The organism is Isoptericola halotolerans, assembly GCF_003003075.1.
Lineage (GTDB): Bacteria > Actinomycetota > Actinomycetes > Actinomycetales > Cellulomonadaceae > Isoptericola > Isoptericola halotolerans_A.
On record NZ_PVTX01000001.1, the window covers coordinates 389,102 to 501,337 of the forward strand.

The window sequence follows — 112,236 nt, forward strand, 5'->3', positions numbered from 1 at the left end:
CGGAGCGCGGCGAGTCGTGGGCCGCGGGCTCGCTGCCGGACCGGATCACGATCTACCGGAACCCGACGCTCGCGTTCTGCGAGTCCGTGGACGACGTCGCCGAGGAGGTCGCCGTCACCGTGGTCCACGAGATCGCGCACCACTTCGGGATCGACGACGACCGGCTGCACGCCCTCGGCTGGGGCTGAGCGCGCAGACGGGGACAGACCGCCGCTCTCAGTCGAGCGGCGTGTACTCCCAGTGCCACGCCTCCGGCTTGCGGCCGTCGGCCCGGGCCCAGCCCGGGTTGTCCCAGCCGAAGGCGGGGGCGTTCTCGCGCAGCCAGTCGTACTGCGCGGTGCCGAACGACTCCACGCCGTCGCCGAGGTCCACCGCGACGCCCCACCCGTGGTTCGAGTGGCCGGGGACGGCGGCGAGGTAGCCCTTGGCGGCCTTGGTGGCGACCTGCGACGCGTACGACCGGTAGGAGTCGGTGATGGACAGGTGCGAGCCGAACTTCGCCTTGTACGCCCGGTCGAGGCGCTCGAGCTGCGCGCCCGCGTCGCAGCGCAGGGTCTCGCCGGGGGCGAAGGAGAGCTCGCACATCGCGGCCGTCGGGATCTGCCCGTTCTCGTAGGCGGCGACCGACCCGGCCTGCTTGGCGAGCTCGGCGGCCGCCTCGTCGGCCTTGGCCTTCTGGTTGGCCAGGATCTCTGCCGGCGTCGGGGGCGCGGCGTCGACCTCCACGGTGGACTCGGCGTCCTCGAGCAGCACGGTCAGCTCCTCGGTGGCCGCGGTGAGCGCCGCCTCCGCCTCGGCCGCCTCGGCGTCACCTGCCGCGGCCTCGGGCTCGGCCGACGGCTCCGCCTCGGGCTCGGGCTCGGCCTCGGTGCCGGACGGCTCCGTCTCGGCCGGCGCCGAGGACGCCGACGGCTCCGCGGTGGCGGGTGCGTCGTCGGCCGGGGGCTCTTCGGCGGTGTCCTCGCCGCGCAGGGCCGGCGCCGGCAGGGGTGTGCGCTCGGCGGACCGCGACGCGGCCTCGTCGCTGCGGCTCGTGAGGATCTCGGTGACCTCGTCGGCCTGCGCGGCGATCTTCTTCTGCTGCTTCCTCGACACGGACGTCGACTCGGTGATGACGTGCTCGGCGCGCTGGAGGGCGGTGGTGGCCGCGACCTCGGTGGCGTCCGTGGCGGTGCTCGCGGTGGTGCCGGCGCTCGGCTGCGACCCGGCGGTGGGGTCGGTCGACGGCGCGGACTCGGCCGCGGGGGTGGAGCTGTTCTCGCCGGCGCCGCCGGTCAGCGGGCCGACGGCGGTGGCGGTACCGGCCGTGAGCGCCAGGACGGCGGTCAGCGCGGCGATGCCGGTGCGGTAGGTACGAGCGCTGTCCGTCGTGCGGCGCGTGCGCTGCTGGAGGTGCCTGCCGGAGTTGCGGGTCTGACGCAGCCGGGGCAGGGTGAATCGACGTGTGCTCAAGGGTGTGTTTCCTCGGGTCTCGGGGCCGCCGTCCATCGTGACGGCCGGATGTGACCGCCCTCTGGGAGAGCCGCGAGGATTGGCGGGCCATCACGCGGGGACTTCGCGGACCGCCGGTGAAGTCCGGACACATGTCGCGTCTCGCCCTCGATTGCCGGTGTGAGCGCCAACACAGGTCCGGATGGTGGGACGTGCGGTCCCGGCCGTCGCACCCCGGGACGCGACCGCGGTGCTCGTGCCGAACACTGCAGGGATGAGCCCAGCACCCGTCACCGTGTCGATCCACCGTGTCGTGAGCCCGGAACGCGTCCCGGAGGTCACCGCGTGGGTCCAGGCGGGCGTGAACCTGGCGAACCGGTGGCCCGGGTTCCTCGGGTCCGGGTGGATCCGGGTGGCCGAGGGGTCGACCGACTGGGTGATGCTCTACCGCTTCGCCGACGCCGAGCGGCTCGAGGCGTGGGAGGGCTCCGCCGAGCGCCAGGCATGGCTCGCCCGCGGAGAGCACCTCGTCTCCGAGCAGGCCGTCACGAAGCGCACCGGCATCGAGGGCTGGTTCGACCCGCCCGTGCGTCAGGACGAGCCGTCGGGCCCGCCGCTGCTGCACGCACCGCCCCGGTGGAAGCAGTCCGTGGCGATCTGGCTGGGCTTCTTCCCCGTCAACCTGGCCTTCACCGCGCTCGTCGCCTGGCTGGTCCCCGGCTTCCGGGACCTGTTCCTGGTGCTCCAGGTGCTCGTCTCCACGCTCGTCCTCACGCCGATCATGTCCTTCTGGGTCCTGCCGTGGGTGACCGGCCGGCTGCAGGGGTGGCTGCACCGGCCGCCCCGCGAGCGCTGAGCGGGGACCGCACCGCCGACGCGCAGCGGGCGTCCAGGTGCCCGTCCTAGTGTGGAGCCATGTTCCTGGACTCCGACTCCGACTCCCCGATCGATCCCGGCACGGTCGAGTCCACCGTGTCCCTCACCGTCACCCTGGCGTGGGCGGCCGCCGCCCTGGTCGCGGCCTACGTCGTCGTGACCCTCCTCTCGGTGCTGGTCCGGAGGTTCGCGAGCCGTCGCCCCCTGTTGCGTGACCTCGCCACCCGGCTGCGCCAACCCATGCGTGTGCTGCTGATGATCGTCGCGGTGTGGGTCGCGTTCCGGCTCTCGGCGCACGAGGACGAGGCGTGGTTCGACTTCCTCCAGCACGGCCTGCTCATCGCCACCATCGTCGCGGGGGCGTGGCTGGTCGGCGCGATGGCGTTCGTCGTCGAGGACCGCACCCTGGCTCGGGTCAGCTACTCGGGCGACGACCGGCACGCGCGGCGGGTCCAGACCCAGATCTCGATCCTGCGCCGGGTCACCGTGGCGATCATCGTCATCCTCGCCATCGCGGCGGTGCTGCTCACGTTCCCGGCGATGCGCGCGGCCGGCGCCTCCATCCTCGCCTCGGCGGGTGTGCTCTCCGTGGTCGCCGGTATCGCCGCGCAGTCGAGCCTCGCCAACACGTTCGCCGGGATGCAGATCGCCTTCACCGACGCGATCCGCGTCGACGACGTCGTCGTCCTGGACGGGGAGTTCGGCCGGATCGAGGAGATCACCCTCACCTACGTGGTCGTGCACGCCTGGGACGACCGCCGGCTCATCCTGCCCAGCACCTACTTCACGACCACGCCGTTCGAGAACTGGACCCGGCGTGCCGCCGATCTCCTCGGCACCGTCGAGGTCGACGTGGACTACAACGTCCCGCTGCCCGCGATGCGTGCGGAGCTCGAACGGCTGCTCGAGGCGTCGCCGCTCTGGGACCGCCGCATGGGCATCCTGCAGGTCACCGCCGCGACCGGCGGCGTGGTCCAGGCCCGCGCGCTCGTCAGCGCCGCCGACGCCGGGACGCTGTGGGACCTGCGCTGCCACGTGCGGGAGGGGCTCGTGGAGTGGCTCCAGCGGGAGGCTCCGTACGCCCTGCCCCGCCGCCGCTACGAGGGCGCGACGGCACTGCCCGAGGGGGCACGGGCCGGGGACGCGGCGGACGCGGAGGCACCGGCCGGACCCGCCGGTGCCGACGAGGAGCGCAAGCCGCTGCCGGTCGCCGTCGAGCCGCCGTCGAGCGCCGCGTCCGCCGCCTCCGCGCCGGCCCCTCGGGTCGGCCGGCGTGACGGCGAACCGGTGGTGGTCCCCGGCCGGACCGGCACCAGCCGGCCTCGCCGCCCCTCCGTGCTCCACCGACAGCGGATGCGGTCCGGCGTGCCGCCGGTCGAGCCCGCCCAGGACGCGACGGTCGTGCTCGGCGAGGTCCCGGCTCCCCAGCGCGGGGTGGACGAGACCACGATCATGCCGCCCTCGCAGCCCGCGGGCCTCTACAGCGGCAGCGAGGAGGCCGAGGCGCGGCGGGAGAACTTCGAGGGACCGGGCGAGGACGCCATCGCCGAGCGCGAGGCGCTGGCCGAGCGCCGGATGACCGGCGAGATCGAGATCGACGACGACGGCGAGCCGCGGACGTCGCGCGGCACCGGCCGCGAACGGGTCGCCCTGGACTCGGGTGACGGCGGTCCGACGGACGGCCCCGGCGAGGGCGGCGGTCGCGGCGACGGGGGCGACGGGGGTGACGGCGGGCAGTAGCCCGGCAGCGCCGTCAGCGCAGCCCCGTCAGCGCAGCGCCGCTCCCGCGCGTCCGGCGAGCCAGCCCCGCAGCTCGCCGGGCCGGTCGGTGATGATCGCGTCGACACCGGCCGCGACCAGGCCCTCCCACTCGCTCGCCTCGTTCGCGGTCCACGGCATGACCCGGACGCCGGCCGCGTGCGCCGTGGCGACCAGGCCCGGGTCGGCGAGCACGGCGGCGACCGCCGGGTTCACGGTGACCACGCCGAGCTCTGCCGCCACCTCAAGGAGGTCCGCCGGGGCGGCCTCGCAGAGGTAGCCCCGGGGGAGGTGCGGCGCCGCCTGCCGCAGCGCCGCGACGGTGCGGCGGTCGAACCCCTGCACCACGGTGCGGCCGCTGAGCCCGGCGGCGTCGATGGCCGCCACGGTGGGCTCGAGCTCCGCCGGCGTCCACAGCCCCTTGTACTCGCACAGCAGGTCCATGCCGGGGCGCGCGGCGAGGAAGTCCACCGCCTCGGCGAACGTGGGGATCCGCTGCCCGGCGTGGACCGACGAGAACCGGGAGCCCGCGTCGAGGCCACGCACCGTGGCGGCGTCCAGCTCGTCCACCGCACCCACGCCGTCGGTGACCCGGTCGACGACGGGGTCGTGGATCACCACGGGGACGCCGTCGGCCGTGCGGCGCACGTCGAGCTCCAGGGCCGGCGCGCCGGCGCGCCAGGCCGCCTCGAAGGCGACGAGCGTGTTCTGCGGGGCGACGGCGCAGTAGCCGCGGTGCGCGACGACGACGGGTCCGGTCGGGTGCGGTGCGGCGGGCAGGAGCGTGGTCACCCGGTCCATCCTGGCGCGCGTGACGCCGTCGGGCCAGCGCCGACTGCCCGCCGGGTCGTCGCGCACGGTCAGTGAGTGACCGGCCCGTGGGGGAGTGGGCCCCCCGGGGATCGAACCCGGAACCCGCGGATTAAAAGTCCGCTGCTCTGCCAGTTGAGCTAGAGGCCCGCGGCCGCTCGGTCGGCGAGCGGCGGCTGCGGGCCAGCCTACGCGCGCGGCACGCCCCGCGGGACACGTGCCGACTCCGGTGTGACCGGCCTCTCGGCAGGCCCGGAGGGCAGCATACGGCGGGCGCGGAGCACCGGCAGGGGATGTCTCGGCCTCCGAGAGATCGCGTGACGATTTCGTCCCCGCGTTGCGCGACGGCCCCGGGTACTGCTTCGGTGGAGAGGTCGCGTACCCGACGAGAGGAGCAATCGTGCTCACCGTGACGGACAACGCCCGCACCGCCGTCGAGTCGCTGGCCCAGCAGGCCGGCGTCCCCCACGAGGGAGGGCTGCGGATCGCGCAGTCCTCGGGGCAGCCCGGGAACTTCGAGCTCGCGCTCGTGCCGGCGCCCCAGCCCGACGACACGGTCGTCGACGACTCCGGCGAGACCAAGGTCTTCGTCGACACCGAGGCTGCCGGCGCCCTGGAGTCGCTGCAGCTCGACGCCGAGCCCTCCACCGAGGGCCCGGGATTCGTGCTCACGCCCCAGCAGGCCTGAGCCTCCCCAGCCTGTCCGACGGCGGGTCGCCCCTCGGGTGCGGCCCGCCGTCGCGCTGTCTCAGCCCCGCACCCACGCCAGCCCGCGGGCCGCGACCTGGACCCCGTCGGGGCGTTCGACCACGACCATCAGCACCTGCCCGCACGCGCGGCAGCGGGCGACCCGGCCCATGGGGTGGGCGAACACCACGGCGCCCGCGAGGACGGCGACGTCGCCGCATCCCGCGCACCGTCCGGTCGCGACCGTGACGTCCAGCGCCCAGACGCCGGCCAACGGGCCGGCGAGCACGTTGCCGTCGAGAACATCGCCGTCGAGCACGTCGTCGTGCGTCATCAGGTACCTCCGAAGCGTTCGGTCCGGATCCGCGCCGGGTCGTGCCCCGCGTCGAGCAGCAGCGCCGCGGCGGACTCCACGAACCCCGTGGGCCCGCAGACGAAGACCCGGGCGCGCTCGCCCGGCGGGATGACGTGCGCGTCGACGTCCGCGGCCGAGAGCCGGCCCACGGGACGGGTGACGCCGGGCGGCGCTTCGCGGGTGTACACCCACGTCGTCGCGACGCCGTCGGGCGCCGACAGCTCGTCGGCCCAGAAGGCGTCGGCCGGGGAGCGGACCGAGCACAGCAGGCGGAACGGGGCCGGCGACCCCGACGTCGCGCGCGCCCGCACCATCGCCGCCAGCGGCACGACGCCGGAGCCTCCCGCGACCAGCTGCACCGGGCCGACGTCGTCCGGGTGCCACACGAAGAAGCCGCCGAGCGGGCCCCGCACCTCCATCCGGTCGCCCACCTCGGCGACGTCGACCAGGTAGGTCGAGACCTCGCCGTCGTCCACGCGGTCCACGGCGAGCTCCACCACCTCGTCCCGGCCGACCCGCGCCAGGGAGTACGACCGCACCGCCTGGTAGCCGTCCGGGGCGGTGAGCCGCAGGTCGACGTGCTGCCCGGCGACGGCGCCGGCGAAGCCCGGCACCGCCAGGGTCAGCGTGCGGGCGGTCGACGTGAGGCGGCCGACGGCGACGACCTGCGCGACGTGCCAGGTGTTCACGAGTACCGCTGCTCCGACCAGGGGTCGCCGTACAGGTGGTAGCCGTTCTGCTCCCAGAACCCCGGCTCGTCGTGCTCGTGCAGCGTCAGTCCGCGCAGCCACTTGGCGGACTTCCAGAAGTACAGGTGAGGGACCAGCAGCCGCACCGGTCCGCCGTGCACCGGCTCGAGCGGGTCGCCCTCGTACTCGTAGGCCACCCAGGCGCGCCCGTCCAGCAGGTCGTCCAACGGCACGTTGGTCGTGTAGCCGCCGTACGAGTGCGCCACGACGAAGTCGGCGGCCGTCTCCACGTCCTCGAAGAAGGCGTCGACCGGCACACCGCGCCAGCGCGTGTCGTGCTTGGACCACCGGGTGACGCAGTGGATGTCCACCGTCACGTCCTCGGCCGGCATCGCCTGCAGCCCGGCCCAGTCCCAGCGGTGCTCCGCGCCCGACTCCGTGCGGACGGTCAGCTCCCAGCGCGCGGCGTCGACGTTCGGCGTCGGCCCCGCCGAGAGGACCGGGAAGTCCGCGGTGAGGTGCTGCCCCGGCGGCAGCGGTCGGTCTGCCTCGGGGTGGTGGCCACCGAACCCTCGGGTGAACACGGCCATGTCGGTCTCCAGGTGTGCTGGTCCGGGTGGTGCCTCCGTCAGTCTCGCGCGGTGCGGCCGGCGGCGCGCGAGATGCTCATGATGGCGTACACGACGGATCTACGACAGGGTGGCGTCGACGCCGCGAGATCCGCGGCCCACGGAGGTGACTGGTGTCTGCACGAGGACAAGCCCAGGGAGCGGCTCGCCGCGCCCAGCACAGCACGGGGCTGCGCGCCCTGGCCCGCGGCGGCTACGCGGCGTCCGGGGTGGTGCACCTGCTCATCGGCTGGCTGGCCGTCCGGCTGGCGCTCGGCTCCTCCTCCGGCAGCGCGGACGAGTCGGGCGCGTTCCAGCAGCTCGCGAGCGCCCCCGGCGGGACGGTCGCTCTCTGGGCGGTGACCCTCGGGTTCGCCGCGCTCGCGCTGTGGCAGCTCGCCGAGGCCGCCGTGGGTGTCCCGGGCGTGGAGGACGCCAAGGAGGCGGCTGCCCGCGTCAAGGCTGCCGGCAAGGGCGTCCTCTACGGCGTCCTCGCCTTCTCGGCCGCGCGCTACGCCACGGGCGACGGCGGGGGAGGTGGCCAGCAGGAGAGCCTGACCGCGAAGCTCATGCAGGCGCCGGCCGGCCGCTGGCTCGTCGTCGCGGTCGGTCTGGTGATCGTCGGCGTCGGCGTGTTCCACGTGGTCAAGGGCTGGCGCAAGAAGTTCCTCGAGGACCTGCGCGGCACGGGCGGCGGCTCCGTCGGCGCGGCCGTGGTGCGGCTCGGGCAGATCGGCTACGTCGCCAAGGGCGTGGCGCTCGGTGTGCTGGGCGGGCTGTTCGTCGCGGCGGGCGCGACGCACGACGCGGAAAAGGCCGGCGGGCTCGACGACGCGCTGCAGGCGATCCGGGAGCAGCCGTTCGGCACGGTGCTGCTGGTCGTGACCGGCGTCGGCATCGCGGCGTACGGCGTCTACTCCTTCGCCCGGGCCCGGTACGCGAAGCTCTGACCTGCGTCCCTGCCGTCAGGCGGCGACGGGTCCCACGATCCACCCGGCGCCGAGGACCAGGCAGCCGAGCGTGACGAGCCCGAAGACGACCACCCAGAGGATGCCGGGCACGCCCGTGAGTCGCCCGAGCTGGTCGGCGTCGGAGGAGCGTGCCCGGCCCCGGGCACGCTGCGCCTGCAGCTCGAGGACCGGCCGGACCGCGCCCAGCAGGAGGAACCAGGTCACGGCGTAGGCGACGGCGGACTGCGTCGCGGGCTCCAGCCACCAGGAGACGCCCACCAGCGCGGCGCCGCTCACGAGCACCGACCACAGCCCGAACCAGTTGCGGATCTTGAGCAGCAGCAGCGCCAGCAGCGCCACGAGGAGCCACAGCAGGCCGACGGCGTACCCCGCGCGGAGCAGCCAGGCCGCCCCGAGTCCGACCAGGCCCGGCCCGACGTACCCGGCGAACGCCGTGAGGACCATCCCGAGCCCGCGCGGTCGCCCGGCCGTGACCGTCAGGCCGGAGGTGTCCGAGTGCAGCCGGATGCCGTCGAGGCGGCGTCCGGTGAGCATGGCCACGACGGCGTGCGCGCCCTCGTGCGCGATGGTGACGACGTGCCGCGCCACCCGCCACACCGGGCCGACGACGACGACGGCGAGCGCCACCAGGGCCACGGCGAGCACGACGGTCTGGTCGGGCGGGTCTACCGGCGTGGTGGCCGCCGTCCAGATCTGTCCGAGCACGTCACCGACGGTCGCGAAGAAGTCGTCCACGCGCCACATTGCACCACGCCCCGCTGGGTGCCGATGCGGCCGATCGGCGTCGACGTGCGACAATGGTCGTGAGAGGGCAGTGCGAACCCGCGCGCCCCACGTCGTGGAGATCCCCCCGGATTGCGTGCGGCGGACCCCGACCCGGACGTCGTACGACGTCCCCAGAGAGGCTCATCTGTGACTACCTTTGCCGATTTCGGCCTGCCGACCCCCGTCGTGAAGCACCTGACGGACGCCGGTATCACCACCCCCTTCCCCATCCAGGCCGCGTCGTTGCAGGACACGCTGGCCGGGACCGACGTGCTCGGCCGCGGCCGCACCGGTTCCGGCAAGACGCTGGCGTTCTCCCTGCCGGTCGTGACGCGCCTGGCCCGCGAGACGGCGCAGAACAAGGCCGCGGGCCGGCGCGGGCTGCGTTCCTCCGCGCCCCGCGCCCTGGTGCTGTGCCCCACCCGCGAGCTCGCCAACCAGATCGACGCCGTGATGAAGCCGATCGCCCAGGCGCTCGGCCTGCGCACGACGACGATCTTCGGTGGTGTGGCGCAGTCGCGCCAGGTCACGGCGCTCAACCAGGGTGTCGACATCGTCATCGCCTGCCCGGGCCGGCTCGAGGACCTGCTCAACCAGAAGGTCCTCACGCTCGACGACGTCTCGATCACGGTGCTCGACGAGGCCGACCACATGGCCGACCTCGGGTTCCTGCCGGGCGTCAAGCGGATCATGGACCGCACGCCCCGCACGGGTCAGCGCCTGCTGTTCTCCGCCACGCTCGACAACGGCGTGGACGTGCTGGTCAAGCGGTACCTCAAGGACCCCGTCACCCACTCGGTGGACGACGCCGCGGCCCCGCCGCCGCAGATGACCCACCACATCCTCGCCGTGGCCGACAAGGAGGCGAAGAAGCAGGTCGTGCACCAGCTCGCCCAGGGCACCGGCCGCCGCGTGCTGTTCATGCGCACCAAGCACCAGGCCAAGAAGCTCGCCAAGCAGCTCACGGCGGCGGGCGTGCCCGCGGTCGACCTGCACGGCAACCTCGGCCAGGGGGCCCGTGAGCGCAACCTCGCGGCGTTCTCCTCCGGCGACGTCAAGGTCATGGTCGCCACGGACATCGCGGCGCGCGGCATCCACGTCGACGAGGTCGAGCTCGTGGTGCACGTGGACCCGCCGGCCGAGCACAAGGCGTACCTGCACCGTTCCGGCCGCACCGCCCGCGCCGGCTCGGTCGGCGACGTCGTGACCGTGATGCTCCCCGAGGAGCGCGGCGACGTGCGCGACCTGACGCGCAAGGCCCGCATCACGGCCCGCCCGCAGCAGGTGGCCCCGGGCGACCCCGTGGTGGCCGCGCTCGTCGGCGAGGTCGCGGCGTACGTCAAGCCGGCTCCGCCGGTCGAGCAGCAGCAGCCCGCCCGCAAGAAGCCGCAGGGGCAGCGCTCGGGCGGTGGGCAGCCGCGCTCGGGTGCCGCGAACCCGCAGGGTGCCGGCGGCGGCCGCAACCGCCGTCGTCGGGGCCGTGGTGGCCAGGGCGCTGCGACGGGTGGCCGCACCGCGCAGGGGTCCGCGCAGGGCGGGGCCCGCGGGCGTCGCTGAGACTCCAGGACGAACGACGGCCGGGCGGGAACACCGCCCGGCCGTCGTCTGTTGACCAGGGCATGACGTACGAGGTCGCGAAGAGCGAGGACGAGTGGCGCGTCGAGCTGTCGCCGCAGGAGTTCACGGTGCTGCGCCAGGCGGGCACGGAGCGTGCCTGGACGGGTGAGCTCCTCGACGAGAAGCGCGAGGGCGTCTACCGGTGTCGGGCCTGTCGCAACGAGCTGTTCCGCAGCGAGTCGAAGTTCGACTCGCACTGCGGCTGGCCGTCGTTCTACACGCCCCTGGCCGGTGACCGGGTCGAGCTGATCGAGGACCGCTCGCTCGGCATGGTGCGCACCGAGGTGCGCTGCGCCCGCTGCGGCTCCCACCTGGGCCACGTGTTCGACGACGCGCCGCAGACCCCCACGGGCGACCGCTTCTGCATGAACTCGGTCAGCCTGACGTTCGAGCCCGCCGGCGACTGATCCGTCTGATCCGCGTGACCGGCTGATCCGGCTGACGGCACCGGGCACCCGCGACCGCTACGGTCGACCCCATGAGTGCCGAGACCTCCGTGGTGCCGGACCGCCTGGTCAACCTGCGCGACGTCGGCGCCGCGTCCGACCGGCTGCGGCGCGGCGTGCTGCTGCGCTCCGACGCGCCGCATCCCGGCGACGTCGGGCCGCAGGACGTCGTCTGGCCGCCGCGCACGGTGCTCGACCTGCGCGACGTCGGCGAGGGCGGCCGCGAGCACCCGCTCCGGGAGGTCGCCCGGGTCGTCAGCCTGCCCGTCCTCACCGGCGCCACCCGGGCCGACCGGGCGGGCGACGTCGCCCCGTTCGACCTGGGCCGGTTCTACGTCGAGCTGCTCCACGGGGCGGGCGCCGCGTACCTCGTCGACGGTGTGCGCGCCGTCGCGGCGGACGACGCCCCCGTGCTGGTGCACTGCACCGCCGGCAAGGACCGGACCGGCGTGCTGGTGGCGATCCTGCTCTCCCTGGTCGGCGTCGACCGTGCGGACATCGTCACGGACTACGTCCGCACCGAGCCGAACATGCCGGGGATCATCGCCCGCGCCCGGCTCGCGCACCGGACGCCGGAGCGTGACGCGCACGTGCTCGCCACGCTCCCGCCCGAGCTGCTCACGGCGCCGGCGCACGCGATGGAGGCGGTCCTGGACGCCCTGGCGGCCCACGACGACGGTGCGGCCGGCTGGTTCGCCGCGCACGGCGGCGAGCCGGGCACGGTCAGCGCGCTGCGCGCGCGTCTGCTGCGCTGAGCATGGTGGCCGCCTGCTGGCTGCCCAGCCAGGTGACGACGTCCGTGGAGTAGAGGTTCAGCAGGCGGGCGAGAGCCGCGACGTCGGACTTCTCCCACTGCGACAGGGCGCCCTCGAGCATGGCCACGCGGGCGTCGCGCGCGCGTCGGAAGCGGGACGCGCCGTCGTCGGTCAGGGTGATCCGCTGGCCGCGGGTGTCCTCGGGGTCGGTCTCGCGGTGCACGAGCCCGAGCTCGGAAAGCCGGCTGAGCTGACGTGACACCGTGGCGCGGCCGACGCCGAAGTGTGCCGCGAGGTCCGACCCCCGGGTGCCCGGGTGCATCGCGATGTGCGCGAGCAGCGGGTAGGCCGACGCGTCGAGCTCCGGATGGACGAGCCGTGCCATCTGCGCCGAGGTGGAGTGGGCGCGCCGGATGAGCACACGGACCTCGCGCTCGAGCGACCCGAAGGGATCGGCCTGCGGGTCCGGGACGGTGGCTGCGGAGTCGACGTCGTGCATGGCCCCATCATGGACTCGTCCGGAGGCCTGCGGGGCCTTCTCCAGGTCACGATTCGGGTGATTCCGCGCTCGCGCCGGGTGAAAAGGCGCCCCTACGCTCCTGGCATGAGCGCCACCACCCCGCACCGCGTCCCCGATCCGCACGCCGTCCCGGCCCCGGACGCCCCCGGCTGGCAGCGGCCGCTGCCCGGGACGGGCCTCACCGTGAGCGCCGTCTGCTCCGGCGGCGGCCCGCTCGGCTCGATGCCGGGCCTGTTCGGCTACGACGTCGTCACCGAGCAGGCCGTCGAGACCGTGCTGGCCGTGCTGGGGTCCCCGGTCCGGTTCCTCGACACGGCCAACGGCTACTCCGACGGCGAGAGCGAGCGACGCGTCGGCCTCGGGCTCGCCGCCTACCGCGAGCGGCACGGCGCGCTGCCGGACGACGTCGTCGTCGCGACCAAGGTCGACCCGCGCGACGGCGACTACTCGGGAGACCGGGTGCGGCGCTCGGTGGACGAGTCGCGCGAGCGGCTCGGCCTGGACCACCTGCCGCTGGTGCACCTGCACGACCCGGAGAACTTCGACATCGGCGAGCTCACCGCTCCGGGTGGTGCGGTCGACGCGTTGGTGGCGCTGCGCGACGCCGGGGAGGTCGGCGCGATCGGCCTCGCGGGAGGCCCGGTGCCCGAGATGCGCCGGTACCTGGACCTCGGGGTCTTCGACGTGCTGCTGGTGCACAACCGGTGGACGCTCGTGGACCGCTCGGCCGGCTCCTTGATCGCCGCGGCGGCCGAGCGGGGGATCGGCGTGCTCAACGCGGCCGTCTACGGCGGTGGCATCCTCGCGCAGCAGACGCCGTCGTCGGACCGGCCGAGCGCCCGGCGGTACGGCTACCGCGAGGCGCCGCCCGAGACGCTCGCCGCCGTCGACGCCCTGCGCGCGCTGTGCACCCGGTTCGGCACGACGCTGCCGACGGCGGCGCTGCAGTTCTCGGTGCGCGACCCCCGGGTGGCCTCCACGATCGTCGGGATCTCCCGGCCGCAGCGGGTGGCGCAGACGCTGGAGGCCTGCGCCGCACCGCTGCCCGAGGAGTTCTGGACCGAGGCGGAAGCGCTGCTCCCCGGGCCGGGAGCCTGGCTCGACGGAGCCTGACCGCCGGGCCAGGTCCGGTGCTCGGTGCTCGGTGCTCAGCGCTCGGTGGCCGGCTGCCCAGCGGTCAGGTCGCGGGCCTGCTGGATGCCGGAGCGCTCCCCGAGCGGGATCTCGCGGATGAAGCAGATCGCCACCAGGGCGACCAGCGCCATCGGCACGGCGATGAGGAAGATCCCCGTGATGCCGTCGGTGTAGGCGTTGGCGACGACGTCGGCGACCGGTGCGGGCAGCTGCGACATGTCCGGCACGGCGCCGGCGGAGTCGCCCATGGCGGACGCCGGGACGCCGAGCCGTGCCAGGCCCGCGGCGATGTCGTCCTTGACGTTCAGCGCGAGGATCGCGCCGAGCACGGAGACGCCGACCGAGCCCCCGAGCGACCGGAAGAACGCCACGGTGGCGGTGCCCGCGCCCATCTCGCGGACGTCGAGCGTGTTCTGCGTGGCGAGCACCAGGTTCTGCATGAGCGCGCCCACGGACAGCCCGAGCCCGAACAGGTAGACGGAGATGATGACGAAGCTCGTGTCCGTGCTGATGGTGGACATGCCGAACAGGGAGAGCGACAGCACCGCGGCGCCGCCGACCATGATCGCCTTGTAGCGGCCGGTGCGGGAGATGATCCGCCCCAGCACGATCCCTCCGAGCATGGTGCCGACGACCATCGGGATGGTCTGCAGGCCTGCCTCGGTGGGCGTCTTGCCGCGGGCCAGCTGCAGGTACTGCGACAGGAAGACGGCGGTGCCGAACATGGCCACGCCGACGGCCGCGGAGGCGACGATCGACAGCACGAAGGTGCGGTTGCGGAACAGGTGCAGCGGGATGATCGGCTCCGCCACCTTGCGCTCCACCAGCACCGCCACGGCGAGGGAGACGACGGCGGCCCCCACCATCGCGGCGGTCTGCCAGGACGCCCACGCGAACTGGTCGCCCGCGAAGGTGACCCAGACCAGCAGGAGCGCGACCCCGAGGGCGATGAGCGTGGCGCCGAGGTAGTCGATGGTGACCTTGCGCTGGTCCCGGGGCGGCAGGTGCAGGGTCTTCTGCAGCACGATGAGGGCCGCGATCGCGAAGGGGACGCCCACGAAGAACGTCCAGCGCCAGCCGAGGAACGAGTCCGTGATGACGCCGCCGAGCAGCGGGCCGCCGATCTGCGCGACGGCCATGACACCGCCCATGAGACCCATGTACTTGCCGCGCTCGCGCGGGCTGATGATGTCGGACATCAGGACGGTCGCCAGCGACATCAGCCCGCCGGCGCCGACGCCCTGCAGGGCACGGAAGGTGATCAGCGTCGTCATGTCCTGGGAGAACCCGGCGGCCGCGGCGGAGACCACGGTGATGACCAGGGCGACCTGGATGAGGACCTTGCGGTTCGTCAGGTCGGCCAGCTTGCCCCAGAGCGGGGTGGAGATGGTCATCGTCAGCAGCATGGCCGTGACGACCCAGGTGTAGGAGTGCTGCGACCCGCCGAGGTCCGCGACGATGCGCGGCAGGGCGGTCGAGGTGATCGTGGTGGCGAGCAGCGAGACGAAGACGCCGAGCAGGATCCCGGAGAGCGCCTCGAGGGTCTCGCGGCGCGTCATCGCCGGGTTGTCGTCGGCCAGGGCGTCGACGAGCGGTACGTCAGGATCGGTCGCAGGGGTGGAGCTGGTGGTGTCGGTCATCGGGACGGGGCCTCCTGGGTCACTGAGCTGATGGCGGCCGCGACGTTGCGGATCTGGGTGATGGCGTCGGTGAGGTCGGCCGCGGACCAGTCCGCGAAGGCCTCGTCGACGAAGTCGTCGAAGTAGCGGTCGGACTCCGCGGCGAACGCGTGCCCGGCGTCGGTGAGCTCGAGGGTGCGGGCGCGTCGGTCGGCGCGGTCGACGGTGCGGCGGACGTAGCCGGCGTCGACCAGGGCGCTGACCTGGCGGCTGGCGACGGAGGCGTCGACCCGCAGGGCCTCGGCCACCTCGCAGAGCTGGACCGCGCCGCGCGCCCGGACCATGCGCACGATGCCGAGCCCGGAGCGCGGCCAGTCGAGGTCGCGTGCGATTCGGGCCGCTGCCTCGCGCTGGGCGCGCGAGAGGGACTCGAGCGCTGCGACGAGTGCTGTGGAGGCACGTTCCGACACGTCGACCCCTTTCGTTGCCTCGGGCACCATATGATGGATGCTTGCGTCAAGCAAATGTCTCGCCGGAACATTCCCGCGAGGTAGTGCGGGGTTGCGCGAGGCAGTGGCGCTCGTGCCGAGGTAGCGCTGCGTTGCGCGAGGTAGTAGCTCGCGTCGCGAGGTAGTGGGCAGCCCAGGGCGGTTCGGGTGCCGCCGGGTGGCGGGTCCCGTGCACGGTCGCGTTCACGGGCGCAGGGCGCCCTCCACTTCGGGACTGACGACCGTGCACGGGACCCGACACCCGGCTTTGGCGTTCCCGCCCGGCGCTACCCCACGCCGTCGGGCACTACCTCGCGCCGCGCGCTGCTACCTCGGCGGGCGGGGCGCTACCTCGGGCCGGGCGTTGCTACCTCGGCGGGCGGGGCGCTACCTCGGGCCGGGCGTTGCTACCTCGGTGACCGGCGCACTACCTCGGCGGGGGGCGGGGGACGACGACGGCGGCCCGCCCCGGGAGGGACGGACCGCCGTGGCCGTGGCGAGGGTGGCTCAGACGCGGTGACGTACGTCCTCGGTCATGTCCTCCAGCTCCTTGCCCTTGGTCTCCGACACCTTGAACCAGATGAAGAAGAAGGAGATCACGGCGAAGAGTCCGTACATGCCGTACGGAACCGCCGGGCCGAACGCCGACAGCATCGGTGGGAAGGTCAGCGTGATGGTGAAGTTCGCCAGCCAGTTGGCCGCCGCGCCGACACCCAGCGCCGCGGCGCGGATCCGGTTCGGGAACATCTCGCCCAGCATCACCCACATGAGCGGGCCCCACGTGGCGCCGAAGAAGACGACGAAGGCGTTCGCGGCGATCAGCGCGATGGTGCCCCACGGGTCACCGAGGGACAGCGTCGACTCGCCCGCGGCGTCGACCGTGGTGGTGCCCTGCGTGAACACCGCGGCCATGGTCAGCAGCGAGACCGCCATGCCGGCCGACCCGATGAGCAGCATCGGACGGCGCCCGACCTTGTCGATGAGGGCGATCGCGATGAAGGTCACCGCGATGTTCGTGATCGCGGTGATGGTGGAGACGAGGAACGCCTGCGACTCGTCGAACCCGACCGCCTGCCACAGCGTCGTGGAGTAGTAGAAGATGATGTTGATACCCACGAACTGCTGGAAGATCGCCAGCAGGATGCCCACCCAGACGATGGACTTCAGGCCGAGGAACCCCTTGCCCTTGAGAGAGCCGAGGTCGGCGTTCTTCTCGTCGACGGCGATCGACCGCTTGATCTCCTCGATCCGGTCGTCGACGTCCTCCTGCGGCCCGAGCACCGAGGCGAGCACGCTGCGTGCCTCGCCGACGTCACCCTTGGCGACCAGGTAGCGCGGCGACTCCGGCATGCGCAGCGCCAGCAACCCGTAGACGACGGCCGGGACCGCCTCGACGAAGAACATCCACCGCCAGGCCTCCCAGCCCAACCACAGCTCCTCCGACGCGCCGCCGGCGCTGCTCGCCAGGATCTGGTCGCTCAGGAGCGCGCCGAAGATGCCCACCGTGATGGCGAGCTGCTGCAGCGAGGCCAGGCTGCCGCGGATCGACGCCGGGGAGATCTCGGCGATGTAGGCGGGCGCGATGACCGACGCGATACCGATACCGATGCCGCCCAGGAACCGCCAGAGCGACAGGTCCAGCGCGGTCCAGGCCAGGGCGGACATCACCGCGGAGAACAGGAACAGGCCCGCTCCCAGCAGCATCACCTTGACGCGACCGATGCGGTCCGCGAGCCGGCCGGCGCCCCAGGCGCCCAGGGCGCAACCCAGGAGCGCGACCGCCACGACGAGGCCGGTGACCGTGGCCTCGAGCTCGAACTCACCCTCGATCGCCGACACCGCGCCGTTGATCACCGACGAGTCGAATCCGAACAGGAAGCCACCGACGGCGGCGGCGAACGACAGGCCGATCGCCTTGCGGTGCGCCGATCGTGCTCCGGCGCCGCTGGGTGCGGATGCGGTCATCACCAAACTCCTCTCGGGTCCCGGTCCCGGGGCCGTCCCCTGCATGCTAGGAGCGTTGCGCCGAGCGAGCACGGCGAGCGCCCGTGGCGATCCCCACAGGGGATCGGGCGCCCACCTGCGCCGTCGCCCGTCGCACCGGACCTGCGAGACTGGGCGGGTGAACGACCGACGCTTCCGTCGCCCGGCCATGCTCGACCCGCGCGACGCCGACGCCCTGGCGGGCGCCCTCGACCCTGCGCGGCGCGACGAGGTGGCGCACACCACCGCCCGCGCCGTCGTGCACCGCGCCCGCGCGGCCGAGGATCCCGAGGTGGTCGCCCGCCTCGTCCGGCTCGTCGAGGACGAGGGCCTCGACGTCGTCGCCGAGCTCTGGTCGGACGCCGCGCCGGCGACCCTGCCGGGAGCGCTCTGGCGGCTGTACGCGCTGCGCGAGTGGGTCCGGCGCGACCCCCGCACGATCGGCCTGCGCTACCGGCTCGGCGTCGACGTGGCGCCCGTGGAGGAGGTCGTGGCCGGCGTCCCGCGCCCGCCCACGCCGTCGGACCTGCGCCAGCTGGCCGACACGGTGCTCTCCGGGGTGTACGCCGGTGACCTCGCGGTCGCCCTGGAACGGGCGGCGGCGTTCTGCCGCATCCTGGCGACCGGCGCCGCCTACGACGCCGACGCGCGGGAGGTCGCCGACCCGGAGGCGGCGGCGCGCATGACGCGCGGAGCGGCCGACCTGGTGGGCACCGCCGGGGAGCTCGAGCACGCCGCCGCGCTCTGGCGTGCGGGTTCGCTCGACTGAGGGGAGCGGTCGTACGATGGACGCGCGACGTCGGACCGCGGTAGCCCCGGGCTCCATCTTCAGCCGCTACGAGCGGCCACGCGCCGAGAGGCGCTCCCGGTCCGGCGTCGCACTTCTGCGTCCGGAGCCGGAACGCACCGGACGGTCGATTTAGCCCGGCCGCGGGGCGGGATCTACTCTGTGTCTGACCGAGCGTCCTTCCTCACCGGGAGCCTCACGTGCGCCTGCGCCTCACACCGCGCGACACCACCTTCTTCGACCTGCTGGCCGTCCTGGCCGGACACACCGTCACCGGAGCCACGCTGCTCGCCGAGCTCCTCGGTGCGTCGCGCCCCGAGCGTGAGGAGATCGTGGGGCGGCTGACCGAGGCCGAGCACGAGGCGGACGATGCCACGCACCAGATCATGCGGCGGCTCAACAAGACGTTCGTCACGCCCTTCGGACGGGACGAGATCTACAGCCTCGCCTCCGCGCTCGACGACTGCATGGACGCCATGGACGAGGCGGGGCACCTCATCGTCCTGTACAAGATCGACGAGCTGCCGATGGCGGTCTCGGAGCAGATCCAGGTGCTGCTGCGCTGCGCCGAGCTGACGGCCGACGCGATGCCGCGCCTGCGCAAGCTCGACCAGCTCCCCGAGTACTGGGTCGAGATCAACCGGCTCGAGAACCAGGGCGACAAGCTGCACCGCACGCTGCTCGCGCACCTCTTCGACCGCGTGGCCGACCCGATCCTGCTGATCAAGCTCAAGGAGGTCGTCGACATCCTCGAGGAGGCCACCGACGCCTTCGAGAAGGTGGCGAACCTCGTCGAGACGATCGTCCTCAAGGAGTCGTGAGCGTGGAGCTCGCCCTCGTCGTCGTGGTCGTGGTCGTGGCGCTCGGCTTCGCGTACACGAACGGGTTCCTCGACGCGGCGAACTCCGTCGCGACCTCGATCTCGACCCGGGCGCTCACGCCGCGCATCGCGGTGGCGATGGCCGCCGCGATGAACTTCGTCGGCGCCCTGCTCGGCACGTCCGTCGCCGAGACCATCGCGACCTCCATCGTGGACCTCGACGGTGCGCCTGCCGTCGACGCCCTGGGCGTCCTGCTGTGCGCGCTGCTGGGCGCCATCGCGTGGAACCTCGTGGCCTGGTGGTTCGGCATGCCGACGTCGTCGACCCACTCGCTCGTCGGAGGTCTCCTCGGCGCCGGGCTCGCTGGCGGCATGGTCGTGCACGGCGAGGAGGTCCTCGACCGCGTGGTGCTCCCGCTGCTCGTGTCGCCCGTCATCGGTTTCGTGGCGGCGTTCGCGCTCATGGTCGCCCTGCTCTGGGCGTTCCGGAACGCGGCGCCGTCGCGGGTGAACCGGCGCTTCCGGATCGCGCAGACGGCGTCGGCCGCGGCCGTGGCCCTCGGGCACGGTCTCCAGTCGGCTCAGAAGACCATGGGCGTCGTGTGGCTGGCGCTGCTCACCGTCGGCGCCGTCACCCCCGTCGAGGGCATCCCGCTGTGGGTCAAGCTCGCGGCGGCGACCGCGATGGCCGCGGGCACCTACGCCGGCGGCTGGCGCATCATGCGCACCCTGGGACGGCGGATCATCGAGATCGACCCGGCGCGCGGGTTCGTCGCCGAGTCGGTCTCCGCCATCGTGCTGTACGTCAGCTCGATCGTGCTCCACGCCCCGGTGTCCACCACGCACACCATCACCGCCGCGATCGTCGGCGTGGGCTCCACGCGGCGGCTCTCCGCGGTGCGCTGGGGGGTGGCCCGGACGATCGCCGTGTTCTGGCTCCTGACCGCGCCGGCGGCAGGCCTCCTCGCCGCCGGGACCACCTGGCTCCTGCTGGGCGTCCTCGGGAGCTGAGCCCGGCTCAGAAGACCGGCGGCGCGACGCGCTCGGCCGCGACCACCCGCGGGCCGCGGCCCGTCGTGGCGACGTGGGCGACGAGGGCCTCGCCGGGCTCCAGGTACGGGTCGCGCCGGGGCAGCGCGTTTGCCACCGCACGGCGCGAGTGCTGCCCGAGCACGTCGAGGACCGTCGGCAGCACGGGCCGGTGCGTGCACAGCACCGACGACCGGCCTGACTCCAGGAGGTCCCGCACGGCGCCGGCGACGCGCGCGGGCGACCGCTCGTGCTGCGCCTCGCCGAGGTTGTCGCTGTACTCGGGGCGGACGCCGGACGCCCGCACGTAGGGGTCGATCGATGTCGCGCACCGCTCCCACCGGCTGGAGACCACGGAGTCGACGCCGTAGGCCGCGAGCACGGGCACCAGCGCGGCCGCCTGAGCGTGCCCGACCGGTGTGAGCGGACGCTCCTGCTCGGCGCCGTACCACGCCGCGCGGGGCAGCGCCCGGCCGTGCCGCACGATGACGACGGCGTGGGTGGCGAGGTGGTCCTCGCGCGCGGCCTCGACCAGGGCGTCCAGCGGTCCCCGGTCGGTCGCCCGGGTGAGCCGCTCGCCGGCGACGTCGGCGTCGACCCACTCGCACCGGTCGATCTCGTGCTTGTCCACCGCGGCGACGGGGGACCGGGCGGCGAGCGGGCGCGCGTCGCGCTCGGAGGCCGCACGCCGCGCCGCCCAGTAGTGCACGCGCTTCACGCGCCCTTCGGGCGTGAGGTACTGCAGGCCGGGCAGCGGCAGGCCCAGCACCACGGCGCGACCCGTCTCCTCGGCGACCTCGCGCACCGCCGTCGTGGCGAGGGACTCGCCCTCCTCGTGTTTGCCCTTCGGCCACGACCAGTCGTCGTAGCGAGGGCGGTGCACGAGCTGCACCTGGAGCTTCTTGTGCCGGATGCGCCACACGAGCGCGCCGGCCGTCTCGATGACGGGAGCGTGCTGCACGGACGTGGCCCCGAGGGGGTCGACGAACGGCGTCGCGGTGCGGAGCGGGCGGGGCGACTGCGGTGCGGAGACCATCGGTGGGATCAGCGCGTCATGCTGGGTCGACGGCGGTGACGGCGGACGAGCTGTGACTGCAGGTCGGCGAGCGGCCGGCCGTCCGGTCCTGCCGCCCGCAGCCACGTGCCGTCCGGCTGCAGGTGCCAGGAGGCTGTCTTGTCGGACATCGACTCGTTGATGAGCTCGAGGAGCTCGAGGACCTGGCCCTCGTCGCTGATGCGCACCAGGGCCTCGACCCGGCGGTCCAGGTTGCGGTGCATGAGGTCGGCGGAGCCGATGAACACCTCCGGACCGGTCTCGGGCCCCTCGCCGATCGCCGGGCCCGCGGAGTTCGCGAACGCGAAGATGCGCGAGTGCTCCAGGAACCGGCCCAGGAGGGACCGCACCCGGATGTTCTCGCTCAGCCCGGGCACCCCCGGGCGCAGGGCGCAGATGCCGCGCACGACGAGGTCGACCTTGGCGCCGGCCTGCGACGCCCGGTAGAGCGCGTCGATGGTGGCCTCGTCGACGGCGGAGTTGACCTTGATCTTCACCCACGCCTCGTGGCCCGCCCGGGCGGCGGCGGCCTCGCGGTCGATGCGCTCGATGAGGCCGGACCGCACGGTGCGCGGTGCGACCAGCAGGCGGTGGAACCGCGAGCGGGGCGCGTAGCCGGACAGCTGGTTGAACAGGCGCGTGAGGTCCTGGCCGACGTCCGGGTCGCAGGTCAGCAGACCGTGGTCGGTGTAGAGCCGCGCCGTCTTCGGGTGATAGTTGCCCGTGCCGACGTGGCAGTACCGGCGCAGCCCGTCGGACTCCTGCCGGACCACGAGGGACAGCTTGCAGTGGGTCTTGAGGCCGACGATGCCGTACACGACGTGCACGCCGGCCTGCTCGAGCTTGCGGGCCCAGGAGATGTTCGCCTGCTCGTCGAACCGGGCCTTGATCTCCACCAGCGCGAGCACCTGCTTGCCGGCCTCGGCGGCGTCGATGAGGGCGTCGACGATGGGGGAGTCGCCCGAGGTGCGGTACAGCGTCTGCTTGATCGCCAGGACCTTGGGGTCGGCCGCGGCCTGCTCGAGGAAGGTCTGCACCGACGTCGAGAACGAGTCGTACGGGTGGTGCAGCAGGACGTCGCGCTCCCGGATCGCCGCGAAGACGTCGCCCGGCATCGCCGACTCCACCTCGGCGAGCTGGCGGTGCGTGGTGGGGATGAACGGCGGGAAGTGCAGCTCGGCCCGGTCGATGTCCGCGATGACGTTGAGGCCCGTGAGGTCCAGCGGGCCGTCCAGCTCGTAGACCTCCTCCTCGACGACGCCGAGCTCGCGCACGAGCAGCTCGCGGATGCGCGGCGAGATGCCACCGGCGAGCTCGAGGCGCACCGGCGGGCCGAACCGGCGCCGCAGCAGCTCCTTCTCCATGGCCTGCAGGAGGTTCTCGGCGTCGTCCTCCTCCACCTCCACGTCCTCGTTGCGCGTGACGCGGAAGGTGTGGTGCTCGCGCACCTCCATCCCGGGGAAGAGGTGGTCCAGGTGGTGGGCGATGACCTCCTCCAGCGGGACGAACGACTTCTGCGTGCCGCCCGCCTGCGTCGGGGTCGGCGCGCTGGGGCGCCCGCGGTCGTCGACGGCGATGAACCGGGGCAGCAGCGGCGGCACCTTGACCCGCGCGAAGTGCTCCTTGCCGGTCAGCGGGTTCTCGACGACGACGGCGAGGTTCAGCGAGAGGCCGGAGATGTAGGGGAAGGGGTGTGCGGGGTCGACGGCGAGCGGGGTCAGCACCGGGAAGATGTGCTTGCGGAAGAACTTGTGCAGCCGCTGCTGCTCCTTGTCGAGCAGCTCGTCCCAGTGCACGATCGTGATGCCCTCGGTGGCGAGCGCCGGCTGGACGTCGCCGCGGAAGACGGCGGCGTGCCGCTCCATCAGCCGGTGCGCGTTCTCGCCGATGCCCTGCAGCACCTCACGGGGGTTGAGGCCCGACGCCGCGGTGACGGCGATGCCGGTGGCGATGCGGCGCTTCAGGCCGGCCACCCGCACCATGAAGAACTCGTCGAGGTTCGAGGCGAAGATCGCCAGGAACCGCACGCGCTCCAGCAGAGGCATGGAAGCGTCCTCGGCCAGCTCCAGCACGCGCTCGTTGAAGGCCAGCCAGCTGAGCTCACGGTCCGCGAACCGGTCCTCCGGGAGCGGGGTGGGTTCCGGCGCGACGATCTCGACGTGGTCGGTCGTGTCGTCGGTGTCCTCGGCGATGTGCTCGGCGATGTGAGCGGCGAGCTGGGGGTCCATGCGGTGCGGTCCTGCCTTTGCGGTCGTGCGTGTCTCGGACGTGCTGGCGGTGGCCGCGGCGACGAACCGCCCGCGGGAGTCACGCCGGGCGGTGCGCGGGCTGGACGCAGTCATGACCCCATGTTGGCATCGTTTGATGAACGGTGGGTGACGTGCGGCGCGTACTGGACGTCGATCGCCGCGCGCTCGAAACCTGCCCGCTCGTACGTCGCCAGGGCGGCAGGGTTGTCGCCGTCGACGTAGAGCACCGCCCGGGTGCACCCCACGGACGCCAGGTGGTGCAGCCCCGCCGCGGTGAGCAGGGCACCGAGGCCACGGCCCTGCGCGGCCGGGTCGACGCCGACGGCGTAGATCTCGCCGTCGCGCGCGTCGTCCGGCTGGCCGGTGGGCACCTTGGTCCAGACCGAGCCGGCGAGGTGGCCGTCGGGGCCCTCCAGCAGCCAGAACCCGGCGGCGTCGAACCAGGGTTCGGCCGCGCGCGCGTGCAGGTCGTGGACGGTCAGGCGGCCCTGCTCCGGGTGGTCCGCGAACGCCCGGGCGTTGAGCGCGACCCATGCCTCGTCGTCGGACCCCGGCCGGAACGTGCGGAGCCGGTAGCCCTGCGGGGGCTCCGGCGCCGCCGGGACGTCGTCGAGGGCGAGGGCGAGGAACAGCAGCTCGCGCACGCTCGCGTAGTCCCGCGCCGCGGCGAACGCGCGGGCCGCGGGCAGGTCGCCGTGCGCCCAGACGCGCAGCGCCTTGCCGCGCTGGTCGGGGGCGCCGGAGCGGTCGGGCAGGCGGGCGTCGCGCTCGGCCGTGCGCAGCAGGATCGTGCCGATGCCGGTGCGGCGGTGGTCGGGGTGGACCACGAGCTCGGCGCTCGCCACGTCGCCGCCACGGTCCACCTGCAGGTAGCCGGTGGTGGCGCCGGTCCGGGTCTGCACGCGCACGTGCGTGAGGTCCGGGTGGTCGTCCCCGAGGCGCAGCAGCGGCTGCTCCGAGAGCGGGGCCACGCCGTCGTGGGCCTCGGCCGCGGCCGCGAGCTCCCGGACGGCGTCCTGCGACGCGACGGTCAAGGGATGGATCTCGATCGGGAAGGGGAAGCGCACGTCGTCATTCTCCATGCCGAGCCACGGGGCCACCCGCCGAGGTGGTGCTTCCTCGGCGGGCGGCCCCGCCGTCGTCGACGGCGGCACGGGCCGGGCGGGAGCGGTTCAGTCCTCCGCGGGCTTGGCGAGGCCCGCCTGGATGAGGTTCATGACCGACGAGTCCGCCAGCGTCGTGGCGTCGCCGACCTCCCGGTTCTCGGCCACGTCGCGCAGGAGGCGGCGCATGATCTTGCCGGAACGGGTCTTCGGCAGCTCGGCGACCACGAGGATCCGCTTCGGCTTGGCGATGGGACCGATCTCCTGGGCGACGTGGTCGCGCAGGGTCTTCTCGATGCGGGCCGAGCCCTCGTCGGTGCCCGCCTCGTCGGCGTGCTCGCCGCGCAGGATGACGAACGCGACGACGGCCTGGCCGGAGACGTCGTCCGCGGCGCCGACGACGGCGGCCTCCGCGACGAGCTCGTTCGACACCAGGGCCGACTCGATCTCGGTGGTGGACAGCCGGTGCCCCGAGACGTTCATGACGTCGTCCACGCGGCCGAGCAGCCAGATGTCGCCGTCCTCGTCCTTCTTGGCGCCGTCGCCCGCGAAGTAGATGCCCGGGAACCGTGACCAGTAGGTGTCCTTGAACCGCTGCAGGTCGCCCCAGATGCCGCGCAGCATGGAGGGCCAGGGCTCCGACAGCACGAGGTACCCGCCGCCGCCGTCGGGCACGGGGTTCGCCTCGTCGTCGACCACCGTGGCCGCGATCCCGGGCAGCGGGACCTGGGCGGAGCCGGGCTTGGTCGCGGTGACGCCGGGCAGCGGGGAGATCATGATGGCGCCGGTCTCCGTCTGCCACCACGTGTCGACGATCGGGGTGCGGTCCGAGCCGATGACGCGGCGGTACCACATCCAGGCCTCCGGGTTGATGGGCTCGCCCACGGACCCGAGCACGCGCAACGAGGACAGGTCGAACTCGGCCGGGATCTCCTCGCCCCACTTCATGCAGGCGCGGATGGCGGTGGGGGCCGTGTAGAAGATCGAGACGCCGTACTTCTGGACGATCTCCCACCAGCGGCCGCGGTGCGGGGTGTCGGGGGTGCCCTCGTAGATCACCTGGGTGGCCCCGTTGAGCAGCGGGCCGTAGACGATGTACGAGTGGCCCGTGACCCAGCCGATGTCCGCGGTGCACCAGTAGACGTCGGACTCGGCCTGGAGGTCGAACACGTTCTTGTGGGTGAACGCCGTCTGGGTGAGGTAGCCGCCGGTGGTGTGCAGGATGCCCTTGGGCTTCCCGGTGGTGCCCGAGGTGTACAGGATGAACAGCGGGTGCTCGGCGTCGACCCACGCGGGCTCGTGGAACGTGTCGGCGGCCTCGACGGCCTCGTGCCACCAGACGTCGCGGCCCTGGGTCCACTCGACGTCCTGCTCGGTGCGTCGCACGACGAGCACGTGCTCGACGGTGGTGGCCGGCTCGCCCTCCTTCGCGGCGAGCGCCGCGTCGACGGCGGGCTTGAGCGCGCTGGGCGCACCGCGGCGGTAGCCGCCGTCGGCCGTGATGACGAGCTTGGCGCCGGCGTCGGCGATGCGGCTGCGCAGCGCGTCGGCGCTGAACCCGCCGAAGACGACGGAGTGCGCGGCTCCCAGCCGGGCGCAGGCGAGCATCGCGACGACCGACTCGACGAGCATCGGCAGGTAGATGACGACGCGGTCGCCGGACTCGACGCCCAGGGTGGCGAGCGCGTTGGCGGCGCGGGAGACCTCGCGCTGCAGGTCGGCGTAGGTGACGGTGCGGGTGTCGCCGGGCTCGCCCTCGAAGTGGATGGCGACCCGGTCGCCGAGCCCGGCCTCGACGTGCCGGTCGACGGCGTTGTACGCGGCGTTGAGGGTGCCGTCGGCGAACCACTTCGCCACGGGGGCCCCGGACCAGTCGAGCGTCTGGGTGAAGGGCGTCTTCCAGGAGACGAGCTCGCGGGCCTGCCGGGCCCAGAACTCCACGCGGTCGGCGGCGGCCTCGTCGTACATCGACGGCTGGGCGTTGGCCTGGGCGGCGAACTCGGGACTCGGCGGGAACGCGCGGGTCTCGTGGAGCAGGTTCTCCAGGCTCGGGCTGGTGGAGTGGCTGTCGGTCACTGGGTTCCTCCGCGTCGTCGCGTTCCGTCCGTGGGGCGCCCGAGGGCCGCCCTCTGGGGAGTGTAGACCTGCGTCGTGGTGCAGATCACGCCTGGCGGGGACCATAGTAAGGGGAGATGACTTATCGGTCGCCGGGGGTAGGCGCCGGCGCTCTCCGGCGAGCGGTCGGCTGGGATACCCGAGCGGTCGCGGCGAGTTCCCGAGCGGTCACGGGCCGGCCGGTCGCACGAGCTCGGCGCACGAGGGCTCCGGCGAGCGAAGGCCTCCGCGCACGAGGGCGGCGCCCGGGATCGGTCCACCGAGCGCCGCTCTCGCCGGACGGTCCGCGGGTAGCAGGCGCGTGGTCCTCGCGTCGTCGTACCGGGACAAGCCCGCTCGACGAGTCCTCAGTGGACTGTCTGTGCGTGGGTCCCGTGCACCGTCCTGATGTCTCCATGGAACGCCGAGCCACCACGGTCCGCAAGAGGAGCCGGGTGTCCGGTCCGGCGTCGCCACCGCCGCCACCACGTCCAGGCGAGCCCTGCGAGGGCGAGCGTCCCGATCACTGCGAGCACCGGCGTCGGGCGGATCGTGGGACGCAGCGCGACCGGCCGGTTGAACGTGAGCGTGCCCCAGCCGTTCTGTGCCGCGAGCCGGCGCAGCCCGCGGTCCGGGTTCACGGCGAACCCGTGCCCGACGGCCGCCAGCATCGGGGCGTCCGTGACGGAGTCGGAGTAGGCGTAGCAGCGCTGCAGGTCGTAGCCCCGTGCGGCCGCCAGCTCCCGGATCGCCGTGGCCTTGTTCTCCCCGTAGGCGTAGAAGTCGATCTCGCCCGTGAACCGGCCGTCGGCCACCTCCATCCGGGTGGCCACCACGTGGTCCGCCCCCAGCATCGCGGCGATCGGCTCCACGAGCTCCGTGCCCGACGCCGAGACCACCACGACGTCGTGGCCCATCGCGTGGTGCTCCGCGATGAGGTCGACCGCCTCGGCGTAGACGTAGGGGTCGATGTGCTCGTGGAGCGTCTCGGCGACGATCTGCTCGACCTTGGCCACGTCCCACCCCGTCGCGAGCTCGGACAGGTGCTGGCGCATCCGCTCCGTCTGGTCGGCGTCCGCGTTGCTCGCCATGTACAGGAAGTGCGCGTAGGCGCTGCGCAGCACGTCGCCGCGGGTGATGAGCCCGCCCGCGAAGAACGACCGGGAGAACGCCGCGGTGGAGCTGGTCGCGATGACGGTCTTGTCCAGGTCGAAGAACGCCGCCACCCGGTGGCCCGCCCGTGACCGCGCCCGCCCCTGCGGCGGAGGCGTGGCCGGCGACGGGTTGATCACCCGACAGAGCCTACGGCCTGCGGCTCAGACCTCGTCGGCCCGTACCGCCACGAGCGCCGCCTCGACGCGGTTGCGCACCTCGGTGGTCCGCAGGATCGAGGTGACGTGCACCTTGACGGTGCCCTCGGCCAGATGCAGCGCCGCCGCGATCTCGGTGTTCGTCAGGCCTCGTCCGACGAGCCGGAGCACGTCCTGCTCGCGCGGCGTGAGCCGAGCGAACCGTGCTCTGGCGCGATGTGCCGCGTCGAGGGCGGCGGTGCGTCGCACGGTGAGCAGGCGGCGGGCCACGGCGGGGGAGAAGAACGCCCCGCCGCCGGCCACGGCGTGCACGCCCAGCAGCAGCTCGCGCGGGTCACCGGACTTCAGCACGAACCCGTCCGCACCCAGGGCCAGGGCCTCGGCGACGTAGTCGTCCTCACCGAACGTGGTGACGAACAGAACCGGTGCTCCCGACCCCTCGCGACGCAGCTCGGCCAGCACCTCGAGTCCGGACAGTCCTGGCATGCGGACGTCGAGGACCAGCGCGTCGAACCGGTGCGCCCGGGCCGCCGCGAGGGCCTCGTCCCCGGCGCCGGCCTCGCGCGCGACATCGATCCCCGCATCGGTCCGCAGGATGCCGACGACGCCGGCACGCGTCAGTGGTTCGTCGTCGGCCACCAGCACCCGGACCGGTCGCGCCTCCGGCCGGGCGTCGGACCCCGTCACCGGTCTGCCGGGGCGAGACGACCGGCGAAGGCGACGACGCCGTCGGTGAAGCACACGCGGTGGACGTCGCCGGAGGCGTCGTCGAACCTGGCGGTCGTGATCGCGTAGTCGTGGCACGTCGTCCCCGCCTCGGCAGCGGGAGGGGGCAGCAGCTCGTGCTCGGGCAGCAGGTGGGTGACGTCGTCGCGGGCGTCCCCGATCTCGATCCGGGCGAAGTCCTGCTCGGGGAGCAGAGCACGGTGGGCCTCGACCAGGGTGAAGGCCTCGACGGCGCCGAGGGCCGCGACGATCACCACGGTGGCCGCCAGGAGGACGACCCGGCCGCGCCGCCGCGCCCCGGACAGCAGTGCTGCCTCGCGCTCCGGCCCGTCGTCGTCCTCGTGGTCGTCATCGTCTGCTCCGTCGTCCGGGCGCGAGTCGTCGGTGAAGGCCTCGGCGGGCCGGCGCGTCGCGACGGTAGCGCGGAGCGTGAAGGTCTCGCCGTCGTCGCCGGCGTGGAGCGTGCCCCCGGCCCGTTCGAGGTGGCCGGTGAGAGAGGCCAGCCCGGTCCCGGACGTCCGGCCGGTGGGCGGGTGCGGGGCCAACGGGTTGCGGACGGTGACCACCAGCGGCCCCTCGCCGGCGACCGCGACGGTCACGGGCTGCCCGGGTGCGTGCCGGACGGCGTTGGTCAGGCCTTCCCGCAGCACCCGCACGAGCGACGCCCGGTCGGCCGTCCCGGGCAGCTCGTGGGACAGGCCGGTGACGCTGACGGCGGCGCCGGCACGCCGGGCCTCGGTGAGCAGGGCGACGACGTCGTCGGAGCGCGCCAGGCCGGGCGCGGCACCGCTGCGCAGCGAGTCGACCGACGTGCCGAGGCCGTCGACCGCACGAGCGAGCTGGCGGCGGGCGGCGGCCACCCGGTCCCGGGCGGGTCCCGTGAGGTCCGGGTCGAGCTCGAGGCGGCCGAGCTGCAGCGCGACGAGGCTGAGGTCGTGGCCCAGGTGGTCGTGCAGGGACTCGGCGAGCGCCAGTCGTTCGGCGTCGCGCCGCCGCCGCGCGGAATCCCGGCGCGCGTGCCGCTCTTGGGCCAGCCGCTCGACCGCCTGGCGGCGCACCTGGGTGCGCAGCCGCCACGCGTAGCCGACGAGCCACGGCACGCCGCCGCGTACGGAGGCGAACAACATCTCCCGGGCGGCCACGGCTGGATCGTTCCCCTGCGCGAGGGTCAGGAGCATGACCGTCGCCGTCGCCAGGAGGAACGCCGCCGCGCCGCGCCGCGCGCCGTCGTCGGACAGGCCGACGGCGCACGCGACGACCGCGAGCAGCAGAAACGTCCACGGCCGGGGCTGCGGCAGCGCGAGCAGGCCGGCGAGCACGACGACGGCGACCGGTCCGGCGAGCGGGCGCAGCCTCACCGGGAGGGGGCGGTCGTCCATGCGTCCATGATCGCCGACCCGAGGGCCCGCACGCGTCCGCCGAGAGGACGATCCCGGCCGTGCCCGCCTACGACCAGGGTCATAGCCGGGTCGTGCCCTCGGGGGGATCTGGCGCGTCCGGGCGCTCCGTAGCGTCCGTCGACATGTTCTCTCGAAGCCTCCCGCCCACCTCGGGCGACCGTGTCGCTCCAGCCGTGGTGGCCCTGCGTCCGGTCGGCCTGGTCGTCGGCATCCTCGTGCTCCTGTCGGCGACGACCTACACCGTGCGCGATCCCCTCTACCTCGCGCTGGCGGGCGCGGCCGGGTCGTCGTCCCTGTGGGGGCCCGTGGCCGGTCTGGTGGCAGGGAAGGGCCTGCTGGTCCTGGTCGCCGTGACCGCGTGGCTCGTCGTCCGGTCGTGGCGACGGGGGCGCCGCGTGTTCTGGACCCTGGCGGCTGCTGGTGCCGGCGTCGTCGGTGCCTATGTGACGAGCGAGGCCGTCAAGATGCTGGTCGCCGAGGAGCGGCCGTGCCGTGCCCTGGTGGTGCGGACCGTGCTCGCCTGCCCGCCTCCGGGTGACTGGTCGTGGCCCTCGAACCACGCGGTGATCGCTGCTGCGTTCGCGACGGCGTGCGTCGTCGCGGCACCCCGGACGGCCTGGTTCGTGGCGCCGGTGGCGGTCTCGATCGCCGCCGGCCGGGTCCTCGCCGGTGTCCACTACGTGCACGACGTGGCGGCCGGGCTCGCGCTGGGGGTGCTCGGGGTGGTGCTGGTAGTCCTGGTTGCCAGGCGGTGCACAACTCTTGTGCACAAGAGTCGTGCATGATTATTGTGCACGCATGGACACGAACCCGGAGCAGCCCTGGACCCGCCTCGACCTCACCGCCGAGTCGGTCAAGGTCCTGGCCCACCCGCTGCGCTCACGCCTGCTGAGCGCCCTGCGGCGCGGTGGCCCGGCGTCGGCCACGGCGCTCGCCGCCGAGCTCTCCACCAACACGGGCGCCACCAGCTACCACCTGCGCAAGCTGGAGTCGGTCGGGCTGGTGGAGGACACCGGCGGCGGCCGCGGCAAGGAGCGCATCTGGCAGGCGGCGACCGAGAGCCACGCCTGGTCCCACGCCGACCTCGCCGACGACGAGGACGCCCGCACGGCGCTCGGCTGGCTCGTGCGTGACTACCACCGGCAGTTCGACGTCGCGTACTCCCGCTGGCTCGACGTCGCCGAGTCCTGGCCGATGCCCTGGCAGGAGGTCTCCGGCATGGGCGACGCCTGGGTCGAGGTGACTCCGGAGCAGGCGCGCCAGATGCAGGCGGAGCTGGACGCCGTCGTCGCGCGGTACGCCCACGCGGGTGCCGAGGACCCCCGCGCGCGGCGCCTGCACCTGTACATGACGTCGTTCCCGCTCGAGCCGGACGACGTGCCGGCCACCGGAGGCGCCGACGGCACCGAGGACGCCGGCTCGTGACCGGGCTCACGCCGGCCGCCGCGCGCCGGGTCTTCCTGCTGCTGAGCGCCACCCGCTGGTTCCCCGTGGGCCTGGTCGTCGCCGTGACGACCCTCCTCCCGGTGGAGCGCGGGCTCACCGTGACGCAGACCCTGACGCTCGCGTCGGTGACCGGGATCGTCGTGTTCGCGCTCGAGCTGCCGACCGGCGGCACCGCGGACGCGTTCGGCCGCAAGCCCGTGCTCGTCGCCGCCGCGGCGACCCAGGTGGTCGCGGCGACCGTGTTCGCCGTGGCGGGCAGCTTCTGGCAGTTCGCCGTCGCGGCCGCCGCCACGGGGGCTTTCCGGGCGCTGGACTCCGGCCCGCTCGAGGCTTGGTTCGTCGACACCGTCCACGCGACCAGCCCGGGCGCCGACGTCGACCGCACCCTGGCACGGCACGGCGGCGTCGTGGGCCTGTCCGTCGCGTCCGGCGCGCTCGTCTCGGGGGGCCTCGTGTGGTGGCATCCCGTGACGGCCTGGTCCGCGCTCACCCTGCCGTACGTCGTCTACGCCGGGCTCGCCGTCGTGCACCTCGTCGCGGTGTGCCTCCTGCTCCGGGAGGTCCGTCCGGTGCCCGACGGCGGTGCCCGCTGCGGGGGAGCGGCCCGGCGTGCGCTCGCCTCGGCCCGCCAGACGCCCGCCGTCGTCGCCGACGGGCTGCGCCTGGCCGCCACCAACCGGGTGCTGCTCGGGCTGCTGCTCGTCGAGGTGTTCTGGTCGACAGCGATGGTCGTGTTCGAGTCGTTGCAGCCGATCCGGCTGGGCGAGCTCGTCGGCAGCGAGGCGCGCGCCGGCGCGATCATGGGACCGGTGGCATCCGTGGGGTGGGGCGTCTTCGCGCTCGGCTCGGCGCTCGCAGGCATGGCCTCCCGGCGCGTCGGGGTGGTGCGTGCGGCGATGGCGGCGCGCGTCCTCAACGGGCTCGGCGCGGTGTGGATGGGTCTGGTGGCCGGCCCGGCGGCCCTCGTGGTGGCCTACCTCGTCACCTACGCGCTGCACGGCGCGGCGGGCCCCCTGTACAACGCGCTGCTGCACCGCGAGGCCGCGTCGCGCAACCGCTCGACCGTGCTCTCTCTGGCGTCGATGACGGCCTTCGCCACCTATGCGATCGCCTCGCCCGCCCTCGGCTGGACCGCCGACCTGCTGTCCACCCCGACGGCGATGGTGCTCGGCGGCGCGGCGAGCGTGCTCGGCGTCTTCTGCTTCCTGCCCGCCCTGCGTCGCGAGCGCGAACTGCATCGTGCAGGCCAGGTCGCCCTGAGCGTGTAGCCCGCGGCGAGTCCGTCCCCAGGCGGGTCGTTCCACCGCCGGGCACACCCACCCGACGGCGGAGCCTCCGATCGCTCCAGGGTGGCGGCATGGACCACGCCACCGAACCACCCACCACCCCGCGGCCGGTGCCGGCCCGCCTCACCGCCGTCGTCGGCGCGTGCGGTGGTGCCGGCGCCAGCGTGCTCGCCGCAGCGCTCGCACGTGGCCTGCGGCGGCGGGTGGGCGCGGCCGCACTCGTGGACCTCGACGTGCCCGGCGCAGGGCTCGACGTGCTGCTCGGGGTCGAGGCCGACCCCGGTGCGCGCTGGCCAGACCTGGCCGACGCCCGGGGGAGCGTCGACGCGGAGGGTCTCGTGGCCGCACTGCCGCGCTGGCGCGCCGTGCCGCTGCTGTCGGGCACACGAGAGCGGGCGCCCCACGGCGGCCCCGACGACGCGGTGGTGCTGGACGTGGCGACGGCGCTGCTGCGGTCCGGCCATCGGGTGGTGCTCGACCTGCCACGGCCGTCCGGCTGGGGCGAGGCGACCCGCTCCCTCGTGACCGCCGCCGACGCGGTGGTCCTCGTCGTCCCGCTCACCGCGCCGGCGGTGGCCGGTGCGATGGCCACCCTGGCGGCACTCGACGCGCTCGGTACCGCCCCCGTGCACGTGGTGCCCCGCCGACCGGCCCCTGGCCGGGTCGACACGGCCGGGGTCGAGCGGGCGCTCGGCCGCCGGGCGGTCGCCACCGTGAGCTGGGACGGCCGCCTGGCCGCGGCGATCGAGCGCGGCGACGGTCCCCGCACCGGACGCCGCACCCCGCTGGGTGCGGCCGCCGAGCAGCTCGTGGACGCGCTCGCCCGCCCGGCCCGCACGTCCGGGGCGACGGTCGCGGCGGCCACGACCACCGGGGCGGTCGCGTGAGGGCCGCCGGGCCGGGCCGCGCCGGCACCGGACCCGCACCGGGGGACGGCGGCCGGTCAGCCGTGCTCGACCCCCTGCTCCTGGACGGGTTGCGCACCCGCCTCGGCGCCGCGGCCGGCACGCCCGACGACGCGGCGGTCGCCGACGCGCTGCGGGCCAGCGGTCGTGTCCTCGGCTCCGACGCGCTCGCCGAGCTCACCCGCGCCGCGCGGGCCGAGCTGTCCGGCGCCGGCCCGCTGCAGCCGCTCCTCGAGGAGCCGGGAGTCACCGACGTGCTCGTCAACGGTCCCGACGAGGTCTGGGTCGATCGGGGGGACGGGCTGCGCCGCAGCGACGTGCGGCTGGCGGGCGCCGCGGAGGTCCGGGCGCTCGCGGTCCGCATGGCCGCCGTCGCCGGGGCCCGACTCGACGACGCCAGCCCCGTGGTCGACGCGCGCCTCCCGGACGGGACCCGTCTCCATGCCGCGGTCGAGCCGATCGCACCCGCGGGTGCGGTGATCGCCCTGCGCGTGCTGCGCCAGGCCGTGCTCGACCTGCCGGCCCTCACCGCCCGCGGTGCCGTGCCCGCCGCGTGGGGGCCGCTCCTGGCCGGGCTCGTGGCCGGGCGGGCCAACCTGCTGGTCACCGGTGGGACGGGGACGGGCAAGACGACATTGCTCGCCGCGCTCCTCGGCCTGGTGCCGCCCGGCGAGCGCCTGCTCACGGTGGAGGAGGCCCGCGAGCTCGCGCCCGTCCACCCGCACGTGGTGGCGCTCGCGGCCCGGCGGGCCAACGTGGAGGGCACGGGCGAGGTCACCCTGACCGATCTGGTCCACGGGGCGCTCCGGATGCGGCCCGACCGGATCGTCCTCGGCGAGTGCCGCGGCGCCGAGGTGCGGGAGCTCTTGCTCGCCCTCAACACCGGGCACGACGGCGGGATGGCCACGGTGCACGCGAACGCCGCCGAGCACGTCCCGGCCCGCCTGGAAGCGCTGGCCGCGCTGGCCGGGATGCCACGTGCCGCCGTCGCCGCGCAGGCGGCCGCGGCCCTCGACGTGGTGCTGCACCTGCGTCGTCGTCGAGGCGTGCGGCACCTGGCGCAGGTGGCCGTGGTGCGGCTCGCCGCTCCGGGCGAGCTCGAGGTCCGTCCGGTGGCGACCTGGGACGGCCCCGGGACCGGGGACCCGGCGCCGGGACCCGGCTGGGAGGACCTGCTGAGGCGGTGGGGCCGGTGCTGAGCACGGCGCTGGTGGGCCTCGGTGTGGCCTGCGCGGCCTGGTGCGTCACGGTGCCCGGCGGTCGCCGTGCGGCGTCGCTCGTCGTCCCGTCGACGGCGCGCACGGGTCGCCGGCCGGGCGCCGGCTGGTGGCGCCAACTGACGCGGCGGTCCGAGCCCGAGGCGGACCAGGTGCGGCTGGCCGTGGCCCAGGTGGGTGCACTGCTGCGTTCCGGCGCGTCGCCGGCGGCGGCCTGGTCGCGGGCGCTCGGAGTACCGGTCGATGCCGACGGCCTCCCCGACCGTGAGGCGCTGGCCGCGACCGTCGGGGGTACCCGGCCCGCGCACGCCGTCGTCGCCGCGGCGCGGCTCGCCCGGGAGGTCGGTGCACCCCTGGGAGGCGTGCTGGAGGCCGTCGGCGCAGCTCTCGTCGCCCAGACCGAGGCCGACGCGGAACGCGAGGCGTCCCTCGCCGGACCGCAGGCCACGGCGCGTGTCCTGCTGTGGCTGCCGGCGCTCGGCGTGGTCCTCGGGACGGCGCTCGGCGCCGACCCCCTCGGTACCGCCACCGACGGCGGGATCGGCACCGCTGCGGTCCTGCTCGGCGTGCTCGCGCTCCTCGCCGGCCGGACCTGGACCCAGCGGCTCGTCGCCACTGCCCGGACGGCGGGAGCAGGTCCGTGAGCGCCGCACTGACGAGCCCTACGCTGACGAGCCCTGCGGTGCTGAGCACCGCCATGAGCCCTGCCGTTCTCGGCGTGCTGGTGGCCCTGGCCGCCTACGCCGGTCTGTCGCCGTGGCGGTGGGCGGCACGTGCGTCGAGCCGTCGGGTGTCGACGCTCGCCGCCGACCCGTCCCCGCGCGACGACCCGGCCGGGCAGGGTCCGGTGGCGCCGTCGATGGACGTGCCGTGCCTGCTCGAGCTGGTCGCGGCAGCGGTGCGGTCCGGCGCGGGCGTGCCGCGTGCGCTGGAGGCGGTGGCCGCGGCGGTCGACGGTCCGGACGGCCGCGCCCTCGCGCGGGTGGCCGCGGCGCTCCGGCTGGGCGCCGGGTGGGACGCGGCCTGGGCCGGCGCCTGTGGCGAGACCGGCCGTCCCGCGGCCCCGCACCGGCTCGACGTGCTGCGGCGTGCGCTGCGGGGTGCGTGGGTCGACGGCGCGGCACCCGGCGAGTCGCTGCGGGCCGCCGGGGCGGAGCACCGCCACGAGCGCCAGGCGGCCGCCCGGACGGCGGCCGCACGCCTGGCCGTCCGGCTCGTGCTGCCGCTCGGCCTCTGCTACCTGCCGGCCTTCGTGCTCGTCGGGCTCGTGCCCGTGCTGCTCGCGCTCGGCGTGGACCTGCTGTCCGGCTGAGCGTGCCCACCCGGCCGATGGTCGGGCGGATCGCCTCCGGTCGACCGGCCGGAGGCGCGGAAGCCGGGTGCGAGCCCGGTGGAGAAAGGAGAACGCATGACCGAGAAGACGCAGCGCGTCGACGACGACCTGGCCCCCGGGGTTCCGGCGGGAGCGCCCGGTACCGGCCGTTCCGACGCGCTCGACCCCGAGGCCGGCCTCGCCACCGCGGAGTATGCGATCGCGACGATCGCCGCCGTCGGGTTCGCGGGGCTGCTCATCCTGGTGCTCCAGAGCGACGCCGTGCGCGGCATGCTCGAGTCGATCATCAGCTCGGCGCTGTCGGTGTGAGCGCGCGCGACCGGAGAGAACGCGGCTCGGTGACGGCCGAGCTGGCCGTCGGCATGCCGGTGGTCGCCCTGCTCCTGGTCGCGGTGCTCACGCTCGCGGCCGCGTCCACCGCGCAGCTGCGCGCGGCGGACGCGGCCCGGGCGGGAGCCCGGCAGGCCGCCGTGAGCGGGGACCTCTCCGCCGCGCGCTCCGCCGTGGCACGGGTCGCCGGCGGCGACGCCGAGGCCACGGTGACCCAGGAGGGCGACTGGGTGCGGGTGGTCGTCACCCGGCCGGTCGTCGGCGGCTGGCTCGCCCACGGGCCGCTGCGGGCGACCGGCGAGGCCGTCGCCTGGGTAGAGCCATGACGGGTCCGCCTCGTGCCAGGAGCAGTGACCGCGAGCGCGGCGCCGGCACGGTGCTCGTCCTCGGGCTGGCGGCGGTGGTCCTTCTGCTCTGCACGGCGGTCGCGGCGCTGGGCGCGGCCCAGCAGGCGCGGTCCGCGGCTCGTTCGGCCGCGGATCTCGGTGCGCTGGCCGGAGCGACGGCGCTGCGCTGGGGACACGACGCCTGCACGACGGCGGAGCGCGCCGTCCGGCAGAACCACGCGCAGGTGGTGGCCTGCGACGTCGGGCACGGTGGCGTCGTGACGGTCACCGCCGCGCGGTCCGTGGCGGGCACCGCCGGGCCGTGGGACGCGGCCGGCCGCGCCGAGGCGACGGCGCGGGCCGGGCCCCGCCCGTCAGCTCGGGTCGATGCGGAACAGCTGGGCGCGCTCGGTGATGAGACGCGCGCGGGCGAGCCGCGGCTTGTCGGACCCGTCGCGGATGACCGACCCGGACGCCTCGAACTCCGCGAGGAAGTCGAACGCCCAGGCGACGTCGGCGGGCGCGGGGGACAGGACCTCGTTGACCACGGCGGGCTGCTCGAGGTCCAGGCAGAGGCGCCCCGTCATGCCCATCGCGACGGCGTCGCCCGACTGCTCGCGCAGCAGGGGGTGGCTGGAACCCACGGTGGGACCGTCGACGGGACCGGGCAGGCCGCCGATCCGGCTGGCGGTCACGAGCCGCGAGCGCGGGTAGGCCATCGCCAGCGGCTCGTTGGCCGCGCCGGTGTCGCGCCGGTAGTCGCCCGAGCCGAACGCGAGCCGGAAGGAACCGGGGGCGCGGGCGATGCTCACCGCGTCCTCGATCCCCAGCGCCGACTCGACGAGGGGCACCACGGGAAGGTGCCCGCCGAGCCGCTGCACGGTGTCGACCACCTGGTCGGGGCTCTCGGTCTTGGCGAGCATCACCCCGCAGAGGCCCTCGGCGTCGCGGAAGGCACGGACGTCGTCGGCCCAGGCGTCGGAGCCGCGTTCGTTGATGCGCACCCAGGCGCGGCCGCCGGAGGCGAACCAGTCCAGGACACCGCGACGGGCCTCGTCCTTGCGGGACTCGTCGACCGCGTCCTCGCAGTCGAGCACCAGCTGGTCGGCGCGCGAGAGCTGCGCGGCGTCGAAGTCGTCGTGGCGCAGCGCGTTGAGCAGCAGCCAGGAGCGGGCGTTGGCGGGATCCACACGCCGCGCCTCGCGGGTGCGGCGGAGCGCGGTCAGGTCGTCGGTGGTCACGCGACGATCGTAGGCGCTACGTCGCCACCGTCGGTGCCGACGACGGCGAGCCGTCCGGTGCGTGCCGGAGCAGCGCGTCCAGGACCCGCACGGCCGCCGCCTTGTCCAGCGGCGAGTTGTCGTTGCCGCACTTGGGCGACTGGACGCACGCGGGGCAGCCCGTGGCGCACGGGCAGGCGGCGACGGCCTCCCGCGTGGCGCGCAGCCACCGCTCGCCGAGCTCGTAGCCCCGCTCGGCGAACCCTGCCCCGCCGGGATAGGCGTCGTAGACGAACACCGTCGCCTCACCGGTGTCGGGGTGCTGAGCGGTGGAGACCCCGCCGAGGTCCCACCGGTCGCAGGTGGCCAGCAGCGGCAGGAGCCCGATGGCGGCGTGCTCGGCCGCGTGGAGCGCACCCGGCGTCTCGTCGGCGTCGACACCGGCGGCCCGCAGCACGTGGTCGGGGACCGACCACCACACGGCGGTGGTGCCCAGCGTCCGGGACGGCAGGTCGAGGGCCTCCGTGTCGAGGACCTGCATGTCCGGGATGCGACGCCGCTGGAAGCTCACGACCTGACTGGTGACCTCCACCGGACCGAGTCCCCAGGTGATCGGGCCCCACTCGCGCCGCTGCGGGGGGCGCGACCCCTCGGGGGCCGGGTGGTCGGGGTCGCCGGGTTCTTCGAGGGAGATCTCCATGACGTCGCGCGACCAGGTGCCGTGGTCCACGTCGCGGCGCACCACGAGCGCCACGTGGTCGTCCAGGTCCAGGTGGTCGACGACGTAGGTGACGCCCTGGTGGACGTAGACCGCGCCGTCGTGCACCTGACCGTCCGCCGACGCCGCGTCGACCGTCCCCAGCAGGCGGCCCGTGCTCGCCTCGACCACCCGCACCGGCCGTCCGCCGGACCCGCGCAGGTCCGCCATGCCGGCCGCCGGCTGGGCGTGCGTCCAGTACCAGCCGGAGGGGCGACGCCGCAGCAGGCCGCGGGCGACGAGCACGTCCAGCACCTCGCGGACCCGGGCGGGGTCGCCGAACCGGGCGAGGTCCTCGGCGCGCAACGGCACCTCCTGGGCCGCCGCGCAGAGCTGCGGGGCGAGGACGTAGGGGTTGCCGGGATCGAACACGGTCGCCTCGAGCGGGGCGTCGAACACCGCCTCGGGATGGGTGACCAGGTAGGTGTCCAGCGGGTCCTCGCGCGCGACGAACGCCACGAGGCCGTCGGCGCCGGCGCGTCCGGCCCGCCCGGCCTGCTGCCACAGGGACATCCGGGTCCCGGGCCAGCCCGCGACCAGCACCGCGTCGAGGCCGGAGATGTCGACGCCGAGCTCGAGCGCGTTGGTCGTGGCCAGCCCCAGGAGCTCGCCCGAGCGGATGGCCTGCTCGAGCTCGCGCCGTTCCTCCGGCAGGTAGCCGCCCCGGTAGGCGGCGACCCGGCCGGCCAGCTCGGTCGACACGGGACGCAGGTGGTCGCGGACCTGCTGGGCCACGGACTCCGCACCGCGGCGCGAACGCGTGAAGGCGAGCGTGCGGGCACCGTGCGCGGCGAGGTCGGCGAGCAGGTCGGCCACCTCGGCGGTGGCGGACCGGCGCGGGTGCTCGGCCGCGCCCTCGACGGTGAGGACGGCGTCGGTCTCGTTCGCCTCGGGGTCCAGGGGGTCCGGCAGGGCCCAGGGGTCCTCGTCCTGCGCCGTCGCGCCGCCGGAGCGCTCGAACGCCGGGCCCGTGAGCTCGGGCGGTTGCCAGAGGACGACGGTGCGCCGTCCCGCAGGTGAGCCGTCGTCGGTGACCTCGGTGACGTCGTCGGGCGAGGTCCCGAGGAGCCGGGCGACGCTCGCGGCGGGGTCCGCCGTCGTCGCGCTCGCCACGACGAACGTGGGCGCCGTGCCGCCGTAGTGCTCGGCGAGCCGCGCGAGCCGCCGCAGGACCAGGGCGACGTGGGCACCGAAGACGCCGCGGTACGCGTGCCCCTCGTCGACGACGACGTAGCGCAACCCGCGCAGCAGCCGCGTCCAGCGGCGGTGGGCGGGCAGCAGGGCGAAGTGGAGGAAGTCGGGGTTGGTGAGGACGACGTCGGCGTGCTCGGCGACCCAGCGGCGCTCCTCCGTGGGGGTGTCACCGTCGCACGTGGTGGCCCGGACGTCCCGGGTGCCGGCGGCGTCGAGGAGCCGGGTCAGCGCGGTCAGCTGGTCCGCCGCCAACGCCTTGGTGGGGGAGAGGTACAGCACCGTGCTGCGGCGGACCGTCGACTCGATGCGCCCCTGCCCGTCCCGCGCCGCGGCGTGTCCCGCACGCACGGCCGTCAGCGCGGGCAGCCAGAACGCCAGCGACTTGCCGGAGCCCGTAGAGCTCGCCAGTGCGACGTCCTCTCCCCGCCACGCGGCGTCCGCCGCGGCGACCTGGTGGGTCCAGGGACGCTCGACCCCGAGGGCCCGGTAGCCCGCCACGAGCTGCGGGTCGGACCAGCCGGGCCAGTCGGCGTGCTGCGCGGACCGCGCCGGGAATGTGCGGGCGTGCTTGAGCCGGTCGGCCCGGGCGCCCCGAGCGGTCAGCACGTCCAGCAACGGGTGGTCGGCGGACGGCGTCTCGGATGGCACGCCGACAGTCTCGCACCTGCCATTCACCCGCATCGCGTGCCACGGGGGAGGTCCGCTCGCACCGCCGACGTCTAAGATCGGTCGCGAAACCATCAGCCCGGTATGGCCGTCCTGTCGTCTTCATGCCATGAACCCGACATGTCTGTCTGTCCCGGCCGGACCACAGCTCCCGGAACACGCCTGGCGCCCTCGGCCGCTGGGCACCGCCCCGACGAAGGACTCGCATGCGCACGCTCCCGGCCGCCGCTCTCACCGCCGCTCTCGTCATCGCCCCGGCCGCCCTGGCCTGGGCGGGAGGCTCGGACGACGTCACGCCGTACCAGGTCACGGCCGAGGGCATCCAACTCCCCGACGGGGACGTCTTCCCGGACAACGGTCACGTCAACGTGCGGGCGTCGAAGAACGGCGCCCAGATCGGGCAGGCGCACTTCGAGGGCAAGTGCGTCGACCGCACGGACGCCGAGTGTGCCGGGACGCGGCACGAGGTCGCCCAGTACATCGGGCAGGGCTTCATCCCCTGGGCCGCGCTGGGTGTGGCGGCCGGTGAGTGCGTCGGTTGGGTGCAGGTGAGCCACTACGACGAGCACTTCGGCGAAGGCGGCCAGGAGCCGGTCTGCCTCGAGACCTCGGCCCCCGAGGAGACCCCGGAGCCCGTGGTGACCCCGGAGCCCAAGCCGACGCCGGAGTTCCCCGACACGCCCCCGGTCGTTCCGGGCGAGCCCGTCGAGCCGGGAACCGACCCCACGCCCACCGAGCCGACGGAGGGTACCGAGCCCACCGAGCCCGTCGCGCCGAGCGAGAGCCCGGCCCCGGTCGTGGACGAGGGCGACGACACCGGCGAGTCGGACGGCACGATCGGTCGCCCGCAGGGTGTGGCGGTCACACCGGGTGCCCCGGACGCTTCCGGGGACGCGGCCGAGGTGAGCGCAAGGTCGGCTGAGCAGGTCCGCGCGCAGACCACCGCGGAGCTGCCGCAGACCGGCGCGACGGTCACCGGCGTCGTCGTCGCGGCAGTCGCCCTCGTGCTGGGAGGTCTCGGCGTCCTGACGGTACGCCGCCGCCGCCGCGCCTGATCGGGCGACACCCGAGTCCGGCCCGTCCGACGGCGGGCCGGCCCGGTGGCTCTATCGCCGTTCGCAGGGCATAAGCGAAGAATGATTGACCTGACCGTTCAGAAGCATTTGTCTATTCTTCGATGAATGGTTTGAGGAATGGTCATGGACGTCTTGTGAAAGAAGTCCCGACCGGGCTGTTATCCGTTCGTGACCATCGTTCCCTGGTCTCATGCCCACCACCAGGACCCGGCGGCTCGCTGCTGCCCTCACGGCGGCCACCGCCGTCGCCCTCGCCCCGCTCGCGGTCGCTCCGGCGAACGCCGCCGCAGCCCCTGCCGCGGCGTCCGCGCTCCCGGCGACCACCGCGGCCACCCTCCCGGCGGCCGTACCGCCGAGCGCCGCGCCCGCCGCCGCCGTCGGCCCCCTCGCCGCGGCGTCCCGGGGCACCGTGCGCTGGGTCAAGGCCGACCGGGCCAAGGTCACGAAGAAGCGCGACCGGTCGAGCCGCGTCGTGGCCCGGCCGGACGACGGCACGCGGCTGACGGTGCTCGAGCGCCGCACCCGTCTGCTGGAGGTCCGGCTGCCGAACGGGAAGGTGGGTTGGATCGGCAAGCGCCACGTGACGGCCACGCCGTTGCGCGACGTCGGCGGCCAGCGGTTCACGACCAAGCGGGTCGCGATCACCCGCGAGGTCCGCGGGGCGTCCCGCACCGTGGCGCGAGCGGCCCTGGGCACGAAGGTCACCAAGCTCGCTCGGACCACCGGCCGTGACGTCAACCGCGTCAAGGTCGAGCTGCCCGGCGGGAAGACCGGCTGGGTGTCGGCGAAGAAGCTCCGGACCCGCGACGTGTGGGGCCAGCTCGCGCGGTGCGAGTCCGGCGGCCGGCCCGGGATCGCCACGGGCAACGGCTACTACGGCATGTACCAGTTCACCGCCAGCACGTGGCGGGCCGTCGGCGGCTCGGGCCTGCCGCACCGCCACAGCGCCCGTGAGCAGACCAAGCGCGCGCAGATCCTCCAGGACCGCGCCGGCTGGGGGCAGTGGCCGCACTGCACCCGCAAGCTGGGGCTGCGGTAGGGACCACACAGCGCCGCGTCACCGGACGAGCACGGCGCCCATCGCTCGCGCGAGGTACCACGGGTCGACGACGGCGGTCAGCTCGCGGGCGGAGTGCATCGACAGGATCGGCACGCCGACGTCCACGACGCGGATGCCGAGCCGCGTGGCGGTGATCGGCCCGATGGTGGACCCGCACGGGATCGTGTTGTTCGAGACGAACTCCTGGGTGGGCACGCCCGCGGCGTCGCACGCCGCCTGCCAGAGCGCCGCCCCGTGGGCGTCCGTGGTGTAACGCTGGTTGGCGTTGATCTTGAGGATGGGGCCGCCGCCCGCCCGCGGGTGGTTGGCGGGGTCGTGCCGCTCCGGGTAGTTCGGGTGCACGGCGTGGCCGACGTCGGACGAGACGCACACCGACGAGGCCAGCGCCCGACGGCGGTCCTCGCCGCCCGCCCCGAGGGCCCGGGAGACGCGGCCCAGCACGTCGGCGAGGAACGGTCCGGCGGCGCCCGAACGCGACTCCGAGCCGATCTCCTCGTGGTCGAACGCGGCCAGCACGGCGACGCCGGTGAGGTCCGCGGGCGTGGCGCCGAGCAGCGCAGTGAGCGCCGCGTGGGTGGACAGCAGGTTGTCCAGACGGCCCGAGGCCCACAGCTCCTCGTGCGTCCCGAACGCGCGCGGTGCCTGGGTGTCGGCGACCACGACGTCGTAGCCGAGGATGTCGGCCGGGTCGACGGTGGCGCCGTCGGGCAGCTCGGCCCGCGCGGCCAGCGCGGCGAGCACGTCGGCGTCGCCGACCTCGCCCAGGCCGATCACCGGCTGCGTGTGGCGCTGCTTGTCGAGCGTGAGGCCGTCGTTGACCTGGCGGTCGAGGTGGATCGCGAGCTGCGGGATGCGGGCGAACGGCCCGGTGCGGACCAGGTGCTCCGTGCCGTCGCGGGTGACGAGGCGCCCGGCGAGCTCGAGCTCGCGGTCCAACCAGGAGTTGAGCAGCGGCCCGCCGTACACCTCGACGCCGGCCTGCACCCAGCCCTCGCGCCCGGTGGTGGGCCGCGGCTTGAGCTTGAACCCGGGGGAGTCCGTGTGCGTGCCGAGCACCGTGAACGGGGTGGTCGCCCCGGCCGAGGGCGGCACGACGAAGGCGATGGCCGAGCCGTCGCGCACGACGACGTAGCGGCCGCCCGGGACGACGTCCCAGGTGTCCGTCTCGGCCAGCGGTACGAACCCGGCGGCCTCGGCGCGGCGGGCCACCTCGGCGGCCGCGTGGTACGACGACGGCGCGGCGGTGACGAACGCGCCGAGGTCCTCGGCGTGCGCCCGGGCCTCCGCGGGAACCTCGGGGTGCGGGTGCGGTGCAGGGGTGACGGGGGTGTTCTCCGGCATGGGGGAATCCTCGCACGCGCGCACGGGTCGGTCGGGGGCACGGACCGACGAGGGGCCGACGGCGGTGGGTCCCGCCGTCGGCCCCTGCGGCGAGGTCAGCAGCCGAGGTTGCCACCCGTCGTCGTGCCGAGGATCTGCGCGAAGCGCTGGAACGAGGCGATCCGGCTCTGCACCTGGGCCGGGTTGCCGCCGTCGCACTCCAGGGCGCCGTTGATCGAGCGGATCGACTCGCCGAACCCGGCGCCGGTCACGATCGCCTGGTGGCCGGTCAGGGTGCCGGGGCCCGACTGGGTGTTCCAGTACCAGAGCCCGGTCTTCCAGGCGACGGCCGGGTCGGTCTCGACGAGGTAGGGGTTGTTGAGCAGGTCGATGCCCAGGGCGTCGCCCGCGGCCTTGTAGTTGTAGTTCCAGGAGAGCTGGATCGGGCCCTTGCCGTAGTAGGCCGACTGACCGGCGGGGCACCCGAACGGCTGCGTGGTGTCGCAGTAGTGCGGGTAGTTGGCCTCGTTGATCTCCTTGACGTAGCGCAGCCCGCCCGTCTCGTGGTCCACGTTGGCCAGGAACGCGGCGGCCTCCCGCTTCGCGATCTCGGGGCCGCCGGCCGCGGCGAAGTCCGGGTACGCGCCGAGGGCGTCGACGAGGCCCTGGTAGGTGTAGAACGCGTTCCGCTGCGGGAACATCTGGTCGAACTGCGCGGCGGAGACCACGAAGTCACCGGGGTCGACGGGCGGGTCCGTGGGGTCGGGCGTCGAGCCGCCGTCGCAGGCGCCCGCGGAGCGCCAGACGCCCCACTGGCCGGTGGTGCCTGGCGTCTCGCCGAGCGTCCACCACTGCGCGTCCCAGTTCTCGCCGCCGTGCGACACGACGTCGCCGGCGGTGTACACGGTGCCCGCCGACCAGGCGGGCGCGCAGCTCGCGGCGGAGGCCGACGCGGCGGGACCGGCGGTGGTCCAGGCCAGCGCGCCCGCGGCGGCGACCACGAGGGCGGTGAGGGCGGAGAAGGTGCGACGCACTGCGGCGCCGCGGAGGTCAAAGGCTGTCGATCGGGTCATGGCGAACCTTTCGTCAGGGATGCTCACAGAACCGAGTCTGGGACGCCGCCCAGCGATGGACAACACCCGTACACCGACGCCTGACCGTGTGGAAAACCCTTAGCGAGCGACGCCGTGCGGGCCTCGGGTGCGACCCGACGCCGCGGACTGCCGTCGACGATGGTCGTGCGACCGCGCGGCCACCTCCGTACCGTCGTAGGTGGAGGGCGGCGGCGAGGCCGGGCTCCGGTGGGAGGAGGCGCGCCATGGTGAGGCACCGGTCCGTGCACGGTGTCGACGTCGCGTACCGCCGCGCGGGCGAGGGTCCGCCGCTCGTCCTGGTGCACGGGGCAGGAGAGGACGGCCGCCTGTGGACTCCGCAGCTGCGGTCGCTCTCGGACGAGCTCACCGTGGTGGCGTGGGACGAGCCGGGCGCAGGGGGCTCGGGCGGGCTGCCCGAGGGTTTCGCGCTCGCCGACTACGCCGACGTGCTGGCCGGCCTGATCGTCACCCTCGGGCTCGCACCGACCCCCGTGTGCGGGCTCTCCTGGGGCTCGACGGTCACCCTCGAGCTGTCCCGGCGGCACCCCGAGCTCGTGTCCGGCCTGATCCTGACCGGCGCCTACGCCGGATGGAAGGGATCGTTGCCGGCCGCTGAGGTCGCTGCACGCGTCGCCGCCCTCGAGCCCCTGCTGGCAGCACCCGAGGGCGAGGTCGACCTGGTCCTGCCCGACCTGTTCGCCGCGGGGCCGCCCGGCCCGTTCACGGCGCTGGTCGATGCGATGGCGGCGAGCGTGCGCCGTGACAGCCTGCGCACCCAGCTGGCCATCATGGCCGCGACGGACCTGAGTGCCCACCTGCCAGCGGTCCGGGTGCCGACGTTGCTGCTCTGGGGAGAGCTGGACGCCCGGTCGCCGCTCCGTGTGGCGCACGAGATGGCGCGGGTGATCCCGGGGTCGACGCTCGTGGTGATCCCGGAGTGCGGGCACGTCACGAACCTCGACCGGCCCGACGAGTTCGACCGGGCGGTCCGTGCGTTCTGCCGAGGGCTGCCCACCCGGTGAGGTTCAGCGCCACCAGGTCGCCAGACGGGCCAGCCCCTCCGCTCCGACGGGCTCGGCCGCAAGCAGCGGCACCTCGCAGCCGGGCACGTCGGGCAGCGCGGACCGCAGGGTGGCCAGGTGCGCCGACTCCGCCGCGTGGCGCGCGGCGAGCAGCTCGCCGGCGTCGGCGGGCGAGCGCTTGTTGACCACGAGCCCGCCCACGTCCACCCCGAGCCGGTCGAGCTGCCCCACGAGCTCGACCGTCTCCAGCACGGGCAGCCGCTCCGCGGCCAGGACGACGACGAACGTGCAGGCGTCGTGGTCCGTCAGCACGTCCCTCAGGTGCGCGAACCGCTCCCGCCGCCGGGTCAGCACGGAGCGGATCTCGGCCTCGCGCCGTGCGGTCGCCTCGCCCCGGCCGCCCAGCATCTGGGCGGCGGCTCCGAGCCGGTCGGACCGGTCCCGGCGGCGCAGCAGGCCGTCCGTCCAGGCCCCCATGGTCTCCGGCAGGGACAGCAGCCGGGCGGTGTGCCCCGAGGGCGCGGTGTCCAGGACCACGAGGTCGTAGTCGGCCGTGCCCGTCTGGACGAGGTCGGCCACCCGCTCGAGGATCGCGGCCTCGTGCATGCCGGGGGCGTCACGGGCCAGGTCCAGGTGCCGGTCCACCTCACCGCCCAGGTGCTCGGGCATGAGCCGGCGCAACGTGGCCCGGACCGCGGCCAGGTGCGCCGCCGTCGTGCGCCCCGGGTCGATCTCGACGCCGTCGAGGGACCCGCCGGCCGCCCCTCGGGCGAGGTGGACGACGTCGTCGCCCACCTCGCGCTGCCACAGGTGGCCCAGGTTGTGGGCCGGGTCGGTGGAGACGACCAGCACCCGGCGGCCGGCACGAGCCTGGTCGAGCGCGACCGCCGAGGCGATCGACGTCTTGCCGACACCGCCCTTGCCGCCGAGGAACATGACACGGCGGCGGGCGGCCAGGCCGTGGAGGTCTAGCAGCACGACACGTGGTCCAGGGGCGAGCGGTCCATGCCGAGGCGCGTGTGCCACTCGTGCACGCGGTCGGCCACCAGGGGCAGCAGCTCGACGGTGTAGTACGCCGCGGGGTTGGGCACCCCGAGCGCCTCGGCGAGCACGACCAGGGTGAACAGGTCGTCCTCGTCCCGCTGGGCGCGAGCCATCGTGCGCCGGTACGGCGCCTCGTAGAGCTCGCGCAGACCTGCGGACAGGGCGGCGAGGGCGCTCGGGGTGCCGGGCATCAGGCCTCCTGGGTGGGGTTCCCGCCCGCACCGCGCGCGCCGGCGGCGGCCGAGCCGCTGGGCACCGGCTCGTCGGACTCCGGGTCGAAGGATCCCTTGCGTGCGGCGTTCATCGCGGCGGCGGCCTCGACGGCCACCCACAGCGACGCGACGAGGATGACGACGTCGAGGCCCAGCAGCAGCCAGCTCTGGTCCGCCCAGAACGTCCCGAGCTGCACGACGAGCGCGTAGATCGACATCACCAGGACGAAGACCAGCGGGACGAGCACGGGCACGGGGTTGCGCTTCTTGCGGAGCAGGATCACCGCCACGACCGCGAGCGTGAGGGACGCCAGGAGCTGGTTCGTGGTGCCGAAGAGCGGCCAGATGAGCAGCCCGCCGTCCCCCTCGCCGCCGGAGCTGAAGACCAGCCCCATCGCGACCACGAGCACGACGATCGTGCCGACGACCTTGTTGATCCGGATACCCGCCAGCTCACCCGCCTCCTGGACGACGAACCGCTGCAGGCGCACGCCCGTGTCCATCGTCGTGGCGGCGAACAGCACGGCCATCGTGGCCAGGATGGTCGCCGACAACGAGGCGGGGATGCCGAGACCGGCGTTGACAATCGCGGCACCGCCGTCGACGAACGCGCCGACGCCGTTGACGGCGAACGAGGAGTAGACCGCCTCCCAGTCCGCGACCGTCCGGAAGCCCGCCGTCGTGGCGATGATCGCGCCGAGCGCCAGCATGCCCTCGCCGACCGCGCCGAAGTAGCCGACGAACCGGCCGTCCGTCTCCTTGTCCAGCTGCTTGGACGACGTGCCGGACGACACCATGCCGTGGAACCCCGAGATCGCGCCGCACGCGATGGTCACGAAGAGCAGCGGGACGAGGCTGGGCGTGTCCGCCGGCACGTTCTGGTTGACCGCGGGGGCGACGACGGCCGGGGTCGAGAACAGCACGGCACCGTAGAGGATGCCGAGCCCGATGAAGAGCTGGACGCCGTTGATGTAGTCGCGCGGCTGCAGCAGCACCCACACGGGCAGCAGCGACGCGATGCCGGCGTAGACGAACAGGGCCACGATCCAGAACGTCGCGGGCGACATGCCGAGGATCGGGTCGGGCAGGACGACCGGGAACCGGTCGCCGACGAGGATGAGCGAGTAGAGGGCGACGACGCCGATCACGGTCGTCACGAGCAGGTTGATCTTCCAGCGGTAGATCATCTGGCCGATGACCGCCGCCACGGCGATGGCACCCCAGACCGGGATGACCGACGACGGGGTCGCGATGAGCAGGTTCTTGATGACCACGGCGAACGCGGCGATCACCATGAGCAGCAGCAGGAAGATCACCACGAGGAACAGGCCACGCCCGCGAGCGCCGATGTAGCGGCCGGACAGCATGCCCATCGAGCGGCCCTTGTTGCGGACCGACGCCCACAGCGCCCCCATGTCGTGCATGCCCGCGAAGAACACGGTGCCGAGGGTGACCCAGAGGAACGCGGGCAGCCAGCCCCAGATGACGGCGATGGCGGGCCCGACGATCGGTGCGGCACCGGCCACCGAGGTGAAGTGGTGACCCCAGAGGACGAACTTGTTGGTCGGGACGTAGTCGACGCCGTCGCGCATCTCGTGGGACGGCGTGCGGTAGCCCTCGTCCAGCCGGTAGATGCGGCTGGCCAGGAACTTCGAGTAGAGGAAGTACCCGGCGAGGACCATGGCCAGGCCCACCACCATCAGCACCAAGGAGTTCACGCTGTGCTCCGATCCAGTCGTCGTTGACCTTGTGCCGGGGAGTCTACGGCGGCCCCTGGGTGCCCGGGGCAGTCGTCCGTTCGTGACGGCCGTCACGTGTGAGTAGACTCACGCGCATCCCGCCGTCAACGGCGACGGCGGGGTGTCCAGCAGACGCTCCGCCCGGGTCGAGGAAGACCGGACGCGGTGCGTGGCACACGTCGAGGAGGACGGATGCTCACACTCGGGTCCGACAGCATCACGATCGTCGCGGTCATCGCGGTGATCGCCCTGGCAGCGCTCGTGTGCGCCGCCGTGCTGCGGCGGCAGGTGCTCGCCGCGGCCGGTGGCACCGACAAGATGCAGGACATCGCCCAGGCGGTCCAGGAGGGGGCCTCCGCCTACCTCAGCCGGCAGTTCCGGACCCTGGCGCTGTTCGCCGTCGTGGTGTTCGCCCTGCTCTTCCTGCTGCCCGGCGACGGCGGGGTCCGGGTCGGACGATCGGTCGCGTTCCTCGTCGGTGCCGGGTTCTCCGCGGCCATCGGCTACCTCGGGATGTCGCTCGCCGTGCGGGCCAACGTCCGGGTCGCCGCGGCCGCCACCCGGCCCGACGGCCGCCGGACGGGTGCTCGGATCGCGTTCCGCACCGGCGGCGTCGTCGGGATGTCGGTCGTCGGGCTGGGCCTCCTGGGTGCCGCCGTCGTCGTGCTGGTCTACCGCACCGACGCACCGGCCGTGCTGGAGGGCTTCGGGTTCGGGGCCGCGCTGCTCGCGATGTTCATGCGCGTCGGCGGCGGGATCTTCACCAAGGCGGCCGACGTCGGCGCGGACCTGGTCGGCAAGGTCGAGCAGGGCATCCCCGAGGACGACCCGCGCAACGCCGCGACCATCGCCGACAACGTGGGCGACAACGTCGGTGACTGCGCGGGCATGGCCGCCGACCTCTTCGAGTCCTACGCCGTGACCCTCGTCGCCGCCCTCATCCTGGGCAAGGCCGTCATGGGGGAGCAGGGCCTGGTGTTCCCGCTCGTCGTCACCGCGGTGGGCGCCTTCGTCGCCCTGCTGGGCGTCGTGATCACCCGGATGCGGGAGAACGAGTCCGGCCTCACCGCCATCAACCGCGGCTTCTACGTCTCGGCCGTCGTCGGCGCCGGTCTCGCCGCCGTGGCCGCGTTCGTGTACCTCCCGGGCTCGTTCACGGGGATGGGCGGCACCGCGGACCTGACCGGCGTCACCTCCGACCCGCGCGTCGTCGCCTCGCTCGCCGTGCTCATCGGCATCGTCCTGGCCGGCATCATCCTGTGGATCACCGGCTACTTCACCGGGACCGACTCGAAGCCGACCAAGCACGTGGCGGCGACCTCCCGCACCGGCGCGGCCACCGTGGTGCTGTCGGGCATCGGCGTCGGCTTCGAGTCGGCCGTCTACACCGCCGGCGTCATCGCGGCCGCGATCTGCGGCGTGTTCCTGCTCGCCGGCGGGTCCATCTGGCTGTCGCTGTTCCTCGTGGCGCTCGCGGGGTGCGGCCTGCTGACCACGGTCGGCGTGATCGTCGCCATGGACACGTTCGGTCCGGTGAGCGACAACGCGCAGGGCATCGCGGAGATGAGCGGCGACGTGGACGACGAGGGCGCCCAGATCCTCACGGACCTCGACGCCGTCGGCAACACCACCAAGGCGATCACCAAGGGCATCGCCATCGCGACGGCGGTCCTCGCCGCGACCGCGCTGTTCGGCTCCTACGCGGACGCCGTCGAGACGGCGGTCGCGGAGGTGACGACGGTGGGCAGCGGGCTCGTGGGCGCGATGCTCAGCTACGAGATCATCTCCCCGATCACGCTGGTCGGCGTCATCCTCGGCGCGGCCACGGTGTTCCTGTTCTCCGGCCTGGCGATCGACGCGGTCACCCGGGCCGCCGGCGCCATCGTCTACGAGGTGCGTCGCCAGTTCCGCGAGCACCCCGGGATCATGACCTACGACGAGCGGCCGGAGTACGGCAAGGTCGTGGACATCTGCACCAAGGACTCCCTGCGCGAGCTCGCCACCCCGGGCCTGCTCGCCGCCTTCGCACCCATCGCGGTGGGCTTCGGGCTGGGCGTCGGCCCGCTGGCCGGGTTCCTCGCCGGGACCATCGGCGCAGGGGTGCTCATGGCGATCTTCCTGGCCAACTCCGGCGGCGCCTGGGACAACGCGAAGAAGATCGTGGAGGACGGCGCCCACGGCGGCAAGGGCTCCGAGGCGCACGAGGCCACGATCATCGGCGACACCGTGGGCGACCCGTTCAAGGACACCGCCGGCCCGGCGATCAACCCCTTGATCAAGGTGATGAACCTGGTCTCGCTGCTCATCGCCCCCGCGGTGGTCATGCTCTCGGTGCCTGCGGACGCCAACCACGTGCTGCGCATCGCCATCGCCCTGGTGGCCGCCGGCATCGCGATGGGAGCCGTGGTGCTCTCCCGCCTGCGTGCGGCGCGCGTCGACCGCGAGACCGAGCCGGAAGAGGTGCCCGCCGTCGCCACGCGGTGAGGTGGGCCGGGTCCGCTCCGAGCGTGCCGGTCACGCGAACGCGTAGACCGCCACCACCACGGCCACGGTCGCCCCGAGCAGCAGGGCGTCGCCCCCGGTCCAGCGCAGGTGCGCGAGCCGGAGGCGGCGCCCGTCGCCGGCGGCGGTGGCCGCGGTGAACCCGCGCGTCTCGAGCGCCTCGACGGTGGTGCGGGTGCGCTTGGCCGTGTTGAGGATCAGCGGGTAGAAGGCCTGCACGGCGATCCGGCCGGCGCGCGTCAGGGCGCGCCACCCCAGGAACCCGGCCCCTCGTGACGGCGCACCGCGCATCCGGTGACCGTCGACGATCGTCTGGAACTCGTCGACCAGCACCGGCACCATCCGGTACCCGTAGCTGACGGCGAACCCGAGGATGGCGGGCGCCCGCAGCGCCAGCAGGGCGTCGGTGATCTTCTCCGGGTCGAGCGACACGAACGCCGCCATGGAGACCAGCGACACCGTGCTCAGCTTGAAGTACGCCTGAGCCAGCCCGGTGACCGATCCCAGGTCGCCGCCCAGCACCAGGACCAGCACGAGCAGGTAGCCCACCTGTCCCACGGTGGACAGCACGAACAGACCGAGCAGGAGCGGCCCGATCCGCGCGGCGAGCGCCGCGCCGAGGGCGAGCCCGAAGAACGCCCCCAGGACCCGCAGGTCGTAGGTGAACCAGGGTGCCAGCGCGCAGACCGCGTACCAGAGGACGACGGCGCGCGGGTCGCGCCGCGCGAGGAAACCGCCGCGCGTGGCGTAGGCGACCCGCATGAGCTCGAGCTTGACCCACTCGACGCTCGTGCGGTCCCAGCCGGTCCGACGGCGGGCCCGGTGCTGCGCGGGCCGGGTCTCGGCGGGCGTGGACGTGGCGGCGCTCATCGGGCACGCTCCACGAGCTCGTCCACCGACAACGGCACGGGCGCCATGCCGAGAGCGGCGCCGACCTGGCTCACCTGGGGCGGCACGAGGCGGGCGCGGGAGAGGATCTCGGGCGACGCGAACAGCGTGGCCGGGTCGGTGTCGGCGAGGACGCGTCCGCCGTCGAGCACCACCACGCGGTCCGCCCACTCGGCGACCAGGTGCATGTCGTGCGTGGCGACGACGGTGCAGCGGATGTGCGCGGCCAGCGCCGCCAGCATGGCGATGACGTCGTCGCGCGAGCGCAGGTCGAGGCTGGAGGTGGGCTCGTCGAGCAGCAGCAGGCGGGGGCGCATGGCCAGCGCGACGGCGAGGGCCGCGCGGCGCTGCTGGCCGCCGGACAGGAGCCGCCCGTCCCGGTCGGCGACCTGGGTGAGCCGCACCCGTTCGAGCACTTCCTCCACCAGCGTGTCGGCGTCGGGCACCCGGCGGCCGCGCGGGTGCATCGCCACGTCGCCGCGCACGGAGTCCGCGAGGAACATCTCCTCGGGGTGCTGCACCAGGTAGCAGACGGCGTCGGAGAGCTCGGCGGCGGAGACCCGACGGGTGTCCCGACCGTCCACCTCGACGGTGCCGTCGCGGGGGAGGGTCAACCCGGCGAGGAGCGCCAGGAGGGTCGACTTGCCGGCACCGTTGGAGCCCACCAGCGCTACCTTCTCGCCGTCGTGCAGGCTGAGGTGGAGGTCGTCGAGGACGACGGAGCGGCCGCCGGCGATGGTGCGGTACCCGTGCGTGACGCCGGCGACCGTGGCGACGGGCGGCGCGTCCCGGACCGCGGCGCGCGGGACCGTGGCGGAGGCCGTGAGGGGAACAGGTGGCGAGGGGAGAGACGAGAGCAGCGTCGTGCACTCCTCCACCGTGAGCGGCAGGCGCGGCGTGCCGGGTGCGAGCCGGCGCGCCAGGTCGATGACCTGCGGGACGGGGATGTCGGCCTCGGCCAGGTCGTCGACCCGGCCGAGCGCCTCCCGCACCGGCAGGTGCCATCGCGGGGCGCCGTCGGCCATGAGCACCACCGACCGGGCGTACCGGGCCACCAGCTCGGCGTGGTGCTCGATGACCACGACGGTGACCCCGCGCTCGCGGTTCAGCCGGGCGAGGTGCTCGTAGAGGGCAGTCGCGCGGGCCGGGTCCACCTCGGCGGCGGGCTCGTCCACGACGAGCAGCCGGGGCGCGAGCGCCAGCGCCCCGGCGAGCGCCGTCAGGTGCTGCTGGCCGCCGGAGAGCTGCCAGGTGAACGTGTCCCCGATCGAGGTGAGGTCGAGGCCCGCCATCGCGCGGTCGGCGCGCTCGGCCCAGTCGGCGTGGCCGAGGTTGAGCGGGGCGAACCCGACGTCGTCGCGCACCGTGGGGCGCACGAGCTGGTTGCCGAAGTCCTGGAACACGTAGCCGACGTCGGCGCCGAGCTCGGCGACGCCGAGGCCTGCGGTGTCCCGGCCGAAGACCTCCACCGAGCCGGTGAGGTCGCCGTTCCAGAAGTGGGGCACCAGACCGTTGAAGGCCTTGCACAGCGTGGTCTTGCCCGAGCCGTTGCCGCCGACCACGGCCACGAAGTCGCCCTGCGCGATCCGCAGGTCGACCCCCCGCAGCGAGTCCTGCTCCGCCCCCGGGTAGCGGAACGTCAGCCCGCGGACCTCGACGGCGGCGGCAGCCTGCGACGGCGGCGCGGACGGGGCACCGGGCGCGGTGACCGTGGTCGGCGTCGGCATCAGCGGTCCTCGTCCTGGCGGGTCGAGCCGGACCGGGCCGCCGCGTCCGTCCGGGCGTCGCGGCGACGGCGCACCACCGCGACGAGGGCGAGGACGACGGCCAGGCCGACCACGAGGCCGACGAGCGCCGCGATCCACACGACGTTGTCGCCGTAGGTGTCGGTGAGCTCGGTGTCGAACGACCCGGCGGTGGTGACGGCCTCCTCCCGCCCGACGAACTCCTCCCACTGGCTGAGGACGCCGATCAAGGCGGCGGTGAGGATGCCAAGGATCGCGACCCACCAGAACGACAGCCCCCAGGGGCCGACGAGCCGGGGCGGGTTCTGCGGGTCGCGCGGCCGCAGGCCCATGAGCGGCTCGATCTTGCCGTGCAGGCGCGGGGCGAGCCAGGCGGCGGCGAGACCACCGAAGACCACGCCGGTGATGATCAACGCCATGAGGAGCTCGAAGCCCTCGGCGACGACGACGGCGAGGAGCGTGCCGCCCTGGTCTTCGAGCTCCTCCGGGTCCACGCCGACGGCGACCTTGGCGACGTCGATGACCGCGGAGGAGACCTTGTCGATCGCCACGAGCGCCAGGGCTGCGGCGAAGAGCTGCTGCACCTTGCGGGGGTCCTTGACGAGGCAGCCGGCCACGTAGGTGCCGATGAAGAGCTGCAGGAAGCCCTCGAGCTCGCCGAACCCGCCGAAGCTGCCGAGCAGCAGGTCGGCGATCACGGCCTCGCCGATCGCGACGCCGAGCGCCACCCACAACGGGGTGAGCAGCGCGGCGAGCACCACGGGGATGAAGGCGAAGTAGGCGACCTCGAGCTCCAGCGGTCCGACGGAGAACGAGGGCAGCATGTCCGCGACGATGTCGGCCACGCCGAACAGCGTCATCGACAGCACGAGGATCATGAGCTTCTGGGAGCCGGAGATGCCGTCGGGGTCGTGCACGCGGCGGCGCAGTGCGCCGGCCGCGCTCACGGGGTGGCGGGCGGGGGCGGGGTCTGTGGTCGGCGAGCTGGTCATGGTGGCCTTCCTCGGTCGGATGGTGCTCGTCGTGCGGGTCACCGGCGGGTGCCGGCGCGGGCTACGAGGCCGCGCAGCAGGGCGGCGACCTCGTCGATCTCGGCGACCTGGTGGTCGGGGGTGTGCTCGCCGCCGGCGGGCAGGGCGGCCAGCGCCTCGTCGCCCGTGGAGCCGCCGCGCACCAGCACGACGGTCCCGACCCCGGCGGCGCGGGCGGCGGCGACGTCGCGGTGCGGCTTGTCGCCGACGAACACGGCGCGGGCAGCGTCGGCGTCGAGGGCGGCCAGGGCGGTGCGGACCGTCGTGGGATCGGGCTTGCGGAGCCCGAGCTCGTCGGAGTACACGTGGGCGCCGACCAGGTCGTCGAGTCCGTGCTCGACCAGCTCCTCGCGCACCGCTCGCCCGCACACCGTGTTCGAGACGACGGCGACGGGCACGCCGGCGTCGCGGGCCGCGGTGAGGAGCTCGCGCACGCCGGGTCGCACCGTGGGGGTGGACTTGGTCCGGGCGTAGTCGACCATGAGGGCGTGCGCCTCGGCGCGCAGCCAGTGCCGCACGCCCGTTCCGTGGTGCTCGAGCAGCGGCCCGACGAGGTCGACCCAGAACGTCGGCGCGTCGATCTCGGCGACGGCGGTGTCGCCGTCGTCCGCCTGCTCGTTCTGGTCCTTCCAGGCCTTGTGCGCGGCGTGCGCCCGGTCGAGCACGTCGACGGCCTCGTCGGTGCCGGTCGGGTACCCGGCGGCGCTCAGGCCGGCCGCGAGGCGGGCGGCGAACCCTCGCCGCACCACGTCGTCGGGCCGCGAGACGGCGATGACGCCGCCGTGGTCGAGCAGCAGGGCGCTGACGGCCCTGCGGGCGGCGGCTGCCGGCGGTGCCGGTGGCCGGGCCGGGGCGTCCGGTCGGGACTCCGCCAGCAGGCCGGCGAGACCGCGCGGGTCCTCCAGCACGAGGTCCGGCTCCTCGGCCACGGGGAACGGCGGCCGGTCGGTGTGGTGGTCGCGGGTGAGCACGACGGCGCCCGTCCCGGCGCGACGCCCGGCGACGACGTCGCGGTCGAAGGTGTCGCCGACGTACCAGCAGCGGTCCGGCGTGGTGCCCAGGGCGCGGGCGGCGAGCTCGATCATGCCGGGGTGCGGCTTGCGGATGCCGACCTCGTCGGAGTACACCTGCACGGCGAACGCCGAGGCGAGGCCCTGCTCGGCGAGGATCGCCCGGTGCGCGCGGCCGGAGTGGGCGTTGGAGACGATGCCGAGCGGGACGCCGAGCCGGCGCGCGGTCCGCACCAGCTCCCGGACCCCGGGGCGGACGGCGTGGTCGGTCAGCGTGCGCGTGATCGTCTCCTGGAGCTGCCCGGCGGAGCCGGCGAGGACCTCCCGCTCGGCCGCGGTCAGCGGGGAGCCGTAGAACTCGCGCCAGATGGTGCGGTGGTCCAGCTCGGTGGGCTCCAGCAACCGCGAGGAGGCGTTCTTCCAGTCCTTCAGCGCCTTCTTGCCACCCTGCAGCACCGGCAGGAGCTCCGCCGCGGATCGCCGATGGCCGGCACGGGCGAGCGTCGCGGCGACGTGCTCGGCCACGGCCTCGAGGCCGCCGGGGCGCTTGCTGGTGGTCAGCACGACGCCGCCGAAGTCGAGCAGCAGTGCCGCCGGGCGGGTGCGCAGCGCGGGCGCCCCGGTGGTGCCGGGCAGCGTGTCGGGGCGGGCGGTCTCGGGGCTCGGGGCGATCGTCACGACGGCGACGCTAGGGACGGGCAACGTCCGGGCGACGTCGCGGTGGTGGCCTCCCGGTGAACGACGCCGGAACTTCTGGAACGTTCCAGAAGTGCGCCGTCGTCTGCCCGCGCGTCGATGTCGCGCCGTCGCCGTCGGCTGGGCAGGATGGCCGCGTGCCGCCCGCCTCGTCCCGACCACGCCCCACCCTGCTCGACGTCGCCGCCGCCGCCGGGGTGTCGAAGTCCCTCGTCTCCCTGGCGCTGCGCGGTGACGCCGGGGTGTCGGAGCGCACGCGGGAACGCATCCTCGTCGTCGCGGACCAGCTCGGCTACCGGCCGTCGCTCACCGCCCGCACCCTCAAGCAGGGACGGTCCATGCTGCTCGGCGCCGTCATCTCCAGCCTCGACAACCCGTACCACACGGAGATCGTCGCGGCGGTGGAGCAGGCGGCCGAGGCCGCGGGGTTCTCCGTGGTGCTCGCGCACGGGTCCCGGGAGCGCGGACGGCTCGCCGGCCGCGTCCAGCAGCTCCTCGACCTCGGTGTCGACGGGCTCGTCGTCGTCTCGTCATGGGTGCCCGAGGAGGTGCTGGTCACCGCGGCCCGTCGCGCACCGGTCGTCATGGTGGGCCGCACCGCGACCCCGGTGGCCGGCATCGACTCCGTCAACAACGACGACGAGCAGGGCGCGGCGCTCGTCGTCGACCATCTGGTCGCGAGCGGGCACCGGCGCATCGCCCACGTCACGTCGTCGACCCGCCCGGCCGGCATCGCCCGGCGCAGCGGGTACGAGGCGGCCATGCGAGCCGCCGGTCTGGGGGCGGAGGTGCGGGTCGTGCGACCGGAGCCGGCCGCGCTCGACGCCCTGGTGCAGGACGGCACCACGGCGGTGTTCGCCCGCAACGACGTCGAGGCGGTCGACGTGCTGGACCACGCGCTCGACGTGGGGCGGCGTGTCCCGGCCGACCTCGCCGTCGTCGGCTACGACGACACGATGCTCGCCCGGCGGGCCCGCCCCGCTCTGACCACCGTGCAGCAGCAGCGTGACGTCATGGGGACCCGTGCGGTGGCGCTCCTGCGCGAGCGGCTCGACGGGCGGACCGACGACGTCCACGAGGTGCTGGAGCCGCGGCTCGTGGTGCGCGCGTCGGCCTGACCCCCCTCTCACGCTGTGGGTGCACGACACGCCGCTACCCCCGTGGGGATAGCGGCGTGTCGTGCACCCACAGCGGAGGCGCGGGGGCGGTGCGTCAGGCGGTGGTGCAGGTCGCCGTCGGGGCCGTGGTGTTCCCGTTGGAGTACAGCGTGATCCCGAAGCTGTTGCCGTTGCCGTTCGGTGTGGCGGTGAGCGTGCCGGTGGTGCCGGACACGTCCGCGTTCCAGGAGCTCTGCACCGACTGGCCGGACCCGGTGCTGATGGTCACGACCCAGTCGTCGGCGTCGGTGACCTCGAAGGTGGTGTTGAAGCGGTCACCCCACTCGTCGGTCTTCGTCACCGTGACGGTGCAGGCGTCGGCGCCGCCGTCACCCCCGGAGGCGGACGAGCAGGTGGCGGTCGGGGTCGTGGTGTTGCCGTTGGAGTACAGCGTGATCCCGAAGCTGTTGCCGTTGCCGTTCGGCGTGGCGGTGAGCGTGCCGGTGGTGCCGGAGACGTCGGCGTTCCACGAGCTCTGGACGCTCTGCCCGCTGCCGGTACTGATCGTCACGACCCAGTCGTCGGCGCCGCTGACCTCGAAGGTGGTGTTGAACCGGTCGCCCCACGAGTCGGTCTTGGTCGCCGTCACCGAGCAGGTGCCGTCGCCACCGGGGTCCGTGGGCCCGCCGTCGTCCCCGCCGTTGTCGTTGCCGTCACCGCTGTTGAGCTGGTCGAGCACGTAGTTGTACGCGGCCTTCTTGTTGCCGTTGCCGTCGAACAGCAGCGGCGTGCCGGAGGCGCGCCACGAGTCGGTGTCCCGCACGCCCCACACGGTGATGCCCTGGCAGCGGGCGACGGCCATGCAGGCCTGGACCACGCCGCGGTACTGCTCGGCCTGGGAGGTGCCGGAGCCCTCGATGTCGAGCTCGGTGATCTGCACGTCCACGCCCAGGTCGGCGAAGTTCTGCAGGGTCTCGTGGTAGTTGCTCGGCACCGGGTTGCCCGAGTTGAAGTGGGCCTGGAACCCGACGCAGTCGATCGGGACGCCGCGCGCCTTGAAGTCGGCGACCATGTTGTAGACGCCCTGCGTCTTGGCGTGGTTCCAGTTGTCGGTGTTGTAGTCGTTGTAGCAGAGCTGGGCGTTCGGGTCCGCGGCGCGGGCGGCGCGGAACGCGGCCTCGATCCAGTCGTTGCCGGTGCGCTGCAGGTTGGAGTTGCGGCGGGCGCCGGACGAGCCGTCCGCGAACGCCTCGTTCACCACGTCCCAGGAGTGGATCTTGCCGCGGTAGTGGGTGGCGACCTCGGTGACGTGGTTGAGCATCGCCTGGCGGAGCTGCTGCCCCTCCATGTTCTGCATCCAGCCCGGCTGCTGCGAGTGCCACGCCAGAGCGTGCCCGCGGACCTGCTTGCCGTTGCTGAGCGCCCAGTTCACGATCTGGTCGCCGCTGCTGTAGTTGAACTGGTTCTGCGACGGCTCCGTCGCGTCCATCTTCATCGCGTTCTCGGTCGTGATCATGTCGAACTCACGGTTCGCGATGTTCATGTACTGCTGGTCGTTCATCCGGCCGGCGGCGATCGCCGTGCCGAAGTAGCGGCCGGACTCGGCCGCGGCGTCCTGCAGGGTGGAGCCGGCCGCCTGGGCGGAGCCGACGCCGATGCCGGTGGTGATCACCAGCGCGGCGAGGGTGGAGAGCGCGGCGGTGCGCCGCCTCGTCGTGCTTCTCGAGAGTGGTGCTCGGGTCATCGTTGATCCTGCCTCCCTGGGCGGACCCACGCTGGTCCGCCCTGTCGAAAAGGATTTCGAGATTCGACCGTAGCGGGCCGACCAGGTCTTCGCAATCGTTTTCGAGAAACTGGACGACGCCGCACGCTGCCCGGTTGCCCCGGACATCTCACCTGATCAGGGCCGGGAGCGCCCTGAGGTGTGCGTCCGGCTCAGAGCCCGGTGCGTCCGTCGATGCACTCGCGCAGCAGGTCGGCGTGGCCCATGTGGCGGGCGTACTCCTCGACCATGTGGATGATGACGTCGCGCACCTCCACGGTGCCGCCGTCGAACGGGACCTCGCGGTCCAGCTCCTCGTGGATCATCTGCTCGTCCGCGGCGTCCACGGCGGCGTGCCACGCCTCCCAGGCCTCGTCGGCGCACTCCTCGGTCGGGTAGACCTCGTCGAAGTCGACGTCCGCGGCGCGCGCCCGCTCGAACGGTCCGGGCGCGGCGGTGCCCTGGAGGACACGGGTGAACCAGTGGTGCTCAGCGTTCGCGAGGTGGCGCACCAGCCCCAGCAGGGACAGGTTCGACGGCGGCACGCTGCGCCGCGAGAGCTGCTCGGCGTCCAGGCCCTCGCACTTCATGACCAGCGTCATGCGGTACCGGCACAGGTACTCCCAGAGGGTCTCCTTCTCACCGACCGGGTCGATGCCGGTCGTCCGCGGGTCCTGCTCGGGTGCGACCCACATACCCGTCATCGTTGCGCTCACCCGCACAATCTGGCGGTCGACGGGCACCCAGGTCAAGGTCGCGAAGGCAACGATCTGGACACCTTCGGCGTGTCATTGGGTAGCCTTCGCCAACATGAGGCGGATCACAGCGAACGACGAGGCGCTGCCGCCCGCCGACGGTTCTTCCGTCGCCCCAGGTCAGACTGGCTTTCCGTTCGGTCCGGTGCCGACAGGTGGGGACGACGGCGCTGCCGCCGGAGACGCGCCGGCCGATCCGGGCAACCCGCCACCGGCCGCTCCCTGGGCCACGCCGCCGGCCTCGCCCGCGCCGCCCTGGGCGAGCGCCGTCGTCCCCACCGCGGCACCCGCGCTCGACGACGTCCTCGACGGCACGGCGGACGTCGCCGGGACCTTCCGCGACACGGACCGCAAGCCCCGCAAGACCAAGGGCGCCAGGGACAAGTCCAAGAGGTCGTCGCGCCGCACGTCCCGCACGAGCCGGACGAGTCGGGAGACCGACTCCGGCGCCGGCGACGACGCGCCCCTGCCTGCACAGCTCGGGGGCGCCCCGGGGGGCGCAGCGCCCGACGCCCCGCCGTCGCGGCCGTCACGAACGTCGCGCTCCTCCCGGCGGCCCGCGACCCGCCGCGGCGGCGAGCCCCCCGCAGGTTCCGCCGTCGTGCAGGACCTCACGGCGCGCGCCCGGTCGGCGGCCACGGCGCTCCCGCGCCGGAAGGCCACCGGCTTCTTCGCCCGCAGGGCCACGCTGTTCGTCGCCGGCGCAGCGGCGCTGCTCGCCGGGGTGGGGGCCGGCGCGGCGGTCGACCTGGTGCGCGGCGGTGCGGAGACGAGCACCGACGTCGCGACCGCCGCCGTCGTGTCGCCGGAGGTGTGCGCCGCCGCCCAGGTCGCCTGGTCGCGGGCCGCGTCCGCCCAGGTCCGCATGGACGCCGAGTCGCCGCGGTCGCTGCGCACGGGGTTCGTCGGTGCGCGGGACTACCTCAGCAAGGTGGACCCGCCCGCCGCGGTCATCACCGACTGGGCGACCGTCCTGACGTACGTGACGGCCGCGGCGGACGCGGCACAGGAGGCGGAGGACGGCGAGGTCGGCGAGGCCGTCGCCGGTGCGCTGCAGGAGCACGACACCGCGGCGATGACCGCGGCCTCCCAGCGCATCACGGACTACCTGGGCGCCGACTGCGCGCCCGACGCGCCCTGACGCGCCCTGCTCGCCGGAACTTCGTCCCGACTCGCCCGGTCTGCCCCGTGAGACGTCTCACGAGATTCCGCCTGGATTTCCCGCGCGCGCGACGCGTAGGCCACCATGGTGGGATGCTGCCTCTCCGTCTGCGCACCCGCCGCACCGCCGCCGCCGTCGCGGTCGCGCTCGCCGCCGGGACGGTCGTCGGTGCCTGCAGCTCGTCCGAGGGCTCGCCGCAGGCGGCCTCCGAACCGGCTCCCGCCATCTCGATCGAGTCCGACCTCTCGATGGGCACCGGCGACGGGAACGAGCCTTCCCCGGGCCTCAGCGAGGAGTGCGTCGCGCTCCAGGAAGCCTGGGCCGAGACCAACCGCGCCCTGGCCGGGGTCGACGAGGAGCACCCGCGGCTGCTGGTCGCCGGGATCCGGGCGGCCCACCGCTCCATCAGCTCGGTGGAGGACACCGCCGAGGTGCCCGGCTGGGACGGGATGACCGCCTACCTGGACAAGGCCGTCGGCGCCTTCGAGGACGTCGACCCCGACGACGACCAGGCGGTCGCCTCGGCGATGACCCTGGCCGTCTCCGACGTGGACACCGCGCGGGCCACCACGGCCCACGCGTCCGTGACCGAGTACCTCGACGCCGGGTGCCGCGGATGACCTCTGCGCCCGCACCGTCCGGGGACCTCGGGCAGGTCGAGGCGCTGCGGTCGGCGCTGGAGTCCTCCGGCTTCACGGTCGACGGCGTCGAGGACCTGCTGGGCGACGTCGCCTCCGCCGCGCTGCACCGCGAGCAGGCCCTGCCCGCGCGCCGCGTGGTGGCCGGGCTCGACGACGCCCGCGCGACGCTCACCGCCCTCTTCCTGCTGGGCGACGACGTCTCGCGCGCCGCGCTGGATGCCGCGCTGCCCGGGGTGGGGGCCGACGGCGCCGCGCGGCTCGGGCTGGTGCGTGCGGCCGGCCAGGACCCGGTGGACCCCGTGCGCGCCGTCGTCGACCTGCGCCCCTACGCCGCCACCGACGCGACCGGTCCGGTCGGGTGGTGGCTGGCGAGCGACCTCGGCGAGGCCGTGACGGGGCGCCGGCTCGCGGGCGACCACGTGCTCGGCGCCGGTGGGGCGGCCCTGACGCTCGCTCAGGTCACGGTGCGCGAGCGCGTGGGCCGTGTGCTGGACCTCGGTACGGGCTGCGGCATCCAGGCGTTGCACGCCGCCCGGCACGCCCGCACGGTCGTCGGCACGGACATCTCGCACCGTGCGCTCGGGTTCGCGCGTTTCAACGCCGCCCTGAACGCGCCCGGCGCCGACCTCACCCTGCGCCACGGCTCGATGCTGGAGCCCGTCGCCGGCGACCGGTTCGACCTGGTGGTCTCCAACCCGCCGTTCGTCATCACGCCGCGCACCGGTGCCGCCGGCGCCACCGTGTCCGCGGCGCTCGGCGACTTCGAGTACCGCGACGGCGGACGGGCCGGGGACGACCTCGTGCGCGACCTCGTCACGGGCGTCGGCGCCGTCCTCGCTCCCGGCGGGGTGGCGCAGATGCTCGGGAACTGGGAGCACCGCCGCGGGGAGCCGTGGACGGAGCGGGTGGGTTCCTGGCTCGACGACTCCGGCCTGGACGGTTGGGTCGTCGAGCGTGAGCTGCTCGACCCGGCGGAGTACGCCGAGACGTGGATCCGGGACGGGGGCACCACCCGGGCACGTGAGCCGGCCGCGTGGGACGCGGCCTACGGTGCCTGGCTGGACGACTTCGCCTCCCGCGACGTCGAGGCCGTCGGCTTCGGCATCGTCACGCTGCGCCGTCCGGCAGGGGCGGCCGACGGCGGCACGGGCGACGGGCGCGTCACGCTGCGGCGGCTCGAGGAGCACCACGGCTCCCTGCGGCAGCCGCTCGGCGGGCACCTCGCCGCGTCGCTCGCCGCGCACGACTGGCTGGAGCGCCACGACGACGACGCGCTGGCCGCGCAGCGCCTGGTCGTGGCGGGCGACGTCACCGAGGAGCGGTACCTGTCGCCGGGCGCGGCCGACCCGAACGTGATCGTGGTGCGCCAGGGTGACGGTCTGGGCCGCGGCGTCCAGGCCTCGACCGGCCTCGCGGCCTTCGTGGGCGTGTGCGACGGCGAGCTGACGGTCGGCCAGACCGTGGGTGCGCTGGCAGCGCTGCTGGACGTGCCGCCGTCGGACCTCGCGGCCGAGCTGCTGCCCGCCGTGCGCGGACTGGTCCGCGACGGCTTCCTCGGCCCCGCCTGAGCGGTCGGCCCGCTCAGGCCGGCGTGAGGTACGGGTCGGCCCAGGCGCTGATGATGCGGGCCGCGCGCTGGGCCTGGCCCGGCCTGGTCAGCAGGTGGTTCGAGCCCTCCAGCGAGACGAAGCTGCGGGGGTGGCGCGCGGCGCGGAAGATCTCGCTCGCGTTGTCGATCCCCACCGTGTTGTCCGTGGGGGAGTGCATCACCAGCAGCGGCAGGCCGAGCTCCGGGATGCGGTGCGCGAGGTCCGCGGCGCGCACGTCCTCGACCATCCCGCGCTTGAGGTTGAGGCGCTTGCCCCCGACCTGCCAGACGGCGTTGCCGCTCTCGAGGACCTGGTCGACGAGGTCGTCGTAGTGGTGCTCGGCATGGCTCGGGTCGAACGGTGCGCACGCGGTGACGACGGCGCGGGCGTCGGGGATCTCCGGCGCCGCGGCGATGGCGGCCGCCCCACCCCACGAGTGCCCCGCCACGAGGCTCACCGGGGTGCCGCGCGCGGCCATGAGCTCGGCCGCGAACACGGTGTCCGCGACCTTCACGGTGAACGACCCGTCGCCCCAGTCGCCCTCCGAGTCGCCGAGCCCCAGGTTGTCGTAGCGCAGCATGCCGATGCCCTCGGACGCGAGCTGCTTGCAGATCCGCGCCGCCGCCGGGGAGTCCTTGCCGAGCGTGAACCCGTGGACGAACAGTCCCCAGCCGCGCACCTCGCCCGCCGGCTCGTCGATGATCCCGGCCAGCTGCGGCCCCGTGCTGGACGCGAACGTCACGCGTTCTGCCATCGTGCTCCCTCTCGTCGGTACCGTGGGGCCAGTGTGCACACGGCACGTGTCTCGCGCGCACGGCGGTCCGCTCCGGAGCGCCGGGCCGGGCCGCTGTGACCAAGGGACCATCCCACAGATGCTCTGACGGAGATATCTTCTCGGTATGGAGATCGACCTCCGGCACCTGAGGCTGGTGACCGTCGTCGCCGAACAAGGCAGCGTGACGAAGGCGTCCGCGGCCCTCGGCATGGCGCAGCCGGCCCTGTCCGCACAGCTCAACCGCATCGACCAGGCCCTCGGCGGCCCCGTGTTCGTGCGCGACCGGCACGGCACGCGCACCACCCCGCTGGGCGAGCTCGTGCTGCGGCACGCGCGCGTCCTGCTGCCCGCGATGGAGGCATTCCACGACGACGTGCGCCGCCACGTGCTCGCGCGGCCCGACACCGCCACGTCGCTGCGCGTGGGGACCGTCTCCACCGTCCTGGGCGGGATCTTCCTCAACCGGCTGCGCGCCGACCTCGCCGGCGTCACCGTCACGTCCTTCACGTCCTGGTCGGCGGACGCGGCGGCGGTGCGGCTGGCCGACGGCACGCTCGACGTCGCGCTGGTCGGTGCGTGCGGTGACGCCGTCCTGCCCACCGAGGGCGGCGTGGAGTGGACGCGGCTGCGCACCGACCCGGTGTTCGTGCTGCTGCCGGAACACCACCGGCTCGCGGGCGACGACGAGGTGCCGCTGGGTGAGCTCGCCGAGGAGAACTGGCTGTCCGCGCCCGGGGACGGCTGCTTCGAGCGGTGCTTCGTCACCGCCTGCGCCCGCTCCGGGTTCACACCCCGCGAGGTCAGCGAGACCGAGCGCGCGTCCGCCGTCGAGCAGGTCAAGGGCGGGCACGCGATCGCGCTCGTGCAGCCGCTGCTCCTCGACCTGCCCGGCGTCCGTGCGGTCGCCCTCGAGGGTGAGCCGCTGCGCTGGACGCAGTACGTGGCCTGGCGCGGGGACGCCGCGGAACGGTTCGACGTGGACGTCGTGCGCGCGGCCGCCGTCTATGCCCACGCAGAGGCCGTGCGCCGCACCCCCGCCTACGAGCGCTACGTGATCGCGCAGGGTTCGGCTCCCTAGGAGCTCTTCCGCGGCGGCCGGGCGGGGCGCTACGGTGCCCTGCGTGTCGCGACGACGAGGGCCCAGCACCAGCCTGCGTCAGCTGGTCGCGCTCCTGGTCACCTTCGCCGTCGGGGTGGCGCTGGTCCTCGCGACGGCACTGCTCGCCCCGGACGTGCTGCGGATCGACGACTACCGGGGAGCCGGCACCTCGGCGGCATCGGCTGCCGGGACGGAGGTGCTGGTGCAGGCCGCGGTCCGGGGTGGGTCCGGCAGCGCGAGCACGGAGGGCAGTGACAGCGGTTCGAGCCCGCAGGAGTCCGCAGGTGTCGCGGCGGACGACGAGCCCGAGTCAAAGCAGCCGGCCGACGAGGCCGACGAGCCCGCGACGAAGGAGCCGGCCGACGAGCCCGACGATCCCGCGACAAAGGAGCCAGCCGACGAGCCCGACGGGTCCGACGCGGTGGACGGCGGCGCGGCGAGGTCTCCGGGCGCGAGCGACGGCGTGGCCGCCCGCGTCCTGGCACTCGTCAACACCGAACGCGCTGCTGCGGGTTGCAGCGACCTGCGTGCGGACCCGGCGCTGGACGACCTCGCGCTGGCCCACTCCCGGGACATGGCCGACCGTGGGTTCTTCGACCACACGAACCCCGAGGGGCTGAGTCCTTGGGACCGCGCCGACGCCGCGGGGGTGCCGGGCGTCGGCGCCGAGAACCTCGCCCGCGGCCAGCCGGACGCCGAGGCCGTGGTCGCGGCGTGGATGGACAGCCCGGGTCACCGCGCCAACATCCTGAGCTGCGACCTCGTCCGGCACGGGCTGGGGATGCAGGCCGGTGCGGGCGGCCCGTGGTGGACCCAGGTGTTCGGACGCTGACGCAGTGCCCGTCGCCGGGCAGGATCGATCAGCCGATGATGACGGCGGACTCGGGACGGCGGTAGAACTTGTGACGCGACCGCAGGGCCAGGCCCGTGCCGAGGGTGATCGGGCCGAGGCGCCCCAGGAACATCAGTACGGTCAGGAGCACCTGGTGCCAGCCGGCAAGATCGGCGGTGACGCCGGTGGACAGGCCCGTGGTGGTGAAGGCGGAGATCACCTCGAACAGCACGCGGTCGAGGGGCAGCACCGTCGGTGACACGGACACCGTGATGGCGAGCGTGGTGACCACGACGGCGGCCACGCCGACGAGCGCGACGGTCAGCGCCTGCCGCTGCGTCGCCCGGGCGATCCGCCGGTCGAAGGCGGTGACGTCGGGGTCGCCACGCAGCTCGGACCAGATGATGAACGCGAGCACCGCGAAGGTGCCGACCTTGACGCCGCCCGCCGTGCCGGCGCTGCCACCTCCGATGAACATGAGCATGTCCGTGAAGAACCAGGAGCCGTGGTTGAGCTCGGAGGTGTCGATCGAGTTGAAGCCCGCGGTGCGCGGCATGACGGACTGGGTGAAGGCGGCGAGCAGCTTGCCGGGGACGCTCAGCGGGCCGAAGGTCTGCGGGTTCGCCCACTCCACCACGAGGAAGAAGACGGTGCCGACCGTCAGCAGCACCGCCGTCGTCCCCAGGGTGAGGCGGGCGTGGATGCTCCAGCGCGCCGGGTCGCGCAGCGCCGATCGCCGGTTGTCGCCGCGCCGCGTGCGCGACAGCCGCCACAGCTCGAGCAGCACGGGGAAGCCGAGACCGCCGACGATGACGGCCGCACAGATCGGCAGGCAGATCCACGGGTCGCTCACGAACCGCATGAGCGAGTCGCCGTAGATCGAGAAGCCGGCGTTGTTGAAGGCGGACAACGAATGGAAGATCCCCGACCACGCGGCGTGCCGGAACGTCTCGCCGTAGCCGATCATGAGGCGGACCGTGAGGACCACGGCCAGGACGAGCTCCGCGACCACGGTGAAGCGCAGCGCGCCCAGCATGACCTTCTTGACGTCACCGAGCCCCACGGTGTGCGTGGACTCGGCGGCGACCATGCGGGTGCGGAGCCCCAGGCGTCGGGAGAGCAGCAGCCCCAGCAGCGAGGCGACGGTCATGACCCCGAACCCGCCGATCTGGATCAGGACGAGGATCACGCCCTGGCCGAACGGGGTCCAGAAGGTCTCCGTGTCGACGACGACGAGCCCGGTCACGCAGGCCGCGGAGGTCGCGGTGAAGAGCGCCTCGACGAAGCTGGCGCGCTGGCCGGTGGTCGAGATCGGCAGCAGGAGGAGCGCGGTACCGATCGCGATGGCCGAGAGGAACCCGAGCGTCACCACCTGTGCGGGTCGGCGTCGCAGGCTGGCGGGAGAGGGGCCCTCGGCGCGGGGGTCCCGCCGGAGTGGCAGGTGCACGAGCAGACAGTCTTGCACGCCCCCGGTCGGTGTGGCGGGCGGGGCGGACCGCCGGGGGACGGGCCTGGCCCGATGGCCGACGCCGTGCCTCACCACCGGAGGCTCGGGCCACCTAGTCGGCTGGTCGCTCCGCGACCTCCATGGCGGACTTCGTGCCGGCACGGGCGCCATGGAGCACGCATCCGATCATCGCGAGGCATCCCAGGAGCGCCCCGCCGGCCAGGAACGCCGGGGATACCTGGAAGAGCGCGAACACCGCAGTCGCCATCGAGGTGTACCCGGCGAGCGCGGTCGGCCGTTCGGCACGGACATGAGCAGCCAGCCACGCGTCGTCGCTCGCCAGAGTGCTCGGGTTGCGGATGCCTGCGAGCTGGTTCCGCCCCAGACGTCCTGAGGCCGTGGCGTGGGCTACGTGGACGAGCAGGACTCCCGAGCCGAGCATGACGACGAACAGCAGGATCCTCATGGCCACCAGCTCGTCCATGACCCAACCCTAGCCAGACGAACCGCGCAGACCCGGCTCGTCCACAGGGCCTAGAACATGTGTTCGAAAGTTGGTAGGTTCAAACCATGACGACGCAGACCGCCGGCCCGCTCCCCGCCTTGGCTCCGGCCCCGGCGGACCGGCCGGCCGTGCACGCGGACGTCGAGATGTCCCGCCTCGACCACCTGCTCGACGCGCTGGCCGAGGTGCAGGCTGCGATCGGCACCCTGGAAGGGCGTCGCGCCGTCCTGCTGGCCGAGGCCGCCCAGCTCGCCGAGCGGGCAGAGGCCCGGCTGGTGGACGACGGCGGGACGGCCGCGCGTGCGACGTCGTCCCGGCGTCAGGAGCTCGCCCGCCGGGCCGTCGTCGCCGAGGTCGCGACCGTGCTGCACGTGGGCGAGCACGCGGCCGGAACGCTGTGCGACCACGCCGATGCTCTGCGCGCCAAGGCTCCGCGCACGTTGGCGCTGCTGTCGGCGGGCCGGTGCTCCTGGGCGCACGCCGCGCGCGTCGCCCGGCACGTCGCCGACCTGGACGAGGGCGACGCGCGGCGTGTGGAGGAGTCGGTCGCTCCTGCACTGACGACGAGCACCCCCGGGCAGGTCGATGCACGGGCCCGCCGGGCACGGGAGAACGTCCATCCTGAACCTGTCGAGGTGCGGCACGCTCGGGCCGTCGAGGCCCGGGGCGTCTACCTCGACGACGGCCGCGACGGCATGGCGTGGCTGTCGGCGCACCTGCCCGCGGTGGTGGCGCACGCCGCCTACGACAGGCTGACCCGCACGGCGACCGGCCTCCGTGGCGACAACAGGTCGCTCGGCCGGAGCCAGGGGATGGCCGATGCCTTCGCCGCGCTGCTGCTCGACGACGGCACGCTCGACCGCACGTGCGTGCCCACTCCCGCCCGGCCCGCCCTGAGCGTGCCCGACGTGACCGAACCGCCCGGACCCGCAACGTCATCGACGATTCCTGCGCTGGCTGCACTGGCGAGGTCCATCCGACCGCGCGTGACGGTGACCGTGCCGGTGCTGACCCTCCTGGGTGCCGCCGACGTGCCGGGCGAGCTCGACGGCTACGGTCCGGTCGGCCCCGAGGTCGCCCGGGAGCTGGCCGAGCTGGCGCCGTCGTGGCGCCGTGTGCTGACGCACCCCGAGACGGGGGTTCCGCTGTCGGTCGGGCGCGAGTCGTACACGGTGCCGTCCGCGCTGAGGGCGGCCCTCGCACGGCGCGACGAGACCTGTCGCTTCCCGGGCTGCGGTGTCGCTGCCCACCGTGCGGACCTCGACCACACCACCGACTGGGCAGCAGGCGGAACCACCAGCGCGGACAACCTGGCCCACCTGTGTCGTCGGCACCACGTGCTGAAGCACCAGACGGGCTGGTCGGTGCGCCGGGTGGCACCCGACGAGGCCGGGGGTGAGGGCGCCACCGGTGATCGACCGGGACTGGGCGGCACGCTCGAATGGACGTCGCCGACGGGTAGGCGGCACGTGACCCGCCCGGACGGCCGTCCGCCCGCCAGCATCCATCGGTCCGCCCCGGAGCCTCCGGTGCCACCGGGTCCCGAGCCGCCGGCCCCGCCGGATGTTGAGCCCCTCACCTCGCCAGATCCGCAGAGGCTGGCATCGCCGGGTCCCGTGCCGCCGGCCCCGCCGGATGCTGAGCCCCTCACCTCGCCAGGTCCTGAGGCGTCAGCCGTGTCCGGCGCGACGCCGCCGCCCCAGGACTTCGGTAAGCCACCGTTCTGAGAGTGGCAGTGCGCGCTCAGCGCGACAGCGCCGCCAGCAGCCGGAAGGCCGCCAGTGCCACGCTCCGGCCGTGGTTGGTCAGCACGACGACGGCGTCGCCGGCGGCCGGCCGGAGGCACAGCGCCGAGCGGAACCCGCCGGTGCCCCCGCTGTGCCAGATCACCAGGTCGCGCCCGCGGCGTCGCTCGGCCTCGCTCACCGTGCGCTGCCAGGCGAGGCCGATGCGCGGGCCGTGCTCGGCCATGGCGAGCCGTACCGCTTCGCCGAGCTCACCCGGCGGAGGGTCGAGGTGCGCCCGCGCCCAGCCCAGGAGGTCGGTGGCCGTCGAGTGCAGGGCTCCGGCGCCGGGCAGGGCGCCGAGATTCCACGGGGCCGCCGGGGTGCGCCGCCGGTGGTGCCCGACGGCGGCACGAGCGGCCTGCTCGGACGTCGCGCGCTCGCTGGTCCCCGTGTCGGCGAGGGCCAGCGGTTCGGTGGCGTCGCGGGCCACCAGCTCCGCGAACGGGAGGCCGGCGTGCCGGGCGAGGGCGATGCCGAGCAGGCCGAAACCGCTGTTCGAGTAGGCCTGGCGGCCGGTGCCGGGGGTACGCCGGAGCCTGCCCGAGCGGATCGCGCCGAGCAGCGCCTCCTCCGAGTGGTCGCGGTACGGGTCCAGGCCGCGGTATGCGTCGAGGGTGCCGCGCAACATCGGCACGTGGACGCGCGGCAGGCCGGACGTATGGGTGGCGAGGTGCCGCAGCGTCACCGGTGTGCCGCCGCGGCCGAGGTCCGCGACCTCCGGGACCAGGTCCCCGACCGGCACGTCGAGATCGAGCTGGCCTGCCGCCACGGCACGGGCCAGCGCCAGACCGGTGAAGGTCTTGGTGATCGAGCCGATCTCGAACCTCGTGAGCGCGTCCGGGGTGCCGCCGTCGGGCAGGGACGTGCGACCGGTGCCGCGCACCGTCATGGTGCCGTCGGGTGCGAGGTGCCCGACGACGACCCCGACGCGGCGGCGGGCCAGCCGGCCGGCGGCATGTTCGAGGAGCTCGGCGGCGTCGCTCACGGTGCCGGCGGCAGGTGCTCGGCGCCCCGCAGGACGGCGGCGAGGATCGCCTCGATGGCGAAGGCGGTGGACTCCGGCAGGGAGACGACCTCCGGGTCGAGCAGCCACTGGGTCTGCAGGCCGTCCATGACGCCGATGACGGCGCTCGCGGCCCGTTCGGAGTCAGCGAGGGGCACCTCGACGCCCCGGTCGTGGGCCACCTCGCGCAGGGCTGCGGCGATCTCGGTGCGCAGCACCTCGAAGCGGTGCCGGACCCGGTCGGCGGCGGGGTGCCCGTCGGTGACCGCCTCACCCGTGAGGACGGAGTAGGCCTGGACGATGCCGCGGCGGTCGGTGTTGAGCCGGGCGGTCTTGAGCAGGTGGCGGAAGAGCTCCAGGCCACCGGGGATGTGCTTGCCCTCGAGATGCTCGACGTCGACGCGGTCGCGGTACTCGAGCACCTCCCAGAGCAGCTTGTCCTTGCTGCCGAAGTGGTGGAGCACCCCTGCGTGGGTGATGCCCACCTGGTCGGCGACGTCGGCGAGCGAGCCCGCCCGGAAGCCCTTCGACCCGAAGACACGCGTGGCCGCGGCGAGGATCTCCTCGCGGCGCTCGGCGCGCGGGACGCGGCGGGCGCGCGGGGGCTGCGAGACGTCAGTCATGTCGTCACCATACTGTGACCTGGACTACTTACTGACTAGTCAGTAAGTGTGCTCTACTGGGCGTCGATGTCACCGCAGACAGGAGCAACCCGCGTGTCGATGCAGACCGTGCCCAGCAGCAGCACCGCTGTCGAGAACGGCCTCGAGAACGGCCTCGAGCACGATCTCGAGGCAGCACTCGACGCGCTCGTCGCGCGTCTCACCACCGCCGAGAAGACCGGCCTCGTCGTCGGCGCCGACATGTGGTCCACCCGCCCGCTCGCGCGGATCGGTCTCGAGCCGGTCGTGATGTCCGACGGACCCGTCGGGGTGCGCGACCCCCTCGGCGGCGGCACGTCCGCGATGCTCCCCGCACCCTCCGCGCTCGCCGCCACCTGGGACACCACGTCCGCCCGCCGGGTGGGCAGCCTCTTCGCCGCCGAGGCCCGCCGCCACGGCGTCCACGTCGTCCTGGCCCCGCAGGTCAACCTGCAGCGCACGCCGGTGGGCGGCCGCCACTTCGAGTGCTACAGCGAGGACCCGCACCTGACGGCGGAGCTCGCCGTCGCCGTCGTCGGCGCCGCGCAGGAGGACGGCGTGGCCATGTGCGTCAAGCACTACGTCGCCAACGACTCCGAGACCGACCGCACGCGCTACCTCGCCCGCGTCGACGCCCGCACCTTGCGCGAGGTCTACCTGGCACCCTTCGAGCGGCTCGTCGGGGCCGGGGCCTGGAGCGTGATGGGCGCGTACAGCGGCATCGACGACGGCGCCACCGCCGCGCCCGCCCTCGAGCACCGTCCCCTGCTGACCGGCGTCCTCAAGCAGGAGTGGGGCTTCGACGGTCTCGTCGTCTCGGACTGGGTCGCCACGCAGTCGGTCGCCGCCGCCGTGCGCGGCGGCCTCGACCTCCAGATGCCCGGTCCCGACGGCGCGTGGGGAGACGGCCTGGACGCCGCGCTCGCGGGCGGCGAGATCGAGGAGGCCGAGCTCGACGACAAGGTCCGGCGCCTGCTGCGGCTCGCCTTCCGCGTCGGCCGGCTGACGCTGCCCGACGGCGGCACCCCGGACGGAGGACCGGCCCGCGTCACGCCCGGGTCGCCGGCACCGACGGGATCCGCACCGACGGGATCCGCACCCGGGGCATCCGCGCCGGGTTCGCCGGGGGACCGCGCGAGGTTCCTGCGCGAGCTGGCCGCCCGTGCCGCCGTCGTGCTCAAGGACGATGCCGGCCTGATCCCGCTGCCCGGCGTCGAGGAGGGCGTCCCGCTGCGGGTCGCGCTGCTCGGTGCGTCCGCCGTGGACCCGTTCTTCCAGGGTGGCGGCTCCTCGTTCGTGGTGCCCGAACGGCTGTCCTACCCCGCCGAGGCGCTCGCCGACGCCCTGCCCGCGGGCTCCCACCTCGACGTGGTCGCGGGCTCGCGTGCCCTGCGCAACCCGGCTGCGCTCGACGTCGGCCGCTGCACGGACCCTCTGACCGGAGCACCCGGCATCCGCGTCGAGCTGCTCGACGCGGCGGGAGAGGCCCGGCGCGCCGAGGTGCGCACCACCTGGGACGGCTGGTACGGCGAGGTCGGGCCCGAGGACGCCAGCCTGCGGCTCACCGCACGCGTCGACACGAGCGAGCTCGGAGCCCACGAGCTGGGTGTCGGCACCGTCGGCGTGCACCGCGTCACCGTGGACGGGCGGCTCGCCTCCGCGGGCGACGTCGTCGCGACCGAGGACGTCATCCTCGCCTCGACGCACAACCACCCGGTGGCCGGGACGGTGGCCGTCACGGGACCGACCACCGACCTCGTCGCCGAGCTGCAGGTGGTCCACCCCGTCGGCTACGACCGGTTCGTCCGGGCCGAGATCGTGCACCGCCGCCCCGGCCCGCGCGCCGAGGAGGAGCTCCTCGCCGCCGAGGCCGCGGCGCGCGCCGCGGACGTCGCCGTCGTCGTCGTCGGCACCACCCACGAGGTCGAGTCCGAGGGCTTCGACCGGACCGACTTGCACCTGCCCGGCAACCAGGACGAGCTCGTCCGGCGGGTGGTCGCCGCCAACCCGCGCACCGTCGTCGTCGTCAACGCCGGCGCCCCGGTGCTGCTGCCCTGGCTCGAGGAGGTGCCCGCCGTCGTGTGGGGCTGGCTCGCCGGGCAGGAGGCGGGGGCGGCTCTGGCCGACGTGCTCACCGGCGTCACCGAGCCGTCCGGACGCCTGCCCTGGACCCTGCCGGCGCGGGCCGAGGACGTGCCGGTGCCGCACGCCGTCCCGGTCGGTGGGGTCGTCGACTACGCAGAAGGCCTCGACGTCGGCTACCGCGCCTGGGAACGGCACGGCGAGCCGGCCGGCGGCCCGCGGCCCGCGGCGCCCTTCGGCCACGGCCTCGGGTGGACCACGTGGGACTACGAGTCGGCCGCGCCGGACGGCGGGAGCCGCCTGGCCGCCGCCGACGAGGACGTGCAGGTCCGCGTCCGGGTGCGCAACACCGGACGCCGGACCGGGCGCGAGGTCGTCCAGGTGTACGTGGAGCCGCCGCCCGGCACCGCGCAGGGCGACCCGGCGCGCCCCGTGCGCTGGCTGGGCGGCTTCGCCGTCGTCGACGCCGGACCGGGCGAGGCCGCCGAGGCGGTCGTGACCGTCCCCCGCCGCGCGCTGCAGGTCTGGGACGCCTCGGCCGGCTGGACCACCCCGCCCGGCACGTACCGGCTCCGCGCGGGCCGGTCGGTGCGCGACCTGCGCCTGGACGTGGACCTGCACGTCGACGCGTGACCCTCCGACGACCCCGACGACCCCGAAGAAGACCCGAGAAGAAGACTCGTGCAAGGAGGCACACCGTGAGTATTCGCAAGCTGTCGACGGCCGTCGCCGGCGCCGCCGTCGTCGCCCTGCTGGCGACCGCGTGCGGCGGTGGCGGCACCACCGCCACCGACGACCCGGACGCCCGGACAGGAGGCGGCACCGGAGAGGTCCTGACCGTCGGCATGCCGAACGGGACGCAGACCGAGAACCAGTCGCCCTTCGCGACCGGTTCGGCCGCCCTGTCCCTCGGCTACGCGTTCGTGATCTACGAGCCGCTCATGATGCTCAACGACGCCCGCCCCTCCGAGGAGCCGCAGCCCTGGCTCGCCGACTCCATCGACTGGAGCGACGACTACACGCAGGCGGTCATCACGCCGCACGAGGGGATCACCTGGTCCGACGGCGAGGAGTTCGACGCCGAGGACATCGCGTTCTCGATCCAGCTCCGCCAGGACTTCGAGGGCATCAACACCTCCGCCCTGCCGATCGAGGCGGTCGAGTCCGACGGCTCGACAGTGACCGTGTCGTTCGCGTCGCCGCAGTTCGTCAACCAGGCCAAGCTCGCGGACATGCTCGTCGTGCCCGAGCACCTCTGGGCCGACGTCGAGGACCCCACCACCTTCACCAACACGGAGCCGGTGGGCACCGGCCCGTACACGCTCGAGTCCTGGACACCGCAGGCCGCCACCCTGGTGGCACGGGACGACTACTGGGGCGGCGACCTGGCGGTGCCGGAGATCCGCTACTCGTCGTACAACGACAACAACGCCCTGACGACGGCGCTCACCACGGGCGAGGCCCAGTGGGGCTGGACGTTCATCGCCGACTACGAGAACGTCTACATCGCCCAGGACCCGGAGCACTACCACCAGTACGCCGCCGCCGGGCTCGGCATCGACGCGCTGTTCCTCAACCTGGAGGAGAAGCCGTTCGACGACGTCGCCTTCCGCCGGGCGCTCAACATGGCCATCGACCGGGGTTCCCTCACCGAGGTCGCCACCTCCGGCGTCAACCCGCCGATCACGAGCGTCACGGGCCTGCCCCTGCCGGCCGGCGAGGATTTCGTGAGCGACGAGTACGCGGGCCAGGAGTACGCCGTCGACGTCGAGGGTGCCAAGGCGCTGCTCACCGACGCCGGCTACACCGGGGTCGGGGAGAAGCTCGTGGACCCGGACGGTGAGCCCGTCGCGTTCGAGCTCACCAACCCGGCCGGCTGGAACGACTACCTCACCGCGCTGGACCTCATCAAGAACGCGGCGGCCGAGCTCGGCGCCGAGGCCACCGTCCAGCCGGCGAACGCCGACGGCTGGTTCGCGGACATCATCCCGCCGGGCAACTTCGACGCCACGCTGCACTGGACCGACGGCGGCGCCACGCCCTGGGACCTGTACGCCAACCTCATGGACGGCGCCCAGTACCAGCCGCTCGGCGAGCCGGCGACGTGGAACTTCGGCCGCTACCAGGACGAGGACGTCACCGCGGCGCTCGCCACCTACGCGGCCACCACGGACGACGCCGAACGCTCGGAGGCGCTCGCGACCATCCAGCAGCACTTCGTGGAGGACGTGCCGGCGATCGCCGTCTGGGCCCGGCCGGCGACCGCGCAGTACTCGTCGCTGAACTACGTCGGCTGGCCCTCCGAGGAGGACCCCTACAACCAGCCGCAGCCGACCGGGTCGCAGGCCGCGCAGATCCTGCTGAACCTCGAGCCGGCCGCGGGCTGACCGGGTTCCCGGCGTGACCGGCGGTCCCCGCCGCCGGTCACGCCGGTGCCCGCCGGTGCCCGCCGGTGCCCGCCGGCGCCCGCCGGACCTGCCCTCCCTCCGAACCCCTCAGGTGATCGCATGAGTACCCCAGCCCTCGGCGCCGCTGCGGTGCCACCGTCCGCGGCTCCGGCGTCCCCGGCGCCCGACGACGGCGCCGCTCCCGACGAGTCGCCCGTCCTGCGGGCGACCGGTCTCACCCGGCACTTCCCGGTGCGTGGCCGCCGGGCCGCCGTCGTGCACGCCGTGGACGGCGTCGACCTCGAGATCCACCGTGGTGAGGTCGTCGCGCTCGTCGGCGAGTCCGGCTCCGGCAAGTCCACCGTCGCGCGGCTCCTCGCGCAGCTGATGCCCCGGACCGCCGGCGGGCTCGAGCTGCACGGCCGGGACGCGACCGTCCGCGGACGCCGGGCCTTCCGCGCGTACTGCCGCCGTGTGCAGATGATCTTCCAGGACCCGTTCGGCTCGCTGAACCCCGTGCACACGGTGCGGTACACGCTGTCCCGCAGCGTGCGCATCCACCAGGGCAGGCTGCGCGGCGCGGAGCTCGACGCCGCGATCCGGCGCGTCCTCGAACGGGTGCACCTGTCGCCCACCGACCGCTACATCGACAAGTTCCCGCACGAGCTGTCCGGCGGGCAGCGGCAGCGTGTCGCCATCGCGCGGGCGCTCGCCGCCGACCCCGAGGTGCTGCTCGCCGACGAGCCGATCTCGATGCTCGACGTCTCCATCCGGCTCGGCATCCTCAACCTGCTGCAGGACCTGCGCGACCGGCTCGACATCGCGATCCTGTACATCACCCACGACATCGCCTCGGCCCGCTACTTCGCCGACCGGACCGCCGTGATGTACGCGGGCCGGGTCGTCGAGTCCGGTGACAGCGAGTCCGTGACCCAGGACCCGAAGCACCCGTACACCCAGCTGCTCATCGGGTCCGCCCCGGATCCCGACGACCTGGCGGCGCGGGCGCGCGGTGCGCGTGGCGAGGCCCCCAGCCTCGTCGACCCGCCCGCCGGGTGCCGGTTCAACCCTCGGTGCCCCGTCGCCGCGGACGTCTGCCGGACCGAGACACCCGCGCTGATCGAGGTGGCGGAGGGCCGCCGGGTCGCGTGCTGGGGCTACTCCGACCGCCCCGACCGACCCCGCGTCGGGGACGAGGGAGGCACGCGATGAGGTTCGCCGTCCGACGCACGATCTTCTACCTCATCACGGCCTGGGCCGCCGTGACGATCAACTTCCTCATCCCTCGACTCATGCCCGGCGACCCCGTCACGGCCCTCATGGGCCGGATGCAGGGCCGGATCGACTCCAACGCGGAGCAGTCCATCCGCGTCCTCTTCGGACTCGACACGGAGAGCTCGGTCTGGCAGCAGTACGTCGACTACTGGGGCCTGCTGCTGCGCGGCGACCTGGGGCTGTCCTTCACGTTCTTCCCGACGCCCGTCGCCGACATCGTGCAGCAGGCGCTGCCGTGGACGGTCGGGCTCGTGGGGATCGCGACCATCATCGCCTTCACGCTCGGCACCCTCGTCGGGACGGCGATCGGCTGGCGGCGCGGCACGTGGGCGGACTCGCTGCTGCCGATCACCACGTTCTTCTCGGCCGTGCCGTACTTCTGGCTCGGGCTCATCGCCATCACGGTGTTCTCGGTGACGCTGGGCTGGTTCCCCTCGTCGGGCAGCTACGACCGCGGGCTCGTGCCCACCTGGTCGTGGGAGTTCGTGGGCTCGGTGATCTACTACGGGTTCCTGCCTGCCCTGACGGTGGTGCTGTCCTCCGTCGCGGGCTGGATCCTCGGGATGCGCAACATGATGGTGACGGTCTCCTCCGAGGACTACGTCACCGTGGCGCACGCCAAGGGGCTGCCCGAGCGCGCGGTGACGGTCGGCTATGCCGCCCGCAACGCGATCCTGCCCCAGGTGTCCAGCTTCGCGCTGTCCCTCGGGTTCGTCGTCGGCGGGACCCTGATCATGGAGATGGTCTTCTCCTACCAGGGCATCGGCTACACGCTCTTCCAGGCCGTGAACACCCAGGACTACCCCCTGATGCAGGGCTGCTTCCTGGTGATCACCCTGGCCGTGCTCGGGGCCAACATCATCGCCGACTTCGTCTACGCGGCGCTCGACCCGCGCACCCGTCAGGAGGGCTGAGCCATGACGCACGACGTCACGCTGGCCGAGGCCGAGGCCGAGACCGTCACCGAGATGCGGGTCGAGCACGACGACGACCCCCGCCGCGCCAAGAGGTTCCTCTTCCTGCGCAACGGCAAGGCGCTCACCGGCATCGGCATCCTGCTGTTCTTCGGGATCCTGGCCCTGGTCGGCCCGTGGATCGCCCCCTATGACCCGAACCAGGTCTCCGCCGACCTGCTCCAGCCCCCGACGGCGGCGCACTGGCTGGGCACGGACCACACGGGGCGCGACATCCTGTCCCAGATCATCGTCGGCACGCGGGGCGTGCTGGTCGTGGGGCTGATCGCCGGCGTCTCGGCGACGATCCTCGGGGTCGTCGTCGGCGTCACCGCCGGGTTCGTCGGCGGCGCGGGCGACGAGACGCTCTCCGCGCTGTCCAACGTGTTCCTCGTCATCCCGCAGCTGCCCCTCATCATCATCATCGCCGGGCAGCTCCCGACGGCGGGCGGCGTCACGGTCGCGCTCGTCATCGGCGTCACGGGCTGGGCGTGGGGTGCGCGCGTGCTGCGCGCCCAGACGCTGTCGCTGCGCAAGCGGGACTTCGTCGAGGCGGCGCGCGCCAACGGCGAACGCACCTGGCGGCTCGTGCTCGCCGAGGTGCTGCCCAACCTCACGGCGATCATCGCCGCGGGGTTCGTCGGCACGGTCACGTTCGCCGTGCTGTCCCAGGTGACCCTGGCGTTCATCGGGATCACGCCCGTGTCCGACTGGAACTGGGGGACCATCCTGTTCTGGGCGCAGAACAACCTGGCCCTGCAGCGTGGCGCCTGGTGGTGGTTCGTCCCCGCCGGCCTCTGCATCGCGCTGCTCGGCATGGCCCTGACGCTCGTGAACTTCGGCATCGACGAGTTCGTCAACCCTCGCCTGCGCAGCACGGGCATGAACGCGCGGTTGCTGCGCCGCCGCCGCATCCGTCCCCGCATCGGCTTCACGCCGGTGCTGCGCACCGGGCCGAGCCCTGACCGTCCGACCTCCGAGGAGCGCTCATGACCGCCTCGACCCTGCACGTCCCGACGGCCGGGCCCGGTGCGGGCGACCCGGTGCTCGAGATCGAGAACCTGTCCGTGGACTACGGCTACACCGACGACGCCACGCACGTCCTGCGCGACGTGTCCCTCACGCTGCACCGGGGCGAGGTCCTGGGGCTCGCGGGGGAGTCCGGCTGCGGCAAGTCCACGCTGGCGTACGCCGCGATGCGGCTGCTGCCACCGCCAGGACTGATCACGTCCGGCAGCGTGCACTTCACGGACCGCGACGGGACCCGGACCGACGTGCTGCGCCAGAGCGACGCCGAGCTGCGGGCGTCGCGCTGGCAGGACATGTCGGTGGTCTTCCAGGGCGCCATGAACTCGCTCAACCCCGTGTTCCGCATCGGTCGCCAGATCGCCGACGGCATCCTGGCGCACCGGCCGCGGACGACCCGCAAGGAGGCCCTCGAGCAGGCCGCCGGGCTCCTCGAGATGGTCGGGATCAACGCCGACCGCGCGCGCGACTACCCGCACCAGCTCTCCGGCGGCATGCGGCAGCGAGTGATGATCGCGATGGCCCTGGCGCTCGACCCGCAGGTGCTCATCATGGACGAGCCCACCACGGCGCTCGACGTCGTCATGCAGCGCCAGATCGTCGAGGAGATCGCGGACCTGCGCGAGCGGCTCGGCTTCTCGGTCGTCTTCATCACGCACGACGTGTCCCTGCTGATCGAGATCGCCGACCGGATCGCCATCATGTACGCCGGCGACGTCGTCGAGGACGCCCGCGCCCAAGACGTCTACCGCCGCCCGCGGCACCCCTACTCGTCGGCGCTCCTGCACTCGTTCCCCCCGCTGCGCGGCGAGCGGCGCGAGCTGACTGGCATCCCCGGGGCTCCGCCGGACATGCAGCGGATGCCTCCGGGATGCCCCTTCGCGCCGCGGTGCGCCCACACGACGGACGTGTGCCGCGAGGTGCGCCCGGCGCTGGGGCCGACCGCCCTCGCGGACCGCGGCGAGCAGGAGGCAGCACGCCGGGTGGCCTGCCACCTGCACGACGCCGCAGCCGGACGGGGCGGGGGATCGCTGCCGGCGGGCCTCGCCCGCTGACGGTGCGCACGCCTCGCCCGCGGACCCCACTGCTCGTCCACCGGTTCCTCACACGGAGCAGATACGGTGACCTGCGTGAACGGTGACACTCGTGAGCTCCCGGCCGCGGTGCCCCCAGCGGGTGGCGCGCCGGCCGCGCCTGCCCCCGCAGCGGTCCCGGCGGGACCTCGTCGCGCGGAGCCGGTCGCCTCGGTAATGGCCCCGCGACCGCCCCGCGTCCGGCCGGGGGCGCAGGCGACCGCCGCGGTGGTCGGGCTGCTCGCCGTGGTCGCGCTCTGGCTGACCTACCGGGTCTTCGTCACGACGGTTCCCGGGCAGCGGCTCGACGAGCTGGCCTTCTTCGGTGCGGCCTACGGGCAGGGTCGGCTCTGGCAGGTGGCCGAGCCCGTGCTCGACGTGGTCTCGGTCGCCTTCGTCGTCGGCGGGCTCGGCGCGGCGATGGCCGTGGCGCTGGTCCGCCGGCGTGGGGTGCTCGCCCTCCAGGTGGCCGTGCTGGTCGGTGGGGCCAACCTCACGACGCAGCTCCTCAAGCACCAGCTGCTCACCCGACCGGACCTGCTGCCCGGCTGGAACGGGGAGAACACGCTGCCCAGCGGGCACACGACCGTCGCAGCGAGCGTGTCCGTCGCCCTGCTCCTCGCCACCCCGCGGGCCTGGCGGCCCGCCGTGGCGGTGCTCGGGGCGGCCTACACCGGCGCCACCGGGGTGTCCACCCTCATCGGTCAGTGGCACCGACCGTCCGACGTCGTGGCCGCCCTGTTCGTGGTGCTGGCCTGGGGTGCGCTGGTCTGCGCCATGACGCCCGCCAGCTCGCTCGACGTGGCGCCGCGCCGCCGGCGTCTGCCGTCCGGCCTGCCGCGGCCGAACGCCTTCGCGTCGCCGGGGTCGTCCGTCCTCGCGGGGCTGCTGCTCCTGGGGGCGGCGGTCACCGGCGGGCTCGCGCTGGCCGCGGGCGTGCGGCTCGCGGAGGCCGCCACCGTGCCGATCGCCGAGGACCTCACGGCCTACGCCGCCGGGGTGCTGGGCGTGCTGGCCGCCACGGCCGTGACCTTCGCCCTCCTCCTGCTGGTCCGCCAGGCGACGGCCCGCCCCGCCGAGGTAGTGCCCCGCTCGCCGAGGTAGTGCCCCGCTCGCCGAGGTAGTGCCCCGCTCGCCGAGGTAGTGCCCCGCTCGCCGAGGTAGTGCCCCGCTCGCCGAGGTAGTGGCGCACCCCGCCGGGGGCCGGGTCACCATCGTGGCGGGGCTGTGGACCGCGGTGCGAACGGCACATCGCTCCTCGGTAGAGTGCCGCCGTCGTCGTCCGTGTCGTACCGTGACAGGACGCCGCACCCCCTCAGCGCCCGCGCAGGACCGCCACACACCAGCGCACACCGCCCCACCATCGCTCAAGACCGTCGGAAAGCAGGAACGGATGCCACAGGCCCGCAAGCTCGTGATCGTGGAGTCTCCCACCAAGGCTCGCAAGATCCAGGGCTACCTCGGCGACGACTACGTCGTGGAGGCCAGCGTCGGCCACATCCGTGACCTGCCGCAGCCCTCCGACCTGCCGGCGGAGATGAAGAAGGGGCCCTACAAGAAGTTCGCCGTCGACGTCGACAACGGGTTCGACCCGTACTACGAGGTCTACGCGGACAAGAAGGCCAAGGTCCGCGAGCTGAAGGCCGCGCTGAAGGACGCCGACGAGCTCTTCCTCGCCACCGATGAGGACCGCGAGGGCGAGGCCATCGCCTGGCACCTCATCGAGGCGCTCAAGCCCAAGGTGCCCGTGCACCGCATGGTCTTCCACGAGATCACCCGCGAGGCGATCGCCCGCGCCCTGGAGAACACCCGCGACCTCGACTCCGACCTGGTGGACGCCCAGGAGACCCGTCGCATCCTCGACCGGCTCTACGGCTACGAGGTGTCGCCGGTGCTGTGGCGCAAGGTCCGGCAGGGCCTGTCGGCGGGGCGGGTGCAGTCCGTGGCGACGCGGCTGGTCGTCGAGCGCGAGCGCGAGCGCATGGCGTTCGTCACGGCCGACTACTGGGACGTCACGGGATCGTTCGCGCCGCAGGACGGCGACGACGCCGGCCAGCTCTTCCGGGCCCGGCTGACGGGCCTGGGCGGCGACCGCGTCGCGTCGGGCCGGGACTTCGACGACCTCGGCCGCCTCAAGGTGCGGACCGGCGTCGTGCACCTCGCCGAGACGGAGGCGCACGCCGTCGTCGCGGGGCTCGAGGACGCGTCGTTCGCCGTCCGCTCGCTCGAGACCAAGCCGTACTCGCGCAAGCCGGCCGCCCCGTTCACGACCTCCACGCTGCAGCAGGAGGCCTCGCGCAAGCTGCGCATGGCCTCCCGGCAGACGATGCGCACGGCCCAGGCGCTGTACGAGAACGGCTACATCACGTACATGCGGACCGACTCGCCGGCGCTGTCCGCGGAGGCGACCGACGCGGCGCGCCGCCAGGCCGCCGAGCTGTACGGCCCCGAGTACGTGCCGGGTGCGCCGCGGCTGTACGCCTCGAAGAACAAGGGCGCCCAGGAGGCGCACGAGGCGATCCGGCCGGCCGGCGACTCGTTCCGCACGCCGGCACAGGTCGCCCGCGAGATCTCCGGCGACCAGTTCAAGCTCTACGAGCTCATCTGGAAGCGCACCGTCGCCTCGCAGATGGCCGACGCGAAGGGGTCGACGGCGTCCGTGCGGCTCGCCGCGACGCTCGGCTCGGGCGCGGGGGAGCGCGCCGGCAGCGACGCCGTCTTCTCGGCGTCCGGCACGGTCATCACGTTCCGCGGGTTCCTCGCGGCGTACGAGGAGTCGCGCGACGTCGACCCGTCGGACGGCAACGGCGGCGGCAGCGGGAACGGAGCGGCGAAGGAGAGCCGGCTGCCGCGCATGGCCGAGGGGGACGCCCTGGCGAGCACCGAGCTGGCAGCGGAGGGGCACTCGACCTCGCCGCCCGCGCGGTACACGGAGGCGTCGTTGGTCAAGGCGCTGGAGGAGCTCGGCATCGGCCGGCCGTCCACCTATGCCGCGACGATCTCCACCGTCCAGGACCGCGGGTACGTGCGGACCAAGGGCCAGGCGATGGTCCCCACCTGGTTGGCGTTCGCCGTCGTGAAGCTGCTCGAGGAGCACTTCGGCCGCCTCATCGACTACGACTTCACCGCCGAGATGGAGGCGGACCTCGACCAGATCGCCGCGGGCGACCGGGAGCGGGTCGCGTGGCTGACGCGGTTCTACTTCGGCGAGGGCACCGACGGCGCCGCCGGCGAGGGTTCGCAGACCTGGGGTCTGCGCGACCTGGTGGCCGACCTCGGTGAGATCGACCCGGTGGCCGTCAACTCCGTGGAGATCGGTGAGGGGATCCGCGTGCGCGTGGGCCGGTACGGGCCCTACCTGGAGGACCTGCGCGCCGAGCCCGACAAGGACGGCAAGGCACCGCGCGCCTCCGTGCCGGAGGACATCGCACCCGACGAGCTGACGGTGGCCAAGGCCCGCGAGCTGCTCGCCGCGGGGGCCGACGACGGCCGGGTGCTGGGCGTCGACCCGGCGTCCGGGAACGAGATCGTGGCGAAGAACGGCCGCTACGGTCCGTACGTCACCGAGGTGCTCGACCTGCCGGAGATCGACCCCGAGCTCTCGGCCGCGGCGAAGAAGAAGGCGAAGGCCGCCCAGCCGAAGCCACGCACGGGCTCGCTGCTGAAGTCGATGGCGCTGGACACGGTGACGCTCGACGACGCGCTGAAGATCCTGTCGCTGCCCCGCGTGGTCGGCAAGGACCCGGAGTCGGGCGACGAGATCACCGCGCAGAACGGCCGCTACGGCCCGTACCTGAAGAAGGGGACGGACTCGCGCACCATCTCCTCCGAGGAGCAGCTGTTCACCATCACGCTGGACGAGGCGCTGAAGATCTACGCCGAGCCCAAGCGACGGGGGCGGGCGGCGGCGACGCCGCCGCTGCGCGAGCTGGGCGACGACCCGAACAGCGGCAAGCCGATCGTCGTCAAGGACGGCCGGTTCGGTGCCTACGTGACCGACGGCGAGACGAACCGCACGCTGCCGCGGGACCTCACGCCGGAGTCGATCACGCCGGACCGTGCGATCGAGCTGCTGGCCGAGAAGCGGGCGCAGGGTCCGAAGAAGCGCAAGGCGCCGGCCAAGAAGCCGGCGGCGAAGAAGGCTCCGGCCAAGCGGTCGACGTCGAAGAAGTAGTCCTTCGTCACTCCGCCCGGCGCCGCTCCACGACGTAGGAGTGGCCGTCGGGCCCGGTGACGCGCTCGAAGGTCTGCCGCAGCTCGGCCTCCCGCGCCTGGTCCTCCGGGCGCGGGGGGACGGCAGGTCCCCGGCGGATCGACGCGGGGCCGAAGATCGGCAGGAACGTCTCGGTGAGGCGCATGCCCCAGGTGCGGTCGTCGCCGGGGCGGCGGCTGAACAGTCCCATCCGTGCTCCTTGGTGCGCCGGTGCTCACGCCAGATACTTGGTGCACCAAGCATAACGCGGCCCTACGATGTGGTCATGGAACAGCCCGAGGATCCGCTCGCGCTCGAGGCCCAGGTCTGCTTCGCCCTCTCCGCGTCCGCCCGCGCCATGGTGGCGCTGTACAAGCCGGTCCTCGAGCCCCTCGGGCTGACCCACCCGCAGTACCTGGTGCTGCTCGGGCTCTGGGAGGACGCCGGGGCCGGGCGCACCACGACGGTCACCGGCCTGGCCGGGCGCCTCTACCTCGATCCGGGCACGCTGTCCCCGCTCCTCAAGCGGCTCGAGCAGCAGGACCTCGTCGAGCGGCGCCGCGCGACGACGGACGCCCGGGTCGTGGAGGTGCACCTCACGCAGGCGGGTGCCGCCCTCCGGCAGGAGGCGCTGCAGGTGCCCCGCCGTGTGGTCGAGTCCAGCGGGCTCAGCCCGGACGAGCTGCAGCGGGTCAAGTCGGCGGCGGACGCCGTCATCACCGCAGCGCACGGCAGCGCTACGGTGAGCGCATGACCGACACCGCCGCTGAGCTGCCTGCCGAGCACGCCGTCGACCCGGCCACCTACGCCGCCCGCCTCACCACCGCCGACCTGGCGGGCACCGTCCCCGAGTTGTCGGACGCGCCCCCGCTGCGCTGGGGAGTGCTCGGCGCGGGCAACATCGCCGCCTCGTTCTCCGACGGCGTGCGCGACCGCACCGCGGCGCAGGTCACCGCCGTCGGCTCCCGCTCGATGGACAAGGCGCAGGCGTTCGCCGACGCCCACGCCCCGGGTGCCCGCGTCCACGGCTCGTACGCCGCCCTGGTGGCCGACGACGAGGTGGACGCGGTGTACGTCGCCACCCCGCACTCGCACCACCTGGAGCACGCGCTGCTGGCGATCGAGGCCGGCAAGCACCTGCTGGTGGAGAAGCCGCTGACGCGCTCGGTGTCCGAGTCCCGCACGCTCCTGGACGCCGCGGAGGCCGCCGGGGTGTTCTGCATGGAGGCCGTCTGGACGCGGTTCCTGCCGCACGTCGCGGCGATCCGCGGCGCCATCGCGCGCGGCGAGATCGGCGAGGTCCGTACCGTCATCGCCGAGTTCGACGTCGCCTTCGCGTACGACCCGTCGCACCGGCTCTTCGCCCCGGAGCTCGCGGGCGGCGCGCTGCTCGACCTGGGCATCTACCCGATCACGTTCGCCCACGACCTGCTCGGCGCGCCGGACACCGTGCTGGCGCACGGCACGCTCGCCGAGACCGGCGTCGACGACCACGTGAGCATGATCCTCGGGTACGACGGCGGCGCGCAGGCGATCCTGCACACCTCGTCCGGGGCGTCGGGCGGCGCCGGGGCCCGCATCATCGGCACGCGGGGCCGCATCGAGATCCCGCAGTTCTTCTTCGGCCCCACCGGCTTCGAGGTGGTGCCCGACGACGGACCCTCCTGGAGCTTCACGTCGCCCGACGGCGAGGGCAAGGCCTACGAGGCGGCCGAGGTCGCACGGTGCCTGGCCGCGGGGCAGACCCAGAGCGCCCGCATGCCGTGGTCCGACACGCTCGAGGTCATGGCGGTCCTCGACGAGGTCCGCGCGGGCCTCGGGGTGGTCTACCCGGGCGAGTGAACCGGCAGCGCGTCGTCAGCGTCGGCGCGCTCAGCGCGTCAGCCGGCGGCCGGTGACGGCCTCCGGCGTGATGCGGACCCAGACGTTCTTGCCGTCGTCGAGGTAGCTGACCAGGCCGGTGGCCTCCGCCGCCGCCACGTCGGCGTCGTGCTCGAGGATCTCTGCGGTGCCCTTGATCACGACGCTCGTGGCGACCTCGGGCGTCCACTCGTCCGCCTCGAACGCCACCCGGGCGTTGACGGCCACCTCCGCCAGCTTGCTGCCCGGGTGCGTCACGAAGTACAGGCGGCCGTCGCCCACCGCGAAGGAGACGGGGAAGATCTCCGGCTCGCCGGCCACGGACGTCGCCAGCCGGCCCACCGGACGCCCGGCGAGGAACTCCCAGCTCTCGTCCTCGGTGAGCGGGCTCATGCTCTGTGCTGTCATGCCCCCATCGTCCCGCCGTGCGCAGCCTCCCGCCTGCCGAGCCGGTCCCCGACGGGCATGTCTGCCGCCACGGCTAGGGTGGCTGCCGTGAGCACAGCACCCGGGTACTTCGTGTCGTTCGAGGGCGGCGACGGCGCCGGCAAGTCGACGCACGTGCGTCTCCTCGGGAAGTGGCTGGGCGAGGTCACCGGCCGCGAGGTCGTGCTGACCCGGGAGCCGGGCGGGACGGAGCTCGGGGCGCAGCTGCGCCAGGCGGTCCTGCACGGCGAGGACCTCGACCCGAAGACCGAGGCGCTGCTGTACGCGGCCGACCGCGCGCACCACGTCGCCACCGTCGTCCGCCCCGCCCTGGCGCGCGGCGCCGTGGTGCTCACCGACCGCTACCTGGACTCCTCGGTGGCGTACCAGGCCGGCGGGCGAGAGCTCGCGGAAGGTGAGGTGGAGGACCTCTCTCTCTGGGCCACCGACGGCCTGCTGCCCGACGTCACGGTGCTGCTCGACCTGGACCCCGACGAGGCCGCCGGCCGGCTCTCCGGCTCGCCCGACCGCCTGGAGCGCGCCGGCGCCGAGTTCCACCGCCGCACGCGCGAGGCCTTCCTGCGACGGGCCGCGGCGGACCCCGCACGCTGGCTCGTCGTCGACAGCACCGCGTCGCTCGGCGACGTGCAGGGCCAGATCCGGGTCGACGTCGCGGCACGGCTCGGCCTGACGCCCGAGGTCCCCGCATGACCGCGACGAGCGGGACCGTCTGGGACGACGTCGTCGGGCAGCCGGACGCCGTGCGCGTGCTGCAGCGGGCGGCGTCCGACCCCGCGGCCATGACCCACGCCTGGCTGGTCACCGGCCCGCCCGGCTCCGGCCGGTCGGTGGCGGCGCGAGCCTTCGCCGCGGCCCTGCAGTGCCGGGGCGCAGCGCCGGGTACGGCGTCGGGTACATCGCCGGGCCCAGCGCCCGGCTGCGGACGCTGCCAGGAGTGCACCACCACCCTCGCCGGGACGCACCCGGACCTCACCGTCGTCGCGACGGAGAAGGTGGTCATCACCATCGACGAGGTGCGTGACCTCATCACCCAGGCCTCGCGCACCCCGTCGGTGGGGCGCTACCGCGTCATTGTCGTCGAGGACGCCGACCGGATGGCCGAGCGCACCACCAACGTGCTGCTCAAGTCGATCGAGGAACCGCCGTCGCACACCGTGTGGGTGCTCTGCGCCCCCAGCGTGCAGGACGTGCTGCCGACCATCCGGTCGCGGTGCCGGACCGTGGGCCTGCGCGTGCCGCCGCCGCAGGACGTCGCGGACCTGCTCGTGCGGCGCGACGGGGCAGACCCGGGCCTGGCGCTGGACGCCGCCCGGGCCGCGCAGTCGCACGTGGGACTGGCCCGGCGGCTCGCGCGGGACCCGGAGGCGCGCTCCCGGCGCACCGCCGTCCTCGAGGTCGCGCGGCGGATCCGGGGCGTGCCGGACGCGGTGCTCGCGGCCGCCGAGCTCGTCGAGGTCGCCAAGGCCGAGGCCACCGCCGCGACCGCGGAGCGGGACGCGACGGAGAAGGCCGAGCTGATGCGGGCGCTCGGCGTCGGTGACGGGGACACGCTCCCGCCCAAGCTGCGTTCCCAGCTCAAGCACCTCGAGGACGACCAGAAACGCCGCGCGACCCGCCGCCAGCGGGACGTGCTCGACCGCGCCATGGTCGATCTGCTGTCGCTCTACCGGGACGTCCTCGTGGTCCAGCTCGGCGCCGAGGTCGAGCTCGTCAACGCCGCGCACGCCGACGTCGTCCGCGCCCTGGCGCGCGACGCCACGCCGGAGCAGACCGTCCGCCGGATGGATGCCATCGGCACGGCGCGCGAGCGCCTCGAGGGCAACGTCGCGCCGCTGCTGGCGCTCGAGGCGATGGCCGTCGCGCTGCGCCCGCAGGGCTGACCAGCAGCGCAGCATCCCGCCCGGCGTCAAGAGAGGGCTTGCGTTTTCACCCGGTTTGCTCTGTGATCGTCGGTGGCGTGCCATCCGGGCACCCCGACGACGATGAGGATGATGATGCGGATCCTGCTGCTGGTCTCGGCGTTCAACGGCTTGACGCAGCGCGTCTGGTGCGCGCTCCGGGACGAGGGACACGACGTCGGTGTGGAGATCGCCCCGGCCTTCGACTCGCCCGAGGCGCTGACCGCCGCCGTGGCGGACGCCGACCCCGACCTGATCCTGTGCCCGTTCCTCAAGCACCGCGTGCCGCAGGAGGTGTGGGACCGCTGGACCACCGTCGTCGTGCACCCCGGTCCGGTGGGGGACAGGGGGCCGTCCTCGCTGGACCACGCCATCCTCACGCGGCAGGAGCGCTGGGGCGTGACGGCCCTGTCCACCGTCGAGGAGATGGACGCCGGTCCCGTGTGGGCCACGTCGACGTTCGCGCTGCCCGACGTCCCCGTCGCGAAGAGCGCCCTGTACAACGGGCCCGTGGCCGACGCGGCCATGGCCTGCGTCGCCGAGGTGGTGCGCATGGTCGCGGCGGGCGAGCAGCCCGTGCCCGCCGACGACATGCCCCGCGAGGTCCCGGGGACCGGTGAGCTGCCGCTCCTGCGGCGTCCGGCGTTCGAGATCGACTGGTCGCTGCCCGTCGAGGAGCTGGCACGCCGGGTCGCGGCGGCCGACGGCGCCCCGGGCGCCCCCGCGCAGATCGACGGCGAGCGCTTCTGCCTGTTCGACGCCGTCGCGAGCCCTGACGTGCTGGACCCGGACGCCGAGCCGGGCACCGTCGTCGGTCACGACGTCGACGCCGTGGCCCTCGCGGCCTCCGACGGCACCCTCTGGGTGGGCTACGCGGCCACGCTGGCCGAGCGGCGCGGCACCAAGCTGCCGGCGCGCATGGTCCTCGACCCCCGGTCGGCCTCCGTGCGGCGCGCCGGTCCGCCCGAGCTGGCCGAGACGCACTACGAGCGCGACGGCGACGTCGGCCTCCTGACGATCCGCTCCTACAACGGCGCGATGCACACCGAGCAGTGCCGGCGGCTCACCGCGGCCGTCACCGAGGCGCTCGCGGAGGACACGAGCGTGCTCGTCCTGCGCGGCACGGAGAGCCTGTTCTCCAACGGGATCCACCTCGGGGTCATCGACGCCGCCGAGGACCCGGCGGTGGAGGCCTGGGCGAACATCCAGGCCATCGACGACCTCTGCGAGGCGGTGGCCGGCGCGGACCAGCTCACCGTGGCCGCCTTCACGGCGAGCGCCGGGGCCGGTGGCGTGATGGCCGGGCTGTGCGCCGACGTCGTCCTGTCCCGGGACGGGGTGGTGCTCAACCCGTTCTACGACATGGGGATCTACGGCTCCGAGCTGCACACGTGGACCGTCGCCGCGCGCGTCGGGCCGGAGGTTGCGGACATGCTGCTCACCGGCCGGCTGCCCCTCTCCGCGCACCGCGCCGCCGATCTGGGCCTGATCGACGCCGTCGGGCCGCGGGACACGGGCGAGTTCGACGCCTGGCTCGCCAAGCGCGTCGCCGAGCTGGCCGGCCCGGCGGAGCTGGCCGCCGCGTCCGCGGCGGCCCAGGACCGGGCACCCGACCGGCCGCTGTCGTACCACCGCACGATCGAGCTGGCCGAGATGGCCCGCGACATCTTCGACGACCGCCACGGGTTCGCGGCCCGGCGGGGCGACTTCCTGCGCAAGGCCGCGGCACCCGAGACGCCCGAGCGGCTGCGGTTCGCGCGGTCGGGAGGATCGCCCGAGGAGGTTCGGTGAATGGTCGGCGGGTGCCCGTGCGCGGCCGGTAGGTTGGCCCCGTGATCTTCACCCACCACCGCCCGAGCCCGCCGTCCGCCCGCTCGAACGGTCGGCGGACCGCCGGCGTGGCCGCTGTCCTCGCCACGCTGCTCGTCCTCGCGGGGTGCACCGGGGGCGCTCCGGCCAAGGACCAGACGCCGGCCGGGCAGGCGTCGAGCGCGTCCGGTGACGGCGCGCCCGAGGGCTTCGAGAAGTTCTACTCGCAGGACGTCGTCTGGACGGAGTGCCGCACCGACTTCGAGTGCGCCACCGTCGCGGCGCCGCTGTCCTGGAGCGACCCGGACGCCGGGGAGATCGAGCTGGCGGTCATGCGGACCCGGGCGGGCGGGGACAAGATCGGTTCGCTCCTGATCAACCCGGGCGGTCCCGGCGGGTCCGGCGTCGACTACCTCGAGGCCGCGGCGGCAACCCTCGGCGACCGGCTCCGCGAGTCGTACGACATCGTGGGCTTCGACCCGCGGGGCGTCCGGGACTCGACGGAGGTGCGGTGCTACGGCGACGCGAAGAAGGACCAGTACCTCAGCGAGGACTTCGACCTGTCGACGGACGAGGGGCTGGCGGCCGCCCGGGAGTCGAACGCCGCCTGGGCCGCAGCCTGCGCGGAGAACACCGGGGAGCTGCTCGGCAACGTCGACACGCAGAGCGCCGCCAAGGACATGGACATGCTTCGCGCCGCCCTCGGCGACGACGAGCTCCACTACCTCGGCGCGTCCTACGGCACGAGCCTCGGCGCGACGTACGCCGGACTGTTCCCCGAGCGGACCGGCCGGCTCGTCCTGGACGGAGCCATCGACCCGCGGCTGGAGGACGGCGAGATGTCGGCCGGCCAGGCCGTCGGGTTCGAGAACGCCCTGCGCGCCTACGTCGACGACTGCCAGGGCGGTGCCGGCTGCCCGCTGACCGGGTCCGTGGACGACGGCATGCAGCAGGTGCGTGGCGTCCTCGACCAGGCCCTCGAGCGGCCGTACCCCACGGACAGCGACCGCGAGGTGACGCAGACGCTCGCGTTCTACGGCGTCGCCGTCACGCTGTACGACGAGCAGAACTGGCCGCTCCTGACCCAGGCGCTCGAGGAGGCGATCGACAAGGGCACCGGCACGATGCTGCTGTTCCTCGCCGACTTCTACAACGACCGGAACGCCGACGGCTCCTTCGCCACCAACTCGACCGAGGCGTTCAGCGCCGTCAACTGCCTGGACGGGCGCAGCGACCCCGATGTCGAGGCCATGCGGGCCGAGGCGGCGGAGATCGAGGCCGCGGCCCCGACCGTCGGCACGTTCTTCAGCTACGGCGGGATCTCCTGCGCCGACTGGCCGTACCCGGTGGCCGAGCAGCAGTACGACGTGGCGGCGCCCGGCGCGGCACCCATCGTGGTGGTCGGCACCACCAACGACCCGGCCACGCCGTACGTGTGGGCCGAGGGCATGGCGGAGGCGCTGGACTCCGCCGTCCTGGTGACCTACGAGGGTGAGGGGCACACCGCGTACGGCCGGTCGAACAGCTGCATCGACGACGCGCTCGAGGACTACCTCGTGGACGGCACCGTCCCCGAGGACGGCCTCACCTGCTGAGTTAGTGCCACCCCCGCCGAGGTAGTGGCCCGCGCGCTGAGGTAGTGCCGACCGCGCCGAGGTAGTAGCGCGGGCGCCGAGGTAGTGGCGCGCCGGACGTCGGGTGTGAGCCATGCGACGCCGGCGGGCCCGCGGATCCTTTTGGAATCGCGGCCGGGCGTCGGGTAGTCTGGGCGCGCCCGCTGATCGAGGCTCTGTCTCGGTCGTCGTCGGGCGCGCCGCCTTAGCTCAGTCGGTAGAGCGGTTCACTCGTAATGAACAGGTCATCAGTTCGATTCTGATAGGCGGCTCAAGACTCGGCCCCTCACCAGCCACGACGCTGGTGAGGGGCCATTCTCGTGCCCGGCGGTTGCCTGCGAGTGGCCGACGCCCTGACGGCAGCCGGCTCAAGCTCATCATGCACGTCGCTCGACGCGACCGACGGCGGGCGACCGTAGCGGGTGGGCTGGGACTTGCTAGGAGGGTTCGAGGGAGCGATCTTCCTGGAAAGCAGCCACCATCCGGTGGAACTTCTGCACGTGCCTGCGGATCCGCGCGGCGTCGGTCTCTGAGTTGAGGCACGGCTTGCGTTTGCCGACGAGAAGAACATCGCCGGACTTGCCGGCGGGGTCCCAAGGCTCCTTCAGGTGGCGAAGCGGGTTGAGTGCTCGCGATCCCACCGTTGCGGGCAGTCGCGAACGCAGCCACGCAAACTGCTCGGTCGTGAACAGGTTGGTCGAGATGTTCAGTTCCTCCAGAGCCGTGAGGGCTCCGAGGGGCTGGATCCGGTTGTCATCGATGCGCTTCGGCTTCAGGGTCAGGCTCCGGAGGCCTGTCAGGTCGGCCAAGGGTTCCAGTGTCTCGAAGGTCGACTTCGGCCAGATGGAATCGTCGAGGCAGACATGATCCAGCGCTTGTCCGGCGGGTAGATCGTCCAGCCGGTGGAGTCGTAGGAAGTTGTCGAGGCGCAGGGCTCTCAGGTGCGGCGTGCGCGCCAGGTTCCACAGGTGGGTGGCGCGTTGGTTCCAGAAGAACGAGACCATGCGAAGGTCGGGTAGGTCCTCCAGTGGTGTCAGGTCCTCCAGTCGCGGGCACTTCCAGAACTCGATCGCGGTGAACCTGCCTCCATAGGTGGTGACAAGGTGCTCAAGATCCCGCTGCCCCAGGCCGCTGATGCGAAGTGTGGTGGCTTCAGTGTTCCGGTCGATCGCCGAGAACTGGCTCCGGTCGCACTTCCCGCCGTTGATCTCGGACTGGATGAGGTCGATGAGCCACGGCGGCCGGACGTGACCGGCATCCCGGAATTCGCGGATGTCCGCCGGGCCTGGATGCATCACCGCTCCGTTCATCTCGTTGAGCAGAGGCCATGCTCAAGCACCGTTGCTGAGGTCTGAGGCCGACGAACGCACCGCGATCGTCCGACCAATGCTGGCGGCAAGCATAGAGCGGCCCCGAGGAGTGCCACCAGTTCGGATCTGAGAGGCGGCTCAGCGCGCGGAAGGCCCGGAACCTTGACGGTTCCGGGCCTTCGTCGTCCCTCGGCGTGTACCGCCCGCCGACGACGTCGCCGGCACTCAGCCGCGAGGCTGCGAGCTGGTCTGCTGGAAGCGGTCCGGCGGGCTGGGCTCGGCGGCCGTCTGCGGCGAGGCCTTGCTCCCGTGGCGGGTGCCGTCCTGCGACGGCGCCGCGTCCGGGTCGCCGCCCGAGGGCTGGGCGCCCTCGCGGAGCTCGTCCAGACGCTGCTCGAGCACCGTCAGCACGGGCACCCGGCTCCCGTGCGCGCGCTCGTAGGCGAGGATCTTCTCCAGCCCACCGGCGTCGAGCTGCCGGACCCGGTGCGCGAGCGTCCCCACCGGCAGGTGGTCGTAGTCGGGCAGCGGCAGGTCGTCGTGGTCCGGCTCGGTGGTCGGGTTCGTCCGGTCGTCGGTCATCGTGTCCTCCCTCGCGAGCTGTCACGGGGTCGCCGTTCCCGACGACCGTAGGCAGGCTTGCCGTCGGCACGCATCCCCGCGTCCGACGCCGCCCGGCGGGCGCTCGCGCGTCAGCGCACCGCCTCGCTCACGGTGCGCAGGTCGTCGACGAGCTCGCCGAACTTCTGCTCGCGGTCCGTACGGTCCCGCAGGCGCAGCAGGGCCGAGGGATGCGTGGTGACGACGACGTTCTCCACGTCGCGCGCCACCCGCAGCCCGTCGCCGGGGTCGAGGAGCCGGCCGCGCAGCTCGCCGATCCTCACGGGCCGGCCGAGCACCGCGCGCGCGGCGGTCGCACCCGTCGCGACCACCACCCGGGGGCGCACGGCGGAAATCTCCGCCTCCAGCCACGGCAGGCACGCGCGGACGTGCGCGACGTCCGGCTTCTTGTGCAGCCGGCGCGTGCCGCGCTCGGTGAAGCGGAAGTGCTTGACGGCGTTGGTCACGTAGACGGTGCCGGACTCGATGCCGGCGGCCTCCAGCGCCTCGGCGAGCACTCGGCCGGCCGGGCCGACGAACGGCTCGCCCTCGCGGTCCTCGCGGTCGCCGGGCTGCTCGCCGACCAGCACGACGTCGGCGTCGTCCGGCCCGGTCGAGAACACGACCTGGGTGGCGGGGGACCACAGCTCGCAGCCGCGGCACGCGGGGGCCGCCGCGCCGAGCGTGTCGACGTCGGCGTCGTCGGGCACCCATCGGTGGGCGCCGGGGCGGTCGGGCGTGGTGCGGGGCACGGCGTCACCTCCGCCGCCAGGATCACGCGTGCGGCGTGTGCTCGCTCACCGGCGCGTGGGCGGGGCGCCGGTAGGCTCTGGCCATGGCTTGGAGCTTCGGTCGGCGGCGTCCCACCACGTATCTGCTGGGCGAGGCGGTCGACCCGTACCCCGCTCAGGCGCCCGAGGCGCGCCGCGGCCGGGTCCGGCGGATCACGGAGATCGGTGAGCCGGTCCTGCACGCCCCGGCCCGCACCGTCGAGACGTTCTCGACGCCGGAGCTGGCCGCGCTCGTGGACGACATGTTCGCGACCATGGAGGTGGCGCAGGGGGTGGGTCTGGCGGCGCCGCAGGTCGGGGTCGACCTGCGGGTCTTCGTCTACGACCTGACGGACGAGCGCGGCGACCGCCACGTGGGCCACGTGGTGAACCCGTCGCTCGAGATCGACGACACGGCGGAGCTGATCACCGAGGAGGAGGGCTGCCTCTCCGTCCCGGGTGCCTACGTCCCCCTGGCTCGGCGGTCCGGGGCGACGATCCGCGGGGTGGACCAGCACGGCGGACCGGTGCAGCTCGAGGCCACGGGGTTCCTCGCGCGGTGCTTCGTGCACGAGGCCCAGCACCTGGACGGCACGCTCTACTGGGACCACCTGTCGAAGGCGGACCAGCGTGACGCCCTGCGGCAGCGGGACGAGGAACGCCCGGAGGTCCTGGCGACGCGGCGTGAGATCGCGATCGAGCTGGACAAGACGCCGGCCGACTACCCGCCGGAACCGGCCGGCGGGCGCTGAGAAGGGGTCAGTCCCCGCGTCCGCGCAGCCGCCAGACCACGAGGCCACCGGCGGTGAGCCCGGCGGCGGCGAGGCCGAGCCCGGTGATCGCCCACAGCTCGCCGTCGCTCACGTCGGCCTCGGCCGCCTGGTGCTGGTCGTCGATCACGGGCAGCTCACCACCGAAGCTGCGGTCCAGCGCCTCGAACTGCTCGGCGCCCATCGCCCCGGCGGTCGCCGTCGCCGACGGTGCCGGACTCCGCCTCGCGGACGGCGACGGCGACGGCGACGGTGTCGGGGTGGCGCTCGGCGTCGGGTCCGGCGTCGGCGTCGGCGTGGGCACGGCGGTGGGCGACGGCGGCGCCTCGGCCGAGGGTTCCGCCGTCGGGCGCGGGGAGGGGTCGGCGGGGGTGCTGGGAGCTGCCGGCGACGGTGTGGGCTTGCTCGGTGGCGCCGGGCTCTCCGCGGCTGGTTCGGTGCACCGGGGGCTCCCGTAGGACTCGTGCCACTCGCCGACGCCGGGCACCCGGACGTAGGCGACGCAGTAGCCGTCGGGCATCTCGGCCGCCGCGGCCGTGAACGCCACGTAGCCCCGCCGCGCACCGTCGAGCGACTCCGTGAGCCAGGCGTAGTCCCATCCCTCGCGGCTGCGGATCGAGTAGCCGACGCGCTGGTCGTCCTTGTGCTCGAGCTCCTTGCCGTCGAACGCCACGCCGTCGGCGGTCACGTCGAGGTCGCCGTCGGCCGCCGCGGGCAGCGTCGCTGCGAGGGCGAGGCCGGTACCGAGGGCGCCGGCGAGCAGGGCACGGACCGCAAGGCTGGCGACGCGCACGCGTGACCTTCCGACGCTGGGTGCCGGGGTTCCGGCGGGGCGAACCACATCGTAGGGGACGTGCTCGCACGCCTGGAACGCCCGGTCAGAGCGCGGCGACCCAGTCGGCGACGGCGGCCGCGACGGCGTCGTCCTGGTTCCGGACGTCGTGGGCCCCTGGCAGGGTGACGGTGCTGACCGGACCCGGGACGGCGGCGGTGTGGGCGGCCAGCTCGGCGGGGCTGCCGAAGGGGTCCCGGTCGCCGGAGACGAACAGCACGGGGACGTCGAGCTGTCCGAAGTGGTCGACCCGGAGCCTGTCGGGCTTGCCGGGCGGGTGGAGCGGGTAGCTGAGGAGCACCAGCCCGGCGGCAGGGAGTCCGTCGGCCACCGCCATCGAGCACATGCGCCCGCCGTACGAGCGACCGCCGAGCAGGATCCGCTCCGTGCCCACGCCGAGCTCGGCCGCGAGGTCCTCGGCCTCGGCACGCAGGTGCGCGATCGCGACGGGCGGCCGGTCCGGGGCTCGCTTGCCGGCGAGGCGGTACGGGAAGTCGACGCGGCGGACGGCCAGTGCGGGCGACGTCGGGGTCGGCGTGGCCAGCCTGTCCGCGACGGCGCGCAGGGTGTGGTGGTCGCGGTCGGCCCCGGCCCCTGGGGTGAGGAGGAGCCCGGCCGGACGGGAGGGTGACGCGGTCGACATGGACCCCAGTCTCGCGCACGATGTAACGTGTCCGTTCTACATCGTTGTACACACTGAACGAGGACACCATGACGGACCAGGTCGCCACCAACCCGATCGTGCTGCAGCGCGCCGACCCGCACGTGCTGCGCCACGACGGGCAGTACTACTTCACCGGCTCGTACCCGGCGTACGACCGGGTGGTGCTGCGTCGGGCCGCCCGGCTCGAGGACCTCCAGGAGGCGCCCGAGGTCACCATCTGGTCCCGTCACGAGTCCGGCCCGCAGTCGCACCTGATCTGGGCTCCCGAGATCCACCGGGTCGACGGCGCCTGGTACGTCTACTACGCCGCCGCGCCGAACGACCACGGCACCGCGGACGCCCCCGGGGCGCACGAGACCTTCAACCACCGCGTGTTCGTCCTGGAGTGCACGGCGGACGACCCGCTCACCGGCGAGTGGGTCGACCGGGGCCAGGTGGACACCGGGTGGGAGAGCTTCGCGCTGGACGCGACGAGCTTCGTCCACGGCGGGCACCAGTACCTCGTGTGGGCCCAGCAGCACCTCGCGGTGCGCGGCCACTCCAACCTGTACATCGCCCGGATGGCGAACCCGTGGACGCTCGCCACGCCGGCCGTGGAGCTCTCCCGCCCCGAGCACGACTGGGAGGTCAAGGGCTTCTGGGTCAACGAGGGGCCGTCCGTGCTGGTGCGCGGCGGGCGGGTGTTCCTGACGTACTCGGGCGCCGCGACCGGCATCGACTACGCCATGGGTCTGCTGACCGCGGACGAGGGAGCCGACCTCCTCGACCCGGCCTCGTGGACCAAGAGCGCCGAGCCGGTGTTCGTCTCGGACCCGGCGGTGGGTCAGTACGGCCCGGGCCACAACTCGTTCACGGAGTCGCCCGACGGCGAGACCGTGCTCGTCTACCACGCCCGGACGTACACGGAGATCGCCGGCGACCCGCTGTGGGACCCCAACCGCCACGCGCGGGCGCAGGTCCTGCCCTTCGACGCCGACGGCGACCCGGTCTGGGGCACGCCGGTGCCGGACACGCGCCCGGTGCCGACGTCGACCGAGGTGCTCGCGCCGGACGGCGCCCCGAGCATGGCCTTCGTCACACCCTGACGTTCGTGCAGGTGACGGGCTTGTCGACCGGCCAGTAGGTGCCCGAGGCACTATTACATCGTTTACCGTTGCGGGGTACGGGCACACCGCAGGCCGCAGCCGGCCGTGCCAGAACAGCCGGAGGGAAACCGATGTCGGTCCAGCACCAGTCCAGCCAGCCGCAGGCGCCGACGCCGCACGCGCCGACCAGGGGCGCCCGGGCGCGCGACGCCCTGCGCAGGCCGGCCTTCTGGAACATCGGTGGGCTGTTCTTCTTCTACTTCGCCATCTGGCAGCTCGTGATGACCTTCCTCAGCCTCTGGCTGGAGCAGGAGGCCGGGATGACGAGCGGGAACATCGGTCTCGTCTTCTCGGTGATCGCGCTGGTGGCGTTCTGCCTGCAGCCGCCCTACGGCTACATCCAGGACCGCCTCGGGCTGCGCAAGCACCTCTTCGCGTTCGTGGTGGTGTGCGGGGCGCTCATGGGCCCGTTCTTCGCGTTCGTGTTCCTGCCGATCGTCGGCGTCAACCAGGTGCTCGGCGCCGTCGTCGCCGGTGCGTTCCTCGCCCTGGTCCTCAACGCCGGGGTGAGCGTGGTCGAGGCGTTCAACGAGCGCACCTCGCGGGCGAACGGCTTCGAGTACGGCCACGTGCGCCTCTTCGGCTCCCTGGCCGGTGCGACCGCCTCGCTCGTCGGTGGCTTCGTCTGGGCGTCGGACCCCGACAACATCTGGTGGGCCGCCACCTTCTCGGCGATCGTCCTCGGCGCCCTGCTCCTGGTCGTGCGCACCCCGAAGCCTGGCGATCCCGGGTACGCGGCCGTGAGCGCCGACCGCGACACGGCCACCACGGAGAACACCACCGGGAGCACCGCCGGGACCGCCGCCGAGGCGTCCGGCTCGCAGGCGCTCAGGACGCTGCTCAAGGACCGCTCGTTCGTCGGCTTCATGGTGCTGATGTTCGGCACCGCGGCCCTCTACGACGTCTTCGACCAGCAGTTCCCGAACTACTTCGCCGACCATGCCACCGCCGTCGCCGACCCCGAGGTCTTCTTCTCGCGGGTCGTGTTCGTGCAGATCCTGCTCGAGGCGGCGGTCATGGTCGTCATGCCGTTCGTCATCAACCGCATCGGTGCCCGGTGGGGGCTGATCGCCTTCGCCGCGGTGCTCGTGGTGCGCGTGCTCGGCACGGCCTTCATCACGTCCACGGAGATGCTGGTCGTGTGGCGGCTCCTGGCGGCGCTCGAGATGCCGCTCATGCTGGTCTCCGTCATGAAGTACGTGACCCGCATGTTCGACGTGAAGTTCTCCGCCACCGCCTACATGATCGGGTTCAGCATGTCCAAGGCGGCCGGCGTCTTCGTCTTCTCGTGGCTGTTCGGCCTCTCCTACGACGCCATCGGGTACGCGCACTCCTACCTGATCATGGGCGGCGTGGTCATCGCGGTGACGCTCGTCGCCAGCTTCCTCATGCGTGACGACCGTGGCCGCGTGGCGCCCGGCGCCGGGGACCTCACGCCCGCAGGACGGTGACGGGGCAGCCCGCGAAGTCCAGCACCTGACGGCTGGTCGACCCCAGCACCAGCCGGTCGAAGCCGCCCAGCCCGCGCGCGCCGACCACCAGCCGGTCCGCTCCCTGGGAGGCCTCGATGAGCACCTTCGCGGCCTGCCCGTGCACGACCCGGGGGCGGATCCGGTCGGCCGGGACGTCCACCTCGGCAGCCGTGATCGCGGCGTCCAGGCACTGGCGGGCGAAGTCCTCGTAGTCGCTGATCGGCGGGGCCCACCCCCACGAGCCCGGCAACGGCGCGAGCGTCGTGATCTGCCACGCGAACACCGGTTCCAGCAGGGCGCCCGACCGCGCCGCCACCTCGGCCCCGTGCCGCAGCGCGGCGACGGACGGTGCGGACGTGTCCACGCCCACCACCACGCGTGGGGCGGCCGACGGCGGAGCGGCGGCCGCGTCCACCGGTCCGGCTCCTGCGGTGGCCGGGGCGTCCGGGCCGGTGGCGTCGTCGTGCGGCTCGTCCGTCGGCCGGTCGACGTGGCGCACCACCGTGACGGGGACGTGCGCGTTCTCCACGACCGTCGAGGACACCGAACCGAGGATGCGGCGTCCGAGCCGTCCCCGCCGCCGTCGGCCGAGCACGAGCATCTGGGCCTCGGCGCTCGCGGCGAGCAGCGCGTCGGGGATCGGCCCGGGCAGGACGGCGTACTCGGCGTCGAACGGCTCGTGCCGCTCCCGCGCGCGGTCCAGGATGGCGGCCGTCTCGGCGCGCACCTCGTCCAGCACCCCGGTGAGCTCCGCCTCGTCCACGTCCGGGGCGACGCGCAGGACGGTCAGCGGATGTCCGCTCGACGAGGCCTCCATGACCGCCCAGTCGAGTGCCTCGTCCGCCTCGACCGAGCCGTTGACGCCCACGACGATGCCTTCCATACCGCCAGCCTAGGGCGCGCGGGTCAGCGACGCCCGGGCGGGTGCAGCAGCGACCGGATCGGCCGGGTGACCACGTCGACGCGGTCCACCAGGTCGGCCGGTCCCGTGACGACGAGGTCCCGCCCCGGCAGCGAGACGTGCACGGCCGTGACGTCCCGGACGCGGACCCGGGTCGCCGGCCGGGAGGTCCCGTCGACGGTCAGCTCCGCGCTCTCGAGCGGCACGGCGTCCACCTCCGTCACGATCGACCGCATCGCGCTGCGGTAGTCCGCGAAGTCGTCCGCGAAGTCCGAGGTGCCGTGCGGCGTCTGCGTCGTGTCAGGCTCCACGGGAGAGGCGATGTCCGCGTGCAGGGGCGCGACCAGCGCGCCGCTCGCCGCCGCGCGCACCACGTCCTCCACCGCGTCGGCCGCCACCGGCGTCCGCAGCGTCTCCACCTCGAAGGACTCCCGCGCGAAGGTGCGGTACGACCGGACGAACCGGTCCGACGTCGGGTCGGTCTCGTCGTCGTACCCCGTGAGGGCCTCGTCCTCCAGGTCGAGGCCCCAGATCAACGGGTCCACGACCTCGCCGACCACTCCCGAGAACCGCGCCAGGCGCGCGTCCACCGGATCGGGCGGCCCCGGTCGCCCGCTCCGCGGCCGACCGGCCCGGCCCTGCCCCGCCTCGCGTCCGACGTCGTCCATGGTGGCCCTCCCCGTGTGCGGCGACCTGTTCTGCCCACCATTGCTCCGCGAGCGGTGTCTCGGCAACGGGGCGCGCCGTCACGCCCCTGGCGAACAAGGGCATCTGGAGGGGGGTGGGCGTGTTGGGAGCGAATAGAGTCGTAGCGGTCAGGCTGTCGCCGTCGATCCGACGGGGCCAGGAAAACGCCGCTCGTGAGGGAGCAGCACATGTTCGAGAGATTTACGGACCGAGCCCGTCGGGTGGTCGTCCTCGCGCAGGAAGAAGCGAGGATGCTCAACCACAACTACATCGGCACGGAGCACATCCTGCTCGGCCTCATCCACGAGGGTGAGGGCGTCGCCGCCAAGGCGCTGGAGTCGCTGGGCATCTCGCTCGACGGCGTGCGCGCGCAGGTCACCGAGATCATCGGTGAGGGCCAGCAGGCCCCGAGCGGGCACATCCCGTTCACCCCGCGTGCCAAGAAGGTGCTGGAGCTGTCGCTGCGCGAGGCGCTGCAGCTCGGCCACAACTACATCGGCACGGAGCACATCCTGCTCGGCCTCATCCGCGAGGGTGAGGGCGTGGCGGCGCAGGTGCTCACCAAGATGGGTGCCGACCTGAACAAGGTGCGTCAGCAGGTCATCCAGCTGTTGAGCGGCTACCAGGGCAAGGAGCCGGTCGCCGCCGGCGGCCCGCAGGAGGGGCAGCCCTCCGGGTCCGCGGTGCTGGACCAGTTCGGCCGCAACCTGACGCAGGCAGCGCGCGAGGGCAAGCTGGACCCGGTCATCGGGCGGAAGCCCGAGGTCGAGCGGGTCATGCAGGTGCTGTCGCGCCGCACCAAGAACAACCCGGTCCTCATCGGCGAGCCCGGCGTCGGCAAGACGGCCGTCGTCGAGGGGCTGGCGCAGGACATCGTGCGCGGCGACGTGCCCGAGACGCTCAAGGACAAGCAGCTCTACACGCTGGACCTGGGCGCCCTGGTGGCCGGCTCGCGCTATCGCGGTGACTTCGAGGAGCGCCTGAAGAAGGTGCTCAAGGAGATCCGCACGCGGGGCGACATCATCCTGTTCATCGACGAGATCCACACCCTGGTGGGTGCCGGCGCCGCCGAGGGCGCGATCGACGCCGCCAGCATCCTCAAGCCGATGCTGGCCCGTGGTGAGCTCCAGACCATCGGTGCCACGACGCTCGACGAGTACCGCAAGCACGTCGAGAAGGACCCGGCGCTGGAGCGTCGCTTCCAGCCCATCCAGGTCAACGAGCCGTCGATGGAGCACGCGATCGAGATCCTCAAGGGTCTGCGCGACCGCTACGAGGCGCACCACCGGGTGTCCATCACGGACGCCGCGCTCGTCTCGGCCGCCCAGCTCGCCGACCGGTACATCAACGACCGGTACCTGCCCGACAAGGCGATCGACCTCATCGACGAGGCGGGCGCGCGCCTGCGCATCCGCCGGATGACGGCCCCGCCGGAGCTCAAGGAGCTCGACGAGCAGATCGCGGAGGCCCGTCGCGACAAGGAGTCCGCGATCGACGACCAGGACTTCGAGAAGGCCGCCGGCCTGCGTGACACCGAGAAGCAGCTCACGCAGCAGCGCGCCGACAAGGAGAAGGCCTGGAAGTCGGGCGACCTGGACACCGTCGCGGAGGTCGACGAGGAGCTCGTCGCCGAGGTGCTGGCGATGTCGACCGGCATCCCGGTCGTCAAGCTCACCGAGGAGGAGTCGAGCAAGCTCCTGCACATGGAGGACGAGCTGCACAAGCGGGTCGTCGGCCAGGACGTCGCCATCAAGGCGCTGTCCCAGGCGATCCGCCGCACGCGTGCGGGTCTCAAGGACCCGAAGCGTCCCGGTGGCTCGTTCATCTTCGCCGGGCCCACCGGCGTCGGGAAGACCGAGCTCGCCAAGGCGCTCGCCGAGTTCCTGTTCGGCGACGACGACGCGCTCATCCAGCTCGACATGTCGGAGTTCTCGGAGAAGCACACGGTCTCGCGGCTGTTCGGCTCGCCCCCCGGGTACGTCGGCTACGACGAGGGTGGTCAGCTCACCGAGAAGGTGCGCCGCCGTCCGTTCTCCGTGGTCCTGTTCGACGAGGTGGAGAAGGCCCACGCGGACATCTTCAACTCGCTGCTGCAGGTGCTCGAGGACGGTCGCCTCACCGACTCCCAGGGTCGTGTGGTCGACTTCAAGAACACCGTCATCATCATGACGACCAACCTCGGTACGCGGGACATCGCCAAGGGCGTCCAGACCGGCTTCAACGCCGGCGGCGACCTGGTGACGGACTACCAGCGGATGCGGGCGAAGGTCAACGAGGAGCTCAAGCAGCACTTCCGGCCCGAGTTCCTCAACCGTGTCGACGACACGATCGTGTTCCCGCAGCTGTCCGAGCAGGAGATCATCGAGATCGTCGACCTCGAGGTCGCCAAGCTCGACAAGCGTCTGCGCGACAAGGACATGGGCATCGAGCTCACCCCGGCGGCCAAGAAGCTGCTGGCGGAGAAGGGCTACGACCCGGTCCTCGGTGCGCGGCCGCTCAAGCGGGCGATCCAGCGGGAGATCGAGGACGCGCTGTCCGAGAAGATCCTGTTCGGCGAGCTCAAGTCCGGCGAGATGGTCCTCGTCGACGGCGAGGGCGAGGGCATCCTCGGGGAGTTCACGTTCCGCGGGGTGCCGAAGTCCGAGCACGACCGCGGGCCCGTCTCCGTGGGCGCCGCCGCGGCGCTCGACGCACCCACCGGCGTCTCCGTGTCCGACCTGCCGCCCACCGGGCAGATGCAGGCCGGCGCCGAGTAGCCCGGAGCGGGCTTCCCGCCGACTGACGACGCAAGGCCCCGGACCCTCCTCACAGGGTCCGGGGCCTTCGTCGTGCCCGGCTCAGCGCAGCCGGGCCAGGACCTGCGCGGCGAGGTCGGCGACGTCGTCGACGGTCCCGACGACGCCCGCGCGCTCGAGCTCGCCCGGAGCGGCGTAGCCCCAGCTCACGCCCAGGCAGCCGATGCCGTGCTCCGCCGCACCGTGGACGTCGTGCTCGCGGTCGCCGACCATCAGCACCGGGCCGTCCTCGGGCGCGGCCGGGGACTGCCGCCCGAGCGCGGCGAGCGCCTTGGCGATCACGTCGGCCTTGGTCGAGGTCGCCTCGTCCAGCGGAGCGCCGAACACGTCGTCCACCAGCGCGGAGAGGCCGAACCGCTCGCAGATCGGCCGTGCGAACACCTCGGGCTTGCTCGTGGCCACGGCGAGGACGCAGCCGGCCGCGCGCAGCTCGCGCAGGGCCGCCGGGACGCCGTCGAACACCGAGTTGTTGAACATGCCGCCGGCCGTGAAGGCCGCACGGTAGGCGACGAGCGCCTCGCCGACCCGTTCGCGGGGCACGCCGTGGGTGGGGAAGGAGTCCGTGATCGGCGGGCCGACGAACGAGCGCAGCGTGGCGGCGTCGGGCACCGGCAGGCCGAGCGTGCGGTAGGCGTGCGCCGCCGACGCCGTGATGCCCGGCGCAGAGTCCATGAGCGTGCCGTCGAGGTCCAGCAGGACGAGGGGTGTGGTCACGGCGCCAGGCTACGTGCCAGGTTCAGATCGCCCGCGCGTGCTCCACGAGCCGGTCGAAGCCCTCGTCCAGCGCGCGGTCGACCACCTGCGCTTCGGGGTGCGCGTCGTACCAGGCGATCTGCTCGTGGGCGCCCTGGTCGTAGGTGATGGTGGTGCCGAAGTCGGGCACGAGCGCCCGCAGCTTGGCGCAGTCGAACAGCATGGAGTGCGCCTTGTCGCCGAGGAGACCGTCGCCGACGTCGGGCAGGACGTGCGCGATCGTCTCGGACGGCACGTGCACGATCTCGGGGTCGGGGACCCCCGCCGCGGCGCCCAGCCACGTGTAGACCTGGTCCCAGGTGGGGGCGTGCGTGCCCATGATCTGGAACGTGTCGCCCACGGCGTGCGGGTGGCCCAGCAGGCCGACGAACCCGACGGCGAAGTCGTCCGTGTGGGTCAGCGTCCACAGGCTCGTGCCGTCGCCGTGCACGACGACGGGCTTGCCGGCCCGCATCCGGGCGACGTCCGTCCAGGCCCCGCTCGTCGGCAGCAGGGTGCGGTCGTAGGTGTGGCTGGGGCGCACGACGGTTGCCGGGAACGCGTCCTCGCGGTACGCGCGCACCAGGAGGTCCTCGCCGGCGATCTTGTCGCGGGAGTACCGCCAGTACGGGTTGCGCAGCGGGGTCGACTCCGTGACCGGGAGGCGTGAGGGCGGCGTCTGGTACGCCGAGGCGCTCGAGACGAACACGTACTGGCCGGTGCGCCCCGTGAACCGCTCGACGTCCCGGGCCACGTGGTCGGGGGAGAAGGCGCGGAACTGGGCGACGACGTCGAAGTCGCGGCCGGCCAGCGCGGCGTCGACCGCGTCGTCGTCGGCCGCGTCCGCGACGAGCGTCTCGACGTCGGTGGGCAGCGGGCGGGTCGTCGAACGGCCGCGGTTGAGAACGGTGACGCGGTGGCCCTGCGCCACCGCGCGGGTCACCGAGGCGGCGCTGATGACGCCGGAGCCGCCGATGAACAGGATGCTCTGCGGGTTGCGGGTTCGTGTGGGGGTCATGGCAGCCATGGTGCCCGACGGGGTGCCGTTCGGCACCGGGCGGGGCGGTCGGTGCGCGTGGTCGGCGCTCGCTGCCCGCTACCCGGCCGGCACGGTGAGGTCGGCGGGCAGGTGAGCGGGCAGCACCTCGCGCAGCGCGGCGATCCGCGCCTCCCGGGCGGCGCCGGTCATGCGTTCGGCGGGTGCGGTGATGGACACCGCGGCAATCGGCCGGCCGGCACGGAGCACGGCGACGGCGGCGCACGCGATGCCGGGCTCGTTCTCCTCGGTCTCGGTGGCGACGCCGGTGTGCCGGGCCTCGGCCAGCGCCTCCCGGAGGCGGTCGGCAGCGGTCCCGGGTGTGGCGTATGCGGCCAGGGCGGCGTCGTCGAACGGACCGGCAGCCAGGAGCGCGCGGCCGAGCGCCGTGGTGGCGGCCGGGCGGCGGCGTCCGACGGCGGACCACACCCGGACGGCCCGCTGCGGCTCGACCTTCTCCAGGTACACGACCTCCCGGCCGGCGAGGACGCCGAGGTGGACGAGCTCGTCGACCTCGGCGCTCAGGGCGTCGAGCGCGGGGCGCAGCAGGGCGGGCAGGTTCTCCTCGGCGAGGAACGTGCTGCCGAGCGCGAGGACGGCCGGGCCGAGGCGGTAGGTGCCGTCGTCGGTCTGCTCGGCGTAGCCCCGGTGGCGCAGCGCGGCCAGGGTGCGGTGCAGCGTGGACTTGTTGGCGCCGACCTCGGCCGAGAGGTCTGCCAGGGAGGCGCCGTCGGCGCCGGCGCGCCCGAGGGCGTCGAGCGTGAGCAGGGCCTTGTCGACGCTGCCGAGCGGGCTGGGTTCCATGGGACCGTCCTGCTAGGGTGCATTCCGTAGTGAACAACTGGCGTTCACCATAGCGAAACGGAGAGCAGATGTCACCCGGCGACACCCTGAAGACCCTCGAACATCACCGTCTCGTGCCCGTCGTCGTGGTCGACGGCGCGGAGCAGGGCCTCCGGCTCGCCGAGGCCCTCGTCGCGGGCGGGCTGCCCGTCGCCGAGATCACGCTGCGCACCGCGGGCGGGCTCGACGCGATCCGCGCCGTCGCGCGCGACCAGGCTGACGTCGTCGTCGGCGCCGGGACCGTCGTCACCGCGGCGCAGGTGGACGCCGTCGTCGACGCCGGTGCGCGCTACATCGTCTCGCCCGGCCTGTCGCGCAGCGTCGTCGAGCGCGCCCAGCACCACGGCGTGCCCGTGCTGCCCGGCGTCGCCACGCCGACCGAGATCATGGCGGCGCTCGACCTGGGCGTCGAGACCGTCAAGCTGTTCCCGGCCTCCGTCGTCGGCGGCCCCGCGGCCCTCAAGGCGCTCGCGGCGCCCTTCGGCACCGTGCGGTTCGTCCCGACGGGCGGCGTCAGCGCGGCCAACCTCGGCGAGTACCTCACGCTGGCGCCGGTGCTCGCCGTCGGCGGCTCGTGGATGGTCGCCAAGAGGCTCGTCGACGCCGGCGAGTGGGATCAGATCACCCGACTCACCGCCGAGGCCGTCGACCTCGTGAAGGAGAACTCATGAGCAACCCGTCCGTCACCACGCGCCCCGCCGCGGACTGCCGCTACGACGTCGTCGCCCTCGGCGAGGTCATGCTCCGCATGGACCCGGGCGACCGCCGCATCCGCACCACCCGCAGCTTCGACGTCTGGGAGGGCGGCGGCGAGTACAACGTCGCCCGCGGGCTGCGGCGCTGCTTCGGGCTGCGCGGCGCGATCGTCACCGCGCTCGCGGACAACGAGGTCGGCCGGCTCGTCGAGGACTGCATGCTCACCGGCGGCCTCGACACCTCCTGGGTGCAGTGGCGCGAGTACGACGGCATCGGGCGCGAGGTGCGCAACGGGCTCAACTTCACCGAGCGGGGCTTCGGCGTGCGCGGGGCCGTGGGCACCAGCGACCGCGGGCACACCGCCGTCTCCCAGATGCAGCCCGACGACGTCGACTGGGACGCGCTGTTCTCCTCCGGTGTGCGGTGGCTGCACACGGGCGGCATCTTCGCGGCGCTGTCCGAGTCCACCGCCGACGTGGCCGAGGCCGCGATGTCCGCCGCCCGCCGGCACGGCACGGTCGTCTCCTACGACCTCAACTACCGGCCCTCGCTGTGGAAGGGCATCGGCGGGGTCGAGCGGGCGCGCGAGGTCAACCGGCGCCTGGCCCACCACGTCGACGTCATGATCGGCAACGAGGAGGACTTCACGGCGTCCCTCGGTTTCGAGGTGGAGGGCGTCGACGAGTCGCTGACGGACCTCGACACGGGCGCCTTCCGGGCGATGATCCGCACCGCGGCCGAGGCGTACCCGAACTTCCAGGTGATCGCCACGACGCTGCGCGGCGTCAAGTCGGCGTCGGTCAACGACTGGGGTGCCATCGCGTGGTCGCGCGCCGAGGGCTTCGTGGAGGCCACCCACCGGCCCGACCTGGAGATCTTCGACCGCGTGGGCGGTGGCGACTCGTTCGCCTCGGGCCTGGCGTACGGGCTCCTGGAGCGGGAGTCCCTCGCCGAGGCCGTCGAGTACGGCGCCGCGCACGGCGCGCTCGCCATGACGACCCCGGGGGACACGACGACGGCGACGCTCGCCGAGGTCGCCAAGCTCGCCGCGGGCGGCAGCGCGCGCGTCCAGCGCTGACCACCCACGTCACCCGCCCCCACCCCACCCCCCCACCCTGCCCCGCCCCGCGCTGTGGCTGCTCTGGGCGCTCTGGGTGTTGTGGGTGCACGACACGCCGTTTGTTGTCCAGCGATGACGGCGTGTCGTGCACCCACAGCGTGGAGGGAGGGGGGTCAGGTGGGGGGCGGGGGAGCCGTGGACTCCCGGACCACCAGCTCCGTGGCGAGGTTGACGCGGGTGACCGCCGGCGTGCTCCCGGCGGCGAGCTCGAGCACCATGCGGGTCGCGGTGGCCCCCATCTCGGCCAGCGGCTGCCGCACGGTGGTCAGGGCCGGGACGGTCCACTGGGCCAGCGGCAGGTCGTCGTACCCCACCACCGAGACGTCGTCGGGCACCCGCAGGCCGATGTCCTGCGCGGCGCGCAGGGCGCCGATGGCCTGCATGTCCGAGCCGGCGAAGATGGCCGTCGGGCGGTTCGCGCGGTCGAGCAGCCGCCGCGCCGCGGCGTACCCCGCCTCGACGTAGAAGTTGCCGGAGTCCACCAGCGAGGGGTCGACGGCGATCCCCGCCGACTCGAGGGCGCTGCGGTAGCCGTCGATGCGGGCCCGGCTGCACAGCATGTCGGACGGCCCGGAGATCGCCGCGACGCGCCGGTGCCCGAGCTCGACGAGGTGGCGGGTGGCCGCGAGCCCGCCGTTCCAGTTGTCGGAACCCACGGTGGGCACGTCCGGCGGCGGCTCGCCGTCGGTGTCGATGACGACGAACGGGACCGACCTGCTCGTCAGCCGTCGCTGCTGGGCCTCGGTGAGCTGGGAGGCCACCAGCAGGACGCCCAGCGGGGGGCGCGCGAGCGTCGTCTCCAGCCAGGTGCGGGGCGGTCGGTGCTGCCCGCCGAGCTCGGACAGGATCACGCTGGTGCGGCCGGCTGCGGCCGTGTCCTCGACGCCGCGGATGATCTCCAGGGACCAGGTCGAGCCCAGCCGGTGGAAGACGAGGTCGATCAGCCCGGCCCCGGTCGGGGGGATCCCCGGCCGACGGCGCCGGTAGCTGTGCCGGTCCAGCGCCTCCTCGACCCGCGCACGCGTGGCCGGGGCGACGTCCGACCGGCCGTTGAGGACCTTGGAGACCGTGGGGACCGAGACGCCGACCTCCCGGGCGATCTGGGCGATCGTCGGCGCGGAGCGGGGAGCGGACATCGGGTCCCTTCCTGGTGGTACGCCTTGGCCGTCACCGGCCTGGACCGTCACCGACCCGGGCCGCGCCCGGTGCGGGCGTTGTCATCTGAGCGAGCATGTTGCGAAACTTTCGGCTCAATCCTAGCGACCTTGCGGGCGACGCGACGCCGCGGCGCACCGCACGATCGACGCCATGAAGCGACGCTACGGGCCGCAAAGTCTTCACATGTGACCGTACCGTGATCGGCCTCGGCTTGACCGCTGTGCCGTGCCCGCCTACTGTCGCTCACGTCGACAACGTTTTCAATGTCGAAAGTTTCGACCGGGCGACGACGCCACGGGCTCGACGGCCCGCCACGACGACGTGACGAACCAGGAGCAGGACATGACACACGGGACCGAGGCGGTGGTCACCGCCCCCGCCGTGGTCGTCGACGCGACGGCCGACCCGCCGTCGTCCGGCGGCAAGCAACGGCGCGTCCGTCGCGACACCTGGGCCACCGCGCTGCGCAGGGACTGGCGGCTCTACACGTTCCTCGTGCTGCCCATCGCGTTCCTGCTGCTGTTCCGGTACGTGCCGATGGCGGGCAACGTCATCGCGTTCCGGCGCTTCCGGCCGGGAGGGTCCATCTTCGGTGACGAGTGGGTCGGTCTCCACTACGTCGAGATGTTCCTCAACGACCCCACGTTCTGGCGGGTGTTCACCAACACGGTGGTCCTCGGGGCGCTGACCCTGGTCATCGTCTTCCCCCTGCCGATCGTCCTGGCGCTCATGCTCAACGAGCTGCGCTCACGCCGCTTCAAGAAGGCCGTCCAGACGATCACCTACCTGCCGCACTTCATGTCGATCGTGATCGTCGCCGGGTTCGTCTACGAGCTGACGGCGCTCAACGGCACGATCAACCAGATCATCACGGCCGTGGGCGGCGAGGAGATCTCGTTCATGCAGCGGGCCGACTGGTTCCGCCCCGTGTACGTGAGCTCCGAGATCTGGCAGGTCGTCGGGTTCGGCACCATCCTCTACCTGGCCGCGCTGACGACCATCGACGACCAGCTCTACGAGGCGTCGCGCATCGACGGGGCCAACCGGTGGCAGCAGATCTGGCACATCACCCTGCCCGGCATCCGCCCCACCATCGTGGTGCTGCTCATCCTCAACATCGGCACCTTCCTGGCGGTCGGGTTCGAGAAGGTCCTCCTCCTCTACAACCCGCTGACCTACTCGACGGCGGACGTCATCGCCACCTACCTCTACCGCGTGGGCCTGACGAGCGGCAGCTTCTCCTACGCGGCGGCGATCGGCCTCTTCGAGGCCGTCATCGGGCTGACGCTCGTGCTGTCGGCCAACGCCATCTCGAAGCGACTGGTTGGAGCGTCCCTGTGGTGAGCACAACGCCGACGGCCCCGGACATCTCGGCGGTCCGCGCGGTCCCGACGACGATCAAGGACACCCGCGGCTACACGGTGTTCCGTGTCGTCAACGCCGTGCTCCTCGTCCTGGTGTGCCTGGTGACCCTGTACCCGTTCGTGAACCTGATCGCCCAGGCGTTCAGCTCCCAGGGGTACATCGTGGCCGGCGAGGTGAACCTCTGGCCCAAGGGGTTCAACCTGACCACCTTCGAGACGGTGTTCGGTGACGAGCGCTTCTGGACCGGCTACCGCAACACGATCATCCAGACCGTCCTGGCGACCGGCATCGCGATGGTGCTCACCACGACGATGGCCTACGCGCTGTCGAAGCGGCATCTGAAGGGAAGGTCGGTCTTCATCGGGCTCGTCGTGGTGACGATGTTCTTCAACGGCGGTCTCATCCCGAACTACCTGCTCATCACGAA

The 112,236-nt window shown here is 73.6% G+C and carries 102 protein-coding genes, 2 tRNA genes and 1 pseudogene (2 of these 105 only partly in view); 56 read left to right on the forward strand and 49 right to left on the reverse strand.

Annotated elements, in window-relative coordinates:
* Positions 1-188 carry the 3' portion of a metallopeptidase family protein gene (locus BCL65_RS01885; protein ID WP_106264643.1) on the forward strand. 175 nt of this gene lie to the left of the window's left edge, so 188 of the gene's 363 nt are visible here — the last part of the coding sequence; its start codon lies off the left edge, out of view; its stop codon occupies positions 186-188.
* 28 nt (positions 189-216) lie between these two features.
* Here BCL65_RS01885 and BCL65_RS01890 read toward each other — a convergent pair whose 3' ends face one another.
* A complete protein-coding gene (locus tag BCL65_RS01890) occupies positions 217-1,452 on the reverse strand; it encodes a M15 family metallopeptidase (protein ID WP_106264645.1) in 1,236 nt (411 codons plus the stop codon).
* Positions 1,453-1,705: 253 nt separating this feature from the next.
* Between BCL65_RS01890 and BCL65_RS01895 the strand changes: the two genes are divergently transcribed.
* A complete protein-coding gene (locus tag BCL65_RS01895; protein WP_106265154.1) occupies positions 1,706-2,287 on the forward strand; it encodes an antibiotic biosynthesis monooxygenase in 582 nt (193 codons plus the stop codon).
* 59 nt (positions 2,288-2,346) lie between these two features.
* Positions 2,347-4,047 (forward strand): mechanosensitive ion channel family protein, encoded by a 1,701-nt coding sequence (locus tag BCL65_RS01900; protein ID WP_106264647.1) that lies wholly within the window; start codon positions 2,347-2,349, stop codon positions 4,045-4,047.
* A gap of 27 nt (positions 4,048-4,074) precedes the next feature.
* Here the strand turns inward: BCL65_RS01900 and BCL65_RS01905 are convergent, their stop codons facing one another.
* Positions 4,075-4,857: a glycerophosphodiester phosphodiesterase gene (locus tag BCL65_RS01905; RefSeq protein ID WP_165799937.1), complete on the reverse strand. Its 783-nt coding sequence runs from the start codon at positions 4,855-4,857 to the stop codon at positions 4,075-4,077.
* Between the two features lie 95 nt (positions 4,858-4,952).
* A tRNA-Lys gene (locus tag BCL65_RS01910) sits at positions 4,953-5,025 on the reverse strand.
* 250 nt (positions 5,026-5,275) lie between these two features.
* Between BCL65_RS01910 and BCL65_RS01915 the strand changes: the two genes are divergently transcribed.
* Positions 5,276-5,563, forward strand: coding sequence for an iron-sulfur cluster biosynthesis family protein (locus tag BCL65_RS01915; protein ID WP_106264651.1), 288 nt, complete (start codon positions 5,276-5,278; stop codon positions 5,561-5,563).
* A gap of 60 nt (positions 5,564-5,623) precedes the next feature.
* On the opposite strand, the gene BCL65_RS01920 is transcribed toward BCL65_RS01915, so the two are convergent.
* From BCL65_RS01920 to BCL65_RS01930, 3 genes are read right to left on the reverse strand one after another with little or no spacing between them, the layout of a single operon-like run.
* A complete protein-coding gene (locus BCL65_RS01920; protein WP_106264653.1) occupies positions 5,624-5,896 on the reverse strand; it encodes a DUF6510 family protein in 273 nt (90 codons plus the stop codon).
* Positions 5,896-6,606 (reverse strand): ferredoxin reductase, encoded by a 711-nt coding sequence (locus tag BCL65_RS01925; RefSeq protein WP_207767667.1) that lies wholly within the window; start codon positions 6,604-6,606, stop codon positions 5,896-5,898. Before BCL65_RS01925 ends, BCL65_RS01920 begins: the two co-directional genes overlap by 1 nt.
* Positions 6,603-7,196, reverse strand: a complete 594-nt coding sequence (locus BCL65_RS01930; RefSeq protein WP_106264655.1) for a sulfite oxidase-like oxidoreductase — start codon at positions 7,194-7,196, stop codon at positions 6,603-6,605. The genes BCL65_RS01925 and BCL65_RS01930 overlap by 4 nt, the downstream gene beginning before the upstream one ends.
* Positions 7,197-7,348: 152 nt before the next feature.
* On the opposite strand from BCL65_RS01930, the gene BCL65_RS01935 reads away from it, so the two are divergent.
* Positions 7,349-8,164, forward strand: a complete 816-nt coding sequence (locus BCL65_RS01935) for a DUF1206 domain-containing protein (RefSeq protein WP_207767668.1) — start codon at positions 7,349-7,351, stop codon at positions 8,162-8,164.
* A 15-nt stretch (positions 8,165-8,179) separates the two neighbouring features.
* On the opposite strand, the gene BCL65_RS01940 is transcribed toward BCL65_RS01935, so the two are convergent.
* Entirely contained in the window at positions 8,180-8,929 is a 750-nt protein-coding gene (locus tag BCL65_RS01940; protein ID WP_106264659.1) for a M50 family metallopeptidase, read from the reverse strand.
* Between the two features lie 168 nt (positions 8,930-9,097).
* Between BCL65_RS01940 and BCL65_RS01945 the strand changes: the two genes are divergently transcribed.
* From BCL65_RS01945 to BCL65_RS01955, 3 genes are all read left to right on the forward strand, one after another.
* Positions 9,098-10,507, forward strand: a complete 1,410-nt coding sequence (locus tag BCL65_RS01945; protein ID WP_106264661.1) for a DEAD/DEAH box helicase — start codon at positions 9,098-9,100, stop codon at positions 10,505-10,507.
* A 62-nt stretch (positions 10,508-10,569) separates the two neighbouring features.
* A complete protein-coding gene (gene msrB, locus BCL65_RS01950; RefSeq protein WP_106264663.1) occupies positions 10,570-10,974 on the forward strand; it encodes a peptide-methionine (R)-S-oxide reductase MsrB in 405 nt (134 codons plus the stop codon).
* 71 nt (positions 10,975-11,045) lie between these two features.
* Complete coding sequence (locus tag BCL65_RS01955) at positions 11,046-11,768, forward strand: tyrosine-protein phosphatase (protein WP_106264664.1); 723 nt, start codon at positions 11,046-11,048, stop codon at positions 11,766-11,768.
* Here the strand turns inward: BCL65_RS01955 and BCL65_RS01960 are convergent.
* On the reverse strand, positions 11,737-12,267 hold the full coding sequence (locus BCL65_RS01960) for a MarR family winged helix-turn-helix transcriptional regulator (RefSeq protein WP_106264666.1): 531 nt from the start codon (positions 12,265-12,267) through the stop codon (positions 11,737-11,739). The genes BCL65_RS01955 and BCL65_RS01960 overlap by 32 nt on opposite strands.
* Positions 12,268-12,372: 105 nt before the next feature.
* Here BCL65_RS01960 and BCL65_RS01965 point away from each other — a divergent pair, with 105 nt between their 5' ends.
* Positions 12,373-13,401, forward strand: a complete 1,029-nt coding sequence (locus tag BCL65_RS01965) for an aldo/keto reductase (RefSeq protein WP_106264668.1) — start codon at positions 12,373-12,375, stop codon at positions 13,399-13,401.
* Positions 13,402-13,436: 35 nt separating this feature from the next.
* Here BCL65_RS01965 and BCL65_RS01970 read toward each other — a convergent pair whose 3' ends face one another.
* From BCL65_RS01970 to BCL65_RS01980, 3 genes are all read right to left on the reverse strand, one after another.
* Positions 13,437-15,062 carry an MDR family MFS transporter gene (locus BCL65_RS01970; protein WP_165799938.1) on the reverse strand — a complete coding sequence of 542 codons (1,626 nt, stop codon included), beginning with the start codon at positions 15,060-15,062 and terminating at the stop codon, positions 13,437-13,439.
* Positions 15,059-15,511, reverse strand: a complete 453-nt coding sequence (locus BCL65_RS01975) for a MarR family winged helix-turn-helix transcriptional regulator (protein ID WP_243400788.1) — start codon at positions 15,509-15,511, stop codon at positions 15,059-15,061. Before BCL65_RS01975 ends, BCL65_RS01970 begins: the two co-directional genes overlap by 4 nt.
* Before the next feature lie 525 nt (positions 15,512-16,036).
* Positions 16,037-17,494, reverse strand: a complete 1,458-nt coding sequence (locus BCL65_RS01980) for a sugar porter family MFS transporter (RefSeq protein WP_106264671.1) — start codon at positions 17,492-17,494, stop codon at positions 16,037-16,039.
* A gap of 187 nt (positions 17,495-17,681) precedes the next feature.
* On the opposite strand from BCL65_RS01980, the gene BCL65_RS01985 reads away from it, so the two are divergent.
* The 3 genes from BCL65_RS01985 (at position 17,682) to BCL65_RS01995 (ending at position 20,130) form a co-directional block, all read left to right on the forward strand.
* On the forward strand, positions 17,682-18,281 hold the full coding sequence (locus tag BCL65_RS01985; RefSeq protein ID WP_106264673.1) for an amino acid synthesis family protein: 600 nt from the start codon (positions 17,682-17,684) through the stop codon (positions 18,279-18,281).
* A 218-nt stretch (positions 18,282-18,499) separates the two neighbouring features.
* Complete coding sequence (locus BCL65_RS01990; protein WP_106264675.1) at positions 18,500-19,120, forward strand: DUF47 domain-containing protein; 621 nt, start codon at positions 18,500-18,502, stop codon at positions 19,118-19,120.
* Between the two features lie 2 nt (positions 19,121-19,122).
* On the forward strand, positions 19,123-20,130 hold the full coding sequence (locus BCL65_RS01995; RefSeq protein ID WP_106264677.1) for an inorganic phosphate transporter: 1,008 nt from the start codon (positions 19,123-19,125) through the stop codon (positions 20,128-20,130).
* Positions 20,131-20,137: 7 nt separating this feature from the next.
* On the opposite strand, the gene BCL65_RS02000 is transcribed toward BCL65_RS01995, so the two are convergent.
* The 7 genes from BCL65_RS02000 to BCL65_RS02030 form a co-directional block, all read right to left on the reverse strand.
* Positions 20,138-21,184, reverse strand: a complete 1,047-nt coding sequence (locus BCL65_RS02000) for an NUDIX hydrolase (protein ID WP_106264679.1) — start codon at positions 21,182-21,184, stop codon at positions 20,138-20,140.
* Positions 21,185-21,192: 8 nt separating this feature from the next.
* On the reverse strand, positions 21,193-23,430 hold the full coding sequence (locus tag BCL65_RS02005) for an RNA degradosome polyphosphate kinase (protein ID WP_106265159.1): 2,238 nt from the start codon (positions 23,428-23,430) through the stop codon (positions 21,193-21,195).
* 110 nt (positions 23,431-23,540) lie between these two features.
* Entirely contained in the window at positions 23,541-24,533 is a 993-nt protein-coding gene (gene mshD / locus BCL65_RS02010) for a mycothiol synthase (RefSeq protein ID WP_165799939.1), read from the reverse strand.
* A gap of 90 nt (positions 24,534-24,623) precedes the next feature.
* A complete protein-coding gene (gene acs, locus BCL65_RS02015) occupies positions 24,624-26,630 on the reverse strand; it encodes an acetate--CoA ligase (RefSeq protein WP_243400789.1) in 2,007 nt (668 codons plus the stop codon).
* A gap of 386 nt (positions 26,631-27,016) precedes the next feature.
* Entirely contained in the window at positions 27,017-27,937 is a 921-nt protein-coding gene (locus tag BCL65_RS02020) for an HAD family hydrolase (protein ID WP_106265162.1), read from the reverse strand.
* 27 nt (positions 27,938-27,964) lie between these two features.
* A complete protein-coding gene (locus BCL65_RS02025; RefSeq protein WP_106264682.1) occupies positions 27,965-28,645 on the reverse strand; it encodes a response regulator in 681 nt (226 codons plus the stop codon).
* Positions 28,642-30,063, reverse strand: a complete 1,422-nt coding sequence (locus BCL65_RS02030) for a sensor histidine kinase (protein ID WP_106264684.1) — start codon at positions 30,061-30,063, stop codon at positions 28,642-28,644. Before BCL65_RS02030 ends, BCL65_RS02025 begins: the two co-directional genes overlap by 4 nt.
* A 143-nt stretch (positions 30,064-30,206) precedes the next feature.
* Between BCL65_RS02030 and BCL65_RS02035 the strand changes: the two genes are divergently transcribed.
* The 10 genes and pseudogenes from BCL65_RS02035 to BCL65_RS02080 all read left to right on the forward strand — a co-directional run.
* Positions 30,207-30,869, forward strand: a complete 663-nt coding sequence (locus BCL65_RS02035) for a phosphatase PAP2 family protein (RefSeq protein WP_106264686.1) — start codon at positions 30,207-30,209, stop codon at positions 30,867-30,869.
* A gap of 13 nt (positions 30,870-30,882) precedes the next feature.
* The gene (locus tag BCL65_RS02040; protein WP_106264688.1) at positions 30,883-31,509 is read left to right on the forward strand and encodes an ArsR/SmtB family transcription factor; all 627 of its coding nucleotides are present in this window, start codon (positions 30,883-30,885) and stop codon (positions 31,507-31,509) included.
* Positions 31,506-32,798: an MFS transporter gene (locus BCL65_RS02045; RefSeq protein WP_106264690.1), complete on the forward strand. Its 1,293-nt coding sequence runs from the start codon at positions 31,506-31,508 to the stop codon at positions 32,796-32,798. Before BCL65_RS02040 ends, BCL65_RS02045 begins: the two co-directional genes overlap by 4 nt.
* An 89-nt stretch (positions 32,799-32,887) precedes the next feature.
* The gene (locus BCL65_RS02050; protein WP_181340693.1) at positions 32,888-33,703 is read left to right on the forward strand and encodes a pilus assembly protein FlpE; all 816 of its coding nucleotides are present in this window, start codon (positions 32,888-32,890) and stop codon (positions 33,701-33,703) included.
* A 62-nt stretch (positions 33,704-33,765) separates the two neighbouring features.
* Positions 33,766-34,920 (forward strand): TadA family conjugal transfer-associated ATPase, encoded by a 1,155-nt coding sequence (locus BCL65_RS02055; protein ID WP_106265163.1) that lies wholly within the window; start codon positions 33,766-33,768, stop codon positions 34,918-34,920.
* Complete coding sequence (locus BCL65_RS02060) at positions 34,914-35,582, forward strand: hypothetical protein (protein ID WP_243400790.1); 669 nt, start codon at positions 34,914-34,916, stop codon at positions 35,580-35,582. The genes BCL65_RS02055 and BCL65_RS02060 overlap by 7 nt, the downstream gene beginning before the upstream one ends.
* On the forward strand, positions 35,579-36,250 hold the full coding sequence (locus tag BCL65_RS02065; protein WP_243400791.1) for a type II secretion system F family protein: 672 nt from the start codon (positions 35,579-35,581) through the stop codon (positions 36,248-36,250). Before BCL65_RS02060 ends, BCL65_RS02065 begins: the two co-directional genes overlap by 4 nt.
* A 96-nt stretch (positions 36,251-36,346) precedes the next feature.
* Positions 36,347-36,580, forward strand: coding sequence for a DUF4244 domain-containing protein (locus BCL65_RS02070; RefSeq protein WP_106264692.1), 234 nt, complete (start codon positions 36,347-36,349; stop codon positions 36,578-36,580).
* Positions 36,577-36,927: a TadE family type IV pilus minor pilin gene (locus BCL65_RS02075; RefSeq protein ID WP_106264694.1), complete on the forward strand. Its 351-nt coding sequence runs from the start codon at positions 36,577-36,579 to the stop codon at positions 36,925-36,927. Before BCL65_RS02070 ends, BCL65_RS02075 begins: the two co-directional genes overlap by 4 nt.
* Positions 36,924-37,283, forward strand: a pseudogene (locus BCL65_RS02080) (Rv3654c family TadE-like protein); the annotation flags it as partial. The gene BCL65_RS02075 and the pseudogene BCL65_RS02080, both read left to right, overlap by 4 nt.
* Positions 37,284-37,301: 18 nt before the next feature.
* Here the strand turns inward: BCL65_RS02080 and BCL65_RS02085 are convergent.
* A complete protein-coding gene (locus tag BCL65_RS02085) occupies positions 37,302-38,168 on the reverse strand; it encodes an HpcH/HpaI aldolase/citrate lyase family protein (protein WP_181340694.1) in 867 nt (288 codons plus the stop codon).
* A 16-nt stretch (positions 38,169-38,184) separates the two neighbouring features.
* Positions 38,185-40,746 (reverse strand): DEAD/DEAH box helicase, encoded by a 2,562-nt coding sequence (locus tag BCL65_RS02090; protein WP_243400792.1) that lies wholly within the window; start codon positions 40,744-40,746, stop codon positions 38,185-38,187.
* A gap of 224 nt (positions 40,747-40,970) precedes the next feature.
* Between BCL65_RS02090 and BCL65_RS02095 the strand changes: the two genes are divergently transcribed.
* On the forward strand, positions 40,971-41,819 hold the full coding sequence (locus BCL65_RS02095) for an LPXTG cell wall anchor domain-containing protein (protein WP_106264698.1): 849 nt from the start codon (positions 40,971-40,973) through the stop codon (positions 41,817-41,819).
* Between the two features lie 211 nt (positions 41,820-42,030).
* Positions 42,031-42,879: a transglycosylase family protein gene (locus tag BCL65_RS18415; RefSeq protein ID WP_181340695.1), complete on the forward strand. Its 849-nt coding sequence runs from the start codon at positions 42,031-42,033 to the stop codon at positions 42,877-42,879.
* 18 nt (positions 42,880-42,897) lie between these two features.
* Here the strand turns inward: BCL65_RS18415 and BCL65_RS02105 are convergent, their stop codons facing one another.
* Both BCL65_RS02105 and BCL65_RS02110 read right to left on the reverse strand, forming a co-directional pair.
* Entirely contained in the window at positions 42,898-44,241 is a 1,344-nt protein-coding gene (locus tag BCL65_RS02105; protein ID WP_106264699.1) for a M18 family aminopeptidase, read from the reverse strand.
* 95 nt (positions 44,242-44,336) lie between these two features.
* Positions 44,337-45,293, reverse strand: a complete 957-nt coding sequence (locus BCL65_RS02110; protein ID WP_106264700.1) for a glycoside hydrolase family 19 protein — start codon at positions 45,291-45,293, stop codon at positions 44,337-44,339.
* A 245-nt stretch (positions 45,294-45,538) separates the two neighbouring features.
* Between BCL65_RS02110 and BCL65_RS02115 the strand changes: the two genes are divergently transcribed.
* Positions 45,539-46,336, forward strand: a complete 798-nt coding sequence (locus BCL65_RS02115) for an alpha/beta fold hydrolase (RefSeq protein ID WP_106264702.1) — start codon at positions 45,539-45,541, stop codon at positions 46,334-46,336.
* A 3-nt stretch (positions 46,337-46,339) separates the two neighbouring features.
* Here BCL65_RS02115 and BCL65_RS02120 read toward each other — a convergent pair whose 3' ends face one another.
* Genes BCL65_RS02120 through BCL65_RS02130 form a run of 3 tightly spaced genes read right to left on the reverse strand, consistent with a single transcriptional unit; the run spans position 46,340 to position 49,310 of the window.
* Entirely contained in the window at positions 46,340-47,314 is a 975-nt protein-coding gene (locus tag BCL65_RS02120) for an ArsA family ATPase (RefSeq protein ID WP_106264703.1), read from the reverse strand.
* On the reverse strand, positions 47,305-47,571 hold the full coding sequence (locus BCL65_RS02125) for a cory-CC-star protein (protein WP_106264705.1): 267 nt from the start codon (positions 47,569-47,571) through the stop codon (positions 47,305-47,307). Before BCL65_RS02125 ends, BCL65_RS02120 begins: the two co-directional genes overlap by 10 nt.
* On the reverse strand, positions 47,571-49,310 hold the full coding sequence (locus tag BCL65_RS02130) for a carbon starvation CstA family protein (protein WP_106264707.1): 1,740 nt from the start codon (positions 49,308-49,310) through the stop codon (positions 47,571-47,573). Before BCL65_RS02130 ends, BCL65_RS02125 begins: the two co-directional genes overlap by 1 nt.
* Before the next feature lie 213 nt (positions 49,311-49,523).
* Between BCL65_RS02130 and BCL65_RS02135 the strand changes: the two genes are divergently transcribed.
* Positions 49,524-51,815, forward strand: coding sequence for a sodium-translocating pyrophosphatase (locus BCL65_RS02135; protein ID WP_106264709.1), 2,292 nt, complete (start codon positions 49,524-49,526; stop codon positions 51,813-51,815).
* A gap of 30 nt (positions 51,816-51,845) precedes the next feature.
* On the opposite strand, the gene BCL65_RS02140 is transcribed toward BCL65_RS02135, so the two are convergent.
* The 4 genes from BCL65_RS02140 to BCL65_RS02155 are packed head-to-tail and all read right to left on the reverse strand — an operon-like array spanning position 51,846 to position 57,185.
* Positions 51,846-52,703, reverse strand: a complete 858-nt coding sequence (locus BCL65_RS02140) for an energy-coupling factor transporter transmembrane component T family protein (RefSeq protein WP_106264711.1) — start codon at positions 52,701-52,703, stop codon at positions 51,846-51,848.
* Entirely contained in the window at positions 52,700-54,448 is a 1,749-nt protein-coding gene (locus BCL65_RS02145; RefSeq protein WP_106265173.1) for an ABC transporter ATP-binding protein, read from the reverse strand. The genes BCL65_RS02140 and BCL65_RS02145 overlap by 4 nt, the downstream gene beginning before the upstream one ends.
* Positions 54,448-55,458: a cell division protein FtsQ gene (locus BCL65_RS02150; RefSeq protein ID WP_106264713.1), complete on the reverse strand. Its 1,011-nt coding sequence runs from the start codon at positions 55,456-55,458 to the stop codon at positions 54,448-54,450. The genes BCL65_RS02145 and BCL65_RS02150 overlap by 1 nt, the downstream gene beginning before the upstream one ends.
* Positions 55,459-55,496: 38 nt before the next feature.
* Positions 55,497-57,185 carry an HAD family hydrolase gene (locus BCL65_RS02155; RefSeq protein ID WP_207767669.1) on the reverse strand — a complete coding sequence of 563 codons (1,689 nt, stop codon included), beginning with the start codon at positions 57,183-57,185 and terminating at the stop codon, positions 55,497-55,499.
* 155 nt (positions 57,186-57,340) lie between these two features.
* Here BCL65_RS02155 and BCL65_RS02160 point away from each other — a divergent pair, with 155 nt between their 5' ends.
* Positions 57,341-58,321, forward strand: coding sequence for a LacI family DNA-binding transcriptional regulator (locus BCL65_RS02160; protein WP_106264715.1), 981 nt, complete (start codon positions 57,341-57,343; stop codon positions 58,319-58,321).
* Positions 58,322-58,415: 94 nt separating this feature from the next.
* Here the strand turns inward: BCL65_RS02160 and BCL65_RS02170 are convergent, their stop codons facing one another.
* Entirely contained in the window at positions 58,416-60,044 is a 1,629-nt protein-coding gene (locus BCL65_RS02170) for an endo-1,4-beta-xylanase (protein ID WP_207767670.1), read from the reverse strand.
* Positions 60,045-60,235: 191 nt separating this feature from the next.
* Positions 60,236-60,757, reverse strand: a complete 522-nt coding sequence (locus BCL65_RS02175; protein WP_207767676.1) for a DinB family protein — start codon at positions 60,755-60,757, stop codon at positions 60,236-60,238.
* Positions 60,758-60,962: 205 nt separating this feature from the next.
* On the opposite strand from BCL65_RS02175, the gene BCL65_RS02180 reads away from it, so the two are divergent.
* The 3 genes from BCL65_RS02180 to BCL65_RS02190 all read left to right on the forward strand — a co-directional run bounded on the left by BCL65_RS02180 (position 60,963) and on the right by BCL65_RS02190 (position 64,188).
* Positions 60,963-61,958 carry a hypothetical protein gene (locus BCL65_RS02180; protein WP_106264719.1) on the forward strand — a complete coding sequence of 332 codons (996 nt, stop codon included), beginning with the start codon at positions 60,963-60,965 and terminating at the stop codon, positions 61,956-61,958.
* A gap of 113 nt (positions 61,959-62,071) precedes the next feature.
* Positions 62,072-62,599, forward strand: coding sequence for a hypothetical protein (locus tag BCL65_RS02185; protein ID WP_106264721.1), 528 nt, complete (start codon positions 62,072-62,074; stop codon positions 62,597-62,599).
* On the forward strand, positions 62,596-64,188 hold the full coding sequence (locus BCL65_RS02190; RefSeq protein WP_106265176.1) for a DUF7059 domain-containing protein: 1,593 nt from the start codon (positions 62,596-62,598) through the stop codon (positions 64,186-64,188). The genes BCL65_RS02185 and BCL65_RS02190 overlap by 4 nt, the downstream gene beginning before the upstream one ends.
* A gap of 13 nt (positions 64,189-64,201) precedes the next feature.
* Here the strand turns inward: BCL65_RS02190 and BCL65_RS02195 are convergent, their stop codons facing one another.
* Positions 64,202-64,963 (reverse strand): alpha/beta hydrolase family protein, encoded by a 762-nt coding sequence (locus tag BCL65_RS02195; protein WP_106264723.1) that lies wholly within the window; start codon positions 64,961-64,963, stop codon positions 64,202-64,204.
* Positions 64,964-65,108: 145 nt separating this feature from the next.
* Between BCL65_RS02195 and BCL65_RS02200 the strand changes: the two genes are divergently transcribed.
* Positions 65,109-66,062 (forward strand): LysR family transcriptional regulator, encoded by a 954-nt coding sequence (locus tag BCL65_RS02200; RefSeq protein WP_106264725.1) that lies wholly within the window; start codon positions 65,109-65,111, stop codon positions 66,060-66,062.
* A 43-nt stretch (positions 66,063-66,105) separates the two neighbouring features.
* Entirely contained in the window at positions 66,106-66,915 is an 810-nt protein-coding gene (locus BCL65_RS17900; RefSeq protein WP_207767671.1) for a CAP domain-containing protein, read from the forward strand.
* A gap of 28 nt (positions 66,916-66,943) precedes the next feature.
* Here the strand turns inward: BCL65_RS17900 and BCL65_RS02210 are convergent, their stop codons facing one another.
* Both BCL65_RS02210 and BCL65_RS02215 read right to left on the reverse strand, forming a co-directional pair.
* Positions 66,944-68,362 (reverse strand): TrkH family potassium uptake protein, encoded by a 1,419-nt coding sequence (locus BCL65_RS02210; protein WP_243400793.1) that lies wholly within the window; start codon positions 68,360-68,362, stop codon positions 66,944-66,946.
* Positions 68,363-68,474: 112 nt separating this feature from the next.
* A complete protein-coding gene (locus tag BCL65_RS02215) occupies positions 68,475-68,846 on the reverse strand; it encodes an SdpI family protein (protein WP_207767672.1) in 372 nt (123 codons plus the stop codon).
* Positions 68,847-68,932: 86 nt separating this feature from the next.
* Here BCL65_RS02215 and BCL65_RS02220 point away from each other — a divergent pair, with 86 nt between their 5' ends.
* On the forward strand, positions 68,933-70,594 hold the full coding sequence (locus tag BCL65_RS02220) for an HNH endonuclease signature motif containing protein (RefSeq protein ID WP_125206479.1): 1,662 nt from the start codon (positions 68,933-68,935) through the stop codon (positions 70,592-70,594).
* A gap of 16 nt (positions 70,595-70,610) precedes the next feature.
* Here the strand turns inward: BCL65_RS02220 and BCL65_RS02225 are convergent, their stop codons facing one another.
* Entirely contained in the window at positions 70,611-71,639 is a 1,029-nt protein-coding gene (locus BCL65_RS02225; protein WP_165799941.1) for a serine hydrolase domain-containing protein, read from the reverse strand.
* Entirely contained in the window at positions 71,636-72,280 is a 645-nt protein-coding gene (locus BCL65_RS02230; protein ID WP_106264730.1) for a TetR/AcrR family transcriptional regulator, read from the reverse strand. Before BCL65_RS02230 ends, BCL65_RS02225 begins: the two co-directional genes overlap by 4 nt.
* A gap of 99 nt (positions 72,281-72,379) precedes the next feature.
* Here BCL65_RS02230 and BCL65_RS02235 point away from each other — a divergent pair, with 99 nt between their 5' ends.
* The 8 genes from BCL65_RS02235 (at position 72,380) to topA (ending at position 85,268) form a co-directional block, all read left to right on the forward strand.
* Positions 72,380-75,013 (forward strand): beta-d-glucosidase, encoded by a 2,634-nt coding sequence (locus tag BCL65_RS02235; protein ID WP_106265182.1) that lies wholly within the window; start codon positions 72,380-72,382, stop codon positions 75,011-75,013.
* Positions 75,014-75,078: 65 nt separating this feature from the next.
* Positions 75,079-76,767: an ABC transporter substrate-binding protein gene (locus BCL65_RS02240; protein WP_106264732.1), complete on the forward strand. Its 1,689-nt coding sequence runs from the start codon at positions 75,079-75,081 to the stop codon at positions 76,765-76,767.
* 120 nt (positions 76,768-76,887) lie between these two features.
* Positions 76,888-77,979, forward strand: coding sequence for an ABC transporter ATP-binding protein (locus BCL65_RS02245; RefSeq protein ID WP_106264733.1), 1,092 nt, complete (start codon positions 76,888-76,890; stop codon positions 77,977-77,979).
* Positions 77,976-78,956, forward strand: coding sequence for an ABC transporter permease (locus tag BCL65_RS02250; RefSeq protein ID WP_106264735.1), 981 nt, complete (start codon positions 77,976-77,978; stop codon positions 78,954-78,956). Before BCL65_RS02245 ends, BCL65_RS02250 begins: the two co-directional genes overlap by 4 nt.
* A 3-nt stretch (positions 78,957-78,959) precedes the next feature.
* Positions 78,960-79,988 carry an ABC transporter permease gene (locus BCL65_RS02255; RefSeq protein ID WP_106264736.1) on the forward strand — a complete coding sequence of 343 codons (1,029 nt, stop codon included), beginning with the start codon at positions 78,960-78,962 and terminating at the stop codon, positions 79,986-79,988.
* On the forward strand, positions 79,985-81,076 hold the full coding sequence (locus BCL65_RS02260) for an ABC transporter ATP-binding protein (RefSeq protein WP_106264738.1): 1,092 nt from the start codon (positions 79,985-79,987) through the stop codon (positions 81,074-81,076). The genes BCL65_RS02255 and BCL65_RS02260 overlap by 4 nt, the downstream gene beginning before the upstream one ends.
* A 75-nt stretch (positions 81,077-81,151) precedes the next feature.
* A complete protein-coding gene (locus BCL65_RS02265; RefSeq protein WP_243400794.1) occupies positions 81,152-82,198 on the forward strand; it encodes a phosphatase PAP2 family protein in 1,047 nt (348 codons plus the stop codon).
* 289 nt (positions 82,199-82,487) lie between these two features.
* Positions 82,488-85,268 carry a type I DNA topoisomerase gene (gene topA / locus BCL65_RS02270; RefSeq protein ID WP_106264741.1) on the forward strand — a complete coding sequence of 927 codons (2,781 nt, stop codon included), beginning with the start codon at positions 82,488-82,490 and terminating at the stop codon, positions 85,266-85,268.
* A gap of 7 nt (positions 85,269-85,275) precedes the next feature.
* On the opposite strand, the gene BCL65_RS02275 is transcribed toward topA, so the two are convergent.
* Positions 85,276-85,497 carry a hypothetical protein gene (locus tag BCL65_RS02275; protein WP_106264743.1) on the reverse strand — a complete coding sequence of 74 codons (222 nt, stop codon included), beginning with the start codon at positions 85,495-85,497 and terminating at the stop codon, positions 85,276-85,278.
* A 75-nt stretch (positions 85,498-85,572) separates the two neighbouring features.
* Between BCL65_RS02275 and BCL65_RS02280 the strand changes: the two genes are divergently transcribed.
* Both BCL65_RS02280 and BCL65_RS02285 read left to right on the forward strand, forming a co-directional pair.
* Positions 85,573-86,040 carry a MarR family winged helix-turn-helix transcriptional regulator gene (locus tag BCL65_RS02280; protein ID WP_106264744.1) on the forward strand — a complete coding sequence of 156 codons (468 nt, stop codon included), beginning with the start codon at positions 85,573-85,575 and terminating at the stop codon, positions 86,038-86,040.
* Positions 86,037-87,128: a Gfo/Idh/MocA family protein gene (locus BCL65_RS02285; protein ID WP_106264746.1), complete on the forward strand. Its 1,092-nt coding sequence runs from the start codon at positions 86,037-86,039 to the stop codon at positions 87,126-87,128. Before BCL65_RS02280 ends, BCL65_RS02285 begins: the two co-directional genes overlap by 4 nt.
* 30 nt (positions 87,129-87,158) lie before the next feature.
* On the opposite strand, the gene BCL65_RS02290 is transcribed toward BCL65_RS02285, so the two are convergent.
* On the reverse strand, positions 87,159-87,554 hold the full coding sequence (locus BCL65_RS02290; RefSeq protein WP_106264748.1) for a pyridoxamine 5'-phosphate oxidase family protein: 396 nt from the start codon (positions 87,552-87,554) through the stop codon (positions 87,159-87,161).
* Positions 87,555-87,611: 57 nt separating this feature from the next.
* Between BCL65_RS02290 and tmk the strand changes: the two genes are divergently transcribed.
* The 5 genes from tmk to BCL65_RS02315 all read left to right on the forward strand — a co-directional run bounded on the left by tmk (position 87,612) and on the right by BCL65_RS02315 (position 93,185).
* Positions 87,612-88,283 (forward strand): dTMP kinase, encoded by a 672-nt coding sequence (gene tmk, locus BCL65_RS02295; protein ID WP_106264750.1) that lies wholly within the window; start codon positions 87,612-87,614, stop codon positions 88,281-88,283.
* Positions 88,280-89,473 (forward strand): DNA polymerase III subunit delta', encoded by a 1,194-nt coding sequence (locus BCL65_RS02300; protein ID WP_106264751.1) that lies wholly within the window; start codon positions 88,280-88,282, stop codon positions 89,471-89,473. The genes tmk and BCL65_RS02300 overlap by 4 nt, the downstream gene beginning before the upstream one ends.
* 111 nt (positions 89,474-89,584) lie before the next feature.
* A complete protein-coding gene (locus BCL65_RS02305) occupies positions 89,585-91,282 on the forward strand; it encodes an enoyl-CoA hydratase-related protein (protein ID WP_243400795.1) in 1,698 nt (565 codons plus the stop codon).
* A gap of 41 nt (positions 91,283-91,323) precedes the next feature.
* On the forward strand, positions 91,324-92,895 hold the full coding sequence (locus BCL65_RS02310) for an alpha/beta hydrolase (RefSeq protein ID WP_243400796.1): 1,572 nt from the start codon (positions 91,324-91,326) through the stop codon (positions 92,893-92,895).
* 217 nt (positions 92,896-93,112) lie between these two features.
* Positions 93,113-93,185 (forward strand) — tRNA-Thr (locus tag BCL65_RS02315).
* Between the two features lie 165 nt (positions 93,186-93,350).
* Here the strand turns inward: BCL65_RS02315 and BCL65_RS02320 are convergent.
* From BCL65_RS02320 to BCL65_RS02330, 3 genes are all read right to left on the reverse strand, one after another.
* The gene (locus BCL65_RS02320) at positions 93,351-94,223 is read right to left on the reverse strand and encodes a hypothetical protein (RefSeq protein WP_125206480.1); all 873 of its coding nucleotides are present in this window, start codon (positions 94,221-94,223) and stop codon (positions 93,351-93,353) included.
* Between the two features lie 225 nt (positions 94,224-94,448).
* Positions 94,449-94,805 carry a hypothetical protein gene (locus tag BCL65_RS02325; protein WP_106264755.1) on the reverse strand — a complete coding sequence of 119 codons (357 nt, stop codon included), beginning with the start codon at positions 94,803-94,805 and terminating at the stop codon, positions 94,449-94,451.
* Between the two features lie 110 nt (positions 94,806-94,915).
* A complete protein-coding gene (locus BCL65_RS02330) occupies positions 94,916-95,575 on the reverse strand; it encodes a UdgX family uracil-DNA binding protein (protein WP_106264757.1) in 660 nt (219 codons plus the stop codon).
* A gap of 83 nt (positions 95,576-95,658) precedes the next feature.
* Between BCL65_RS02330 and def the strand changes: the two genes are divergently transcribed.
* A complete protein-coding gene (def, locus tag BCL65_RS02335; protein ID WP_106264759.1) occupies positions 95,659-96,345 on the forward strand; it encodes a peptide deformylase in 687 nt (228 codons plus the stop codon).
* A 7-nt stretch (positions 96,346-96,352) separates the two neighbouring features.
* Here the strand turns inward: def and BCL65_RS18420 are convergent, their stop codons facing one another.
* A complete protein-coding gene (locus BCL65_RS18420) occupies positions 96,353-97,156 on the reverse strand; it encodes a hypothetical protein (protein ID WP_165799942.1) in 804 nt (267 codons plus the stop codon).
* A gap of 85 nt (positions 97,157-97,241) precedes the next feature.
* Positions 97,242-97,838: an alpha/beta hydrolase family protein gene (locus BCL65_RS02345; RefSeq protein ID WP_106264760.1), complete on the reverse strand. Its 597-nt coding sequence runs from the start codon at positions 97,836-97,838 to the stop codon at positions 97,242-97,244.
* Between the two features lie 68 nt (positions 97,839-97,906).
* Between BCL65_RS02345 and BCL65_RS02350 the strand changes: the two genes are divergently transcribed.
* Positions 97,907-98,944 carry a glycoside hydrolase family 43 protein gene (locus tag BCL65_RS02350; protein WP_106264762.1) on the forward strand — a complete coding sequence of 346 codons (1,038 nt, stop codon included), beginning with the start codon at positions 97,907-97,909 and terminating at the stop codon, positions 98,942-98,944.
* 131 nt (positions 98,945-99,075) lie between these two features.
* Positions 99,076-100,455 carry an oligosaccharide MFS transporter gene (locus BCL65_RS02355; RefSeq protein WP_106264764.1) on the forward strand — a complete coding sequence of 460 codons (1,380 nt, stop codon included), beginning with the start codon at positions 99,076-99,078 and terminating at the stop codon, positions 100,453-100,455.
* On the opposite strand, the gene BCL65_RS02360 is transcribed toward BCL65_RS02355, so the two are convergent.
* Complete coding sequence (locus tag BCL65_RS02360; RefSeq protein ID WP_106264766.1) at positions 100,436-101,359, reverse strand: universal stress protein; 924 nt, start codon at positions 101,357-101,359, stop codon at positions 100,436-100,438. The two genes, BCL65_RS02355 and BCL65_RS02360, sit on opposite strands and share 20 nt — an antisense overlap.
* A gap of 23 nt (positions 101,360-101,382) precedes the next feature.
* The gene (locus tag BCL65_RS02365) at positions 101,383-102,045 is read right to left on the reverse strand and encodes a hypothetical protein (protein ID WP_243400797.1); all 663 of its coding nucleotides are present in this window, start codon (positions 102,043-102,045) and stop codon (positions 101,383-101,385) included.
* Positions 102,046-102,252: 207 nt separating this feature from the next.
* On the opposite strand from BCL65_RS02365, the gene BCL65_RS02370 reads away from it, so the two are divergent.
* A complete protein-coding gene (locus BCL65_RS02370; RefSeq protein WP_106264767.1) occupies positions 102,253-104,820 on the forward strand; it encodes an ATP-dependent Clp protease ATP-binding subunit in 2,568 nt (855 codons plus the stop codon).
* 81 nt (positions 104,821-104,901) lie between these two features.
* Here BCL65_RS02370 and BCL65_RS02375 read toward each other — a convergent pair whose 3' ends face one another.
* The 3 genes from BCL65_RS02375 to BCL65_RS02385 all read right to left on the reverse strand — a co-directional run bounded on the left by BCL65_RS02375 (position 104,902) and on the right by BCL65_RS02385 (position 107,431).
* Positions 104,902-105,573, reverse strand: coding sequence for an HAD hydrolase-like protein (locus BCL65_RS02375; RefSeq protein ID WP_106264769.1), 672 nt, complete (start codon positions 105,571-105,573; stop codon positions 104,902-104,904).
* Between the two features lie 22 nt (positions 105,574-105,595).
* Positions 105,596-106,609, reverse strand: coding sequence for an NAD-dependent epimerase/dehydratase family protein (locus tag BCL65_RS02380; protein WP_106265188.1), 1,014 nt, complete (start codon positions 106,607-106,609; stop codon positions 105,596-105,598).
* A 78-nt stretch (positions 106,610-106,687) separates the two neighbouring features.
* Entirely contained in the window at positions 106,688-107,431 is a 744-nt protein-coding gene (locus tag BCL65_RS02385) for an IclR family transcriptional regulator (RefSeq protein ID WP_106264771.1), read from the reverse strand.
* Positions 107,432-107,499: 68 nt separating this feature from the next.
* On the opposite strand from BCL65_RS02385, the gene eda reads away from it, so the two are divergent.
* Together eda and BCL65_RS02395 are read left to right on the forward strand one after the other, a co-directional pair.
* Positions 107,500-108,141 carry a bifunctional 4-hydroxy-2-oxoglutarate aldolase/2-dehydro-3-deoxy-phosphogluconate aldolase gene (eda, locus tag BCL65_RS02390; RefSeq protein WP_106264773.1) on the forward strand — a complete coding sequence of 214 codons (642 nt, stop codon included), beginning with the start codon at positions 107,500-107,502 and terminating at the stop codon, positions 108,139-108,141.
* Positions 108,138-109,244, forward strand: a complete 1,107-nt coding sequence (locus BCL65_RS02395) for a sugar kinase (RefSeq protein WP_106264775.1) — start codon at positions 108,138-108,140, stop codon at positions 109,242-109,244. The genes eda and BCL65_RS02395 overlap by 4 nt, the downstream gene beginning before the upstream one ends.
* A gap of 155 nt (positions 109,245-109,399) precedes the next feature.
* On the opposite strand, the gene BCL65_RS02400 is transcribed toward BCL65_RS02395, so the two are convergent.
* Positions 109,400-110,422 carry a LacI family DNA-binding transcriptional regulator gene (locus BCL65_RS02400; protein WP_106264777.1) on the reverse strand — a complete coding sequence of 341 codons (1,023 nt, stop codon included), beginning with the start codon at positions 110,420-110,422 and terminating at the stop codon, positions 109,400-109,402.
* A 364-nt stretch (positions 110,423-110,786) separates the two neighbouring features.
* On the opposite strand from BCL65_RS02400, the gene BCL65_RS02405 reads away from it, so the two are divergent.
* Both BCL65_RS02405 and BCL65_RS02410 read left to right on the forward strand, forming a co-directional pair.
* On the forward strand, positions 110,787-111,788 hold the full coding sequence (locus BCL65_RS02405) for an ABC transporter permease (protein WP_106265190.1): 1,002 nt from the start codon (positions 110,787-110,789) through the stop codon (positions 111,786-111,788).
* On the forward strand, positions 111,782-112,236 hold the 5' end (the start) of the coding sequence (locus BCL65_RS02410; RefSeq protein ID WP_106264778.1) for a carbohydrate ABC transporter permease. It continues 469 nt past the right edge of the window; only the first 455 of its 924 coding nucleotides appear in the window; its start codon is at positions 111,782-111,784; its stop codon lies off the right edge, out of view. Before BCL65_RS02405 ends, BCL65_RS02410 begins: the two co-directional genes overlap by 7 nt.

What these genes read in the sequence shown, in the direction of transcription:
- BCL65_RS18415 (WP_181340695.1), top strand. Translation starts at nt 42,031, where the DNA reads ATGCCCACCACCAGGACCCGGCGGCTCGCTGCTGCCCTCACGGCGGCC.
- BCL65_RS02385 (WP_106264771.1), bottom strand. Translation starts at nt 107,431, where the DNA reads ATGGAACCCAGCCCGCTCGGCAGCGTCGACAAGGCCCTGCTCACGCTC.
- BCL65_RS02185 (WP_106264721.1), top strand. Translation starts at nt 62,072, where the DNA reads ATGCTGCCTCTCCGTCTGCGCACCCGCCGCACCGCCGCCGCCGTCGCG.
- BCL65_RS02395 (WP_106264775.1), top strand. Translation starts at nt 108,138, where the DNA reads ATGAGCAACCCGTCCGTCACCACGCGCCCCGCCGCGGACTGCCGCTAC.
- BCL65_RS01955 (WP_106264664.1), top strand. Translation starts at nt 11,046, where the DNA reads ATGAGTGCCGAGACCTCCGTGGTGCCGGACCGCCTGGTCAACCTGCGC.
- BCL65_RS01940 (WP_106264659.1), bottom strand. Translation starts at nt 8,929, where the DNA reads ATGTGGCGCGTGGACGACTTCTTCGCGACCGTCGGTGACGTGCTCGGA.
- topA (WP_106264741.1), top strand. Translation starts at nt 82,488, where the DNA reads ATGCCACAGGCCCGCAAGCTCGTGATCGTGGAGTCTCCCACCAAGGCT.
- BCL65_RS02345 (WP_106264760.1), bottom strand. Translation starts at nt 97,838, where the DNA reads ATGTCGACCGCGTCACCCTCCCGTCCGGCCGGGCTCCTCCTCACCCCA.
- BCL65_RS01985 (WP_106264673.1), top strand. Translation starts at nt 17,682, where the DNA reads ATGCTCGACCCGCGCGACGCCGACGCCCTGGCGGGCGCCCTCGACCCT.
- BCL65_RS02125 (WP_106264705.1), bottom strand. Translation starts at nt 47,571, where the DNA reads ATGCCCGGCACCCCGAGCGCCCTCGCCGCCCTGTCCGCAGGTCTGCGC.
- BCL65_RS02235 (WP_106265182.1), top strand. Translation starts at nt 72,380, where the DNA reads ATGCAGACCGTGCCCAGCAGCAGCACCGCTGTCGAGAACGGCCTCGAG.
- BCL65_RS01960 (WP_106264666.1), bottom strand. Translation starts at nt 12,267, where the DNA reads ATGCACGACGTCGACTCCGCAGCCACCGTCCCGGACCCGCAGGCCGAT.
- BCL65_RS02255 (WP_106264736.1), top strand. Translation starts at nt 78,960, where the DNA reads ATGACGCACGACGTCACGCTGGCCGAGGCCGAGGCCGAGACCGTCACC.
- BCL65_RS02250 (WP_106264735.1), top strand. Translation starts at nt 77,976, where the DNA reads ATGAGGTTCGCCGTCCGACGCACGATCTTCTACCTCATCACGGCCTGG.
- BCL65_RS02140 (WP_106264711.1), bottom strand. Translation starts at nt 52,703, where the DNA reads ATGAGCGCCGCCACGTCCACGCCCGCCGAGACCCGGCCCGCGCAGCAC.
- BCL65_RS02190 (WP_106265176.1), top strand. Translation starts at nt 62,596, where the DNA reads ATGACCTCTGCGCCCGCACCGTCCGGGGACCTCGGGCAGGTCGAGGCG.
- BCL65_RS02175 (WP_207767676.1), bottom strand. Translation starts at nt 60,757, where the DNA reads ATGTGGGTCGCACCCGAGCAGGACCCGCGGACGACCGGCATCGACCCG.
- BCL65_RS01895 (WP_106265154.1), top strand. Translation starts at nt 1,706, where the DNA reads ATGAGCCCAGCACCCGTCACCGTGTCGATCCACCGTGTCGTGAGCCCG.
- BCL65_RS02355 (WP_106264764.1), top strand. Translation starts at nt 99,076, where the DNA reads ATGTCGGTCCAGCACCAGTCCAGCCAGCCGCAGGCGCCGACGCCGCAC.
- BCL65_RS02325 (WP_106264755.1), bottom strand. Translation starts at nt 94,805, where the DNA reads ATGACCGACGACCGGACGAACCCGACCACCGAGCCGGACCACGACGAC.
- BCL65_RS01980 (WP_106264671.1), bottom strand. Translation starts at nt 17,494, where the DNA reads ATGACCGCATCCGCACCCAGCGGCGCCGGAGCACGATCGGCGCACCGC.
- BCL65_RS02030 (WP_106264684.1), bottom strand. Translation starts at nt 30,063, where the DNA reads ATGGACGACCGCCCCCTCCCGGTGAGGCTGCGCCCGCTCGCCGGACCG.
- BCL65_RS02040 (WP_106264688.1), top strand. Translation starts at nt 30,883, where the DNA reads ATGGACACGAACCCGGAGCAGCCCTGGACCCGCCTCGACCTCACCGCC.
- BCL65_RS02405 (WP_106265190.1), top strand. Translation starts at nt 110,787, where the DNA reads ATGACACACGGGACCGAGGCGGTGGTCACCGCCCCCGCCGTGGTCGTC.
- BCL65_RS02260 (WP_106264738.1), top strand. Translation starts at nt 79,985, where the DNA reads ATGACCGCCTCGACCCTGCACGTCCCGACGGCCGGGCCCGGTGCGGGC.
- BCL65_RS02070 (WP_106264692.1), top strand. Translation starts at nt 36,347, where the DNA reads ATGACCGAGAAGACGCAGCGCGTCGACGACGACCTGGCCCCCGGGGTT.
- BCL65_RS02220 (WP_125206479.1), top strand. Translation starts at nt 68,933, where the DNA reads ATGACGACGCAGACCGCCGGCCCGCTCCCCGCCTTGGCTCCGGCCCCG.
- BCL65_RS02115 (WP_106264702.1), top strand. Translation starts at nt 45,539, where the DNA reads ATGGTGAGGCACCGGTCCGTGCACGGTGTCGACGTCGCGTACCGCCGC.
- BCL65_RS02245 (WP_106264733.1), top strand. Translation starts at nt 76,888, where the DNA reads ATGAGTACCCCAGCCCTCGGCGCCGCTGCGGTGCCACCGTCCGCGGCT.
- BCL65_RS01965 (WP_106264668.1), top strand. Translation starts at nt 12,373, where the DNA reads ATGAGCGCCACCACCCCGCACCGCGTCCCCGATCCGCACGCCGTCCCG.
- eda (WP_106264773.1), top strand. Translation starts at nt 107,500, where the DNA reads ATGTCACCCGGCGACACCCTGAAGACCCTCGAACATCACCGTCTCGTG.
- BCL65_RS02005 (WP_106265159.1), bottom strand. Translation starts at nt 23,430, where the DNA reads ATGGACCCCCAGCTCGCCGCTCACATCGCCGAGCACATCGCCGAGGAC.
- BCL65_RS02195 (WP_106264723.1), bottom strand. Translation starts at nt 64,963, where the DNA reads ATGGCAGAACGCGTGACGTTCGCGTCCAGCACGGGGCCGCAGCTGGCC.
- BCL65_RS02200 (WP_106264725.1), top strand. Translation starts at nt 65,109, where the DNA reads ATGGAGATCGACCTCCGGCACCTGAGGCTGGTGACCGTCGTCGCCGAA.
- BCL65_RS02280 (WP_106264744.1), top strand. Translation starts at nt 85,573, where the DNA reads ATGGAACAGCCCGAGGATCCGCTCGCGCTCGAGGCCCAGGTCTGCTTC.
- BCL65_RS02170 (WP_207767670.1), bottom strand. Translation starts at nt 60,044, where the DNA reads ATGACCCGAGCACCACTCTCGAGAAGCACGACGAGGCGGCGCACCGCC.
- BCL65_RS01920 (WP_106264653.1), bottom strand. Translation starts at nt 5,896, where the DNA reads ATGACGCACGACGACGTGCTCGACGGCGATGTTCTCGACGGCAACGTG.
- def (WP_106264759.1), top strand. Translation starts at nt 95,659, where the DNA reads ATGGCTTGGAGCTTCGGTCGGCGGCGTCCCACCACGTATCTGCTGGGC.
- BCL65_RS02050 (WP_181340693.1), top strand. Translation starts at nt 32,888, where the DNA reads ATGGACCACGCCACCGAACCACCCACCACCCCGCGGCCGGTGCCGGCC.
- BCL65_RS02105 (WP_106264699.1), bottom strand. Translation starts at nt 44,241, where the DNA reads ATGCCGGAGAACACCCCCGTCACCCCTGCACCGCACCCGCACCCCGAG.
- BCL65_RS02215 (WP_207767672.1), bottom strand. Translation starts at nt 68,846, where the DNA reads ATGGACGAGCTGGTGGCCATGAGGATCCTGCTGTTCGTCGTCATGCTC.
- BCL65_RS02360 (WP_106264766.1), bottom strand. Translation starts at nt 101,359, where the DNA reads ATGGAAGGCATCGTCGTGGGCGTCAACGGCTCGGTCGAGGCGGACGAG.
- BCL65_RS02145 (WP_106265173.1), bottom strand. Translation starts at nt 54,448, where the DNA reads ATGCCGACGCCGACCACGGTCACCGCGCCCGGTGCCCCGTCCGCGCCG.
- BCL65_RS02095 (WP_106264698.1), top strand. Translation starts at nt 40,971, where the DNA reads ATGCGCACGCTCCCGGCCGCCGCTCTCACCGCCGCTCTCGTCATCGCC.
- BCL65_RS02400 (WP_106264777.1), bottom strand. Translation starts at nt 110,422, where the DNA reads ATGTCCGCTCCCCGCTCCGCGCCGACGATCGCCCAGATCGCCCGGGAG.
- BCL65_RS02150 (WP_106264713.1), bottom strand. Translation starts at nt 55,458, where the DNA reads ATGACCAGCTCGCCGACCACAGACCCCGCCCCCGCCCGCCACCCCGTG.
- BCL65_RS02370 (WP_106264767.1), top strand. Translation starts at nt 102,253, where the DNA reads ATGTTCGAGAGATTTACGGACCGAGCCCGTCGGGTGGTCGTCCTCGCG.
- BCL65_RS02285 (WP_106264746.1), top strand. Translation starts at nt 86,037, where the DNA reads ATGACCGACACCGCCGCTGAGCTGCCTGCCGAGCACGCCGTCGACCCG.
- BCL65_RS02035 (WP_106264686.1), top strand. Translation starts at nt 30,207, where the DNA reads ATGTTCTCTCGAAGCCTCCCGCCCACCTCGGGCGACCGTGTCGCTCCA.
- BCL65_RS02300 (WP_106264751.1), top strand. Translation starts at nt 88,280, where the DNA reads ATGACCGCGACGAGCGGGACCGTCTGGGACGACGTCGTCGGGCAGCCG.
- BCL65_RS02365 (WP_243400797.1), bottom strand. Translation starts at nt 102,045, where the DNA reads ATGGACGACGTCGGACGCGAGGCGGGGCAGGGCCGGGCCGGTCGGCCG.
- msrB (WP_106264663.1), top strand. Translation starts at nt 10,570, where the DNA reads ATGACGTACGAGGTCGCGAAGAGCGAGGACGAGTGGCGCGTCGAGCTG.
- BCL65_RS02305 (WP_243400795.1), top strand. Translation starts at nt 89,585, where the DNA reads ATGATGCGGATCCTGCTGCTGGTCTCGGCGTTCAACGGCTTGACGCAG.
- tmk (WP_106264750.1), top strand. Translation starts at nt 87,612, where the DNA reads ATGTCTGCCGCCACGGCTAGGGTGGCTGCCGTGAGCACAGCACCCGGG.
- BCL65_RS02110 (WP_106264700.1), bottom strand. Translation starts at nt 45,293, where the DNA reads ATGACCCGATCGACAGCCTTTGACCTCCGCGGCGCCGCAGTGCGTCGC.
- BCL65_RS02290 (WP_106264748.1), bottom strand. Translation starts at nt 87,554, where the DNA reads ATGACAGCACAGAGCATGAGCCCGCTCACCGAGGACGAGAGCTGGGAG.
- BCL65_RS01970 (WP_165799938.1), bottom strand. Translation starts at nt 15,062, where the DNA reads ATGACCGACACCACCAGCTCCACCCCTGCGACCGATCCTGACGTACCG.
- BCL65_RS02350 (WP_106264762.1), top strand. Translation starts at nt 97,907, where the DNA reads ATGACGGACCAGGTCGCCACCAACCCGATCGTGCTGCAGCGCGCCGAC.
- BCL65_RS02135 (WP_106264709.1), top strand. Translation starts at nt 49,524, where the DNA reads ATGCTCACACTCGGGTCCGACAGCATCACGATCGTCGCGGTCATCGCG.
- BCL65_RS01900 (WP_106264647.1), top strand. Translation starts at nt 2,347, where the DNA reads ATGTTCCTGGACTCCGACTCCGACTCCCCGATCGATCCCGGCACGGTC.
- BCL65_RS02230 (WP_106264730.1), bottom strand. Translation starts at nt 72,280, where the DNA reads ATGACTGACGTCTCGCAGCCCCCGCGCGCCCGCCGCGTCCCGCGCGCC.
- BCL65_RS02380 (WP_106265188.1), bottom strand. Translation starts at nt 106,609, where the DNA reads ATGACCCCCACACGAACCCGCAACCCGCAGAGCATCCTGTTCATCGGC.
- BCL65_RS02275 (WP_106264743.1), bottom strand. Translation starts at nt 85,497, where the DNA reads ATGGGACTGTTCAGCCGCCGCCCCGGCGACGACCGCACCTGGGGCATG.
- mshD (WP_165799939.1), bottom strand. Translation starts at nt 24,533, where the DNA reads ATGGAGAATGACGACGTGCGCTTCCCCTTCCCGATCGAGATCCATCCC.
- BCL65_RS02000 (WP_106264679.1), bottom strand. Translation starts at nt 21,184, where the DNA reads ATGGTCTCCGCACCGCAGTCGCCCCGCCCGCTCCGCACCGCGACGCCG.
- BCL65_RS02320 (WP_125206480.1), bottom strand. Translation starts at nt 94,223, where the DNA reads ATGAACGGAGCGGTGATGCATCCAGGCCCGGCGGACATCCGCGAATTC.
- BCL65_RS01930 (WP_106264655.1), bottom strand. Translation starts at nt 7,196, where the DNA reads ATGGCCGTGTTCACCCGAGGGTTCGGTGGCCACCACCCCGAGGCAGAC.